The sequence below is a fragment of the Hungatella sp. L36 genome, assembly GCF_014288035.1.
Genome location: NZ_JACOPC010000005.1, coordinates 346029 through 431441, shown reverse-complemented (window position 1 = coordinate 431441; position 85413 = coordinate 346029). Strand labels below are relative to the sequence as shown.

Genomic DNA, 85413 nt, shown 5'->3' with positions numbered 1-85413 from the left:
TTGAAGAATGTTCTTTTTATACATAAGAATATTTTACAACAAAAAGTGACAAAGGAAAACCCCAAAACCCCTCATGAGTGAGGGGCAGGGGAGTTGAGAGTGCCGAAGGCACTTTGTTCTTTGCACAAATATGAAAGGAGTTTTGATATGCTGAAAGGAATTGTGAAATGGTTTGATGTACGGAAGGGATTTGGATTTATTACAGATGAGGACAACATTGATTATTTTGTCCATTATTCCGAAATCCATGGAGATGGTTTTAAACGGCTGAAGGAGGGGCAGAAAGTGAACTTTGAGCCAGGGGAGGATGACAGGAAACGAAGTGTTGCATTATCAGTGACGGTGGAGGAGCAGGAATGAATTGGCGAATCAGAATGAAAAAGCGGCATGCCTTGTTTGTTTTGGTTGCCACCTGTTCTGCTATCAGCTATCTATTTGGCTTTATAGCCCATGCGGAGACAGTCAGAGGTGAGGAGGGGAGGTTTGAGACAGGAGATACACTGGAGGTTGAGACTGGCCTCGGTGATGGATACAGCACATTGGGATTCACCTGTCTGGATACGGATTACCGGGGTGGATATCTGTTTGTGTCGGATGAGGTCATTCCCTACTCTCTGTGTGTCCGTTATGCGGCTTCCAATAACGATTATACCTACTCGGATGTCAGGACATGGCTTAACCAGCAGTTTGCTGATACCTTGTCAGTATCAGGGGACCTGCTCCCCGTAAAACTTTCAGAGACTGGGGATTCCATATCAGACCGGGTTTTCTGCCTGTCTGTTGATGAAGTAAAGAACCCTGCCTACAAAGCGATTACCAGAAAAATCTGGACACCGCAAAGAGGAATGCGCTACTACTGGACCAGGTCGCCTAGAGAGAACACGACAAACCAGGCCTATATGGTGCAATACAACGGACACATTGCTTCCAGCCGGGTATCATTAACAGAAGCCGGGGTCCGCCCGGCCTTTGTCATACAGAAGGGAGAACCAGATAATACACAGGGCAGAATCTGGTATACCGGGGATACGATGGAACGGTCAATTGCCGGGAAATCATATACCTTCCGCTGTATTGATCCAGATTACTGTGATGCCGGAAGTAACCGGAATGGAGCGCTGTTTCTCTGTGACACCATTATTGGTGGAAGCGAAAGCCTTTTTGACGGGAGGGCAAATGCCTGGGAAGCGTCTGATTTAAGGGCATGGCTAAACCAGGAATTGGAGGATAGGGAAAATCTTGCGGAAACGGTTACAACCTGCCCGTTTACCTATGCGGGAAAAAGTAATAATTACCAGATTTCAGCCCGGAGCTTTACAAAGCGCAGCCGCCCGGGAATTAAAGTCACGGACCAGATATTCTGCCTTTCATTGGAAGAAGCGCTCCGGTATCCGGATATCTTATGGAGGCTTGGTGGTGCAGAAGAGAATAATTTTATAAATGCAGGAACCTTCACGACGGGCTATTGGCTGCGTACACCTGCGGCCGGCGACGGAACGAAGGGTTATGCTGTTACCTATGACGGCCGGGTGGCACCGGAGGATGTAACCAATAAGAAAATCGGTATCCGTCCGGCGTTTGTGGTAGTTCAGGAATAAAAATTTGCACATAGGGAATTTTCTGAGAAAAAGGAGAACAAGATGAAGAAAAAGATGAAGAAGGGGCAGGCAGTTCTATCTGCATGGACCTTGATTGCAGCGATGGGGTTAACTCCAGTTCTTTCTGTATCATATCCAAACGGTATCGCTACCGTTTATGCAAAGGAGGCCGTTAACGAGGCGGTAGAAGAAGCCGGTACAGCTCCAATGGCCAGTCCGTCAGAAGCTAGGCGGGAGAAAGAAAAAGACAGCGCAGAAGGGGAAATGGCGCAAGCAGGTATCACCCAGACTGACCAGAAGGCGGACCAGGATGCAGGAACTTCAGATTTAGAGGACAAAACAGAAGCAAAAGCGGAGGAAGAGGAAAACGAGGCAGGAACGGAGGAAATCAAAACCAAGGAACCAGAGGCAGGGGCAGCAGAAGTCATTACAGATAAAGATGAGCTGATTCCGGCTACTCCTTCCAATGCTACTCCTTCCAATGCCATGTTTTACAAAGGTGCCTTGAATATTTGGGGCGGTATGGAAATGAGTGACCATTTTGATGGAGAGGGAACCGAGGAAGAACCTTACGAGATTAACTCGGATAAGGATTTAAAACTCCTGGCGTATCATGTTGCTAATGAGGAAGTGGACGGTTATGAGGGGTACTATTTTGCTTTGACACGGGACATATCCTTAAGCGATACTGCCTCCTGGCTGCCGATTGGATATTTTACAGAAGCCGGGGACAGCGAACCGAAACCATTTAAGGGGAATTTTAACGGACAGGGATACCGCGTGTATAACCTGAAAATCAGTGATACGACTCAGGATTATGCCGGGCTGTTCGGCAGTGTCCATGGAGCGGTGATTGAAAATCTGACGGTGGACGGACAGGTGAATGCTCACAGTAAGGCGGCACTTCTGGTTGGAGAGACGAACGACAGCACCATAAGTAATTGCAGCTCCAGAGGACAGGTGCGTGGCGTAGGTGTCATCGGTGGGATTGTTGGGGAAGCATATGACAGCGTGATTTTGGAGTGTACCAATACAGCTGGAGTCTTGGGGGGAACCGATGCAGACGGCGTAAATGATGCTTACGCTGGAGGAATCTGCGGCTCTGCCCAATCCTCCTTTATGAGTGACTGCACCAGTGATACCACAGATAGCTACAGCGCTCTTTACTCAGAAGGATATGTAGGCGGAATTGCAGGAAATATCTACGAAACGGAAATATATAATACATATGTGGAAGGTAAGGTTGGCAGCACGTCAGCGGATTATATCGGTGGTCTGGTGGGAAGGATGCAGAGCGGCCAGCTTAAGAATGGCCGGTTTGCAGGGACCATTGGAGCATCTACTTCATCGACATTAAAGACAGCGGGACTCTTTGTGGGATATATTGAAGGTGGGACCATTGATTTAGGAGATGACCTCGCCTATCTCTATACGGATAGTGAGGACAAGTACTCATTAAATCCCTTTGGAAATAAATTAACACCGCAAATTCGGCTGGAACATCACATCGGGGCATATTATTCCAACCAGCGGGATTTTTCCCTTTACCAGATGGGAAGTTTTATAAAGCAGACAAACCGTTATTTTTATGAGGAACTGGAAACGGGAGTTTTGGAAATTGGAAAAGAGAATATCCATCACTATGCTCCCAGTAAGACGGGAGATCCGGTCAGGGGGTATTTGATTACAATTCCGGCTGTGGACCATGGTACACTCTCTGTGCTGGAATCCCAGAATAATTTTGCAAAAGAAATCAACTGGGCAAACCCGGGAGCCGTAGCGAAGGGAGCCAAAGTCCTGGTGTATACAAGTCCTTTAAATGAAACGGAGTCAGAGCCCCCTGTATATTATGAATTGGTGCCGGATTCCCTGTCCTGGACAACCGACGATTTTGACAAAGAGGAAATCATACATACCAATGGGGCTGAAACCTCCTTTACCATGCCGGAAGGAAACATTACCCTGTCTGCTAAATACCGGGCAATGACTAATGGTGTTATCCTGGATAAGACGGAGCTGACGTTTGAGATAGAACAGATACGCAGCGGTTCCCGTTGGAATCCGCAGATAGGCTGGAAGGTTACTGATCCGCAGAAACTGACGGCTACCGTAATACCGGATACGGCGGCAAACAAGAACATCATTTGGAATGTGAAAGATACGGATGGCTCATCTACCGATGTCATCCATGTTACAGAAAATGGGGAGGTATCGGTCAACCAGTCGGCAAAGTGGATTCAGGAGCTGATACAAGCCGGTGTGGCCAATCAGGAATTATATCCGTCCAAAAAGATAACAACAGAGGGAACCAACTATGCGTCTGTTACGGTAACCACAGAAGCCGGGCAGAAGCGTTCCAGTGCATTTGTTACGGTGAATTTCAAGATTACTGACGATACGGTTGTCCCGGTATCAGATGTTAAGCTCGACCAGTCTGAACTGGCATTTGAGATTGTCAGGACATTAGAAGGGGACCGTTTGGATCCTACAGAACGTTATTCCGTCACACCTTCAAAGCGTCTTTATGAAACGATTACTCCGGAATATGCGGACAACAAAAATGTGAAATGGTCTGTAGGTGATGCGGATATGCTCCGGATTGATTCAGAGGGTATTGTGAGTGCCAAAGAGAATGCAAAGTGGATTTTAGATTTAATCAGGGCAGAAGAAGAGAGAAATAAAGAGCACCCTTACGCAAAAAAGGAAGCGTCTGGTACCCGTTCCAATTATGTGACGGTTACAACGGAAGATGGAGGAAAACAGTCGGTATGTGCAGTGAATCTTTCCTTCCGTACCGATGACCAGACCATAGCACATGTAGCATCGGTAGCCTTAGATAAAAGCGAACTTAAGTTCAGCATAGAGAAGGTGATGACCGGCAGCCGGGCCAACCCGTCTGTTTCCTATCAGGTGACGGATGCCCAGCAGCTTACTGCTTTCGTGATGCCAGAAGAGGCGGAGAATAAGGAGGTAAGCTGGAACTCGGTGAATGAAGCAGTGGTATCCGTATCAGGTAATGGTCTGGTGACAGTTTTGCCGGAGGCAGCATGGATAAAAGCCCTTGAGAAGGTCGATGCAGATAATCTTGCAAGAGACAAGTATTATGTATCCACGGCGGCGGGAACAATGGAAACCAGTATTCAGGTGCTTACCTTGGATGGGCAGAAGTCCGCAGAGTGCAAAGTCGTTGTAGCATTTAAAACAACAGATCAGACACAGCGGCCATCAAGCGGTTCATCGGGTGGAAGTTCCTCCGGTGGTGGTGGCGGTTCCAGCCGTTCTGTCATAGGAAGTGCTATGAGTCCAAACTTTGACAGTGCTGGAACCTGGATTCAGGATAGTACCGGCTGGTGGTATCAGAATAAAGATGGAAGCTATCCGGCTGCCTGCTGGCAGCTGCTTACTTATAATGGGACAAGTGAGTGGTACCATTTTGATGAGAAAGGATATATGCAGACCGGATGGTTTACAGATACAGACGGGAACCGCTATTACCTCCATGCCGTTTCAGACGGGACCAGAGGACGTATGTATACCGGCTGGAACCTGATTGACGGAGTGTGGTACTATTTTAACCCCACATCAGACGGAACCAAGGGTGCTTTATTTATGAACCGCCAGACGCCAGACGGATACCGGGTAGATGCGTCCGGGGCTTGGGTAGAGTAGTTGGTAAAATTGTATATGGAAGGAAAGGCATGGAGAGAGTATTTTCATGCCTTTTCTTTTGTAGCCATTTTATGAAGTTATTGGGCGCTGGAAGGGATGCCTTTGAGGTAATTCCTTAAAAAAAATTCAGAAGTGCCCTCGACATAGATTCCAGAGACTTTGTATGCTATGGATAGAAGGAGGTGCTTATAATGAGAAAAAGTACAGGTTGGAAGCTGGCAATCATATTCCTGGCAGTTACCCTAAACCCGATGTCGGCGTATGCAGGAACATGGAAGAATACTTCAACCGGCTGTCAATACCAGAAAGATGATGGAAATTATGCGAGGGCGGAATGGATAACAGAGAATGGAACATCGTATTATCTGAATCAGAATGGAATTATGGCTGTAAATACTACTACACCAGACGGATACCTAGTGGCAGCAGACGGCAGTTGGGTGACCGAACAGCAGTCGCTTGGCGGCTATGTCCGAACCCCGTATGATAACCGGCCTTATTATTACGATCCAGAATGGCAGGTATATATCTTTGATGAAGATACGGACTATGCGTGGGTGAATGACACACGGGTATTGGCTGCGGTCAGGGGAATTATCCCTGCATCGGAGCTGTCAGAAAAGAACCAGGTAGTTTATGAGGAGGTGTGCAGGTTTCTGACTGGTTTTGACTATGGCGCCAGTGATTATGAAAAGGCGACCAGGATTTATGATGAGATTACATTACGTGCGACCTACAACCGGGGAAAATATACACAGGCAGATGATGAGGTCTACAGCATTCTGGTGAATGGGACTGGCAAGTGTGTTGGGTTTGCCAGGGCCTATAAACTTTTGGCTAATGCAGTAGGGCTTAAGTGCGCGCTTCGGGAGGATTACGTGCACATGTGGAATGCCGTATATATAGATGGTCAGGCAAAAAGCATTGATGTATCTTCAACGAGAACGGATGCGTGTTTTTATCTGGATGTAGTGGAACTCAAATGTCCGTTCTGCGATTACAGAAATGTATTCGGATTAAGGGAGGTTTGCCACCCTTGTCCAAACTGCAAAGCGCAGTTGTATAATCCTGATATGAATTAAATAGCCTAAGTCAAACCGGCACAGCAATGTTAGTCTGTGCCGGTTTTTTGGAAATGAGGAAAAATATGATACGACACGATAGCTTTTTTAAAAGACTGAAGCGTGGTGGCTCGCTGTTTTTAGCGGTGTTACTTGCGGTTCAGTCTTTTTTTTATGTTGGATTTAGTATTATTTCAGCAGATGCATCGGAGGGAGAAAACAGAGGAAGTACGTTTGCCTATTATGGCTCCCAGAATCTTTTAAAAGAGGGAGCAAGTTTTCCTTTTTATGGAAAAAACCATAATCGGGTTGGCCTTTGGCCATATGGGATTACCAATGTAGAAGGCGGCCATTCTGCACCTGGATACTGCCTGGAACCGAATAAGTCCATGCGTTCGGGCACTCCGGGAACGATTGTAACATATGACCTTGATACGGATGGTGACAACCTGCCCCTTGGGCTGACAAGAGAGGATGCGGAAATTTTATGGTACGCCCTCTCATCATCAGGTAATTTTGAAGGAGGCATTTCGGGAAATGGGAAAATCGGCCAGGGACATTATATTTTGGGGCAGGCAGCTACCTGGGCCATTATGTCAGGAAATTGGAATGGGTTAGATGATTTCCGTAGTCAGATGGAAGTCCTAATCGAGAACCTGAAAGATCCTATGCTTGCGGTATTGACAAGAGGAGCATTGGAACAATTTTTTAAACAGGTTAATGGAGCAGTGGAGGAAGGAGCCGTTCCACCCTTTGCATCTAAATTTCAAAGCCAGGCGCCGGTACATAAAATGAAGGAAAACGGGGATGGGACCTATAGTATTACATTGGAGTTTGACGGTGATGATTGGAGGCAGTCCACGCTTGTTTATGATTTGCCAGAAGGGTGGAATGTGTCTCTGGAACATGGCAGAATCACATTTACATGTACGACAGGTAATCCCGATATTGGCCTTGTGAGGGGACATTTTCAGGATGGCTCCCTGGGGGCTCAATACTGGGTTAAGCCCAATAGCTTTAAAATCTGGTATCCGGATGGTTGGAACGAGAGCAGTGCAGTAGATGGGAAACAGGCCATGATTACAATGGCAGGGAAACAGGAATCGTGGGAGGTTTGGCTGTCTTTTGGAAAAAGTACAACACACCGAGGGGAAGGAGACTATGAAATTCCATATACCCAGTACCTTCATGAGGAGACCTTTAAGCGGGATTATGTCATTGAACTGGAAAAGCAGTGTTCCGAGACAGGGAAAACTTTGGAAAACTCCACCTTTGAAGTATTAGAAAAGTTTGAGTTTTCGCAGCTTGACGGGACAAATCTGGAAAAAGACCAGTTTATGAAAATGGTGCCCACATCAGAAGGGAAATTTGAAGATTTAACTGTGTGCGATATGGGGCTTGGTACAGATGCCAACGGACATTTTTCGCATTCGGATAAGAAGCTTTATAAATATGAGAAGACTTATTGTGGGGGACACCCAGATCCAGTCATTCATTATGTGGATGGTGACTCTGACTCGGCCGATGAAGAAAATGAACGCCGGAAGAAAAAAGCCTGGGATGCCTGGCAGGAGTGCGTGGACTGGTGTGAGGAAAATTGTGATTTCCATTCCATCGATGAGGGCGTTGCCAGAGACTTAATGGAGGAGGACCGGGATGAGGCATGGAGTACCTATATTCACCTGAAGCGTATTTACACAGTCAGGGAAACAGACGCCAGAACCGGATATATCCTTCATGACCTGCACAATGATGATGTCTCCATTGAAATTGTTGAATTTTCATCTTCTCAGTCAGAAGGAGAGGGTGCCATTACCGGCTATTACCCTGGCAATCGGGCAGTTTCGGTTCGAGAGATGGAGGATGTGCCGCAGTTGTCAAAATCGGAGAAGGTTACAGATATTGTTCAGGCGGGAATGTCAGATGAAGGGAATCAAAACAGTGATTCAGTTACCGGACAGGAAAAAATACCTGAGGATAAAGGGAATGAACAAGAGCCTGCTTTTAAGGAGCATGAGAACACAAAGAAACATGAATCGGAATCTTCCGGTGACACAGCAGAGACCGGTGAGGAAGGGGCGAAGGAGGTGGATGCCGGGTCAGAGGAAACAGCAGATACAACAGAAATAAAAGAGTCTGATGAGGCATCCCAGCCATCAATGGAAAACAGAGAGGAAACAGATGAAGAGGCCAGTCCTGAAGCTGAAACGCAGGATTCTGGAAATGAAGCTGAATCAGTGGAAGAAGAGACCATAACAGAGGACCTTCCTACCGTAGCAACCAGATCCCAGATAGGGATAGAAAAGGACGTGGCCACACCGTCAAATGCGTCCACCTATTTGGTTTCACGCCCGGCCTCTATAAAAGTTGGAACAGGCGGACACTGGGAATGGGATGGTGTCCAGGAAGACAGTGAGGTGGCACCGATTGAGCAAGGCAGCTATCCGTCCGGGTACATTGGTTACGCTTATCTGGTGAAGGATCACAGGACAGAAGGAGAGCTGCATATTAATAAGCGGGATAAAGAACTTTTTGAGCTGGAAGAGGACAGCTATGGAAAAGCCCAAGCAGATGCAACCTTAGAGGGCGCTGTATATGGACTATATGCGGCAGAGGACATCAGGCATCCAGATGGGAAAACCGGTGTTGTATTTTCTGCGGGGGAGTTGGTATCCATTGCCACAACGGATAAAAATGGTGATGCTTCATTCTTAACCATAACAGAAGTATCAGAAACCTCAAGAGAGGTACCGAATCTCTATACGGGTAATGAAGTACGGAATGGAAATGGCTGGATTGGACGTCCGCTTATTTTAGGCAGTTATTATATAGAAGAAATCTCACGCTCTGAAGGTTATGAACGTTCTGTAACCGGCAAGAACTTATCTGAGAGCAATCGAACAGGAAAGCCTATTGTCTTAACCGCGTCAGGGAGTGCCTATACAGATGGATTTACCCATAGTATTAATGAATGGTTTGAGGATTCCTATGATTTTACGGTTAAATATTATAAAACAAAGGGTTTCGATATTCTGCTTTCCGGTCTCCCGGAGCGTGTCAAGGCATATGAGGTGACAAGAAAGGAGACTGCATCACAGGAGCAGGTGATAACCGGAACAGAGCGCGTAGAGAAAAAAGATGCACAGGGAAATATCCTGTACCGGACTGCCGAGGGTGGAGAATACAAGTTAGACGAAACCGGGAATAAGATTATAAAATCAGATGATAGCGGCAATCCGGTGTTGTCTGACCGGGCGCTCACCCAAACTGTTTCGGCAGTGAACCGATTAAATGATTATATCTCATCCATTGAGCGGGAGGAACCGTCCGATTTGGATATGGAAGAATCAGAAGATATTGACGAGGATTATATTTTGTGGGAGACATCATCGGCTCTTGCTCTTTCGGGGTATAAGAGTGGGCTGTCTGATTACCCGTTTAAAAAACTCAAATTATTTGGAAAGACAAATGGGAAGATGATAGATGAGATTCTGACCTTCTGCTCCTCGGAAAGTTTTTGGGATGCATATGATGTAGATGCAGTATATGAAGAGGCGGGAACCTGGTATGCAAGAATTCGTTATGGATATAAAGCATTGGCGAACCAGCCAGCCATTTATGAAAGCGGCAGTGGTCTTTTAGTAATCCGAAAGGAATATGAGGGCGGGTTTTATTATGCAGTCTATGAAGAGGGACAGTATGATATGGATGGTTACCGCTTCACAGTAGAGAAAAAGGAACTGGACCTGGAGGCTTTGGGGCAAGACGAAATTCTGTTAAAGACGGTTTATGCACCTGTCTATGAGACCTATGCGGCTGGGGAGTTCATATTGGACAGTGAAGGACAGAAAATCCCGCAGATGGAGGCGGTTCCAATCTATACCAGCCAGGAGGTGGTTTCCTATGAGGAAATTCTGACCCCTGTAAAGACTACCGCAGTGGAGGGTCAGGTGAGCATCCATGTGGATACGGACGAGGAATTTACAGAGGGGGAAAAACATGAGAGAACTTACCGGGTAGTGACAGAACAGAAAATAACAGAATATACAGCAACCGTGAACGTCATGACGACCAAACCTGCACAGAAGAGTGGCTCTTATCTAAAGTTCCCTGTATTATTCTATCCGGGCCAGTATGAAATCTATGAAGATAACGGCACACGGAAAGAGCCGGTTATTATGCTGGAGCGGGTGATTAAGCAGGCAATCGAGGTGAAAAAGGATATTGCTCTGGACTCCTATGAGCATAATACCTATGAGATTCACCGTGACCCGTTTACCGTTCTTTTTGGAGGGTATAACGGAACACAGGAGACGAAGACGCTTCCCGGCTTTTTCTTTAAACTGTATCTGCGTTCTGATTTAGAGAAAACAGACAAGCTTATGAAAAAGGAAGATGGCAGTTATGACTATGTAACATTTTTCAAGGAAAATCCCGATGCTGCGTTTGAGCTTGCAATTGAGTGGGATTTGGAAAAGTATGATGCAGACGGGGATATGACAACCGTACATGCAAACCGGGGCGGCGGGAAGGACGACTACTGGGGACAAAGCAGGATGCTTCCTTACGGTACATATGTTTTGGTGGAGCAGCAGCCAACAGGCCTCCCACAAAAACATTATGAGATTGATGCGCCTCAGGAGGTAGAGATTCCTTTTGTTCCACAGATAGATGCCGATGGTACAGTACATGATAAAATCCCATCTAAGGAATATCTTTACGACTCTGCCATGACACCGGAGGAATTGACTGAGCGTTATCAGATTCGATTTAATGAAGAAACCCATATCATATATGCGCATAATAATGACGGCGATTTTGAAGTGTTTAAGTATGGTCTGGAGCCGGACAGCAGAAGGGATTGCCAGAATGAGACAGTAGCGAGGTATTATCATTACGGCTCTATCAGCGAGGATGCTGGAAGTGCAGACCAGGTGTATTATGAAACTTATTACGACCGGGATGGAACGATAGCGGATTATGGTGTAACAATGAATGGAGTGGTTACCATGACCGGAAAGTCTACTGCCGTGGACCGGATGTACGCGAAAGCACTTGTACCCTGGAGTGTGTTAGATCCCAGATATGGAGAAGTAATCAACGATGACGGCGATATCGGAAACCGGGAAGCTGGCCTGGAGACAGATGGAACCTTTAATTTTATTTCCTTTGCAGTCAAGGATTTTGAGAATGAGTTTTACAGCTCCAGACTCAGGATTGAGAAATTGGATTCTGAAACTGGAGAAAATATTCTGCATGAAGGAGCGCTCTTTAAGATTTATGCAGCCAAAAGGGACGTGATTGGAAATGGTGCTTCCGGTGTGACAGGAAGCGGGGATATCCTGTTTGATGAGGAGGGAACGCCTCTCTATGAGGAACGTGAACAAATTTTCATGCAGGACGACACCGGAGCGGAAGTAGGGGTTTTTAAGGCTTACACCACAATCCGGGACGGAGAAGTTGAAGGAGAGGACGGAAGCCTGCATACAGAGAAGCAGTGCGTGGGGTATCTGGAAACGTATCAGCCGTTAGGCGCCGGCGCTTATGTTCTGGTGGAGGTAGAGGCACCGGATGGATATGTGAAGTCGAAACCTATTGCATTTACGGTATACAGCGACAAGGTGGAATATTATGAAGACGGCAATCAGGAGAAAAGGACGCAGGCGGTAAAATACCAGTACATGCGTCCCATTGGCGCTGACGGGAAAACCGTTGTAGAGGATATGCACCAGATTATTGTAAAGAATGCACCTACACATATAGAAATACATAAGCTGGAAAACCGTGCGGATGCCGTCACATACCGTGTAGAGGGAGATGAAAAGCAGCTAAAAAACCGCGGGGACGTGGATTTACAGTATAAACCCAATGGGGAATTTGCCGGGTTTGGTTATGTGACAAAACGCCTTGAAAACGGTCAGGAGAAGATATATGTGGAGAATGCAACACTGACATTGTATGAGGGGCTGGAAGTAAAGCAGACTGGGGAACACGAGTATGAGAAAGTCAAGGTGAAGAGAAATCTATTTGGCTCAGTAACGGGAATCCAGGCGTATGATACCGGCGTGGATACCGATATAAGACAGACTGGGACAAACGCAGCAGGGCAGGCGGAGTGGGATATTACAGAAGAGGATAATCCACCCGTGGACATATGGTATTTTGACTTAAAATATGATCCCACAGAACTTGATGAACAGACCGGCATCCTCTATGGACTGGATGACTGGGGGAACCGTCTCTGTATGTTGGATTCAGAAACAGGTATGGCTTATGTGACAGATAAAACCGGCGCAGTGATTGTCTGGCCGCTTGATGAAAATGGGGATAAAATCATTTCCCAATCCGTAGAAGTATATACCAACGGGGAAGGAAATTCATCTATCAACATGGATTTGCAGCCAGTACCAGATGAAAACGGGCTTCCTATCTATTATAAGGATGGCGGTGTTATATGGATTGAGAATGAATGGGTGACGGACCATGGTGCCTGTGAAATTGCAAGAGTAAGGCAGGGCGCCTATATCCTGGAGGAGACAGCTGCCCCGTTGTCAGACGGTTATGTACAGTCCGCATCAGTCGGTGTGATTGTCCGTGATGTAAGCGAGAAGCAGTCCTATGTGATGGAGGATGATTACACAAAGATTGAGGTATCAAAGCTTGATATGACTTCCAGAAAAGAGATTGAGGGCGCGGTTTTAACACTCTACGAAGCATACCGCGTCTATGATGATTCCGACCGGGGGTGGCATTTGGAAATTCTCCGGGATATGGAGGACAAACCGATTGTAGCGGAACGATGGGTGTCAGAAGGAAACGTTCCACACTGGATTGACCATATCATGCCGGGAGATTATATTCTTCAGGAAACAAGAGTACCAACAAAGGCCGGCTATGTGACGGCGGAGGATGTGGAAGTCACCATATTGGAAACCGGTGAAGTACAAGGCTATGTAATGGAAGATGATCATACAGCGGTAGAGGTTTTAAAGCTGGACTCCCGGACCGGGGCTGTGATGGATAATCTTCACCGGGCCACACTGGCTTTATACGAAGCCCAGGTAGATGAGAATGGGGAAGTGCAGTATAGAGATGATGGAACCATACTCTATCATCAGGAAAAGAAGGTGTATGAATGGCAGACAGATGATGGAAGTGATGTGAGAAAAACGGCCCATCAGGTTACCATACCGGGTGGACACAGCTACACGGCCTATGATTATGAGATAGAGCAGGTTCCGGGAACAAGTCAGGCGGTTTGCTATATCACGGAGACAGGAGCCATGCGTTTTGAGTATCTTCCTGTGGGGAAATATGTGTTGGTAGAAGAGCAGGCTCCTTACGGCTATACAGTGGCAGCACCGGTTTATGTACCAGTCCTTGATGTGGGTTCTAAGGAACGGGTGCAGACCATTACCATGACAGACGAACCGATTCAGGTACTCCTGACAAAAGTGAATGTGACAGGTGGAAAAGAAATTTCCGGAGCCACAGTTGCCGTCTACCGTGCAAAGGAAGATGGTACACTTGCCAAACACCAAATGAAAGACAAAAACGGGAATCTGTTGTATGTAACCGATACGGACGGGAATCTGTTGCAGGATGAAGACGGGAACCATATTCCGGCTATGGAGTACGAAGAGGCGTATCTGGTGGAACGCTGGATTTCCGGCTCAGACGGAACATACACGAAGCGGGACCAGAAAGAAGGCAGGATACCGGAAGGTTATGAAATCGGGGATTTAAGGCTTCATGAGTTAAGTCAGCCAGCCGCAGGGAATTACTATTTTGTTGAGGAACAGTCTCCCTTTGGATATGTGAGGGCTGCAGAACTGCCGTTTGCGATTGTTGATACACTGGATATTCAAAAGATTGAACTGGTAAATGAACTGATTCTGGGCCAGGTTGAGATTATCAAGACCGATAAAAGGAATCCGGAACAAGTTTTATCAGGTGCAAGGTTCCGATTGTCCAATCTGGATACCAATGTGGCGACCATTCTGATAACGGATTCCGATGGTCGGGCAGTCAGCTCCCCGGTCCCCATTGGAGGGATAGGAACGGATGGGGCGGTAAGCCTCTATCATTTCCGGATACAGGAGGTGGAAGCGCCTGACGGTTATCTGCTTGACCCGACAGTCCACGACTTCCAGTTTAATATAAAGACAGACCAGTACCAGACGCTCACCTATCAGTATGAAGCAGCGGATAGCCCTAATAGGGTTATCATTTCTAAAAAGCAGCTTACAACAAAGGAGGAACTGCCGGGCGCCAGCTTAGAGGTCCGCAGAGTCACAGAGATGGTTGACAAGGACGGAACGGTTATACGGATTGACGGTGATGTGATTGAAAGCTGGATTTCCACGGAGGTCCCGCACGAACTGGAATGCCTGACAGAGGGAATGTATGTCCTAATCGAGACACGGGCACCGGAAGGATATATAGAAGCAGAGAAAGTGTACTTTACAATATCCGGGAACATGACAGTGGATGACATGCCTATGGTGGAGATGTTTGATGATGACACCAAGATTGAAATCAGAAAGGTGGACAGTGAAAACGGAAATCCTTTAAAGGGTGCGAAGATGCAGCTGATTTTGGAAGCGTCCGGGGAAATCATTAAGGAATGGATTACAGATGAAACCGGAGCGATTCAGTTCTTCGGTCTCCCGGCAGGCGTGTACTTAGTGAAAGAGGTAGAGGCTCCGGAAGGATACCAGATACCGGAAGGTCCCATGCGGATTACCGTGACCAAAGATTATAAGCAACAGACGTTTGTAATGGAGAACCGGATGACCGAATTGATGATTGACAAACTGGACGAGGAGACCAGGGAACCGGTAACAGGAGCAGTGCTGCAGCTTACAGATGGGGAAGGAAATCAGGTGGCGAAATGGGTTACCACTGGGGAACCGGAACTAATCCGCGGCTTAAAGGCAGGCTGGTATATACTGGAGGAAATCCAGGCGGCAGACGGCTATCTGCTTTTAAAGGAACCAGTGAGAATCGAGATTCTGGAGAAAGCAGGAATACAAACCGTTACCATTACAAACCGGAAACTTGAAGTGGAAGTGGCAAAAACAGATAAAGAGACCGGAGAAAACCTGGCGGGAGCAAGACTTCAGTTGATTCGAGATGCCGATGGCATGGTATTGAAAGAATGGGTAAGCGGGAAGATACCTGAAATTTTTAAAGGACTTTCTGTCGGAGAATATACAATCAGGGAATTGACGGCCCCAGAGGGCTATGCAGTAACAGGGCGTTTAAACTTTTGCGTGAGCGGAACCGAGGAAAAGCAGGAGATTAACCTGGTAAATGAGAAGATTGTGGTGGAACTCCAGAAGACGGACACCTTGGAAGGCAGCCCAGTGGAAGGGGCGGTTCTTCAGCTTCTAAAGGCTGCGGGGACAAACGAGGAGACTGTAATGAAAGAATGGGTGTCAGGAAAGGAGCCGCTTATTTTAACAGGAATACCGTCTGGTATCTATACAATAAGGGAAACACAGGCACCGGAAGGATGTGTCCCAATGGAGGATATGAAAATAGAGATCCTTCCTAATCAGACCATGCAGCATTTTGATATTAAAAACCAGCCAATTCAGATAGAGATAGGAAAGGTTAGCGGAGAAACAGGAAAACTGCTGGGCGGCGCTGTTCTTCAACTGGTAAGAGATTCGGACGGTACAGTAATCCGGAAATGGACATCCAGGGACGGTGAGGCTGAACACTTTAAAAACCTTGCGGGCGGTACGTATATAATACGTGAGGTGAAGGCTCCCTCCGGCTATGAGAAAATGGAGCCGCAGGAAATAGAAATAAAAGATATTGAGGCGATACAGGAATTTGTGGTCAAGAACTATAAAATCACCCATTCAGGTGGCGGCGGTGGCAGCACTCCGAATCACCCGAGACCCTCAGCGGAGTATATGGAACTGTTTAAGATTGATGGAAGAACTGGCCAGAAGCTTGCAGGGGCAAAGATTACCGTTTACAATCCAGACGGCAGTGTCTATGCGGAAGGATTTACAAATGCAGCAGGAATATTCCGGTTTAAGAAACCTTTAAAAGGAGCCTATACATTTAAAGAGACGGAGGCACCAGAGGGATACTATCTAAATGAGGTACTGCATGCGTTTGCAGTAACTGAAGATGGGACCATAGAAGGGGATACGACTATGGAAAACTACAGTAAAACAGAAATGATAATCTCTAAAGTGGATGTAACAACAGCAGAGGAACTGCCTGGCGCCGAGATCGAGGTCACAGACCAGGACGGAAACCATATCTTCTCCGGCATTAGTGATGAAAAGGGAAAAGTATATTTTCCGGTCCCGTCTCCGGGGGAATATCATTTCAGGGAACTGACAGCACCGGAAGGGTATGACAGAAACGAGACGGTCTTTTCATTCACGGTGTTTGAGGACGGCAGTATAATTGGCGACAATACCATTACCGATCAGAAACATTACGGAACAATCACGGCCAATTATGAGACAAATAGAAGGGGAGAGGGTGATTTGATGGTCGGTGAACTTAATCATGCACCAAAGACAGGAGATACCAGCTATTTTGTAGGGGTGTTCATGGCATGGCTTGCATCCGTAGTAAGCCTGTTAATTGTTTCCCTCTCAAAGTGGAGAAAAAAACAAAAGAAATCAAAAACAGGGATAAAGGCTGGCATGTTTCTATTGTTGGCAATAATGGTAGTTAGTACGCCGGTGATGGAGTCTCAGGCAGCGGAAGATGTAATTGAAAATATATATGAGGAACACCAGTATACAACGGAAAACCCCGATTCTAATGAAGCAGAAAAGCTGTTTGAAAAAGAAATTGAGAGAGACGGAAAAAAATACCGTCTCTCAGAAATCCGGACAGAAGTGCTGGAAGAACAGGGGAAAAGGAGTTCTGGAAATTCTTTTGAAATCGCAACAAGCCCGTTTATTGATGGAAAAGTGGAGGTTAGGCCGAAAGAACAGATAACCCGGAATGGAATTACTTATCATTTGGTAAAATCCCAGAAGGAAGCAGCCGTTATACGGGCTCATGAGGTACCGGTAAGTGAGGAAGTCTTATATGAAGCAGTGGAAGCCAAGGACATGATACCGTCAAAAATCAAGATGACGGTAACAGATGAGAAAACCGGGCAGATGATGGAGACTATTGCAAAAATTTCTGACCAGACATTTGGCGGGGAGCGCCTGGACGATACATTTTCCTTTTCAGCTGTGTTCCATGAATATGGGCTGGACGGCTATTGGATTGGGGACCAGGTTTTTAAACTGAGTGGGACTGAACCAGACTTCACCGGATATGAAGGGCAGCTCCTTTCTCTGATTGAGGCTGATGCTGAGCATTATACCATAGAAGCAGCAAGGTGGGATGGGGAAGCTTACACAGATGAAGCGGGTATCCTATGCCGTAGGGTTGTTATAACTGGTACCAAGAAGGTGAGTGACTGCACAGTGATATATGAGGGAAGTGCCTATTTTCCGGAGGAGGAAGGCGTACGCCTGATTTCTACCTATGATAGCGGGGAAGAAGAGGTAGAGCAATACACCATGAAAGCAACGGGGGTTTACATACCTAAAAAGAACCATGGAGCAGCGGTCGCCACTGTGATTGGTGTTACCAGTGTCGGTGCAGGTACTGCAGGATATACCTATTATCGGAAAAAGAAGCAGAATCAAAACGTATAAGCAAAGAGGGGAGGAATGGGACATATTTCTCCCCATAATAAATTTATGAAATACCCTTGTATTAAGGAATAACCGTTTTATACAATAGATCTATATTAAGGAGGAAGGAGATAGAAGAAATGAAAAAAAAACAGAAAGTAGTCCGGATACATCCGCGTAAGAAACCTAACCTTGCAATGCCCGTTTGTCCTTACTGTGGACGAGACGCTGTTATACGGCCAGCCGAGTATGTGTATGGTGATGATACGATAATTGCAGGAAGCATGCTGTATGTATGCAGCGGATATCCGGATTGCAATTCCTATGTAGGAGTTCATAGAGGAACGAAAAAGCCTATGGGCTCTTTGGCGGATAAAGAACTTCGTAATAAAAGAATCCGCGCGCATCGTGCCATGAACAGACTGATTGAAAGTGGGTGCATGTGCAAAAATGGAGTTTATGCCTGGTTATCCTGCAGCTTAAACCTGCCGCCTAAAGAGACACACATCGGATGTTTTTCAGATTATATGTGTGAGCAGACCATCATGGAGTGTGAGCGAGTATTAGAAAATTGGAAAGGAAAAAGAGCTGCATAAAAGGGGGCATAAGCACATGAGATTAGAGCCATCAGATAAACCAATGTACCACAGAATGGATCAAAGGGATAGAGCATTGATTATGATACCTGTTTTTGGAATAGCAGCCTCATTGGGGCTGTTTTTTCTTGCGGCCCGTTTTCCGGCCATCATCGGTGGACCATTCATCGGACTTGGTGTGTGTGGTATGTTTGGAAGCGCAATTCGCTATTGGAAGCTAAAGCAGTTGATTATGCCATTAAGCGGATGCTGCTTAGAAATTCAGACCAGTTGTTTTGTTGCAAGGCAACCTTGGAAGAAGGAACACTACGAGCAATGCAGAATCTATTTTAAGGAAGTTCAGGCGCTAATAAGGGAAGCCAAAGCAGGCGGTTTTTATCTACAGATTCCAGAAGGCGGTGAGAGTGAAATCCGTGGGTCTGGAGAAAACCGGCGGTGTCTTTTCTATGTCAGCCCATTTGGTTACCCGGAGGAGAAGATGCAGGCCGTGTACCAGACCATAAAAGAAAGGCTGCCTGAAACGGCAGAAATATATGAATATGAAACATGAATGGATGGGAGTTCCGGAAATGTTAATGAAAAAGCTAATCATAAATGCAGGTGTCATACTGGGCATCCTGGCAGCGGGAGTTTTTATGGAGATTCATCAGGAGGGAGAAGGTGTTTTAAAACTCACAATACTATGCGTGACCGGCCTGGGTCTTTACTTTCTATACCTTTGTCAGGTTATTTTCCAGAAGAAATATGAGACGCTGGTGGGAGAAGTGACCCTGATACAAAACTGTAAGGGCAGAAAAAGATATTGGGAAATTGAGGTGGTAGATGGGGAAGGAAAGGCAAAGCGGCTTCTGGTACCGGTTCAGAGCGGGGTGAGGAAAGGGATTGTGTACCGATTTTTCTTGAAGAATGATATTTTGCTGGGGGTGGAGGAAATGTGATGAGTTATAGAAATATATAGTAATCTGAGGGTGAAGTATGTCAAAGATAGCTGTATCCTGCTTGACTACTTCAGTAGTAATAGCAGTAAGCGTATGTAGTAAAATCATTGTATGATTTATTGTTTATATGCCAGATTTTTTTTATAAAATAATTTTAGGCTATCTCTTGACAACAAAGAAAGCAAGTGATATATTCTATGTGACGATATAAGGCATTTAGTCATAAGGAGGTGAGGAAAATTGCCGCGCTTTACAGAACAAGAAAAAGAAATCATAAACAGGAAACTTTTGATAGAGGGGGAAAAGCTGTTTGCAGCACACGGCTTGAAAAAAGTAACGGTTGATGATTTAGTAGCTGCTGTAAATATATCGAAAGGTTCATTCTACGCTTTTTATCCGAGTAAAGAACACCTATATGTAGAAATCAATTTTCGCTTACAGAAAGAGCTATTTACTAATATTGAAACAACAATTAAAGGAAGAAAGTATGAAAATCATAGGGACTTAACAAAAGATGTTATCACTTTGGGGGTAACTGGGTTGATTAATTCTCCTATTCTTTCGCAGATCGATTTGTCTTTAATGGACTATCTGCAAAGGAAACTTTCGCCAGATATATTTGACAGTCATATGCACAATGATATACATATACTGGAAATGCTTGAAGATTTAGGGGTTATTTTTACGATTCCGCATACGGTTATCATAAAATCCCTGTATTCTGTTTTATCCTGTTTGGAACAGTTCAAGGAGGATAAAGAACTGAATATGATACAAAATCTTTTAGTGAATGGCATTGTTCAACAAGTAGTAGCAGAGTAACAATTTTGTTTGGTTATTTGACAGGCAGATAGCCAAACATATTTTTTACAGTTTGTATGACTATATATTTTTATGAGTCATAAAGTCTGAGGAGGACAAAATAATGATCGATGTAAAAAAACTGTATTTTAGCTATACTGACAAACCGTTTGTCGAGAATGTAAGTTTCCATGTTGGGAAAGGAGAAATTTTTGGATTTTTGGGCCCTTCTGGTGCCGGAAAATCAACCATTCAAAAAGTTTTGACCGGACTTAATACAAAATATAAAGGCAGCGTAAAAGTTGCAGGTACAGAAATACGGGAGCGTACAAATCGGTTTTATGAAAATATCGGTGTTGATTTTGAATTTTCAACCTGTTATGAGAAATTCACTGCACGACAAAATCTCGCCTATTTTGCTTCTCTGTATGAAAAGCAGCCCCGGTCTATTGACGAACTATTGCATATGGTTGGATTGGAAAATGACGGAGATAAAAAGGTTGGCGACTTTTCCAAAGGTATGCGTTCCCGCTTGAATTTTATCAAAGCGTTGATACATGACCCAGACATATTATTCCTTGATGAACCGACAAGCGGTCTTGACCCTACGAATAATCGTTTGATGAAAGATATTATCCTTGCAGAAAAGAAACGTGGAAAAACGGTTATCATTACTACTCACAATATGTTTGACGCAACAGAGCTATGTGATCAGGTAGCCTTTATCGTTGCCGGAAAAGTAAGCGCATTGGATAGTCCCCATAATTTGATTATGTCAAGGGGGGCTGCAAAAATACAATATACCTACTATGACAAAGGTGAGAAAACGGGAGAATGTCTGCTTGATAGAACCACAGAAGATAAGTTATTGAAAAACTTAATTTCCGAAAACCGTCTGCTTTCCATTCATAGCAGTGAGCCTACATTAAATGATATTTTTGTAGATATTACAGGGAGGACACTTCAATGAGATTGGGACGTTTAATTTGTGGTGATATACATTTCCAATGGAAATATGGTTTCTATTTTATCTACTTTATTTTAACCGTTTTATATGTGTGTGGGATTGCCGCTTTGCCGGAACATTGGAAAACGGATATTGCTTCTATTATGATATACTCTGACCCGGCAGCAATGGGATTGTTTTTCATGGGAGCGATTGTTCTTTTGGAAAAAAGTCAAAAGGTATTAAATGCTATGGTGGTATCTCCTGTAAAAATATCTGAATATATACTTTCAAAAACAGTTGCGTTGATTGCTATTTCTACGGTAATTGCATTGATATTAGGGTTAGTTTCCGGCAGCAATCATTTGCTTGGTATCGCAGTTGGTACTGCTTTGACATCAGCAATCTTTACTATGCTTGGAATTATTGCAGCTACAAAGATTTCAAACTTGAACCAGTTTCTTATTGTAATTATGCCGATAGAAATTGTTTGCTTTGTTCCACCTATTGCTGGTCTGTTTGTGACTTTACCAAATGTGTTTTGCTTTTTTCCGTTCATGGCTTGTATGAACCTTATAACTGGAAAAAGTATGTTACTATCGTTCGATATGGTAATTGTAATTGCTACGCTGATTATCCTCTACATAATTGCAAGGGATACAGTTGAGCATATGTGGAAAAGTTTGGGAGGTGTAAAGCTATGAAAAGGATACTATCCAGTGCCATACAAGTATTTAAGCAAATCAAAAGCGACCCTATGATGTTTGCGGCTTGCTTCACCCCTTTTATTATGGGAGCTTTAATCAAATTTGGTATTCCATTTTTTGAAAGAATAACAAAGTTTTCTTTACAAGGATACTATCCGATTTTTGATTTATTGCTTTCTATCATGGCTCCTGTACTGCTTTGTTTTGCATTTGCCATGATTACGTTAGAGGAAATTGATGATAAAGTATCGCGGTACTTTTCAATTACCCCTCTTGGTAAGGCGGGGTATCTCTTTACAAGGTTGGTAGTACCCGCAATTATTTCAGCGGTCATTGCTTTTATCGTACTTTTGCTTTTCTCATTAGAAAAGCTACCCACTAGAATGATGATTGGTTTAGCACTTCTCGGCTCGGTACAGGCAATCATTGTTTCACTTATGATTATTACCTTGTCCGGTAATAAATTAGAGGGTATGGCTGTAACAAAACTTTCTGCACTTACACTGTTAGGCATTCCAGTTCCTTTCTTTATAGATAGTTACTACCAGTTCGCGGTTGGCTTCCTCCCATCATTTTGGGTAGCAAAAGCCGTACAGAATGAAGCAGTTCTTTATTTTCCCATAGCATTGGTAGTAGCTTTGATCTGGTACTACTTCCTTATAAAACGTCTGTTTCGGAAGCTGGCAGGATAAGGGGGCATATATGAAAAAAAATAAAATCCTGCCAAACGAAAATGTAAATACGGCAATCCGGGTTTCCACAATTACACTAATCATCAACCTGATTTTATCGCTGCTTAAATTTGTCGCCGGATATATAGGAAAGTCAAGCGCCATGCTGTCAGATGCTGTCCACTCGGCTTCTGATGTATTAAGCACAATCGTTGTGATGGTTGGAATTAAAATATCAGAAAAACGACCTGATAAAGAACATCCCTATGGGCATGAGCGTATGGAATGTGTGGCTTCTATTATTCTCGCTGCTGCATTGGCTGTAACAGGAGCCGGAATTGGATATTCAGGCATTAACAAAATCTATTCAGGGCAGTACAATACACTTTCCGTACCCGGTAGAATCGCACTCACGGCGGCAGTCTTATCCATTGTAATAAAAGAGTGGATGTACTGGTTTACAAGAGGTGCTGCAAAGCATACAAATTCTGACGCACTTATGGCTGACGCATGGCACCACCGCTCTGACGCACTCTCGTCAGTCGGTTCTTTAATTGGCATTTTAGGAGCGCGTTTGGGCTATGCCATTCTTGACCCTATTGCAAGCGTTGTGATTTGCGGTTGTATCTTAAAAGCCGCTTTGGACATTTTCAGAGAAAGCATTAACAAAATGGTGGATCATAGCTGTGACAACATTACTGAAACAAAGATTCGGGAACTTGTACTTCAACAGCAAGGGGTTGAGGGTATTGACGATTTAAAAACCCGCATGTTTGGAGCGAAAATGTATGTAGACATTGAAATATTAGCCGATGGCAGTTTAGTTCTTTATGACGCTCACAGAATTGCCGAGGGAGTCCATAAGGTGATTGAACACAACTTTCCACAATGTAAACATTGTATGGTACATGTTAAAACTAATGAACTTCTCCCTCCATTCTGCATAGGACGGGGAAGATGATTTAAGGGCACTGAAAGGAGGTGAAGTAGGTTATGGAACAATACTGGTGGATTATCATTGTTGCGGTTTTGATTGTCGTTGGCTTACTTAAAATGGTTATTATGAAAAAATACAACGATAAAAAGAATCCCAAAAAGCGTTCGCATAATGATGAAGATTAGTAAAGAGCAACTAAAAAGGAAAACAGCTATCTGTGTAGCAGCGCAAAACGGCAGTTGAAATAAAACCGCCGTTTTCCTTTTTCAAAAATTGGATTACGGAGGGTGTATTAAATTCGCCTTTTTTTAGGACACGGCGGTATCAAGGAGGTATCGCTATGTCCTTATTTTCTATAAATTATGAGAATGTAATTAAATTTCTTGTGGTGTAGTGTTTAATTTCATACCTAAGCCATTCCGGATAATCCCTCCCTATAACAGAAAGCAAACATTGACAAAGCGACACAAGTGTCGTTTGAAGGAGAAGAATCATGGGAAATAAAGGCGAAGAAACAAAAAAACTGATTAGAGAAAAAGCCTGTTCTTTATTCGCAAGAAAGGGATTTAAAAATGTTACTATGAAAGATATTTGTGTTGCAACCGGACTAAGCAGAGGAGGGTTATATCGACACTATGATAGTACACAACAAGTTTTTTCAGAAATTATAGATGATTTAATGAACATACAGGATAATGAATTTTCTGAGAAAATGAAAAATGGGTATCCGGCAGTCCAGATACTTGATGAAATTTTAGAACGATATAGAACAGAAATGTTAGATAGTACGGGCTCTCTTGGTTTGGCAATCTATGAATTTTATAGTGAAATTCAGAACGATAACAACGACAACATACTTTTGAAGCAATATGAACATTCTGTAACTGTTTGGAAAGATTTTTTATCCTACGGAATACAGCGCGGAGAATTTAAGAATGTAGAGAGTGATGAATTGGTTGATATAATTATTTTTTCATATCAAGGGGTAAGAATGCTTTCAGAGGTATTCCCTGTAGATGAAAAAGTATCAGCAAGAATTATCAACCATATCAAGCGGGTTCTGTTAGACTAACTACATTCTTACACACTTATTTCATGCAAAAGGAGAAAGCGTATATGTTTAATAAAGTAGAAACAGACTTGAATTTTATAGAACGTGAAAATAAAGTCAAAAGTTTTTGGAAAGAAAATCAAATTTTCGAGAAAAGCATTGAAGCAAGAGCACAGGGAACTCCCTATGTGTTTTATGATGGCCCGCCAACAGCCAACGGTAAACCACATATCGGCCATGTCCTTGCCAGAGTATTTAAGGATATGGTTCCCAGATACCGGGCTATGAAAGGCAACATGGTTCCCAGAAAAGCAGGGTGGGATACTCATGGTCTGCCGGTGGAATTAGAGGTTGAAAAGAATTTGGGATTAGATGGCAAAGAACAAATTGAAACCTATGGCTTGGAGCCCTTTATCGCTCATTGTAAAGAAAGTGTTTGGAAATATAAGGGTATGTGGGAAGATTTTTCTGATATAGTGGGTTTCTGGGCCGATATGGAAAATCCCTATGTAACCTATCACAATGGCTTTATTGAATCTGAATGGTGGGCATTAAAACAGATTTGGGATAAAGACCTTCTTTATAAAGGGTTTAAGATTGTTCCTTACTGCCCTCGCTGTGGTACTCCTTTATCATCCCATGAGGTAGCACAGGGATATAAAGATTTGAAGGAACGATCTGCCATTGTTCGATTTAAGGTAAAGCAGGAGAACGCTTATTTTCTGGCATGGACAACAACCCCTTGGACACTCCCTTCTAATGTTGCTCTTTGCGTTAATCCGGCAGAACGCTATGTAAAAGTTGAGTCGGGCGATGGATTTGTCTATTATATGGCTGAAGCCCTCCTTGAAAAAGTGATTGGCTCTTTAGGGGAATACAAGATATTAGAAAACTACAAAGGTTCCGATTTAAAATACAAGGAATACGAGCCTCTTTTCCCCGAGGCAAAGGATACCATAGCAAAACAACAAAAAAGAGGATTTTTTGTTACCTGCGATAACTATGTCACTTTAACCGATGGTACAGGTGTTGTGCATATCGCTCCTGCCTTTGGCGAGGACGATTCCAGAGTAGGGAAAAATTATAATCTTCCTTTTGTCCAGTTTGTAAACAGCAAAGGAGAAATGACGGAGGAAACCGCTTGGCCGGGAGTGTTCTGCAAGAACGCTGACCCTTTGGTGCTTAATGATTTAGAAAAGCAAGGACAGCTTTTCTCAGCTCCATATTTTGAACATAGTTATCCGCACTGCTGGCGTTGCGATACACCGCTTATCTATTATGCAAGAGAATCGTGGTTTATAAAAATGTCTGCGGTCAAAGAGAATTTAATCAAAAACAACAATACAATCAACTGGGTTCCGGAAAATATCGGAAAAGGCCGCTTTGGAGATTGGTTAGAAAATGTTCAGGATTGGGGAATCAGCAGAAACCGTTATTGGGGAACGCCTCTGAATATTTGGGAATGTAAATGCGGTCATCAGCAAGCAATAGGTAGTATTGATGAATTAAAAAGCCTATCTTCAAATTGTCCGGAAAATATCGAGCTTCATCGTCCTTTCTTAGATAGTGTGACAATTATTTGTCCGAAGTGTGGAAAAGAAATGTACCGTGTGCCGGAAGTAATTGATTGTTGGTTCGATTCTGGAGCTATGCCCTTTGCGCAACATCACTATCCTTTCGAGAATAAGGAACTTTTTGAAACACAGTTTCCAGCAGATTTCATTTGTGAAGGTGTAGACCAGACAAGAGGCTGGTTTTATTCACTCCTTGCTATCTCGACGTTGATCTTTAATAAAGCTCCGTTCAAGAATGTAATTGTGATTGGCCATGTACTAGACGAAAATGGACAAAAAATGAGTAAATCAAAAGGAAATTCCGTAGATCCGTTTGATGTACTAAAAATATATGGGGCGGATGCTGTCAGGTGGTATTTCTACATTAACAGTGCCCCTTGGCTTCCCAACCGTTTTCATGATAAGGCTGTTACAGAATACCAACGTAAATTTATGGGAACTTTGTGGAACACTTATGCCTTTTTTGTATTGTACGGAAATATAGATAATTTCAATCCGGCAGAATATTGCTTAGAATATGATAATCTTTCAGTGATGGACAAATGGCTTTTATCCAAACTCAATACAGTGGTAAAAGCAGTAGACACCTATCTCGAAACATATAAAGTGACAGAAGCGGCTAGAACGCTCCAAGATTTTGTTGATGATATGAGTAATTGGTATGTAAGACGAAGCAGAAATCGTTTCTGGGCTAAAGGAATGGAACAGGATAAAATAAATGCTTATATGACACTTTATAGTGCATTGATAACTATCTGTAAGGTTATTGCTCCTATGCTACCATTCATGGCCGAAGATATATACCAAAACTTAGTACGCAATGTAGATAAAACAATGCCTGAAAGCGTCCATCTCTGTGATTTTCCAAAAGCTCACAAAGAAATGATAGACAAGGCTTTGGAAAGAAAAATGGACGAAGTTTTAAAGATTGTTGTCCTTGGCCGTGCCGCAAGAAATACTGCAAATATTAAAAATCGCCAACCGATTAAGCGTATGTATATAAAGGCAGAATCCTTACCAGAGTTTTATCAAATGATAATCAGAGATGAATTAAATGTGAAAGAAATAGAATTTGTTACTGATGTGCAGGCTTTTACTTCCTACACATTTAAGCCGCAGTTAAAGACAGTCGGCCCCAAATATGGAAAACAGCTTGGTAACATCAAAACCGCCCTCTCCGAGTTAGACGGGAACCGAGCCATGAATAGACTGAATGAGCAAGGATTTCTTTCATTTGAGTTTGATGGTGCGAATGTGGAACTTACAAAAGATGATTTACTGATTGATATGACGCAGAAACAAGGATTTGTTTCTGAAATGGATAATACCGTAATTGTAGTTTTAGATACAGATTTAACCCCAGACCTCATAGAAGAAGGATTTGTCCGGGAGATTATCAGCAAAGTACAAACCATGCGGAAAGAAGCTGGCTTTGAAGTTACTGACCATATTACCGTTTACGTTCAAAATAATAAATCTATCAGCTCTGTATTAAAAGCAAATGAAACATTCATTAAAAGTGAAGTGTTAGCAGAACAAATCTGCTATGAGCAGATGGAAGGTTATCAGAAGGAATGGAATATCAACGGAGAAAAAGTAGTTTTAGGCGTTAAAAAGTATGTATAACAACAATGTGAAAAATGGAAACGAGGGATTTTACATTTTGTAATTTCTCTCTTTTCCCAGAAAATTTTTAGCTACCGATGGTAATAAAAAAACGTTGTTCGGTAGCAGAGTTTTCTTGTGCCTAACAGAAAATAAAGAGCTTAACGGCGGTTTTGAAATAACAATTTCAAACCGCCGTTTTCTTACTGAAAAATTGAGATACGGAGGGGGTATCAAATTCGCCCATTTTTAAGGACATGGCGGTATCCGGGAGGTATCGCCATGTCCATTGTTTTACACAGCACCCGTAAACTGCACCAGTTAAAAAAAAACTTTCCCCTCCTCCGAGTTATTCCGGTTATGTATATGAAATAAATCAGCACCAAAACAATAATGTCATTTCATACGTCCGTGTGGCTTCATGCCACCCGGGCGTTTTTGTGTTTTTATGGGGTTGCTTCGGGCCAACTTGGAACTGTTGAAAAACCCTACCGCGAATAACATCACCTATGATAAAATAGAAGAAAAATGTGGAGGGCAAAGCTATGATGACGCAGGCAACAGGCAAGCAAATCAAATTTCACATGGTAACAATTGAGAGCTTAGTACCAGAGAAATGTGCGCTGGCAGCTTACAGGAGTATCCATCGCTTGTTTGCTATATGATGCCAATAGTGAAAGGTTTCCAAAATCCCGCATATACTGTATCAAATCCCCTGCATGAGGTACACCATGGCGGACTGCCCTATTAACTCAGCCTCAGAGACTATTGCTGACTTTATCTACCGTAATGGAAGCCAGCAGCAATTTCCTGGTAATTCGGAAGATATTCCCTGTATGGACTTTGTAAGCACTGATTTCAGCATTATATATACCCCGCTAGATACCGTAGAACCCATATCACTAAGTAAGTTTACCTATTATAGTATCCCTGGACTGTACACACTGTTAGATAGTTCCAGCATGGACGCTTCCGGCATTTTGGCAACCCATGCATCACCTGCCCTTAGCAATCAAGGGAGAGGTGTTATAATCGGCATCATAGACACGGGAATTGACTATACCAATCCTTTATTTCGTAATCAGGATGGAACTACCAGAATCTTGAGTATTTGGGATCAGAGCCTTCCAGAAGATAAAAGCCTCCTTCCTGCCGGTGTACCCAACCGCTATAATGCCAGCGGGGCAAGCTATGGCACAGAGTACACGCAGGAGCAGATTAACGAGGCACTGGAATCTGATAATCCGTTTGCCGTGGTGCCTTCTACCGATACCAACGGACATGGAACCTTTTTGGCGGGTATCGCTGCTGGAGGAATCCTGCCTAATCAGGATTTTACAGGAGCAGCACCGGAATGTGAACTGGTAATCGTCAAATTAAAACCAGCCAAACAATATCTGCGCGATTTCTATCTTATCAGTAATGATGCGGATGCTTATCAGGAGAATGATATAATGATGGGCATTAAGTACCTGCGTGTGGAGGCATACAGCCAGAGAAAACCTCTGGTTATTTTACTGGGAATCGGCTCCAATCTGGGCAGCCATGAAGGGACGTCTCCATTGAATGTAATGATTCAAGATATCAGCCGATATTTAGGAATGGCTACGGTAATTGCTGCAGGCAATGAAACTGGCCGGGGGCATCATTACATGGGGTCTGTACCGATAGGGGAAGAGTCCGTTGAGGTGGAAATCCGAGTAGGGAATGCGGAATCCCAACGTGGATTTGTAGTAGAACTCTGGGCCGACACCGCTGATACATATTCGGTTGGATTTGTCTCACCCAGTGGTGAATCCATAGGCCGCATTCCTATCATAGGCAGAAACGAAACCTCTATCCCGTTCCTTTTGGAACCCACGGTCATTACAGTTAATTACCAGCTGATTGAGACAGGCGCAGGCAAACAGCTTGTTTTTATCCGTTTTGCAGCCCCAACTAATGGAATTTGGAGAATACGCGTGTATAATACCCAGTATCTTACAGGGCAATTTAATATGTGGCTTCCGGCCCATACCTTGATTTCTGATGAAACCGTGTTTCTGACTCCCAGCCCATACACGACCATAACCCTCCCGGGAGATTCTCCCTCTCCAATCACAGTAGGAGCCTATAATCATTTAAATAACAGCATCTACATTCATTCCGGCCGTGGATATACAATAGGCGGATTGATAAAGCCGGATTTGGCAGCTCCAGGGGTTAATGTAAGCGGGCCATCGATAGGGCAAAGGAACCAAGACTCCATTCCCATGACTACCCGAACCGGAACCTCGGTTGCTGCTGCCCATGTTGCTGGTGCAGTCGCTAATCTTTTAAGCTGGGGCATAATAGAAGGACATAACATAGCAATGAGCGAAGCCACTGTCAAAGCATTTTTAATAAGAGGAGCAAAACGGAATCCAGCACTATCATATCCCAATAGGGAATGGGGATATGGGGCTCTGAACTTATATGAAACTTTTTTACGGTTAAGAGAAATAAGATGAATTATCTAAAGCATCAGATTCTTATGCATATCACGGATACGGGGGAACTTGATGGAGGTTTTGGCTGAGGTGCTAAAAAATAGTCTTATCGGTGGTAAGGGATTAATTTTGAGGTAGCGGTGTGCCGCCACAAATACGCTTGCACCGTATCGGTCAACGCCTTTTCCCTTTATATTTCATGTAGAGGACGGTTGGCTCGATATGCTTTTTCAGAGTAGCCAATCGCTGGTCAATGGGGTTCAGCTTAACCCGTATATCCATCTGCCTCCCAATCATGGACGAAAACTTTTCATCAAGTCAGAAATGGCACGGTTCTTCTGAAAATAGTTGAACAAACCATATGCGGAGGTTAAATATTGACACATACTATATATAGTGATATCATGAAAGTAGTACTGATTTGTGTGTGTTTATAAACCACATTCAAATGTTTGTTCCGGTGGTATCTATACCGGAAGCTAATTTTTAGGTGTAAGCCTTTTATATGAACGAGCCAGGCAGAGTCTCTGTCTGTAAAGTAAGATATCAGAAATCTTTGCGAATTTCTGATGTCTTATTTTTTTGCTTCCAAAAAGGAGAGTGGGAATTTAGGAAAAGATAATTAAAAATCAAGTAAACAGAGACAAGAAGTATAAGACGCCTGATATCTGGAAAGAGAACAAATATGAGATCAGAGTATTTTATTAGGAGGATGTATGAGATACGATTACAGGAAGATTAAAACTGAGAAAGTAGAAGTCAAAGGTATTGTTTGCGAATTTTATGATATGAGAATCGACAGAGCAACAGTACCAGATGGAAAATATCTGTATGAGGTGGCGGGCGATGACGACAGCGGGGCAGAACCAGCAAGGGTAGGAAAAGGTGTTCTGGTTAATTTTTATGGTTCCCTAATATGCAACCAACCACTATTGTTGGAGGAAAAAGTAATGTGGTTAGAAACAGGAGAATTTAAATATGTTTAAAATGAAAACCGGCAGATGCACACTACTGGATAGAACTTAGCGGGGAAGATTTCTCTGCTTGTAAGTAAGACATCAGAAATTTGAAGAAGTTTTTGGTGTCTTACTTTTTGAACAAAAAGGAGTGAATGGAAAAAAGAATGAGAAAGAGCAGTCAATTATATAGGGCAGGGACTGCCTGAAATTATGCCTGTGGAGATAGCAGGTTACGTGGTCGATGAAGCAGAAAATCCATTGGCTTTAGACAATGAGGAGTTCACTCCTAAAAATATATCAATCAAAATGTGAGGAAAATTCGTCACGTAAGCCACGAAAAAAATCGTCAAAATTCGAATTGAAAATTATGGATAATGCTACTAACTCGCTAACTTTTATATTCATGCGATTGGTTTCTAATTTTGCATAAGTGCTCTTAGAAATATTAAGATTCATAAGATGCAATTTGGCAACAGTTTCATCTTGTGTTAAACCAGCTAAATGTCGCAGAAATTGAATGTTGTGGCCAATATCCATATCTGGTCTTAGTTTTTGCATATATAATCCCCCTGGTATGTCTGTAAGTTTCGTAATAACGAAATATATTCTTGATTTTATAACCATTAAGAATTATAATGTTTCGTGATAACGAATTTTATACAATGGGGTGAAAAATATTTATTTATGAAAAAGGCTGATATTGAAAGATTACTGTTTTACTACTTATGCGGAAATGAAACGGCAAAAGAAATGTCTCAAGGAAATAATATAACGTATGAGGAGTTCGATAGAATTACCTATATACTCATAGAGTTGAAATTCTATAATTTATTAATGGAATTTTGGGATGAATTTTATAATCAATTCCAAGAGGATATTGATAAGTCAGCAGAGGATTTTTCTGATAGCTTTGAACGTGAAATAAGCAGATGTGAAAAATGGCTATATCAATTTTGTAAAGAAGCACCAACACAAGAGTTACAAGGAATTTTAAAAGAAATATTTGATATATCATAATAGATATATCCAAAGATGGAGAAAGAAAGGAATTACGCCTTACTTGAAGAAGCCTCATTGATGTTTTTTGGAATTCATTTTTCTCTATGAGCTGCATAGCAACACTGATTATTTCTTCTCGGCGCTCTTCTTGTTGTTCTGGTGTAAGCATAATTCCTTTTGGCATATTATGATACCTCCTTATAACGACCATCGGTCGCTTCCTGTTTCGCATTATGGAGCGTGTATTTATTTCACGAGGATTCAGCTTACATTGCCAGCCGCCTCTATCAGCGAAACATTATTTACAAAATTTTTTCAGGGAGCGGCTCGTCGCGCTGGTATAACAGATACTTCTGTTTTCCTGCTTGGATTTGATACGATTGCTCTGCAAGCCGAAAAGACTATCCTTCTACTGACCCTGAAGTATATCTTGCTTCATTGAACTAACCGTGTGATTAACATAGACCACCAGCTATTGCGTGATACAGAGGTGGGTTACTATATTTCCACACCTAAGACTGGTATGCGAGGCAGGGAAAGGAATGGGCCCTCAACAAGTTGCATGGATTGGATCGGAATGGAAAAAAATCCGAGTATCGGCAGGGGTATACAAAATGGCTACCACTGTATGAATCGGATATTCTGATATCACACTACTGCTGTGTTAAGCAGAATGAGGAGCCGATTGCCCTGTATGAGAAGCAGACTGGACGGCATCCCATTTTAGCACTTATGGCAGAGGAATCTGCCAGGCGCAAGGAAGCATATCTTCGTACTGGCTGTAATGGCTTTGAAAGCGAAAGGCCATTTAGTAAGCCAATGGGATTTTGGAGAGCACAGGATGTGCTCCGGTATACAGTGGAAAAACAGTTAGAAATTGCAGAGCCTTATGGTGAGGTGGCCGAAGTGGGGCAAGTTCCCGGTCAGATTGGGTTCTTTCCATCATGTGGGCCGTTTAAGTGCACAGGAGAACAAAGAACCGGCTGTCTGTTCTGTCCGGTGGGCTGTCACCTGACAAGCTTTGAAAAATTCGTAAGGCTGAAAGCATATAATCCCAAGCTTTATGATTTCTGTATGGAGGAATTGGGAGAGAAAAATCTGCTTAGCTGGATAGAGAAAAACTATAGGAGAGGATATAAACAGATTGCATGATATTACACAGTAGAGAGGATATGAAGAATTGCTGCGATTTAGCAATCACATGGGATTGAATAGCTATATATAGATTTGAAATATTGACAAACACTATATATAGTGATAAAATAAACATGACATTGATTTGTGCCGCTTTTTTACTAAGCGCATTGGAATGTTTGTTCCGGGCAACCGGAAGCTAAGTTTTTCAGGCATGAGCCTAACATAAGAAAGCCAGGCAGAGAAGCAATCTCCGTTTGTAAGTAAGACATCAGAAATTTGAAGAAGTTTCTGGTGTCTTATTTTTTTGCTAAAAAAGAAAAGGAGAAAGAAAAAATGAACATGGAAACGCGTAAGACAAGTTTTGAAGAGAAGTTAAAGGAGAACTTGGGAGCGGAATATAAAGCGACATTTCCGCAGCGAATGGAAAAACAGGACGAGGAATTTCTCAGGGTTGGAGTCCAAAAATTCGGTGAATCAGCTGGAATTTGGATATACCTAAACGGCAGTGAGTTTCATTGGCTGGATAATGAGGAAGACATTCAAAGGGCGGTAACAAAAGTGATAGAAGAGTACAAAAAAAAGAGAGGATTCTTAAATGGTCCATATCTCACAGGAGATAGCTTTAGCAACGTAAAAAACAATCTTGTTTGTGCATTGGTCAATCGCGAAGACAATGAGGAAGTGCTGAAGTATATACCGCATATCAGATACTACGACATGGTGGCGTACTTCTTGATTTTTATTACGGTGGATGGAGAATCGTATGTTAGAACCGTGGTAAACGAGGATTTAGACCGGTGGGAAGTGGAGCTGCAGGACGTGCTGGAAACGGCAAAGTCAAATACAGATCTCAATCCACCGGTGATTGAAATGGTTGGAATTAAGGACTGGAAGGTGATATCAGCTCCAATAGGAAACACATTTGGTGAGATGCTCCAATCTATCAAAAGCCATCAGGAACAGAAGAACCCTATGTATGTGCTGTCAAATCAAAGTGGCCTGTATGGAGCCAGCAATATGATTGACAATCATCTGTTGGGACAGATTTCAGAGAGCTGTAATGACAGCCTCCTTATACTTCCGGTAGACATTCATGAGATTATATTAATTCCGTCCAGAAAAAATAGAACCTCTATTGCGGATTGGAAAGCTGTGATACATGCCTTAAATATTGAAAATAAAGGAGTGAAGCTTTCTGACCTTGTATATTTGTTTGACCGGGCGGATAAGAAACTGCATGTAGCAAAAAATGATGATTTTCAGGCATAAAGCCTGGACAAAAATAAAAGAAAGGAAGGAAAACAAATGAAGTTAGAAGCAAGATGGGATAACGCAGGGAGAGACCAGCTCACAATCGGCGAAATGGTTGAGATGGGAAAGGATGGCTATGAGTTTGTTATCAGCGGAGGCCATATTGTATCTGTTCTAATTAACTTATAAGGAGAGGGCGCATATGAATTTTGCAGATGATTTTTCAAAGACATTCTGTGATAAGGAAGAGTTTCTCGAATTTTTGGATGGGATTGAGTGCGGGGCAGAATGGCAGAAACATCCCACCAATACTGTACTTGTGATTGCCGGAGAGGAAGAACCAGAGATTTGCGAGAAGATAAAGGACATGGACGAGAAAGAGGAAATCATAAAAGATACAATGAAGAATTCCGGCCTGTTCTTATGCCTTGGCAGTACCTATTATCCGGTCGGACAGACCACCATGAAGTCAATCGAGAGCAGGGCCAGAATTGCAGGTTCTGCTCTATTGGATTTGCCGAAGGGGAAATTAGCCCGGGTATTAAATGACTGTCTGAATGTGACAAAGGGAAATGCGCTTGTGAGAATTCATGAAGGAAAGGTGCGCGCGGTACATGGCGGAGACCCAAGTGACTATTCCGTCCTGCCAATGCCGGAATTATTTGAAGTAGCATCTATCTATGTTGCAGAAAACTATGACAAGGCTACCTTTTCAAACGGCCTGTTCAGTCATTCTCTGGCAATGGCGTCCTGGGAATTGGAAGAAAAAGGACTCTTGGATACATACCGGGAACTGCTGCTCCAGTATGGCTTACAGGCAGATAACGTATTATCAGCTTTGATTCGTGTCCAGACATCCGATGTTGGCGTAAGTGGTGCGAATATCTATTATTCTCTTCTGCTGGGAGCAGAGAAGAAGCCGTTGATTTTAGGAAAACCATTGAAATTGGAGCATACGAATAATGCATCCATAGAAGATTTCTCTCAGAATATGGGACAGATATTTGCCAGATATCAGGAGGCCATTGGTGATTTGTCGAAGCTGTTTCATGTATATGCCAGCTATCCGGCTAACGTTATGGCTAGTGTTATGATTAAGGCTGGTATCAGTAAGGCGCTGACAGCCCAGACGGTAGAACAGTTTAAGGCCGGACATGGACCGGGAATCTGTAATGGCTATGATATTTATTGTGGAATCTGTGAGGCGATTTTTCTGGCACAGAGCAATGGAATGGGTGCAAAGGCATTAACCGATTTGGAAGAGATGGTTTCACGGTGCTTGACCTATCGTTTCCATGAATATGATATCCCAGGAACGATTCTGTACTGATGAAAGAAATAAGGCAGGGCAGGGAACCCTACTGTTCTGTCAGAAAGGAGACAATATGCTGAACCTGAATTATGAACCAGATGTGCTGGTGGAGGATATAACAACCCTATCCCATGACGAATGGAAATTATACAGAACACTGGGGATTGGGGGGAGTGATGCGGCGGCCGTGTGCGGCATCTCGCCATGGAAAACAGCCAGGGATTTATATGAAGAGAAGGTACATAAAAAAATCAAAGAACAGAATGATGATGGCTGGGTAGCAAAGGAAATCGGAAAGCGTCTGGAGGAATTGGTGGTTCAGATTTTTATGAAACGCACAGATACCAGACCGTATGCTGTGCGTAAAATGTTCCGGCATCCGCTGTATCCGTTTATGATATCTGATTTTGATTTTTTCGTTAAGCTTGATGAAAAGATCTATTTGTTGGAGTGCAAAACCTCGTTCAGTTACCACCACATGAATGGCTGGGAAGGTGGAAATATTCCACCGCACTATGTTCTCCAGGGGATTCATTATATGAGTGTGGCTAACGTAGATGGCATAATTTTTCTCTGCCTTCATGGTAACCATGAGGGTTCTCTTATCATACGGCGCCTGGAGCGTGATTTGGCACAGGAAGAAGAACTGATTCGGCAGGAATCGTATTTCTGGAATCAGTGTGTAGCTTTAAGAAAACCACCTAAGTATACGGAGAAGGCTGACTTAATGCTTAAAAGCATTCAGGGACGCTATGGTGTGCAGGAGAATAAACAAATTGTACTTCCACCATCATATGCGGCAAACATGACGTCCTATCTGAAACTGAAAAAACGGAAGTCAGAATTGAAGCGTCAAATGGATCAGATAGATGAACAGATGAAACTTGCCTATGCGCCAATAAAGGAAGCCATGGAGGGAGCTGAGGAAGCGGTACTGGAAACTGGAAATATCAGATATTTGGCCGGCTATAACAGGAAAGTTACAACTTCCATTAATAAAGACAGCCTGGAGGTGCTGCAGCTTATGCATCCGGATATTTACAGAGAGTATGCGCAGACAAATACCTCACAGTCTTTTTATATTAAAGAGGATAAGGCAAGTTAGGGGAGGAAAACGAAAATGGACGAAGAAATGAGACAGCCAGAAGAAATGGTATCTGTGATAGATGGAAAGAAGGTACAGGAAATCTTGGTTGGCCGATATCTCAATGTTGTTATTGTGGACCATACGGATTTTATGAAGCTTATGTTGAAGGAAGATTACAGAATCAGGCATAATTTTATGATGTTGATTGGGCAGTGGTTTATATGTTTATCCTCCAGTAGTGAGTGGGATGAACGAAATGAGGGCAGTGTGAAATTGTCCTGTAAACTGAAACCAGAGCTTTCAAAGACCAATTTATGGCCTTGGGTCACGTATGGGGATTCTGCACCCAATGAAGTTTCGGTCAGCGGCCACCAGACGGAATCAGTTGAACGGCTGTTTGCAGCATATTTATCTAAAACAGAATGGGAAATTTGCAATCCATTTCGCCAGTTCCTGGTTGCTATGCAAAAGGAGGACCGTACACTTCAGCAGATATTGACTCGGTTCGCAGTGGAATGGTGTGACTGGGTGGTAAAAGAGGAAAAAGAAATACAGGGAGAATCTTACCGTATTGCCAGTCTGATTGCATCAGTACCCTCTGTCTTACTATAAAATAGGAGGAATTTTGACTGATAATGAGAGACATTTTCTGGAATTAAAGCTTAGAGTTTGGTTAAGAAAGCTGAAACGGGAAAAAGCCGGTTTTGCCGGCCATAGAACTCCGAATGACTGGTCCTGTGAGCTAACAGATACTGCGAAAAAATACTTATGTGATGTGGTATATTCCGGTCAGGGCGGTTATGTGCTTGCGAGTGAAGAATCTCGCTTATTTACTGAGTTGCAGCAGGCTGTGACTCAGGCAAAGGTAAAGGAAAAACTCCATCAGGCATTGTTTGTGGATATGGATTTTGAGATGGTACGAGATCTGGCATATGGACTAAGAGGCCAGGTGGAGACAATTATGGTGGAATACAAATCACACGTTAAGAAAGGGAATGAACATGGAACAAAAGATTTTAACACTACAGGAAAAAATGGTAAAGATCCGCTCGGAGATACCTGCATTGGTAAAACGCGCATACAGTGAGGACGTGAATTATGATTTTATAAAGATTGATGATATTTTCCGCTATCTGACCCCGGCAATGAACCGATGGAATGTGAACTTTGAAATTGTTTCGGAATGTGCTTCAAAGAGAAACGAGAATGGGGACTCTGTCTATGTTGAATTCTTAGCATATTGTCAAATGTGGCTGTATGAGGCAGATTTAGAACTAAAGTGGATTAATGCAGAGAAGCCAGAAGACGAGGTAACCGTTACAATCCACGCCATCGGTACCCATGAAATGCCGGAGAAAGCAAAAGGCAGTGCGCTCACATATGCCATGAAATACTACCTAATGGATAAATACTGCATCGACCAGGGCGGTGTAGACCCGGATATGCGGGATTTTCCACCGGATACATATGATGGGAGCATACCGGAATATGATGGCTTGTCCTCTGATGCATATGATTTCTCAGATCGGGATTCAGAAGGGATAGCAGGAGATGCCTCTGGAATAACCGATATGGAACTGGACGCTGAAATGGAAGGCGGACAGGAAGTACCGGATGAATTACCGGAGGAAGAACCGATGGAGGAAGCTGAGGAGAGCGAAGTTGATGCATCTGAAGAACGTTCCATGATGAATGATTCAGAGATGAACCCAGAATCAGGGCATGAGGAAACGGATGCGGAAGAAACAGCAAAACAACAAGATGGGGGTATGGAATCAGATGCAAAAAAGACCAGAAGGAAGTCTGCAAAAGATAAACAGAAGGCAGATAAGGGAGACACGAACCGTCCGGTTCTGAGCCGCCATATCATGCCGGAGAATGGGACGATGGTGAATCTGCCAAACGAAGTAAGCCCACAGCCGGCTGTAAATATGACAATTGAGGAAGCTGGCAATATTGTTTGCACATTTGGTATCTATAACAATAAATGTCTGAGTGAGCTGCTCAATCAGGGAGAAGAAGGGGTGAAGGCGTTGGAGTGGATAGCCTATAATTACCGCGGCAGAAATGAAACAATCCGACAAGGCGCCAGATTGCTTTTGAGCACGCTGTAGGCCGCATGGTGAAAGCAGCGGGAAAGAATACTTAAAAGATGTTTAACATATCAGATGTAGCAAATTTGTTGGGAATTAAGAGGCTGACGGAAGGAAATTCCTTTAATGTCGTATGTCCGTTCTGTGGCGATACCAGAGGAAAAATGAATTTCCGTATTGTAAAAGACGGTGAGCTGGCAAATACCTATCACTGCTTTAAATGCGGCGCTCATGGAAATATGCTGACACTCTATGCAGACCTGATGGGAATTTGTGGTGTGGATCGGTATAAAATTGCCTATCGTGAAATTAAGACAGCGCTGCATGAGGGCGCTGGCTGCAGAAACAGCTATGACAGCAGCTTCACAGGAACGATGACACAGATAGAGGAGGAAGAAACAGCAAGTCTTGAGAAAAGAAGTCAGATTTATCAGAGACTCATAGAGATGCTGTCCCTGTCGGAAACTCACCGGAGAAAACTGATGGACCGGGGGCTAACAAGCAACCAGATTGAGGCATTCCATTTTCGCAGTACTCCAGTTCATGGGACTGAGGGGCTCGCAAGGAGGCTGATAAAAGAAGGATATTCTCTTGCGGGCATACCGGGATTTTACATGAATCAAAACCAAAACTGGGATATTGCGTTATATCGGAATAACCAGGGAATCCTATGCCCGGCTTACAGTGTATCCGGAAAGATTGAAGGTTTTCAGATACGGTTGGATGCTCCCCATGATGATAAAAAGTATTTGTGGTTAAGCAGTACCAATAAAAAACGTGGTGCTGGCAGTAAGAGTCCGGTCAGTTTTATTGGAAATCCATTTGACAAGACGGTACGGGTAACGGAAGGAATATTAAAACCGATTGTCGCTCATGCTTTATCCGGATACAGCTTTTTGGGGACACCGGGAGTAAACCAGTATAAGAGCCTTGAGAAGGCATTGGCAGTCCTAAAGGAGAACGGTCTTGAGATGGTCATGGAATACTTTGACATGGACAAATTCATGGATATCGGCTGCTATGGTGATTATAAGTCCTCTACCTGTGGTAAATGTCAGAACAAGGAGCGTTACTATGGAAGGAAGATTTGTGAAGAGAAACGGAAAAAGCGGGACCAGATTCGTGCGGGGTGCTGCAGGCTCTATGAGAGCTGTGACCGGCTAAAATTAAAATGCATCCGCAAGACCTGGGACCAGAGAGAAGATGGGATTTGGGCTGGAAATGATAAGGGAATTGATGATTACTGGTGGTCTGGCCTGAAGAAAAAAGAGGAGCAGATTGGATATGATGGGATGGACAGAACAATTCATCATCGAAGCAATTTGCCGTCATACGGAACAAGAGTTGCGTAGTGATGAGACAAAAACAGAGAGAATGAAGCTTAGTGCCTGTAGCGCCTTAGAAAGTATCAGAAGACGTGTCAATGGATACGGAGCAGAGTGTTTTGCATTTGTCCTGTTGGTTGGGATTATGTTAAAGAAAAGTCAGATGATACTGAATGCAGATACAAAGGGGGAGCTGGAAGCGATTTTAGAGCCTTCCGTACCCCGGTGGAATTACGGAGGATTTCTAACAGGTCCCTATCATGTACCGGAAGAAGAAGCAATCTTTTGGTCGAAAGCTTCATTGGAGGCCCCGTTGAATGATGAAGGAGCAAGACGGTACCGGGATGTGGCTGCAGTAGCCTTTCCAGAGGAGATGGCTGAAATCTGGGGAACAGATGATACAGGAGAAGGCGGCATTGCCGTATAAAAAGGCAGGGAGAGAAAACATCTTTCCGTGTCTATTTTTGCGCATGAAGCTAAGATGGAGCAATCCAAAAGTGGGTTTGTATAAAAACGAAGGAGGATAACAAATGAACAGATGTATATTTGTGGGAAGATTGACAAGGGATCCGGAGGTGAGTTTTTCAGAGAAAGCCCAGATGTCGATTGCCAGATTTACTGTGGCGGTGGACCGGATACCAAAGAGAGAAGGAGAACCAGAAGCAGACTTTTTTAACTGTGTGGCATTCGATAGGAAAGCAGAGTTTGTGGAACAGTATTGGTACAGTGGTATGCGTGTGGTGGTAAGCGGAAGAATGCAGAATGATAACTACACAAATAAAAAGGGAGAAAAGGTATATGGCGTTTCTTTGAAAGCGGACGATGTTGAGTTCGCTGATGGAAAGAGAGAGGCAGATAATGGGCAGGCGCAGAGCACGGCTCCGTCCAGAGCAGCAAATCCTGCAAATGCATTAGCGGCACAGATGTCCAAAGAAGCTCCGGTGACGAGAAATGCAACACAGGCACCCAGAGCAGCCACTGCGGCATCCAGAGCAGCAGCGCCAGCTACGAATCAGGGCGCCGCAAAACCGGCTGCCAGCAGAAATACACCACAGCGTCAGGCACCTAGCCGAAGCGCGGTAGGAAGAAGCGCATCCCAGCGAGGGGCTGCGAGGGCAGCTGCCGGCGATGACTTTATGAATGTAGCGAGTGGAATGGAAGAAGGTCTTCCGTTTAATTGATTTAACAGTATGAATACAGACGGCTAGGATGTGATGGCGCATTCTAGCCGCCTGCTTTTGGAGGATAAACGAAGATGAATGAAAAGAAAGTACAGAAATTCATCATGGTATTTTTAATGTGCACAGCGGGGGCCGTGATGTTACAGCTGGCAGCTCCCATGATTTTGGGACTTATTGTGAATGCGGTATCGATTGGGATTCCATTTGCAGTGTATTACTTGCTTATCAGAAAAAAATGGAGAATCAGGATAATTAAATCATCGGAGGAAAAAGAGCAGTCTGGCAGTGGAAGTGGAGCGGCCGAGGAAGGTCTGGATGATGGAAATAATGGTCAGGACGAAAGGGACAACCCGGTATATGAATGGTATACACGGTGCGGAAGGGAACGAATCAAAGCGATATCTACCAATATATTTGCACATGGAAAAAATGAATTTTGGATTCGTACCGATGGTGTCTGTAATATCCGCACCCCAAAGGGTTACAGACGGGCTGGCAATCTTCCTGGATATCCGGGCGCGCAAGCCAATACCATTACCGAATATTTAAAGCAGGACGGATTTTATGCAGTCAATGATGGGAGATACATTTATGTTTCAAGGTAAGCGGGAGGAAGAGAACCGATGGTATGTAAATTTAAGAGCCGACTGTATATAAACCCGGGGAATGGTTATACCGTGGCTGAATACAGCAGTATGGAGCTGGATTGTATTCCAAGTGAAGCAGTCATATCCAATTATGGAACAGAGGTGACGTTCACTGCATTTGGAAAAGAACTTCCTTGTATGGATAATGTAGAGATTGAGATGGAGGGAGACTGGAAAAGGTCCGAGAAATATGGCCTTCAGTTCGGTGTTGACTGGTCGAGGGTTCTCCTTCCCAAAAGCCGGGAGGGAATCATCGGTTATCTGTCCTCCGAATTGATTACGGGAATCGGCCCGGTTATGGCAAGAGAGATTGTCAACCGGTTCGGAACCGATACCTTCACTGTTATGGAGAATCATCCTAATGAACTCCTTGCTATTAAGGGAATTACTGAACAGAAGCTGGAATTTATTATTGAATCCTATCAGAAGAGTGCGGAATTAAGGGAATTAATGGCGTATCTTGCACCTTACCACGTCACACCCAAAAAGGCCGAAAAAATCAAACAGCATTTTGGTCTGGAAGCAGTGACACTGTTGAAGGAAAACCCATACCGTCTTTGTGAAATCAAAGGGTTTGGTTTTATTACCGTTGATCCCATTGCCAGAGCCAGTAAAGACCTCGCTCCGGATGAGCCTGAAAGGATTAAAGCGGCTATTCAATATGTTTTGAGAAAGGGCGCTGAAGAAGGAAATCTGTATTTAGACAGTACCATCATTGTCGATATGGCATATAAGGTGCTCAATGCAGGCTTTCCAACTGATACAGTCAGGCGCGGACAGATTAAGCTGGCAGGAAATGAGCTGGTAATGAAGGATAAGCTTCTGGAGGCAGATGGAACGGCTATTTATTTAAAGGCATACCGGGAGGCGGAGAAAGAGGCAGCGTATCATCTTGTCAGGCTGCTCCGTTCACCGGGGAACACGTATAATATTGAGCGGGAATTAGAGGCTGTTTTAGCAAAAAGTAAAATGACGCTTGCACAAAAACAGGAGGAGGCAGTCCGAATGGTATTTCGGTCCCAGGTATCCATCATCACTGGCGGCCCTGGAAAAGGAAAGACTACCATCCTCAAAATTATTCTTCAGATATTTGAACGTCTGGAAAAAAATAAGTCTGTACTACTTTGTGCACCCACAGGCAGAGCCAGGAAAAGACTTTCAGAGAGCACTGGGTATCCGGCTTTTACAATCCACAAAGCATTATATGTAACGGATGATGAGATGGACAATATGGAACCCGAAATCCTCGAAGAGGATTTAATTATTGCGGATGAATTTACCATGTCCGACATGAAGCTTGCCAGTATGCTGTTTTCAAGAATCAAGACAGAAGCCAGACTTATATTGGTAGGTGATGCGGATCAGCTTCCATCGGTGGGACCGGGAGATGTATTTAGGGAATTAATTGTCTCCGATGTGATTCCAGTTACGGTTCTGGACGAGTTTTTCCGGCAGGCGAAGGGGTCAAATATCATATGGAATGCGGATTTGATGAACAGAAATCAAAAGAATCTTCTTTATGGAGATGATTTTACCTTTACCTATGTGGAAGACGCATATGACGCCGCAGAAAAAATTTCAGAAATATATCAGGAGGAATTGGAAAGAAGCGGCGGTGATTTGGATATGGTTCAGGTATTATCACCTCTGCGCACAAAAACGGAGGCAGGGGTAACTGCTTTAAATAACCGGCTGCAGGGAATTGCCAATCCGTTTGCTGTTGATAAAGCGGAGTGGCAAACCAAGTACGGTTTGTTCCGTGTTGGTGATCGGGTTATGCAGACGCATAATACAGAAGAGATTGCTAATGGAGATATTGGAAGGGTTGTCCAGATTGGAAAATCAAAAGCTGGGGAAATGGAAATGACCGTGGATTTTGGAGATGTCATTAAAACATATCAGGAAGATGAGTTATCAATCCTTGAGTTAGCATATGCAACAAGTATACATAAATCACAAGGAGCCGAATTTCCAATTGTGATAATCCCGGTACTTACCTGCTTTTGGCCGATGCTAAAGCGAAATATTTATTATACAGGAGTCACGCGGGCAGAATTTCGGGTTCATCTTGTTGGATCAAAGAAAGCTCTCTATATGGCAATTTCCAACAGTGATATCGGCAAGAGAAATACCCTGTTGGCAGTAAGGTTGCGTGCAGAGGCACAGAGACAGGGGCTGATTCCCGGACAAGAAGCTGCATAAGAAGGAGGAAATCAAAAGATGATGAAGATTTTTGAAAACTGGACATTTACCAGAATTTTGCCGGAACCATTTGCGGGCGTGGCTGCAAACCGCGGGAAAAAAGACACAACGGAGGCATCCTGTCTTTCCGTCCATAACCATATGTCAAGAATGAAGCGTGCAACCCTGCACGCTTCCACTTTAAAAGCACTGCTGGCCGTATCTGCAATTATAAGAGGAGACCAGGAAGGCGCATTTGGTGTACAGACAGTGTCGGGAACGGTTAAATGGTATTGTATGGAGTACGCAAAGCCTGTGGCTGCCGGTTCTGAAATAAGAATCGGTGTGTATCATCCACAGGATGGTAAATGGAAAGGGATTGTAAAGAACGGAACAACACTGGCGGCATATCCGCAGATTGGTGAGCGGGGGGCAAGCGGCAGGGAAATTATCATGATGTTCATTTTTGCAAGCTTAGCAGAAGGTTCTCTTCATGACGATGAATTTTCCAAAGCCTTCTTGCTGTTAAACGATGAGATAAAAGATGGATATCCGGATGCGGATAAGGCAACGGACCTGGCTTTTCTATGCTGTGACAATCTGTACCGAAGAATTGTCAATAGTGCGTCTCTCGGTGAGTCTGGTATTTTGTTTGACGGGGATAGTATTGCGTCTGGAAATGTACCGTTAATTCTTACCAGTCAACTGGCCGATGGAGATTATAACCCGACCGAGACGATATATGGAAAATTTCAGGTTCTGGAATGTAAGGACTGTGAAAGAACAATAGCAGAATTAAAAGAGCAGTATGACCGCAAATTTGAGCTTACCGATGAGGAAAAAAATCTGGTTCCTAAGCTGCCGGAAAAATACAATGTATCAGCAGAAGCACAGGAGATTATGGACGCGGTTATCAACAGCCCCATGCGGGTTTTCCTTAGTGTAGGGGAAGCTGGCACAGGTAAAACAACAAACGCAAAAATTATAGCACAGTTGTTGGGATTGCCGTACTATGCTTTTACATGCAGCGAGGGAACAGATGAAGTGGATCTGGTATCTTCCATGGTTCCCAATACAGGTGAACGGCCGGGAAAGATTCAGATTCCCATGCCAACGTATCAGGATCTAATCATGGACCCGGCTTCCGCTCTGGCGCAGATATGCGGATTGTACGACAACGAAATCAGTGAAGAAGAGGCGTTTAGAAAAATCCTGACCATGTTTTATCAAAATGGATTTGAAAATGGGAAGGATGATAAGAAATTTGTCATGGTAGAGTCCCCTATTGTGACTGGGTGCAGAAGACCATCACTGGTGGAAATACAGGAGCCTTCTGTTATTACCAAACCAGGTACTCTGGTTAAGTTAAATGGACTGCTGGATGAAGGTGCGGCAATCACACTGACCAGTGGAGAAGTGGTGAAACGGCATCCCGACACAGTAATCCTCATTACAACCAATATGGGATATAAAGGGTGCCGGGGATTTAATGAATCCGTTTTGTCCAGAATGCGTATGGTTCATTACTTAGAGCCGCTCAATGCGGAGGCAATGGTAGCCCGGGTCAAGAAGAAAGTGAAATTTGACGATGAGACTTTCTTAAAGAAAATGGCGGATATTGTTTGTGAAGTACAAAAACACTGCAATACAGAAATGATTACGGGCGGAGTATGCGGATACCGGGAATATGAGGACTGGGTGTGGGCTTACCTTATACAGAAGGATATATTGAAAGCAGCAAAATGCACGCTCGTTGCGAAAGCAGCGCCGGAACCAGAGGAAAGGGAGGAAATTTATAAAAAACTGGTGATACCCGCGTTCACAGAGGCGCATGCGGCATAAAAAAATGAGGAGGAACCAATGAATAAAAAAGTGCAGCAAAAACATAATCAAATAAAAAATAGAATGGGAAGGCTGACGGATAAAGATTTTTTTCTGTCTCAATCCTATCATGGCACCATGTTAAAATCTGTCAGATTGTTGGGACAGAAGAATGATATTACCCTGTTCATGGATTATGAAGAGTCCGATGACGCCAGGATTGCGTTTACAAATGGACGGCTCCTCTACTTAAATACGGCGAATCCAATCACAAATCTGATGACGAGCCGGGTGTCTAAAATAAAGAGCCATGAGGGGTTTATAGCCCATGAATGCGGCCATCTTAGATGTTCGGATTTCAAACGGCGGGGCCGGTATGTAAGCGGATTCTCCAGATGGCGTGTGTATCCAAAGCCTCCACAGGTGCAGCTGGTATACGAAAGAAAAGCCTGGGAGGAGATGAAAGGATACTTAAATGCCCATAACGTGGTGGCAGCCTCGGTGATACAGAAAACCGCTTCTTATATAAATAACGTACTGGAAGATGTGTATATTGAAAGCTTTATGTGCCAGAAGTATCCGGGCAGTATTCAAAATGGAATTCAACGTAATGCCGCGCTTATCATTCATCATATTCCAACGCAGGAAGCGCGTAAGGCAGAAAAGAGCGATGGACTGACTATTATGCTGGATATGATTTTCCGCTATGCCAGAGCCGGAAGGACAGAGGCAGAAAAAGAATATGATAAACAGTATTGTTCCCGCTTAAATTCCTGCCGTAAAATCATTGATGAGGCAGTGGTAAGCGCTGACCCGGATATTCGCTTTTATGCTACGAACCGCCTGATGCTAAAGTTGTGGAAATACATCAGACAGGCCATTAAAACAGCGGCAAAGAGCCTGAAAAATGAAATAAACCGGCTTTCGGAGGAAGAACTGAGTAAGAAAATTCAGGAGTATTTAAATCGGAAAATGTTATGGGTGGCACTTTCAGAGACCATCGGTGCTTCGGAAGAACAGAATGAAGTGGAAGAGGAAATTGAAGGCTGGGACGGGGAGCTGGAAGGGGAACCGGAATCTCAAAATCAGAACGGTAAGAACGAAGAATTAGAAAATGCACTTGAGAAAATGCGAGATGGGCAGAGGCAGGAAGGAGGAGAAGAGGAAACAGAGGAAGGATCGGAGATCGATGAGACATTATCTAATCTTTTGCAGAAAATAGCAGAGGAGAAGTTTCTGCTGGATGAGGAATCGGATTTAAAAAGGAATCTGGAGGAGGAGGCAGCAGATTTTAAATTGGACGGTATCCACAAAGATTCAGTGATTGAAATGCACCGGATGACAACAGTTCCCCAGGGATTGGAAAAAGAATATAAAATGATTGCTCCAGAAATAAACCGAATCACAAAACGGCTGGAAGCATCGCTTGAAGATGTGCTGGAGCGGCTGGAGGGAGGTACGCAATCAGGTCTTTACATGGGGAAACGTTTAAGCCGTGGAAATCTGTACCGGCTAGATGATAAGATTTTTGAAAAAACAATAAAACCGGAAGATGGATTTTCAATCGCATTTGCGGTTCTGCTTGACCTTTCAGGTTCTATGTCATCCGGTGGCAGGATTGAGTCTGCACAAAAAGCGGGTCTTGTCATGTATACGTTTTGCCGGAATCTGGGAATACCGGTTATGCTGTATGGCCATACAACCCATGATACGGGATATACGGAAGTGGTAGACATTTACTCTTTTGCAGATTTTGATTCTGTAGACAATCAGGATTATTTAAGAATCATGAGTGTTAGTACCTATGATTGTAATAGAGATGGAGTAGCACTTAGATTTGTAGGACAAAAACTTACTAAATTTCTGATTATCTTTTCATAAGTTGGTAAATGCCGATATATCCCGTATTTTAGGGCTTTATCGGTATTTTCTTTTTGGAAGATACCTTGCATAAGCTGGCATTTACCAGCATGAAAATGCAACCAAAAGTAGTAAATGAGTAGTAAATATAAGCTCCGATATTAACAAGCCAGTCTTTCCAGTTCCGCTTTTGCAGATTGAAATGTACCGTGTGCGTAATAGCCAAGTGTCATGGTTATGTTAGCGTGTCCCATGAGATATTGCAGGGTGTTTGGGTTCATTCCTCTATTTGCCATATTCGTACAATAAGTATGCCTGAATGAATGTGGTGTGATGTTCGGTAACTTATCCGTGTGATACTTGTTATATTTCTTAATCAATCCTCGCACCATACCCTCATAGTTTCCTGCAACTTTAGGCAAGCCCTCACGGTTTAAGAATAGGAAATTGCTGTAACCACCTACAATCAGCGGTTGTGCCTTTCCTCTGTTCTTTAGTATTCTTTGGATTGCTTGATAAGCCCGTTCTGTCAATGGAAGTTCCCGTTTTCCGTTTTTGGTCTTTGGTGTTTCAATATAGTAGCCCATTTCGCTATCTTTCAATAACTGGTGGTCTATATTGAGTATTCTGTTCTGCATATCAATATGCGTCGTCAGTCCGCAAAATTCAGAAATACGAAGTCCCGTTTCCAACAGAAGCACAACCTCATCATAATACTTACTATAAATCTTGTCCTTTTCCATAAAGGCAAGCAGGCGTTCTTCCTGCTCTGGTGTAAGGATAACTTTCTGCTCTGTATCATCTTCCAGAACATCACTTAGCTTAAATTCAAATGGGTTCTTTCTGATACAGTCGTCTTGTATCGCCATGTAAAATGAAGCTTTCAAGGAACGCTTATAGTTATCAATCGTTTTATAGGCATATCCTTTTTCGCTCATTCTGATAGCCCATTCTTTAGCGTCCGACTGCTTAACAGTATCAATCGCCCTCATACCCAATGGGTCATTTTTCAGAGCATTCATAAGATACTGTCGTCCCTTTTCAGTAGCCCTTTTGATGTTCTTTCTTTGGCTGTTTTTCTTGTCGTAGAGCTGGCAGACTGTCATTTTACCGCCGACTGTGTCGATACCGTCGTTAAGGTCTTTTTTTATCTGTGCTTCTTTTTCCCTCAATGAAATATCATCACGCTTTCCAGCAGGTGTCTTGTCTGTCGGTACAAGTTTCCAAGAATAGATAAATTGTGGCTTTCCGTATATATCGGAATATTTATAAACGTATCTTCCGTCTTTTCGCTGGCTCTCTCCATTACGCAAATTGCGATTTTTACTGTCTTTTCGTTTCGCATTAGACATAGTGTAAAGCTCCTTTCCGTCATGGAATGAGCCGTGATACGCTATACTTTATTATACCATATCTACGGTTCAATGACATTAGATTTCGTCCAATGTATCTATGATTTTTTCAAATTGTTTTCGCTTAATCTGAATACGATTACCGTTCACGATAACCCAGCCAGCGTCAATATTTTCTTCGGCTAATTTACGCAATTTCTTTTCGCCAATGCGGAAGTATTTGGACGCTTCCTCAATCGTCAGCGTATATTTTTCCCAGATAGGCACATCAGTATTGTTCATAATCTATGCACCCCCTTTACTGTGTGTCATTTTTTACAAGCAGGCAGACGGCTTTGGAAAGCTCCGTTAGTATCTCAACTATTCCCATTCTTGTGGGCAGAACCGCACCATGCGGACGTATCATTATTCTGTGAGGATAGGTCGTGGCAAAACGACTTTTCCAACAGTCGCTCTCGGATCACTGCGTGGGTCGCTCGCTTTCTTTTGAAAAGGTCGTGGCGTACAGTCCCCGTGGCTCGCTATCTCACAAACGTATCTGTCTGCTTTATTCAGTTGTCAAAGAGCTGTGGCGAAAGCGTGTTGCTTTCATGTAAAAGCAGGTGCAGAGCAGGAAAGAGGGGATTGAACAAATCATGCTCTGCGATTACTGCTTGTTATTCTTCGGTTTCTAAAGGAATATCAAAGTCCAAAATCATTTTGATAAGTGCTTCTCTGATACGTCCTTTTAATTCCATGTCTACGACTATGCAGACATTACCATATCTGTCGTAGAACGGACGCAAACAACATTTTGATATGTACGGGTCATACAATGCTAGTATCTTTTCAATCGCATTTACGTTGCCGTCCACAGCCGACGAGATAAGGTAAAATGACGGGCGTGTGTTATTCATCATTCATGTTCTCCTTTAATTTTTTCTTGATTTCTTCAAGTGAGTTCTTCCTACTTCGGAACGACGTTGAACGGTTAATCTTTAATCTGTCGCCGATTTCTGTATCGCTCATGCCTAAGAAGAAATACATCAACAAGATTTCTCTGTCTTTTTCAGACAGATACTTAATCGCTTCTGCTAAATCATCATCAAGGACACGAACCTCAATACCACATACATCAAAGGCGGTATAATCGCTTTCGTATTCGTCCCAGACTGCCAGCTTTTCCACGACGATTTCTGGAAGTTCACAATAGGAAATTTCCTTATTTCTTCGTCGCTTTAATTCTTTGCGATAATTACGGACAATGCCTTTCACTACACGTTTGAGCTTGCAGTCAAATTGGCATTGTATTGTCTTTTGGAAGTCCGACGGTTTCATATCATCACACCCCCTTTCCGTTATGACGTGAAAAGTGTTTATCCCTCTTTCCGCACCATATCTGTACAGCAAGGTGTGATTTGTTGCATGATTTTGAAAAAAAATGAAAAAATTTTTTCGGGTACAAAAAAAGCCCGCACAAAACATATAGTCTGTACGAGCTATTAAAGCTGTGAGATATTCAGTTGTTAATAAAATGCTGTTAGGTAGTGTATGACCGTATAAGATTATGCTTAAAACTTTCCATGACACAAGCCCCCTTACAGCACTTGATTTCTATTAAACTTTTGTCTTTTTTGTAATCTTGTAAATATATTCTTCTGGAGTAGGGCGTTTATTTCCAAAATACTTTCTGAAATTCTCCTGCACTTCTGGGTCGGTGCTGTTCATAGCTTCATCAATCGTCGCTTCAATATCAGCTCGAACATCAGCTAATGACACACCGCCAGCTTTTGCACCAGCTTTCAATGCTTTTTTAATATCTCGTTTTTTAAGTCCTATCATAGTATTACCTCGTCACAATTTACTGAATGTTTTAGAAATGTTTTTCAAAATGCTTATATAGAATAATCCCTAAAAATGTTTGCAGTAGGAATAAACCAAATATAATGCCTATAATCCATGCTTCAATATGAAGTAACGCAAGTACAAAAGCAACAAACAAGTACACGAAAGTCATTAACTGATATACTAAAGAACCAGCTTTCATTCTTAAAAATATTTTTCTTTCATCAACATTATTGATGTGATTTTCTCTATTTATATTTTGTAATTTTTCTTTATTTTTTGGCATTTCATAATAACAAATTTTCAATAATTGAACACCAGAAGCAAAAGCTAAACCGAACCCCATTGCGTAAAAAAGTGTAGCGTAATAATCAGTATCAATAACGAAATATCCAAAACATATAAAGATTATACCTATAATAATCTCAATGATAAATGATAATTTTTTCTTCATTGTTAATTCCACCTTTCAAAAGACTACATTTTCTGTATTAAAAAAATCGTTTTATGGTTGTTCAAATTATCCTGAATGTAAGTTTACTTTAGCTGAACATTTTAGAAAGAAAAAACTAACCAAAACGAATGTAAAAGAATTACTGGAGGGAAAAGAAACCCTGGTAAAAGGAATCAAAAACAAAGAGAAAAAGCCCTACAATGCCGTTGTAAAAATTGGGGAAAAGGGATATATTGATTTTATATCTTTCTCAAAATAAACATAAAAGCCCTTTAAAGAGGGCTTTTATATATTAATCACAAATCACTTATCACAAATCACTTATCACAAATCACAAGTGATTTGTGATTGTTGATGATAAAATAAGAATAAGAAGAAATAGAAAGAAGTGAGTGATTGTGGGAAATTTAGGCGCACAAAAAGAAAAACGAAATGATACACCAATCAGTGCAAAAAAAGATATAATGGGAGATAAGACGGTTCGTGTTCGTGCTGACTTGCACCATATCATAAAAATCGAAACAGCAAAGAATGGCGGAAACGTAAAAGAAGTTATGGAAATAAGACTTAGAAGCAAACTTAAGAGTGTGTTGATATTGCAGTATCTTAAAATTTTGTGTATAATAGGAATTGAAGTTAAATTAGATGCTAAAAATTTGTAATTAAGAAGGAGGGATTCGTCATGTTGGTATTCCAAATGCGTAATGTAGATAAAACATCTACTGTTTTGAAACAGACTAAAAACAGTGATTACGCAGATAAATAAATACGTTAGATTAATTCCTACCAGTGACTAATCTTATGACTTTTTAAACAGATAACTAAAATTACAAACAAATCGTTTAACTTCTGTATTTATTTACAGATGTAATCACTTCAGGAGTGATTACATGAACAAAAATATAAAATATTCTCAAAACTTTTTAACGAGTGAAAAAGTACTCAACCAAATAATAAAACAATTGAATTTAAAAGAAACCGATACCGTTTACGAAATTGGAACAGGTAAAGGGCATTTAACGACGAAACTGGCTAAAATAAGTAAACAGGTAACGTCTATTGAATTAGACAGTCATCTATTCAACTTATCGTCAGAAAAATTAAAACTGAACAATCGTGTCACTTTAATTCACCAAGATATTCTACAGTTTCAATTCCCTAACAAACAGAGGTATAAAATTGTTGGGAGTATTCCTTACCATTTAAGCACACAAATTATTAAAAAAGTGGTTTTTGAAAGCCATGCGTCTGACATCTATCTGATTGTTGAAGAAGGATTCTACAAGCGTACCTTGGATATTCACCGAACACTAGGGTTGCTCTTGCACACTCAAGTCTCGATTCAGCAATTGCTTAAGCTGCCAGCGGAATGCTTTCATCCTAAACCAAAAGTAAACAGTGTCTTAATAAAACTTACCCGCCATACCACAGATGTTCCAGATAAATATTGGAAGCTATATACGTACTTTGTTTCAAAATGGGTCAATCGAGAATATCGTCAACTGTTTACTAAAAATCAGTTTCATCAAGCAATGAAACACGCCAAAGTAAACAATTTAAGTACCGTTACTTATGAGCAAGTATTGTCTATTTTTAATAGTTATCTATTATTTAACGGGAGGAAATAATTCTATGAGTCGCTTTTTTAAATTTGGAAAGTTACACGTTACTAAAGGGAATGGAGATAAATTATTAGATATACTACTGACAGCTTCCAAGAAGCTAAAGAGGTCCCTAGCGCCTACGGGGAATTTGTATCGATAAGGGGTACAAATTCCCACTAAGCGCTCGGGACCCCTTGTAGGAAAATGTCCTAAGTGTGGCAACAATATTGTATTAAAAAAATCGTTTTATGGTTGTTCAAATTATCCTGAATGTAAGTTTACTTTAGCTGAACATTTTAGAAAGAAAAAACTAACCAAAACGAATGTAAAAGAATTACTGGAGGGAAAAGAAACCCTGGTAAAAGGAATCAAAAACAAAGAGAAAAAGCCCTACAATGCCGTTGTAAAAATTGGGGAAAAGGGATATATTGATTTTATCTCTTTTTCAAAATAAACATAAAAGCCCTTTAAAGAGGGCTTTTATATATTAATCACAAATCACTTATCACAAATCACAAGTGATTAATCACAAATCACTTGTGATTTGTGATTCTTAATGATACAATATTACTATACAAAAAAAGAATGGGGCGTAGTTATGGAGAAGGAAAAACTAAAAATACTTGAAGAATTAAGACGTATTTTTATCTAAATAACGAGCTGTTATAACCCATGTAATTTGTCCGATAGCAATAACTCCTGCTATCGAAAAAAACACAACTTTACTCATATATCCCATAAAGACAAGAGCAAATAATACAAGAACCAATAATGTAAGTGTTACTTTATAAGCATTCGCAAGAGAAGCATTAGTAATTGCGATATTTCTTTCATCATTTTCTAATATTTGCATTTCTTTTGTTGGCTTACTGAATATATCACAACCCATAAAAATCAATATTATTCCAATAAGCGTTGTACCATAGACAACCAAATCTGGACGAGGTACGGGCAATAGTTGGTGTACGCCTAAACCATAAGTTAGTAAACCACCTAAAAAGATTATTACACCGATAAATAATTCAACTTTTTGTATCTTATGTTTCATTTGCTTTCCTCCTCATAAATAAATATTTCTTCAATACTCATTTGAAAGTACCTTGCAATTTTAAAAGCTAAGATAATAGAGGGATTGTAGCGTCCATTTTCTAAAGAGCCTATTGTTTGACGAGATACTTCAAGAGCAGTCGCTAAATCTTCTTGTTTAATACCTCTTTGTTTTCGTAATTCTTCTAAACGATTTTTCACAACATACCCCTTTCTTGAACAAATGGAAAGTTTGCTTTCCTTTTCTAATCTTATGATACTCCTGCAAGTAAAGAATGTCAAGCAAACTTTCCATATTTTATTATCCTACAATCTTCCAGTTGCTATCCTTATGTAGCACAAGTTCATACTGCGATATTTGTGTAGCCTTTGTCTGATTATCAAGGAATTTCACAGCAACTTTGACTTTCACATTGTCCCCGTCCTTTGTAAAGATAGGGTTTACCAGTTCAGCATAAATGTAGTCCCTGCCGATAGGCTCAAGCACATTTCCCGATACATAGTAGGCAAGCTCTTTTTCTGTGGCTGTCGGGTACAGCTTAAAGAATGTTTCAAGAAATGCAGTAGCGTCATTGACGGTATCAGCGTCTACACTTGCATTTGCTTCTGGTGTCTTAGGCTCATAATCTGATTTCTCGATTGCTGGTGCAAGGGTAGGGTTCTGAACGATTACCATATCCCCGTCAGCGTCTACATGGACTTTTACGGTATAGGTTGCTTTCACATTGCTTGTCTGTTCTCCCTCTTTTATCTGCTGATCCACTTCGTAGGTAGCAGAAAAAGTGTCCGTTCCCGACTGTTCAATACTCCATACAATCACATCTGTAACTGTGGAGCTGGTCGGTATATCGGTTCTAATGGTATCCACATTCAAGTCCTGCAATTCCTTTGTCAGATAACCGCTGATTGCCTGCGTCCTTGCTTCAATCGCTTCTTTGCTGTTACTCCATGTGTAGTAGGGCTTTGCAAAGTTCTTCACAAAATTTTCTATCCCGTTGGTGTCCTGCAAGCGAAGCTCTATGATTTCTTTTTCATGGGTCGTGTGCTGGTCGATAGCCGTAAAATTCTTATACGCCCCAAAGCTCACGCTTGCGATAAGCACCACCCACAATGCAATCACGGATTTTTTATGTGTGCCTACCTTGAAAGTACGCACCTTTTTTTCTTTGGGTTCTTTGATAGTTTCTGTCTGTTTCTTATTCTTTCTAAACATGATGAAATCCTCACTTTCTATTGTTTTACTCGTCCTGCACCGATTAAGTGCTGTTGCCAGTAACTACTACTTAGGTCTGCATATCCTATCGGGTCGCCTGCGTGGTACATCTGTGTCGGCGAAACAAGAATACCGACGTGTGTTACATAACTTCCAGCGTTATAGGTAGAATGGAAAAATACCAAGTCCCCAGCCTTTGCCTGCGAAAGTGGAAGATGTTGGGTTGCGTCATACTGTGCTTGTGCGGTTCTCGGTAAGGAGATACCAGCTTTTCCATAGCACCATTGCGTCAGTCCCGAACAGTCAAAAGAAGTGTTGGGATTGCTACCGCCATACACATATTTCCAGCCTTGATATTTTAACGCTTCATTCATGACCTTTTGTGCCAGCTCTCCCGATACCTGCGGAACAGTTAAATACTGATTGACTAATTCGACGTAAAATTGATTGCCATACTGATACCGCCAACCCCCGTTCTTCGCAACGGCTATCGGGTTGGTGTAGGTTACTTTCTTTCCACCCGATTTCTCACGGGCGAAGCTCTCTGCAAGGTTAAAGGTGTGTTTCTTTCCTTTTCCTGCCACATATCCCACATAACCACCGCCATAGTTATAGGACTGTATCGCTACATTCAAATCGTCGATACCTTGATTTTTACAGGAAGAAAGCAGGGACGCAAAATACTTACACCCCTGCTTGATTGAGCTTTCCGTATCTAAAGAGTTGGGCGGTAAACCAAGACTTTCTGAACTCTGCATAACATCTTCTGCCGTACCGCCACTTTCTACTTGAATGATAGCCAGTAGCACGTTGACATACTCGGAGATACCGTTTTCTCTGGCGTATTTTTCCACCATAGGCTGATGTTTCAAGACTTCTGCGGATAAATTCATACCCGTAATGCCAGAAGAAAAGTTGCTGTTCTCGTCGTCGCTGTCCGCACTAATGAGGACACCAAAGAAAAGGACTATGGAAAAGAGGATAGGAAACAGACTGCCAATAAGAGCGATATGTTTCAGTTTCATTTTTTCTTCTGTCCTTTCTTCGTTACAAGGTTACGGTTCTTTTCGGTATGTTCCGTTGTACGCTTTGATTGTTCAAAGGTCTGTTTCTTTGTAGTACGCTCTGCTTTGTAATTCTGGCGTGTTTCCTGCGATACTACTTTTTCTACATTCTGCCTATGTACTGGCTGTGCAGGCTGGGTCGCTTTCTTATCAGAAGCACCAGAAGATAACGGACGCTCTTTCACAACATTTGTCTTGACTGGTTCACTTGCTTTTGAAGTGGTCGCTGTGGCAGGACGTTTCACTTCCTGCATTTTTTCCGCACTCGGCTTTGGAATGGTTGAAGCTGTGGCTGGTCGCTCATGGGGACGGGTAGCTCCCGTTGTCGCTGATCCGTCCGTCTTTCTTTGTCTTGCTTCTTGTGCCTTTTGAAGCTCCATACGTTTGTCAGCGATATTCTGTCTATGCTGTTCCTGCTTTTCCAAGCGTCCCGTCTGTCTGGACTGCTGTTCCTGCACCATGCCACGCTTGAAGTCTGATACGCTGGACTTTGCCTTTTCCTTTGCGGAATACACCGCATAAGCGGTCTGTGTCGGCATATCCTTGATATTCTCTTTGACAGCGTTAGCCTTGTCTTTCACTTTATTTTTCGTATCTAAGACAGCACCCACCTTTGAGCCTGCACGCTGTCCCATGCTGGAAGTGGTATTGCCCCGATTTTCTTTAGAAGCCGTATTTTTTCTTTCGGCTCTCTTGCCAGCAACGGCACTTCCAGCTACCGCACCAGCCACACCACCCGAAATACCGCCAGCACTTACCGCCCTTGCAATACGGTGTTCCATACGCCTAGCCCTATGTCGCATAAACAGATACGGTCTGCGGAAAATTCTTCGTCCCATGTTTTGACTGTCGCCAGCATTAAGTGAGAACATACTCATTAAGTCGCCCAGTTTCATATAGATACCAGCAAAACACACTATCTGCAAGAACGCCACCATAAAGAACGGGTAGTCTGTGGAGATGTTATAAAACATACTGGAAATGCTGAACGCCACCGTTACAATGAGCGTTATTCCTGCCCGTGTCATTATGGTATTAAATACCCTCACGATTGCCTGCTTTGCCATGCTTTCATAGCTCGGTATCATGGAAAGTAGAAAGCTGATAGGTAAAAACATTGCAAAGATAATAAAGAGTATCTGGCTGAACAACATCATACCCGTAAGCAAGAATACAAATATCGTGATACCTAAGTTAAAGAATAGCAGGAAGAACACCATACCTAAACGGTTTACGACCTGCGGTATCGTCAGATTGTTGTTGTCATTGTCCTCGATTTCTGTTTTCACGACTTCCTCTCTGGTCTTGCCGTCCTCGTCCTCTGGACTTACTGATACCAGAGCTTCTACACGGTCTGTCCCGATTTCCTCTGCGTTGCTGTTACCAAATTGAAGCAAGAGCCACGGCTGTTCCACTTGAATGGAAAACAAGCTGTCCCGTATCAAGTCCACGCTGTCCTTGCCCTCGCTGTCAGAGTTAGGGAGCATGATTTTTGTTCCCAAGTCCAAAGAAGCGGTACTGATGTCTGATGAAAATTCATTTATCTTCTTGATGTAATCGGGAGCGTAGGCAATAAAGGAAGCGGACAACACGAACACCACCACAAAGTTAATAACAGCGTGAAGTGCCTTGCTGGTTTCGCGTTTGATAAGTCCCGTATAGGCAACATAAAGTCCCACTATTAAGATAATGAGAAGCAGGAAACCGACATAGAAGCCCGTAGAAGAAAAGCCGTTCTCGGTAACGCCTGCAAGGGTCTGTATGCTTTGTCCGATACTGTCTGCCATATCGTTAATAAAATCAAGTTTGTATGCTTCCTGCACCACATAGCCCGTAGCATTGCTTAAATAAAGGCTTATCGTCCAGACAAAATTGGTAATGCAGTAAAGTCCGTACTGCACCGATTTTCCGATACCGTCCAGCCAGTTCCATGGCAACCACGACCAGCTATTATCCACATAAAAATCAAGCTGGTAATTCGACAGCGGATATTTTGAGTAAAGATTTTCTGCGTTTATGGTATCGTCCACAAGCCCCGTCGCATGAGCCACCGTCCCCAGAAGTGAGAGCAGGATAAGGGAGAGTGCCACGACAAACAGAGCCATTTTGAGAAAGTGAAGTATCTTCCTTTTTGTGAACGCACCTTTTATCCTTTCTTTCATCACTCCACCTCATTTCTCTGTACGGGCGGTCTGGTATCAAAGGCGTGTAGCAGTTCTTCAAAGACTGGGTGTATCTGCACCACACCGACACGCCCGTATAAGTCCTGCAATAAGCATTGTCCGTTCTCCAAATCACGCAAGCGTTTCTGGTTGTTCTCGTCGTCCTTGTCGATACCGAAAAATTCTAAGGTCTGCTTTATCTCGTTGATGTCAGTAGAACGAAAGGCAAACTTCAAGCCGATATTGTTTTTCAGACTTTCCTTTGACACGTCGCCAGAAGATTGTGTAACAAAATAGACGCCTGCCTGCATAGCTCGTCCAGCACGCACCAGCTTATTTGATAAAGTTTCGCCTTGTGCCACATTTAAGAACGCCCACGCTTCGTCAAGGTCTACAATCTTAAAAATGCTTCTGTCTGAATGGATAAAATCAAGGGCAAAGGTACTAATCACAATCAGCATAGACACCGACAATAATTCAATGGTCGTGTATTCCTCAAATGTTGTATCCTTATCTGGTAATACTAAGTCCGCTACTTGAATGATATTGAGTTGGTTATCCAGACTGATTGCATTTTCCACCGTACCGTCTGAAAACAGCAGGTGTGCAAAGTCGTAGTCCGTGAAGCTGTCGATATGTTCTGCGATATTTCTTGATATGGGTGTATCTTCACGGCGTAGCTCGTCTATCACATGGAGCAAGCCCCGACTGTCGCTCTGGGTAACGGAGCGTACCGCCTTACGAAGTACAGGGAATTTTTCGCCGTCCCTAGAGGAAATACCCGTAAGGAATGTTAAGATGTCGATTGCCAGACTTTCAGCGTCTTTTACATTCTTCATAATCACGAACGGGTCAAGAAGTCCTGCATTGTCCTTGTCGCTGGTAAGGTTTACGATATTGATTTCATGGGCGATTTCTGGGAGCGTTTCTTTCCAGTTGCCCCTCTCAGCTTTGGGGTCTAAAATGACTGCTTGACCGCCAAACAGCACCGCATAATATACCAGAAGATTGTTGCAGAATGACTTTCCACCGCCAAGCGAACCGACAAAAGCAGAAGCAAGAGCGTTTGTTACTGTACCTTTTACACCCTGCGAAGCTAACGACGGTTGCAGGTACACATTTCTTCCCGTATCAACGGAATAGCCCATATAGATACCCGTAGTTTCCCCTAACTGCTGGGTCGCACCAAAACCAAGACCTGCCAAGAAATCTGATTTTACATACTGCACGTAGTCATTGATATATCGCTTGCTGGCAGGAAGAAATTCAGAATGAAGCCCCAGCATATCCCCAGCAGGACGCACCAGCTTTACATTGAGGTCGTCGTAAAAATCTTTGACTTCATCACAACGGCGTTTTAATTCGTCCAAATCATCAGCCGATACACGCACTACATAAGAGAGCTTATACATACTTTCTTTTGTCTGGTCTAAGTCCGTTTCCAGCTCATCCACGCTGTCTAATGCGTCCACCACATTTGAGCTTGTTTCACTTCCTGCTTGATAAGCGTGATTGTCAAGGTCTTTCAATTCCTTTTTCTTGTTGCGGACGGTTGTTAATGCTTTACGGTTCTCCACGATTTCTACATTCATAGAAGTATCAACGGGGAATGTGAATTGCTGTTGCTGGAAATAGAAGATTTCAGACGACGGAAAATCAAGCTCGCCAACAATCGCATTGACGGTAAAGTAGGACACATAGCTTTCCCTGTCCTCATGTTCCAATCGCAAATACCGCTGGCTTTCCTCAATCACACACCTTGTCGGACGGATAAGGTCGTAGTATTTTATCAGCGTTTCTTTCTGTAATTTCTTCTTTGGTAGCTGGTACTCATAATCTTCATAGGCGATACCGTCCCTGCCGTAAAGATGTTCCATGAGATACCCAAAATCATGGATTTCCAAGCGACGCACCTTAAAGCGACGGGAGATTTTATTTTCCAGCAACTTTTCCATTTTCATATAACGGTTGATTTCATCATTCGGCATGGAAACAAAGTCATTCATCAGCGTGTGGTTCACTTCATGGAGAAATTCCTTGAATGTCAGCCACGCCGATTTTTTGATGTTCTTCAGATTGAGCTGTTCTTCCGTAACCATGAGCTTAAAGCCAAGAAAAAAGCGGTAGTCCACTTGATTGTCCCCAATCATTGATACTAACGCTTCGGTCTGTTCGTCTATCTTCTGGCAGGCAACTTCCTTTAATTTCCCCGTAACCAGCTTCTTTGACTGCTCCTGCATACTTCGTATTGAGCTTTCCGTTGCAATCTGCAACGCATGAATTTTTCCCTCACGGGACTGTGCGATAAGCTGTCGGAAACTGTCATGCACGATAAATTTCTGCTCTGCGGATAGGAAAGAATAGTTGTATGGTATCAGCTCATAATAAGCAAACACCTCATTGTCCTTATTCCAGACAAGGTTATTGTCAATATATTTTATCGGGAACATAGTTCACACTCCTTACTGCCGTGATTGTTTCATTGAGTATCTGCTTATGCAGTTTTACGGCTTTTCCTGCATAAGTGATTTTCGGTCGCAGGGCATAGGTTATCTGTGATTTCAAAAAGCTGTACGGCTTCTTTCCGTCAAAGGTTTTCTGCGACATAAACCATGTGAGAGCAACGGGAATACCAAAGTATTTGAGAAATGCTCCCTCAATCATGGAAAGTGGGGGAATATCCCCAAACAGAATAATGAGAAATTCCGTAATCACAAACCATGTAATCTGTGTAAAGGTAACGGGAAAGGGTAAGTTAAAGTCATTGATTGCATACAAGACTTTTTCCACGTTCCAGATACCCGTATAAGATTTAATCTTTTTCAAGTTCTTTCAGCTCCTTTCGTAAGTTTCTAAATAGAAAAGGACAGCCATTTTCAGACTGTCCCTTAAAGAGAAATACGCTGTCAGTAACAACAATGCTTGTCGCTGATCTTCCAGCGTTAATATGGTATCTCGCACATACCTCGGCTTGTTTCAATAAAGCAACCGCCCATATCCAAATCTCGCCCGTAGGCTTCATAGTCAATGTAATTCTGTAAGCTGGGTGGAATGTCCCCAAGTGCCTGCAATTCGTCTATGTAGTAATAGGCAACGTCTGTCATAGTTTCACAGTCGGGATAATAATAAATATCGTCCTTGTGTTCCACGACTTCTTCCAGCGTCCCGTAGTGGCTGATAAATTCGTCCAGACACTCTACAATATAGTCGGGAAGTTCCTCTATCATTTCATACATCTCATTGAGTTCTTCAATGGAAACATACTCGCCAATCGCAATGGGGAAGTTGTCGGTATCATGGATAGCGTATTCCTCATACTGTTCATTCAAGCCGATTTTTTCTTTCACATCTTCCTCGTCAATGGGGAACGTGAACCAAGCACCGACTAAATAGCCCTCATTGTATTTGCCAAGATTAGCAATGTAAACCGCCATATCATCAATCATAAGCACCACCTCATTTCCTACTCTGGCAGTTCAAAGATACCGTGTTCTGTTACTAAAAATTTCCCGTGTTCCTGCAAGTGAGAAGCGTAGGCTTCAAAGTCAAAGTAATATTCTTGACAGTCCTCGGATAAATGCTTAAATGTCGGGTCGTTCATCAGCTTTTGCCTTGCAACATCTATCATGCTTTTGCAGTCGGGATAAACCGTAATCACGTTCCTGCAAATATAAAGTGCTTCTAAATTTTCATACACGGTAAGAAGTGATACATATTCTTCCTGCATATCGCTTGAAAGCTGGCGGTACATAAAATCTAATTCGTTGAGCTGGTACACGCTTGTATGTTCGTGGACTTCATCAGCAAAGGGCAGTACCTTTTCGATAATGCGGTAATCCCCACTTTCTGCACCGACACCTAACTTTTCTTCAAACTCTGCAACATCTATCGGCAGGTCAAACCAGTATGATGTTGTTTCTTCGCCAGTTGTTCCTTTCGTTTCCACCAGCACCCTTGTTTCCTGCATTGTTCCTCACGTCCTTTCTGTTGTTTCATCACATCTTGTAAGGTCTGGTACGACATACCAAACACATATTTAGAAAAATCTTCTAACTGTCTTTCTTCATAATCGGCAGGGTTCAGTCGTTTCATTTCCTGCCACACCTTACGCTTGTAAGAGGGCAGGTCGGAAATATAATCACAGCCGACTTTCGTCTGCATATCCTTAAAAATATCGCTCATTTCATCACTCCAATCTAAAATTTAGGTAAGAAAAAAGCAGTCAATCCTAAGACTAACTGCTTTGTGTGTATGGATATGAAATTGTCAAACTGGGATTTATCAATATAAACTACCATGGAAAAATATAATAAAATACCAAAGTACTTAATACAATTCCGACAATATACATTTTTCTATAGTTTACTTTTTTGAAAAATATTATGGTAAACACAACAGCTCCTATAATATCCATTAACAACTGAAATAGGAATGTTTGATGTTCCAAAAAATAAATAAAAACTGCTATTGTTTCAGCAAATAATGCTCCTACTGGTAAAGAATATAATACTGAACTAAAAATATGTTCCCTATTCCAATAGTACAGAATAAATGCTGCTATTGCACAAGCGATTGACCAAACAGTAAACAATATGAATAGCCCAAAGCGGAATCCGCCGGAAAACATAGGTATAAACATTCCTAATATTGCTTGTAAAGCATAAAAACTTAATGTCATTCCAAACATATACAAGAACGAACTAATTCCTGCACAAATATTTGAGGTGCTTAACATAACGATGATAGTATTGGTAATAATCCAAAAACCAAACAATGTTTGAGGTGATGAAAAACTCCATAGTGTATCTGCGGGAAAATAATCTAACAGTCTACATATACACCCTACTAATATACCAATTACAAATATCGCTGTATAAGACTTATATGTATTTCTTAGTTTTATATTTGACACAATAGTTTTCCTCCTAAGTTCAAATTCATATTTGTCGTTTTCTTCATATCCATATTATATCACTCACATATTAGCACTACAATAAAATTTTATGCACCGATAATCTTGTTGAACAGCTCTAACAGTACATCTTTCACACCGCCGGCATTGAATACCAAGCCGACAGCAATCAAGGCAACTACCAAGAAGCCAATGAGCTTTGAAAACTCACGCTTGAACCCTAAGTAGATACCGATAACCACAATCGCCATAAGCACTAAGCTCTGTGCGTTTGATAAAAACCATTGATATAAATTTTGTCCGAAATTCATTTAATTGTCCTCGCTTTCTTTTAATTGTTCCATTTCATAGTCAGCTTCTTTGCCGACATTCAAAATACACATCAAGACTACGCCGATACCCATTCCCATAGATACCAGCAGGAAGTCTTTTAATAATACCCACATTTTTTATCACTCCTAACTTTCTACTAAATCTTTTGCAGGGGTCGTCTGCTGTTTGATTATCATTTCATGCTTTTCTGTGAGCTTTGCCTGCTGTTCGATTGTTTCCATGTAGTCTGTACCGTTTCCCTTATCAATCTTTTTCAGCATTTTTAAGGTCGGTGCTACCTGCCGTTGTACCCACCGCAATGTGCGGTCTAAGGTGTAAGGCTCTGGTTTTGTCGTCAGCTTCAAGCTCTGTCTGTTATCGCCGATAAACCAAGCCCAGCGGTCATTGAGCTTCCAGTCATTTTTTCGCTTGTCGGGTTCTTCATCAACAAACCGCACATACTGATTGATGATAGAAAAAGCGGTCTGTTCTGCGTCATAATAGGTCAGTAAATCTCGTACCGCATAATAGGCTCGTTCATTGCGAAGCCGTATTTCAAAACGGTTGATAATGTCGGCTTCTTCCAGAGGTGTCCCTAACTTGACGTACTGCTCATAGTCCTTTTCATAGATACAGAAATACACATCTGATTTCAGCGACCCAAGATAAAGGGTACGCCCCATATATTCTCTGTCGTCCTCTCTGTGCTTGATAAGCTCGCCCGACTGGTAAAACTTATAGCTTCTGGACTTTCCGATATATTCCCGTTTCCTGCATTTTTCCGCAAGCTCTGGAATATCCAAAATGCCCGTATGGTCGTTGATAGCAAGGTCGATACGCTTCATCACGCCACCGTCTATAAGTGCGTCCATAAGAAAGTCATACCAGCTTCTTTGCTGTGCCAGCAGGTAACTTTCAAACTGCCTGCAACCACGCCCCTTTAACTCTAAAAGGACACCTTTTTCTTCGTCAGCCGACGTATAGATAAAGATGTCCCCTAAAGAGTAATGCTCCGTATAACTGTAACGCCCGTAATTTTCATGGAGCATATAGTTGATATTCAGTTTTAATATATCTTTGATGATGTGCTGTATATCCAGCGTGGGAAAACGAATTTTCACATAATCAAACAGCATGGTAAGCGGTGCTTCTGGATTGAACTTTGCCAGTTCTTTATGCAGAGTATTCAGAAGTTCCTTTGACGGCTTCATTTTTCCGCTTTCTATCTTGTTGAGATATTCTCTTGTGATACCAGACGCCACCGCCAGCCTGCCTTGTGAGATACCGTAAGCAATCCGTTTTTCCCGTAATTCTTTTATCCATTGTTCTTCATTCAGAACCATACCCCCAATCTGTCAAGTGTGAAGTTTTTTAAGGCGACTTCACAGCCGATTTTTGCTAGGAAACCATGCGATAAGCCTTATGTTTCCTGTGTTTTTCGTCTATTGTCTATTTGCAAACGTACCCCTCTGTTAGATACCGAGGGGTTTTACCTGCTGGCGTGGCTTACGCCACACCAGCAACGGCTAGTCCGTGCCGTCGCCTTTCGCTTCGCACGTCGCCGTCCCGTCCTGCCTTGCTTGTGCAAGAGAACCGATAGTCTGTAAAAAATCATGTCCTTTCGGGACTAAAGGCGTGTAAAATTCACTGATGACGCTTGTTCCCACATCACAATAGCCACGCCCCTTGATACGTTTCTGGAAAAACTGTTTCTTCACATCAGAACCGAACAGCATACCGTAACCTAATTCGCTGATACGCCCAAGTCCTACACGGAAATTGAAGTTATCTCTGATACCGTCCGAGAAATACTTTGCGTCTGGACGCTGGCAGGCAACGATAAGGAAATAACCTGCTTGTCGTCCTAACATAACGATTTTCTTTAACTGGCTAAGTAAGCTCACACTTTCTTTCGTCCCCAGCATTTCAAAAAATGCTACATATTCATCAAAGATAAGAAAGCAGGGTGGCAGTCCCAGATAGGCATAGTTTTCGCCCGTCTTATAGTTCGGGTGTCGCTTCATTTCCTCACTTCGCTGTACCATGCCCTCATAAAAGGCATTGACGCAATCAATCATTTCTTCTTTGGTGTGATACACATTTTCCATAACTGTCCCTAAGTCTGCAAGGTCAGCGTTCTTCGGGTCTAAGATATAAAGGACAGCGTTTGTATGCAGTAAGGCTTCAATGAGTGTCAGCAGAAAATATGTTTTACCGCCACCAGTCCCACCAGCAATCAGAGCGTGAGGGAGTGCGTCATATTCCCAGACAAGATTTTTCATCAATCTAAGACAACCGTTTTCTGCCCGTACTTCATCAATGGTAATGCGGTTCGCTATCATATCATAAAGCAGGGTATATTCGATATAGCCGTCATGCAGGGTCTTGTCGGTCAGCTCACAATACAAGCCACTTTCCAACTTATCCTCCAACCGTAAAAGCTGGTCTTGATATTTTCCCAGCGTAATTTCACAGCGGATATGAAGAAGTCCTTTTTCCATTTGATAATAAATCTTTGGAAACCAGACGATTTTTTCCCTTGATCTGCTTTGCAGGTCAGTAAAAAAACCGCTGTCTTGCACGGTATCGGCTTCATACCACTTATTTTCCAGTATCATTCTTGCCAGCTTTTGACGGTGCAGGAGCTTCTTGAAACTGTCGTAACAGAAGCGGTAATACAGAAAAGCGACCAATGTACAAACACCAGTCGCTATCAGTATGGTTATGAAGTTGTAAGGGGAGAGCGTCAAGCCGTTCTCTAACAAGCTGAAATGTTTCCAATCGGTACGCATGAGCTGTTTGCTATTCAGTAGCAGGAGAACTGCCACGAACACAAACAGAAGCGTCTCTATGGAAAAATGATAAACAAGGTGCTTGTCGCTGGCTCTGATACGGTGTCCTTTGTTCCAAATCATACGCATAAATCAATCACTCCTTTCTGGGTATGAAAAAAGCAGTCAATCCTAAGACTAACTGCTTTGTGTATATGGATATGAAGTTGTCAAACTGTAATTTTGTTATTTCATTTTTTCTTGACACTCGCTACATTCTTTATCGTGAATAGAAATAATGCCACCGCATTTAGGACAAGTATATTTTATTTTCTGCTGTTCCATGAAATGTTCCAAACCATGTCCTTGAACAAAACGGCTATTTTCTATAAGACTTGCTTGATACCGTTTATTATAGCTTTTTTCAAGATTTTTAATCAACTTACATGGATATTCAGCACATTCAAAACAATAGGATAACGATTTTCCTTTGATGCAATCCTTTATTTTGCATTTACGACAATGTTCTGGTTTCCCTTTATCACTATTCAAGCACCCAGAACAAGGTTTTTTATTGTAACAGTGCTTATAACAAACCTTACAATTCATTCCGCACGGGGCAAACATGCTTATATCAATTTTTTCTTTTGACATTTTCATAGTTGTTTACTCCTTTCAACAATTTATATTTGTCCGTTTCTTCATATCCATATTATAACAGTTCCATATATTCGCTACAATGAAAATCTATTCAGCAAGCCTATTTTTTCGGCTGTCCCTGCGGTGTAGAGTTCTGTGGATTACCTGCGTTCTGGTTGCCTTTATTCTTCAACACAATATCCTCTGCCTTTACATACCAGTCCACATCTGCACCCGTATAGGTTTTTCTTGATACCGTATCGGCTACGGGATTGACAAGCTCCACAACTGCATTGTAAGGAAATTCCCTTAACGGTACTTCTGGCGGTACAGACACGGGGATAATTCCACCATGCAGACTGCACTTCAAATCATAGATACGCTTTTTAAGCTGGGTACTCGGTGTCCCGTCCTCATTCTGTAAGAACACATCACGCACCGCTGTAAACTTTAATTCTCCAAATGTTTTCTCTTTGTCAATAACAAACCCGTTTGATAATCTCATAAATTCTTCACTCCTTTACTTTTCTTCAACTGCTACAATATCATCAGCAACTAATACATAATCGGTATGTCCCATATCCCCGATTGCGTAACCTCTGCCGTATAACTTCGGATTGACAAGTTTTACTTTCTGCTCATACTTGAACTTCTTTTCGCCAGCCTGCACGGGAATTTCTACCACAACATTTTCGCCTTTCTGTACGTCGGAATAAAGGTTATAGCTTCGTCTGGCTAAGACCCTGCGATTATTTTTATCTCTTTCAAAGACTGGCTCGCTTTCGCCTGCAAATTCAAGAGTTCCAAAAGACTGTGCCATATCTGGCACGACATATTTCATTTCCATATTGTTTTACCTCGTTTCTTTCTATTTTTGATAAATTGATTGTGATTTCTTATTCTGGCGGTTCGGGAAGTACCAGCAATCCCCCAGATAGTAAAGGGTAAAATCAATGCTTCGCACCCTTGACTATCTGTGTTCTTGCAGGTTGTTAGCAGACAAGCCAGAATAAGCGGAAGTCTACCGTTTGACAGCTTCGGCGGAGAGCGTGATTTTTCTTTCATCATACCGTTACCGCCTTATGATTTCTTCATTTTACGGCGTTTGTAAAGATATGTTCCAGCCAGTCCACCAGCAGACGCAAGCAACATCACGATAAAAGCCATTACATTTGTACTGTCGCCCGTTTTGGGACTGTCGCTAGGTCTGTTAGGCTTTTCCGGTGTCGGTGGTGTTTCGGGTTTCTCTGGTTCTTCTGGCTTTTCCTTAAAAGTAATCGTCTGTCCCTTATCCTCAATATCCTTATGCTCGGTAACTTTCTTCGGCTCGTCTGGATTGCTTAAATCGTATAATTCCTCAAAAGTTACAAGCTGTTTGCCGTCAAGAGAAGTAGCGTCAAAGGTAAAGGCAACTTCCACTTTCATAGTTTCGCTGTCAGCAGTAAACGTATAATCACTTTCCACACGCTTTCCATTGATAAGAAGCTCTGCATTTTCTTCTTTCAACATCTGCCAGCCCACAAGTTTGTACTGTGTACCGACTTCTAAGCCCTCTAAGGTTACGGTATCAATGATTGTAACGTCTTTTCCTGCTTCAAGTTCTTTGTTGTCGTCCTTATCGGTAGCAGTTGTATGAATTTTGATGATACGCTCTGTGATAAGTACCGTCTGCCCGTCGTCCTCAATGTCTTTGTGTTCCGCAACTTTTACGGGTTCGTCTGGATTGCTGAAATCATACAATTCTTCAAAGGTAACAAGATTTTTGCCACCTAAAGCAGACGCATTGAATGTATAGGAAATTTCCACTTTCATTTCTTCATCATCAGCGACAAAGGTATAATCGTTTTCCACACGTTTCCCGTCAATGATAAGCTCGGCATTTTCTTCTTTTAACATCTGCCAGCCTTTGAGCTGATATTTTGTGCCTTTTGTAAGTCCGTCTAATTTGATGGTATCAACAATCGTAACCTCTTTTCCTGCAAGGATTGTCTTTTCGCCGTCCTTGCTGGTTGCTGTGGTATGGATAGAGATTTCTTTCTCGTATTCATCAGTCAGCGTTCCTAAATCAATCACAAGGTTATTTCTTGATACCACGATTTCAAAAGGTGGGATAAGTTGAAAGCCTTTGTTACTATCGCAACGCATTTCTTCAATGATGTAGGTGTCATAAGGTAATGCACCCTTGCTGTCGTCTGGTTCAGAAGTTCCAAACCACACACCGTCCTCGCTGGTCTTTCCTGCGTTTGTATTGTGCTTATGAGAAGCCCATTCAGCAGATGTGGAGAATTGCCCGTTATCATCAGTTACCACTACATGATTTTCACCCGTCGTCTTGCTTGTGATCCTAAAGGGAACATTAGCAAGACGCTTGTGTGTACCTGCACCGATTTTTACACCCTCAATATCTCCACGCTTAATCTGATTATAGATAGAATGAGCTTCGTCGGTTAAGTCCACGATTTTTCCATGTTCTGTGATTGCAAAATCAATCGGTTTTGCACCGTCAGTTAAGTAACCGTCGGGAGCTTCACTTTCAACGATACGGAATTTTCCATAAGGTAAGAGGTCAGCAGAAGTAGAAGCGACGCCCTCAATATCTGTACGAATTGTCTTTACTACTTCATTTTTCTTGTATAGCTTGCCCTCAACCAATACAGAATTATCATTTAAGGAAATGATGTCAAAAGCAGTATCTTTCAAGGTAGCACTTCCTTGTGGTTTGGTATCGCCCGTTTCTAAATCTCGTTTCTGAATTTTAACACCGCCACGGATAACCTTGTCTGATACGGAAAACTGATTACTCCCAGATAATACGGCAAGGTCGCCGTCCTCGGTAATCTGTGTAAGGTATAAGCCTTTTATCTGTTCGGACTTATCGCCAGCCTGCATATATGCACCGTCTAACAAGTAACCGCTTGGAGCTTTTGTTTCCTCAACAGTTAGTGTTCCAAGTGGAAGAACTGCTTTACCGTTCTGCATATAGAAGTTATCGCCAGACACCTTGTATGCGTCCCCTAATTTTGTGATGTAATGAGTTGTCCCGTTGCTGTCTGTTTCAGCGATTGTCTTTGTAACCCATGTACGAGTAGCTTTAGCAGAGAGATTGTCTTTGTTATAGAAGCCAGCATAATACTTCCATGTAAATTCCGCACCTGCTAAAGAAGCGTTCCCTTGCGGATTGTCTTTCTGTGTTTCCATATCAATCTTGAAAAGCTCAATCAAAGTGTCCGTTACTTTTGGCGTATCTGATACTTTCAAAATTGCTGTCTTTCCAACTTCAACCTTTAAGGAATATACAGTTTTATCCACTTTATATCCTGCTGGTGCGGATAATTCCTTGATATAGACTGTGCCAGCCTTTACCTCTACAACATCTGTATTTCCGTTTTCATCAGTCGTAAGGGTGGCAAGCTGTTTCGTGCAGTCCTTATCAGAAAAGACACCATAGGTCGCACCAGCGACAGAGTAATTCCCGTTACTGTCTGTAATGCTGGTATTACTGGAAGTCTTTTGCAGTTTCGCATTTCCGACATTCAGCTTCGCCCAGAATTGTCCCAATTCCTGCCCCTCGCCAGAGTAGATATAACCGCCACATTCATAGCGTCCTTTATTCTCTTTGACAAAGGCTCTTGCACCAGAGAAAACTTCGTCCTGCGTAGCCTTTGGAATTTCATCATAAGAAGCTCGCACGTTATCACATTGCCAGCCAAGATGTACGCTCAATCTCTGCCAAACTACACATTGTTCCAACAGATAGACTTGTTTATAGTTCAATTCCTTGTGAGCTTCGCCATACTGTTTGACATACTCTAAGGATAACGCCACATCTGAAATCTGGTCGGCACTCATGCGTGAGCTTGCGTCAGCTCTGGTCTTGTAGCCATTCTTAAAATCTGTATTGATGTCGATACAATAGGCAGTTTCGCCCTCGACTTTCATATAGCCCTCATTGAATGTCGAACCGATAGAACCGTCATTCATTACTTTTTCAATGATACCGACACGCTCTGCACTTTCCGTCCAGTATTGCTTACTTTCTGCATGGACGGGTGTAGTCGGTAAAGCAGTAACGACAGTCGCAAGAGCTAAGAAGCCCGTACACAATCGTTTCCATGTCTTTTTCATAAATCTAATGCTCCTTTCATTTTGAGTAATAAAATAGCCGTCCAATAAGAACGGCTGGAAATAGAAAAGGAACGTCATTTTAGGCGTTCCATAGTCTATAAAATATTCAATTTTTTTCTTGTTTCAATACTGATGTGCTGTACCATATCTTTGCATATCTAGGAAAACTGGCGTATCAAGGCTCATTCGTTGGTAGTAAATAAGTAGTAAATTGATGAGTTTGTTTCCTTGAAAATGCTGATAGATACTGTATTTTAGCGGATAATCAGATTTTTATTGTGTTTTTATACGCAAAAACTGCTAAACCGGCCAGAGGATATAAAAATATTATTAATGATTTCCGATGGACAGCCTTATGCCCAAGGATATAAAGGCGAAATTGCAAAAGCAGATTTGCAAGAAGCCAAATATAGCCTGGAAAAAAGAGGAGTTAAGTTGTTTTCCGCAGCAATCGGTGATGACCGTAAGATGATTGAGGAAATATACAAAGATGGATTTCTGAATATTGCAGATTTCAATACAATGCCAGTCAAACTGGCAGGTCTCATCGCCCGGTTCATCAGATAGAGGAGGAGACATATGGCAGAAAGGGAAGAACGGGACTGGTCTAACGTAGTATCCGGTCAGATTGCAGTGTATAAAACAGATAAGGCATTGTTAGAGCTCATGGATAATTTAAAACCAGCGTCATATTTATTTCCGGCTCATATCCATGCGTCCGGAGACGTGTCAGAAGTTGGGGAAAGGTCCTTAATCCGTCTTAATATGCTGGATTACAGCAAAGGAACAGGGGATAATACAGTGAGTGTCTATGCCAATATCAGCCCAGAAGAAGCTAAATACATATACTCGGCGCTCTTTAATCATCTGTGGGAATTTGATTATCCCCAGGAAAAGATTTTTGGTAATCCAGATAAGGAGGGTTACAGTATTGTCACAAAACTTAATATTGTCCGGTATGATACTGATTCCCAGGGGAATAAACGTAATTACCCATGGTTTGTAGAAATACAAAACGGACGCGGCATTGCAATGAAAAATTCCAATGGTGGCCGGTATTGTAAAAGGAACAGTTATATCTGTGACAAGAAAGCCAGTCTGTACATCAATGATAAAGACCTGTTTATCCTATTTTGCAAGACAGACGCTTATATACGCGCATTTGAGATGGAGTATGCATTTCGGGAAAACAGGATCGGAAACTTTACCAGCTTGTATGGTCTTTTAAAGAATGAGATACAGGGAGCAGCCGACAGACTGCTCACTTGTATCCATAGGGAAGATGAGGAACCTATGAAAAAGGCAGGATGATTTAGTTCTAAAGACCCAGGCTAAAGACCCTGTAAAAGTTGTTTGCTTGAATAAGAAGGGCAGATGTGATATATTAGATTTGTAAAAGCATAAATTGTCTGGAACAGAAAGGAGGGCTTCTATGTGCCAGATCTCAATCCGCATACCGGATGCAGTTATGTATGATACACATATGAGTGAGGAGGAGGCCGCTGCATTTGCCAGATGTATGGTAGCAGTAGGATATTATACGCAGAATAATGTGTCCATAGGATACTGTGCCCAGATAGCCGGTATGACAGAAGAAGAATTTATTAAATATCTGGGAAAGCGGAAGGTCAGTATTTTCCAGTTTGACAATAAAGCAGAGTTTTTGGAGGAACTGGAGAATGCGTAGAGTGATTGTAAATTCCACCCCCATCATTGTACTTTGTAATATTGGATTATTGGATATACTGAAGGCGCTCTATGCAGAGATTTGTATCCCGGAGGCTGTGTACCGTGAGGTGACAGAGAAAGACGATTCGGCATGTCAGGTATTAAAGACTGCATTGAATTGGATACATGTGGAAAAAATCGCAAACCAGTCAGATAAAAAGATGTATAAGGCGAAGCTTCACGATGGAGAAGTGGAAGTCATGATTCTGGCCCAGGAGGGGACAGCGGACGATTTAGTCGTGATAGATGACAATGCTGCTAAAAAAACAGCAAAATATCTCGGTCTAAAAGTTACCGGAACAATCGGAGTCCTTTTGAAAGCCAAGAGAGAGGGGATTATCCCGGAGATTGCTTCCGTTCTCGAAAAAATGAAAAAGAACGGATTTTATATCAGCGAAAGCCTGGAACAGCTGGTACTGGAACAGGCAGGAGAACGACACAATATATAGTGCAATGAAGTTGACAAAAACTATATATGGTGGTAAAATGAGTGGGAAAGCTGATTTATGTAATCCAAAGATTACAAATGTTTTTTGTTCCGGTGTTTAACTGGAAGCATGATTTTTGAAGTAACAGAATAAGAGCAGCTATTGTGCTGCGGGAATGAAGAGACATCAAAAGGAATTGTTTTGGTGTCTCTTTTTTTGTGTGCGCCCGGCGGCGCACGTTTCTAACCGGTGCAAGTCCGGAATCCGCCCGGTGGTGGGAAGGATATAGCCGAAGGCAAGGGTGTCCATCGTGAGGTGGAATCTGAAGGAAGCTGGATATGGGGAACATACTAACCCATGGGCAAATCTCTGGTCTGACGAACAGAAATCACATCAGGCTATACATGAGGGTAAGACTGCACAACAAGTCAAAGCCCAATAACTACACGGAATCATGTATGGTAAATGTGGCAGATAGATGGAGAGAAAGAAACGTGTGGTACCCGGGGAGGTCTGTGCGGAATGTCCTGAAAGGGATAACCACTATCGTGAGATAGTGCTGAACGTACAGAAGTCAGCCGAGGTCGTAGTAGTCGAGAGATGAAGGACCGAATCAACAGGAGTCTTTAGTACAACCGGGAAAGGAGGAAAGAACATTGGGTACAGAAAACAAAGATAGCTGCTCACAAAGAGACAGCGCGGAACGTGAAGGGTATGTGAGAGCGCACCGTTCTTTCCGCCGGATATGGAAGGAAAGAGACAGTGCACAGCTGGAACTCTTAGAGAAGATACTGAATAAGGACAACTTAAACAGAGCTTTTAAGAGAGTAAAGGCGAATAAGGGAGCGCCGGGAATCGACGGAATGACCGTAGAGGAAACAGGTGACTACCTGAGGGAAAATCAAAAGGAACTGATAGAGAGAATCAAAAGGGGAAAATACACCCCCGACCCAGTAAGACGAGTAGAGATTCCCAAGCCAGAGGGAGGAGTGCGAAAGTTGGGCATTCCAACCGTGAAAGACCGTATCTTCCAGCAAGCCATAGGACAGCAGTTAATGCCAGTCTATGAGGCGCTGTTCTCGGAGAACAGCTATGGGTATCGGCCGGGAAGAAGCGCCAGGGACGCCATTTTAAAGGTAAAAGAGTATGCAGAACAGGGATACACCCATGCCGTTGCATTGGACCTGTCGAAATACTTTGATACTCTGAACCAAGAAATGCTATTAAATATCCTGCGCAGAGATGTAAAGGATGAAAGGGTTATCCAATGGATAAAGAGATACCTAAAGAGTGGTGTCATGGAAAACGGTGTAGTCATGGAGACAGAGGAAGGATCGCCGCAAGGAGGAAATCTATCCCCGCTGCTGGCAAATGTCTATCTGAACGAGTTCGACCAGGAGTACGAGAAACGAGGAGTGGCTTTTGTACGTTACGCAGATGATATAGTATTGTTAGCTAAAAGTGAGAGAGCCGCAAAGAGACTTCTGGAAACAAGCACGAAATATCTGGAAGGGACGCTGAAATTGCAGGTGAACCAGAAGAAAAGCCGTGTAGTAAGTGTATTTGCAATCCGAAATTTTAAGTTCCCTGGCTTCACATTGGGAAAGAACGGAAAGGGCATTTATGTCCGGGTTCATGGGAAGTCATGGAAGAAAATGAAGTCAAAACTGAAAGACCTTAGTTCTCGAAGGTCTGTTCAGAGCATACGCCCATCGTTAGAAAAGATAAAGGTGTATATGCGGGGCTGGCTGAATTATTATGGAGTAGCAGATATGAAGAACCGAATAGAGGGACTGAACCAATGGCTATATCACAGAATCCGAATGTGTATATGGAAACAATGGAAGAAACCGAAAACGAAGGTGAAGAACCTGCTGAAAATGGGAGTGCCGAAAGAATTGGCATGGAAGGCAGGGAACAGCCGAAGAGGCTATTGGTTTACCACACAAACGGTAGCGGTAAATATGGCAATGACAAAAGAAAGACTGATAAACAGTGGCTATTATGATTTAGCCACAGCCTATCAGTCCGTGCACGTCAACTGTTGAAACCGCCGTGTACCGAACGGTATGCACGGTGGTGTGAGAGGACGGGAGTTAATCACTCCCTCCTACTCGATTTGCAGAAAGGAGGAAGAAGCCAGAAGGCGGAAAGGAGGGAGCGGATGAGAGATTCTTACAATCCGGAGGGATATCATTGCCTTATCATTGCAATCTTAATGGGAGTCAATGCAAGGGAGGCCCGGTTTCTGTATGAACATGGCCTGAATAATCCGATTTCCCAAAAAATCTTAAAAAAGAAGCATCCCAAAATTGTGCGGGTGTCAACAAGAAAGGAGAGAAAAGAAGTTATACAGCAACTGAGAAGCGAGGGTTACAGTATAGAGGCTATCGCAGATATTTTAAACTGTGACCATTCCACTGTGAAACGAAATTCTAAATTGAAAAGGAGATTCACATCATGATGACATTAGAAAAATTTGCCGAAGCTGTCAGCTCTGAAGTAGCCAAAAGATTAGGGGCCGGTTTCCATGTGCATGTTCTGAAACCGGTTATCAACAATGGCATAGTCCAGACACAGTTGTGCATTGAAAAAGAGGGGCAGCAGTTTCGCCCCTCTATTCACTTGAAAGATTTTTTTGAGTGTTACAAAAAAGGAACAGGGCTTCAAGCGATTATTGATGAGATTCTGGAATGCTATGCATCGGCGCCAGATATACCGGCTGGTATGCAGGAGATTGTAAATGATATGAGTTTTGAGAAAATCAAAGACAAAATCATGTGTAAACTGGTAAATACCCACGACAACGCTTCTATGCTGGAGAACATCCCAAACATACCATATCTGGATTTATCCATTATATTTTTATTATTATGTGAAGAAACAGAAGAAATAGCAGCAACCTTAATGATAACAAATAAGCATTTGAACTATTGGTCTGTGGACAAAGAGGAATTGTATCAGAGAGCATTGGTCAATATGGTAAATAAGTATCCACCAGTGCTTATGAAAATAACGGACATGATGTATGTGTTAACAAACCGGATTCACTTTTGTGGTGCCGAAGTCTTACTCTATCCCGGGCTCATGAGATACTGTGAATTACATGTGGGAAAGGATTTCTTAATCATTCCTTATAGTGTAGATGAAGTGATTCTGTTTCCGACCCTGGGTGTCGAGGATGCTGTAGTTTCTCAGGAACTGGCGGATTTGATACAGTCCATTAATGCAGAGGAAGTTCCGGCAGATGAACGGTTATCCAATCATGCATATAGATATTGTTCCGCTGAGGATAAGGTTATATGCATTTAAGGTGACTTTCATTAGGATAGGAGAGGTTTATGCATATTCATAAATTTGCAGATATCGCCTCGTTTGCAGAGATTGGGGTTGGAGGGAATCTTCCGGCAACAGAAGAGTACCGGGAATTCATCAAAAAGCTCCACCCTACACAGTTCCTGACAGGACGGCTGACAGCTCCGTTATACGAAGTAGAGTATTCCTATGTAACTGTGCGGGGAAATTACCGAAAGGCTTATAAATATATCCTGCTGCGTTTGGAGCATGATGATCTGGACCTGGAGATTGAAATGATATTCTCAGACTGGGTAGAGGAATTAAACCGTAAATGTCCATACCGGCGTATTTTAAATGCACAAATTCTTAAAATAAAGCCCATAGCGTATGCAACAATCCCATTTGAAATCTAAAAAGGTCCCATTCCCTCATTTCCCGGAGAAAACTCCTGGTTGCCGTTAAAGGCCAGGTTATTGCGGACCGAGGCCTTGAAAGAAGAGCGGTTAGCGGCGTAAAAAGACACACCGGAAAGAATGGCTTTTCCGTCAATAGCAGAATAATTGCGAAGGACGGGAGAGAATGGAACAATACAGACTTTTTGATGATTTTTCAGATAAGGTAAAACGGGCAATCCAGTTGTTTCAGATGTTTGAAGATGCTGCGGTCCGGTATCATAAGGATGGTTATTACCTTGCCTTCAGCGGCGGAAAAGACAGTGTTGTGCTTTATGTGCTTGCAAAGATGGCTCATGTGAAGTTTCAGGCACATTATCATTTGACAACAGTAGATCCTCCGGAGCTGGTGTGGTTTATACGGGAGGCATTTCCAGATGTCAAGGTTGAGTATCCGGAGCTGACCATGTGGGATTTGATTGTCAAGAAGCAGATGCCGCCGCTGCGTACAGCACGCTACTGTTGTGAAGTGCTGAAAGAAGGAGGGGGCGAGGGAGCCTTTACGGTGACCGGAGTCCGCTGGGAAGAAAGCAGGAAAAGAGCCAACCGGGATTTCTTAGAGATTCATAAGAAGAAAGGGGCTATTTATCTAAATTGTGATAACGAGGAAGATCGTAGAAAATTAGAAATATGCAGCTTGAAGGGAAAAAGAATATTAAATCCCATCATCGACTGGACAGAGGAGGACATCTGGTACTTTATCCGTAAGTATCAGGTGCCTTATTGCTGTCTGTATGACCAAGGCTTTTGTAGGATTGGGTGCATCGGTTGCCCTCTGGCAAGCATAAGAAGCCGGGAACGGGAATTTGAGCGATATCCCAAGTACCGCGATGCTTACATACGAGCTTTTGACCGTATGGTAAAGGCGCGTACCGCCAGTGGTAAATCTAAGGGAAACTGGAAGGATGGTGAGAGTGTGTTCCGCTGGTGGATGTATGGAAATGAAAAAACAGATAAACAGGTTGCAGGTCAGATGGAGCTAAAGGATTTTATCGACATGGCGGCTTAGTCACTTCACTGGGTTCGTAAAAGGCATCAATGAGTGGAGTAAAACGTATTGCACGTAAGCACCCAATACGGCCGTAATGTACGTATAACGAAAGAAGGAGGACCAAATGAAAAAACAATCGTGTAGGAACTGCCACAATATTGATCTGAATAAAAAAGAGGAAACAGAAGGAAGGCTGAGTGGACGCTACCGTTATGGCTGCACCGTACAAAGAAGTGGGTTTATATGCGGCTTTATTATCAGCGATGAGAAACTGGAAGCATTGGTATGCCCAAACTGGAAAGGAGGGAAGATGGAGGAGGCAGACTATAAAAGGTTGGCGGACGAATTTGGGAAAAGGCTTCAAATTCTGTATGACCGGTGGAATATGTGGAAAATAAGGGGATGCCCGGAGGCGGATGTGCCTGACGGAGAATATTTAAATCGACTTCGCAGTGGAATAGAAGCAATGATGAGGCAGATTGAGAATACCTTCGTTGAGGCAGATTACCCAGAATGTTATTATGCTCCGCTTCCTCCGGTTATGGATGTGGATTACATGGCGAATTGCCAGCAAATTAAAGAAACCGCAATTCGTGCGCTTGAAGAATACCGAAATAATAAGGATTATTTATGGTTAGCAGACCATATCCAACATTTGGATAATGAGGACAAAGAAAACAGTGAGGCTTACCGTCTCTTGTGTCATGTACAAAGTTTGGAAGAAGCGATTTGCGAAGATGCCTACTTGCAGATGAAGAGAGTGAGCTTCCAGGAAAGCCTGTATGATGACATGGCTAACTGTAAAAGGCGTATTTTGAAAAGAAAGTGCCGGCCATCAAATAGGAAATCGAAAAAAAATAGCCCGCAGATTGTTGGTCAGTTAAGAATCGGTGATTTGAAGGCTTCATAAGGAGGAAAAGAATGGACCATCTTATGTTAGTAAAAAATCTGTTCAATGATATGTTTGTGTTTCTTAATGGTACTCAACCGCTGCCTTTAGAATCGCTGGATGATGTCTACCAGGGGGAACCACTATTTCTGGCGCTGATTGGAGGTTTGGACCAGGCACTTTTGGTTGATTATAATAGCGCAATGCAGGAAAGCTATGGATTCTATAAGAAGTATTGCGGCAGAGAACTTACTGAAGAGGAATGGGAACAAGTGGTAGAAGAAATCCAGATGTTCATTGATAAATGGAACAATAGCTGGTGTAAGGGAATGATTTTGGCGTTATTGGCGTTGATGGAACAGGAAGAGGACGAGCGGAAAGGAGAAGGAAAGATGGAGCAGGCAGAAAGTTCCGGAGATGAAGAGTTGGATAGCATGGATAATGCTGCATAAAGTCAGTATAGCCGGGGAATGGTGAATTCTCCGGCTGAATTTAAAGGAGTATGACAATGATAGAAAAATTATATAAAAAGGTTAAGAATATTCAAGATTTTAACGAGACAGCCAGTAAGTTGCGTCAAATGGGACTAAAGGATGAGCTTAAAAATCTTGCCGGGAAATATAAGGTTCCTGAAGTGGACTTGAAAGAGTTCCTCTCTGGAAAGCGGTATTTCCTGATAGACGGAGGAGAGACGCAGAAAGATTATATGTCAGCCCGGAGTAAGCTGTTGGATGAAATGTTTAATCTGAATGATCCTCAATTTACGGATGTTATCGGCAACTATCTCATAAGGTGCTGTGATAAAAGCGATTTTGCTGACCTGGTGCTCCAGAAACACAAGACACTGCAGCGGTGTGTTGAGTCAATCATGAGTCGGGCGTATGAAATGGTAAGCGATGAGGTGAAAAAAAGTGGCCGATATGCAAACATGGCTGTTTTGGAAGACAAAGTTTTTGAATGGGTACGGGATTATTATTTAACGGATGACCGCGAAAAGGAGGCCGAGAGAAGAACGGAAGCAGAAGAGGCTTTCCACAAACGATTGTCGGCGCAGATGAATACTCCGAAGGGAAACAAAAACAAAACCGCTAAGAAACGCAACGCTTCCAAGAAAAATAAAGCAGGTGGAGCAAACAGCAATGCATCTGAGAAGGAAGGAAAACATTCTTCAGCCAAGACGGAGGCGGCTGACCAGAATAAAGACCAGATTGAGGGCCAGGTTTCTCTGTTTGAGAACGGCCTGGCTGAATAAGGAGGAAATGACCATGTTGATTGCATTTAAGGGCTTTGATAAGGATTTAACTTGTACAAACCACGGTAATACATACCAATATCGATTAGGCGTGTGGAATGAGGAGGATAAAGCAAATTGCGGAATAAATGGAATGCATTGTGCTGAAAACCCATTGGACTGCTTATCCTACTATCCGGACTGGGACAGGGCAGTGTATTACATGGTTGTCGCTGATGGTGATATTGACGAGGATGCATATGACAGCAAAATTAGCTGCACCCGGTTGAGGCTTATAAAGAAACTGGACAAAGGAGAATTTGTGGCTCATAGCTTAAAATATCTTTTTGATCATCCATTTAGAAAAAATAATCACCTTGTGTGTCTGAATCAAGGCGTGGCAAAAAACGGTATTGTGATTGTCAGAGGAGAGAATCCTGTTGCCAAAGGCGCAATAGGAGATGTTCTGGGATTTGCAAAGGAAGTGAGAAGCCAGTCCGAGATTACAGAGATAGGAATACATGCTGTGGATGGAAAAGAGATTCTTCCAGATACTTGGTATAGCATCAATGGAAAAATAAGAAAGGCAGGATAAGAGTCATGAAGAAAATAAGACTGAAAAAGCTGGGACATCTGTATGCAACAGATGAAATGCTTTGTATGGCAGAACAGGATATACCGGAGAATAAAAAGATTGGGTGGCAAAGAGTTGAGCCTGTCTTCCAGCGAGAGGTATATCTGCAGAGTAAAATTTGTGACGGTATTTTGATGGTTGCTATCTATTTGGCGAGGGATTTACGGCTGGGAAGTAAAAAACCATTATATGAAATTTTCATTGATAAGAGTAAAAGAGAGTATCTCACTTGGGATACAGTAAAGGGAAAGTGGCGGACCGCGTGTGTGGAGGCTCTTGAATTTCCGCATTATTACAGTTATTCATGTGCCTACATAACACCAGAAGAAGACATTAGATTGGCTGAATATCTGGGAGTTACCCAGAAAGGTATGAAAGGTATCTACCAGTACCAGCAGTCCATCCTGGAGGAGCGTCTGGAGAATAGATATAAAAAAGAGACATCTCTATGGGAGGCGGCGATGAAGTTGGTCCCCGATGTTCCAAAAGATTGGCTTCGCTGGGTAAACAGACATGGATTGAATGAGAATTTTATATTTTATGACTATTCAAAAAATGTGAAAGAGGGGTTTTGTACCTGGTGCGAGAAAATAGTACCAGTGAAGAAAGCCAGACATAATACATATGGTACCTGTATATGCTGCGGGCATCGTATCCAGTATAAAGCTAAGGGAAAAGCAGGGAGGCTTTGTACAAAAGAAGAACAGGTTTATTTACCGCAAAAGTACGGTGATGGTCTTATAATCCGGCAGTTTACAGCACAACGATTTTATCAGAAAGGGGAGTATAAAACACCAAAAATAATGTGTAATGAAACCGGAAGAGTTATTTATGATAAGAATCTAACAGACACACAGTATTACTATGGCAGGTATAAACAAAGAGGATACCGCTGGATTAAAGGCTATCCCAGTTACTCGTTTTTTTATGGATACAACGATTATAAACTAAACCATGCTGGTGCTGTGTATAAACGTACAGTACCAGCACTGTCCCGCCATATATTAAACAGGACAGGTCTGCCGCAGTTGATATCTACCGGATACAAAATAAGTCCGAATGATTATCTTAGCGGCCTGGCTGAGGCCCCGTATCTGGAACGCTTTATCAAGGCAGGACTAAAACACCTTACGCTGGATGCACTCAAGGGTCGGATTGAGGTGTCAGAATCCCATAGTTTGGCAAAGTCGCTAGGAATAGACGGAAACCGTTTGGGACGGTTGCGGAATAATGATGGGGGCGAATTGTTTCTTATATGGATGCGGTATGAAAAGAAAAAACGCAAAAATATCGTGGATTCAGTAATTTGCTATTTTGAAGAACAGGATATCCGACCGGAGAATATAAAATTCATCCAGGATAGAATGAGTGAATTAAGAATATGCAATTATCTGAAACGTCAGTATGCATTAACTAACCGACCTCCCCTGGAACTTCTATCTACCTGGCAGGATTATCTCAATATGTCAAAACGGCTGAAACGTGATATCACATTGGAAATATTCTATAAGCCCAAAAATCTGGTTGAAAGTCATGATGAAGTTCTCCAGTTGTGTGAAGATAAAAACATAACGCTTCAGGCAGTTGATATCGCAAAAGTATATCCGGACGTGGATGCAATCTGCGAGTCCATCAAAGAAAAGTATGAGTATAGAGATCAGAAGTATGTTCTTCTTATTCCAAATCGGATTGAGGATATTATACAGGAGGGCAGGGCACTCAGGCATTGTATACGATTCAGCGATGACTATTATGAACGGATACAGAGAAGGGAAAGCTATATTGCATTTTTGAGAAAAGCAGATCAGCCAGAGAAGGCATTCTATACATTGGAGTTTGAACCGGACGGGACTGTCCGTCAAAAGCGTACAAGCGGTGACCGACAAAATGTAGATTTTAATCAGGCTGTCAGCTTTATAAAAAAATGGCAGAAGGCAATCCAGCCACGATTAACAGAGGAGGATTACCGGCTGGCCAAAGTAAGCGCAAGTCTCCGTGTAGAAGAATTTAAAGAACTGCGGAAGAAAAATGCGAAAGTATGGCATGGTCATCTTGCGGGCATGCCTTTAGCTGATGTTCTGGAAGCTGATTTGATGGAAGTTTCTTTGTGTATGGAGGATGCAGGGGTAACGGAAGCAGACGGTCAGAATGGCGAACTTGTGGCCGCATAAAATCAAGGAGGGATACGACAAATGAAACAGAAGCTTTACTATATTAAGAATGAAACAGCGGAAAAAGCGATTTATAAGAATTTTGAGAATCAGAGGTTTTCAGTGATAGAAAAAGACAGCGAACCTCCAATGGTACTATCGTTTTTCGATGATAAAAATGTGACTGATGAATATGAGTATGTTTATATTCCACGCGAGATGTCTAAAAAAGAGGTTGAAGGTCGTTTTGAAGTGGAGAAGCAATGCCCTATGTGTGGAACCGTTACAAGTATTTATCTTACAGATGAGGACATGGATAAATACAGCTGGTACAGCAACTCGCGTTTTAATCGTAGGGGAAGCGGCCTGCCGGCTCCGCATATCCAAAACTTATTTCCGGACCGAACAGAAGAAGAACGGGAATTAATGATGTCAGGGTACTGCTATTGGTGCCAGGAATTGATTTTTGGAGAGGATGAGTTTCTTCTAATGACAGAAGCAGAATTTTCGATGGAGCCAGACCACCTCATTGCATATAACCGTGCAGACCATGATGGATATCAGTGGTGGAATAAGTGGTTTCCACAAAAGGGTACGGATGGAAACCAGTACATGGTGCAGGAAATGAATAAATTCTCTGCGTATATTTTGGAGGAACAGCTTGGCAAGGGCATTTCCGACATTCCGAAACTTGGAGCGTATTATGGAGCAGAGCCATCTGAAGACAAGGAATATCACTTGTACTGCGAGGGAACATATTGTAATTTTCATGTGAAGCTTATAAATAGGAAGAGAAGCTACAATGTGTACATATATGTTTACGAAACAGAAGAGTAAATAAAAAATAGGCAGGAAGCCGCCGGGACATATGATATCTGGCGGCTTCCGTACCATTTCTTATAAGAAGAGGATATGGGATGAGAGACTATATTAACAGAAATATCAGGATAGATGGAAGATTGATTCCCTATCCGGTGTATACATCTTGGGAATATTTTGAGTTGCATGATGGGATTGAAGATGTGGAAGATTTTGTAGATTCAAATCCTGCGATAGAAGAATTAGTGACTCAGATTTTAGCGTTAAAACAGAGTTGTTTTCTTTTGCGTCATACAACACATAGCTGCCAAAGCTTAAGCGACAGTTTGTTTTCCCTAAAACTTAAACTTATTAAAGAGCTCAAAGAGAAATATAATTATAATTTTGATGATGTATGGATGGAAAATCTCATAGGCAGGATTTGATACCATAATGACATTGTTCCGTAGTTATTATACAAATATGAAAAAAGATAGTTGCCCATAGTGGCATGAAATGGAGGCTTATATGAAATATGAAGAATTTATTGCGGCGCTTTGCCAGAAAATACGCGAAGTAACAAAAGGATGGAATGGAACGAGTATAGAATTTAGGACAACACCACAGAACAATGGGAGAACCTTGGATTTACTGGTGGTGAGCAAGCAAGGAAAAAAAATGAATGGAACTTACGAATTGAGTTTCCATACACAGGAATTATATGAAGCACTTGCATTTGACAAAATGGATTTGAAACATATTTTGAGAATAGTGGAAAGTAAACTGAGACAGGCTGGGGAAGTTGGAAAAATCAGCCCGCTGGAAGTCGCTGATGATTATGAGCAGATACGAAGTCACCTGATTATTCGACCGATTAATTATGTAAAACATATGGAAAAGTTAAAAGACGGTATGTACGATTTAATTGGTGACATTGCTTTGACTGTCTATATTCATATTGGCTTTGTTAATGGAGCCTATGTAAGCAGTGCTGTGAGTTCCGAGTACCTGGAGATATGGAATAAAGGAAAAGAAGAGGTAATAAAAGAAGCATTTACGAATACATATAATTTATTTCCGCCAATTATGTTGACAGGTCTTGAGGCATATTCTGTTATGGATACCGATATATTTCAAAAGGATGCTGGATATGATATGGTTGGGGTTACAAATGAAGTCATATTCA

82 protein-coding genes and 1 pseudogene (1 of these 83 cut by a window edge) are annotated in these 85413 nt (G+C 42.4%); 56 read left to right on the top strand and 27 right to left on the bottom strand.

The window, feature by feature from the left end; all coding sequences use genetic code 11:
• Positions 1 to 147: 147 nt before the first annotated feature.
• From H8S80_RS15580 to H8S80_RS15500, 18 genes are all read left to right on the top strand, one after another.
• The gene (locus tag H8S80_RS15580; RefSeq protein WP_002591407.1) at positions 148 to 360 is read left to right on the top strand and encodes a cold-shock protein; all 213 of its coding nucleotides are present in this window, start codon (positions 148 to 150) and stop codon (positions 358 to 360) included.
• A complete protein-coding gene (locus tag H8S80_RS15575) occupies positions 357 to 1598 on the top strand; it encodes a DUF6273 domain-containing protein (protein ID WP_117565641.1) in 1242 nt (413 codons plus the stop codon). The genes H8S80_RS15580 and H8S80_RS15575 overlap by 4 nt, the downstream gene beginning before the upstream one ends.
• Before the next feature lie 42 nt (positions 1599 to 1640).
• Complete coding sequence (locus tag H8S80_RS15570) at positions 1641 to 5267, top strand: Ig-like domain-containing protein (protein ID WP_117632898.1); 3627 nt, start codon at positions 1641 to 1643, stop codon at positions 5265 to 5267.
• Between the two features lie 191 nt (positions 5268 to 5458).
• Complete coding sequence (locus H8S80_RS15565; RefSeq protein ID WP_002591410.1) at positions 5459 to 6349, top strand: transglutaminase domain-containing protein; 891 nt, start codon at positions 5459 to 5461, stop codon at positions 6347 to 6349.
• Between the two features lie 65 nt (positions 6350 to 6414).
• Positions 6415 to 18024: a SpaA isopeptide-forming pilin-related protein gene (locus H8S80_RS15560; RefSeq protein WP_187049059.1), complete on the top strand. Its 11610-nt coding sequence runs from the start codon at positions 6415 to 6417 to the stop codon at positions 18022 to 18024.
• Between the two features lie 119 nt (positions 18025 to 18143).
• Positions 18144 to 18599, top strand: coding sequence for a zinc-finger-containing protein (locus H8S80_RS15555; RefSeq protein WP_181988016.1), 456 nt, complete (start codon positions 18144 to 18146; stop codon positions 18597 to 18599).
• Positions 18600 to 18615: 16 nt separating this feature from the next.
• A complete protein-coding gene (locus tag H8S80_RS15550) occupies positions 18616 to 19149 on the top strand; it encodes a hypothetical protein (protein WP_117565649.1) in 534 nt (177 codons plus the stop codon).
• A gap of 19 nt (positions 19150 to 19168) precedes the next feature.
• Positions 19169 to 19537 carry a hypothetical protein gene (locus H8S80_RS15545; RefSeq protein ID WP_117565962.1) on the top strand — a complete coding sequence of 123 codons (369 nt, stop codon included), beginning with the start codon at positions 19169 to 19171 and terminating at the stop codon, positions 19535 to 19537.
• A gap of 240 nt (positions 19538 to 19777) precedes the next feature.
• Positions 19778 to 20359: a TetR/AcrR family transcriptional regulator gene (locus H8S80_RS15540; RefSeq protein WP_006775582.1), complete on the top strand. Its 582-nt coding sequence runs from the start codon at positions 19778 to 19780 to the stop codon at positions 20357 to 20359.
• A gap of 103 nt (positions 20360 to 20462) precedes the next feature.
• On the top strand, positions 20463 to 21308 hold the full coding sequence (locus H8S80_RS15535; RefSeq protein ID WP_002591416.1) for an ABC transporter ATP-binding protein: 846 nt from the start codon (positions 20463 to 20465) through the stop codon (positions 21306 to 21308).
• Complete coding sequence (locus H8S80_RS15530) at positions 21305 to 21988, top strand: fluoroquinolone export ABC transporter permease subunit (RefSeq protein ID WP_006775583.1); 684 nt, start codon at positions 21305 to 21307, stop codon at positions 21986 to 21988. Before H8S80_RS15535 ends, H8S80_RS15530 begins: the two co-directional genes overlap by 4 nt.
• Positions 21985 to 22683 (top strand): Rv2686c family ABC transporter permease subunit, encoded by a 699-nt coding sequence (locus H8S80_RS15525; RefSeq protein WP_006775584.1) that lies wholly within the window; start codon positions 21985 to 21987, stop codon positions 22681 to 22683. Before H8S80_RS15530 ends, H8S80_RS15525 begins: the two co-directional genes overlap by 4 nt.
• 10 nt (positions 22684 to 22693) lie before the next feature.
• Positions 22694 to 23623: a cation diffusion facilitator family transporter gene (locus H8S80_RS15520; RefSeq protein WP_006775585.1), complete on the top strand. Its 930-nt coding sequence runs from the start codon at positions 22694 to 22696 to the stop codon at positions 23621 to 23623.
• A 32-nt stretch (positions 23624 to 23655) separates the two neighbouring features.
• Positions 23656 to 23784, top strand: coding sequence for a hypothetical protein (locus tag H8S80_RS34640; RefSeq protein WP_006775586.1), 129 nt, complete (start codon positions 23656 to 23658; stop codon positions 23782 to 23784).
• A gap of 308 nt (positions 23785 to 24092) precedes the next feature.
• A complete protein-coding gene (locus H8S80_RS15515) occupies positions 24093 to 24671 on the top strand; it encodes a TetR/AcrR family transcriptional regulator (protein ID WP_006775587.1) in 579 nt (192 codons plus the stop codon).
• Between the two features lie 44 nt (positions 24672 to 24715).
• On the top strand, positions 24716 to 27850 hold the full coding sequence (ileS, locus tag H8S80_RS15510; RefSeq protein WP_039892493.1) for an isoleucine--tRNA ligase: 3135 nt from the start codon (positions 24716 to 24718) through the stop codon (positions 27848 to 27850).
• Positions 27851 to 28560: 710 nt separating this feature from the next.
• A complete protein-coding gene (locus H8S80_RS15505) occupies positions 28561 to 30318 on the top strand; it encodes a S8 family peptidase (protein WP_039892495.1) in 1758 nt (585 codons plus the stop codon).
• Between the two features lie 695 nt (positions 30319 to 31013).
• The gene (locus H8S80_RS15500; RefSeq protein ID WP_117565654.1) at positions 31014 to 31283 is read left to right on the top strand and encodes an LPD28 domain-containing protein; all 270 of its coding nucleotides are present in this window, start codon (positions 31014 to 31016) and stop codon (positions 31281 to 31283) included.
• Positions 31284 to 31553: 270 nt separating this feature from the next.
• Here H8S80_RS15500 and H8S80_RS15495 read toward each other — a convergent pair whose 3' ends face one another.
• Positions 31554 to 31814: a helix-turn-helix domain-containing protein gene (locus H8S80_RS15495; RefSeq protein WP_039894257.1), complete on the bottom strand. Its 261-nt coding sequence runs from the start codon at positions 31812 to 31814 to the stop codon at positions 31554 to 31556.
• Positions 31815 to 31940: 126 nt separating this feature from the next.
• On the opposite strand from H8S80_RS15495, the gene H8S80_RS15490 reads away from it, so the two are divergent.
• The 16 genes from H8S80_RS15490 (at position 31941) to H8S80_RS15420 (ending at position 48171) form a co-directional block, all read left to right on the top strand.
• The gene (locus tag H8S80_RS15490; RefSeq protein WP_155560784.1) at positions 31941 to 32273 is read left to right on the top strand and encodes a hypothetical protein; all 333 of its coding nucleotides are present in this window, start codon (positions 31941 to 31943) and stop codon (positions 32271 to 32273) included.
• 840 nt (positions 32274 to 33113) lie between these two features.
• Positions 33114 to 33407: a hypothetical protein gene (locus H8S80_RS34290; protein WP_242664002.1), complete on the top strand. Its 294-nt coding sequence runs from the start codon at positions 33114 to 33116 to the stop codon at positions 33405 to 33407.
• 318 nt (positions 33408 to 33725) lie between these two features.
• Entirely contained in the window at positions 33726 to 34661 is a 936-nt protein-coding gene (locus tag H8S80_RS15480; protein WP_050797846.1) for a DUF5688 family protein, read from the top strand.
• A gap of 36 nt (positions 34662 to 34697) precedes the next feature.
• The gene (locus H8S80_RS34635; RefSeq protein ID WP_002591431.1) at positions 34698 to 34832 is read left to right on the top strand and encodes a hypothetical protein; all 135 of its coding nucleotides are present in this window, start codon (positions 34698 to 34700) and stop codon (positions 34830 to 34832) included.
• A gap of 13 nt (positions 34833 to 34845) precedes the next feature.
• Entirely contained in the window at positions 34846 to 35973 is a 1128-nt protein-coding gene (locus tag H8S80_RS15475) for a hypothetical protein (RefSeq protein ID WP_006775852.1), read from the top strand.
• A gap of 55 nt (positions 35974 to 36028) precedes the next feature.
• Positions 36029 to 37060, top strand: coding sequence for a YqaJ viral recombinase family nuclease (locus H8S80_RS15470; protein ID WP_039892736.1), 1032 nt, complete (start codon positions 36029 to 36031; stop codon positions 37058 to 37060).
• Positions 37061 to 37075: 15 nt separating this feature from the next.
• On the top strand, positions 37076 to 37654 hold the full coding sequence (locus H8S80_RS15465; RefSeq protein ID WP_002591434.1) for a hypothetical protein: 579 nt from the start codon (positions 37076 to 37078) through the stop codon (positions 37652 to 37654).
• Between the two features lie 13 nt (positions 37655 to 37667).
• Entirely contained in the window at positions 37668 to 38129 is a 462-nt protein-coding gene (locus tag H8S80_RS15460) for a hypothetical protein (protein WP_006775850.1), read from the top strand.
• Complete coding sequence (locus H8S80_RS15455) at positions 38107 to 39156, top strand: ERF family protein (protein ID WP_006775849.1); 1050 nt, start codon at positions 38107 to 38109, stop codon at positions 39154 to 39156. Before H8S80_RS15460 ends, H8S80_RS15455 begins: the two co-directional genes overlap by 23 nt.
• A gap of 38 nt (positions 39157 to 39194) precedes the next feature.
• The gene (locus H8S80_RS15450; RefSeq protein WP_006775848.1) at positions 39195 to 40487 is read left to right on the top strand and encodes a DNA primase; all 1293 of its coding nucleotides are present in this window, start codon (positions 39195 to 39197) and stop codon (positions 40485 to 40487) included.
• Complete coding sequence (locus H8S80_RS15445) at positions 40420 to 40887, top strand: hypothetical protein (RefSeq protein ID WP_227898893.1); 468 nt, start codon at positions 40420 to 40422, stop codon at positions 40885 to 40887. Before H8S80_RS15450 ends, H8S80_RS15445 begins: the two co-directional genes overlap by 68 nt.
• 103 nt (positions 40888 to 40990) lie before the next feature.
• Complete coding sequence (locus H8S80_RS15440) at positions 40991 to 41641, top strand: single-stranded DNA-binding protein (protein ID WP_006775846.1); 651 nt, start codon at positions 40991 to 40993, stop codon at positions 41639 to 41641.
• Positions 41642 to 41715: 74 nt separating this feature from the next.
• Complete coding sequence (locus tag H8S80_RS15435; protein WP_006775845.1) at positions 41716 to 42246, top strand: hypothetical protein; 531 nt, start codon at positions 41716 to 41718, stop codon at positions 42244 to 42246.
• 18 nt (positions 42247 to 42264) lie between these two features.
• Positions 42265 to 44490 carry an SF1B family DNA helicase RecD2 gene (gene recD2 / locus H8S80_RS15430; protein ID WP_117632900.1) on the top strand — a complete coding sequence of 742 codons (2226 nt, stop codon included), beginning with the start codon at positions 42265 to 42267 and terminating at the stop codon, positions 44488 to 44490.
• Positions 44491 to 44508: 18 nt separating this feature from the next.
• Positions 44509 to 46311, top strand: a complete 1803-nt coding sequence (locus tag H8S80_RS15425) for a P-loop NTPase family protein (protein ID WP_006775501.1) — start codon at positions 44509 to 44511, stop codon at positions 46309 to 46311.
• 18 nt (positions 46312 to 46329) lie between these two features.
• Entirely contained in the window at positions 46330 to 48171 is a 1842-nt protein-coding gene (locus H8S80_RS15420; protein WP_243272821.1) for a vWA domain-containing protein, read from the top strand.
• Positions 48172 to 48311: 140 nt separating this feature from the next.
• On the opposite strand, the gene H8S80_RS15415 is transcribed toward H8S80_RS15420, so the two are convergent.
• The 6 genes from H8S80_RS15415 to H8S80_RS15390 all read right to left on the bottom strand — a co-directional run bounded on the left by H8S80_RS15415 (position 48312) and on the right by H8S80_RS15390 (position 51780).
• Positions 48312 to 49502, bottom strand: a complete 1191-nt coding sequence (locus H8S80_RS15415) for a site-specific integrase (protein ID WP_187049058.1) — start codon at positions 49500 to 49502, stop codon at positions 48312 to 48314.
• A 78-nt stretch (positions 49503 to 49580) separates the two neighbouring features.
• A complete protein-coding gene (locus H8S80_RS15410; protein WP_004613735.1) occupies positions 49581 to 49784 on the bottom strand; it encodes an excisionase in 204 nt (67 codons plus the stop codon).
• Positions 49785 to 50158: 374 nt separating this feature from the next.
• Positions 50159 to 50398, bottom strand: a complete 240-nt coding sequence (locus H8S80_RS15405) for a helix-turn-helix domain-containing protein (protein ID WP_187049060.1) — start codon at positions 50396 to 50398, stop codon at positions 50159 to 50161.
• Positions 50391 to 50819: an RNA polymerase sigma factor gene (locus tag H8S80_RS15400; RefSeq protein ID WP_008787630.1), complete on the bottom strand. Its 429-nt coding sequence runs from the start codon at positions 50817 to 50819 to the stop codon at positions 50391 to 50393. Before H8S80_RS15400 ends, H8S80_RS15405 begins: the two co-directional genes overlap by 8 nt.
• A 279-nt stretch (positions 50820 to 51098) precedes the next feature.
• Positions 51099 to 51323, bottom strand: coding sequence for a hypothetical protein (locus tag H8S80_RS15395; protein ID WP_008787629.1), 225 nt, complete (start codon positions 51321 to 51323; stop codon positions 51099 to 51101).
• Between the two features lie 31 nt (positions 51324 to 51354).
• On the bottom strand, positions 51355 to 51780 hold the full coding sequence (locus tag H8S80_RS15390; protein WP_008787628.1) for a hypothetical protein: 426 nt from the start codon (positions 51778 to 51780) through the stop codon (positions 51355 to 51357).
• On the opposite strand from H8S80_RS15390, the gene H8S80_RS15385 reads away from it, so the two are divergent.
• The 5 genes and pseudogenes from H8S80_RS15385 (at position 51755) to H8S80_RS15365 (ending at position 53838) form a co-directional block, all read left to right on the top strand.
• Complete coding sequence (locus tag H8S80_RS15385) at positions 51755 to 52039, top strand: topoisomerase C-terminal repeat-containing protein (RefSeq protein ID WP_008787627.1); 285 nt, start codon at positions 51755 to 51757, stop codon at positions 52037 to 52039. The two genes, H8S80_RS15390 and H8S80_RS15385, sit on opposite strands and share 26 nt — an antisense overlap.
• A gap of 205 nt (positions 52040 to 52244) precedes the next feature.
• Positions 52245 to 52414, top strand: a pseudogene (locus H8S80_RS15380) (MLS leader peptide).
• 48 nt (positions 52415 to 52462) lie between these two features.
• Positions 52463 to 52546 (top strand): 23S rRNA methyltransferase attenuation leader peptide, encoded by an 84-nt coding sequence (locus tag H8S80_RS15375; protein WP_001814874.1) that lies wholly within the window; start codon positions 52463 to 52465, stop codon positions 52544 to 52546.
• A 124-nt stretch (positions 52547 to 52670) separates the two neighbouring features.
• Positions 52671 to 53408, top strand: a complete 738-nt coding sequence (gene erm(B), locus H8S80_RS15370; RefSeq protein WP_048791320.1) for a 23S rRNA (adenine(2058)-N(6))-methyltransferase Erm(B) — start codon at positions 52671 to 52673, stop codon at positions 53406 to 53408.
• 145 nt (positions 53409 to 53553) lie between these two features.
• Complete coding sequence (locus H8S80_RS15365; RefSeq protein ID WP_002326770.1) at positions 53554 to 53838, top strand: topoisomerase C-terminal repeat-containing protein; 285 nt, start codon at positions 53554 to 53556, stop codon at positions 53836 to 53838.
• Positions 53839 to 54015: 177 nt separating this feature from the next.
• Here the strand turns inward: H8S80_RS15365 and H8S80_RS15360 are convergent, their stop codons facing one another.
• The 20 genes from H8S80_RS15360 to H8S80_RS15265 all read right to left on the bottom strand — a co-directional run bounded on the left by H8S80_RS15360 (position 54016) and on the right by H8S80_RS15265 (position 71629).
• Positions 54016 to 54432: a hypothetical protein gene (locus tag H8S80_RS15360; RefSeq protein ID WP_008787625.1), complete on the bottom strand. Its 417-nt coding sequence runs from the start codon at positions 54430 to 54432 to the stop codon at positions 54016 to 54018.
• Positions 54429 to 54632: a helix-turn-helix transcriptional regulator gene (locus tag H8S80_RS15355; protein WP_008787624.1), complete on the bottom strand. Its 204-nt coding sequence runs from the start codon at positions 54630 to 54632 to the stop codon at positions 54429 to 54431. The genes H8S80_RS15360 and H8S80_RS15355 overlap by 4 nt, the downstream gene beginning before the upstream one ends.
• Positions 54633 to 54732: 100 nt before the next feature.
• Positions 54733 to 55644, bottom strand: a complete 912-nt coding sequence (locus H8S80_RS15350) for a conjugal transfer protein (protein ID WP_008787623.1) — start codon at positions 55642 to 55644, stop codon at positions 54733 to 54735.
• Positions 55645 to 55661: 17 nt separating this feature from the next.
• Complete coding sequence (locus H8S80_RS15345) at positions 55662 to 56669, bottom strand: bifunctional lytic transglycosylase/C40 family peptidase (RefSeq protein WP_008787622.1); 1008 nt, start codon at positions 56667 to 56669, stop codon at positions 55662 to 55664.
• The gene (locus H8S80_RS15340) at positions 56666 to 58870 is read right to left on the bottom strand and encodes a CD3337/EF1877 family mobilome membrane protein (RefSeq protein ID WP_008787621.1); all 2205 of its coding nucleotides are present in this window, start codon (positions 58868 to 58870) and stop codon (positions 56666 to 56668) included. Before H8S80_RS15340 ends, H8S80_RS15345 begins: the two co-directional genes overlap by 4 nt.
• Positions 58870 to 61320, bottom strand: a complete 2451-nt coding sequence (gene tcpF / locus H8S80_RS15335; protein ID WP_008787620.1) for a conjugal transfer ATPase TcpF — start codon at positions 61318 to 61320, stop codon at positions 58870 to 58872. The genes H8S80_RS15340 and tcpF overlap by 1 nt, the downstream gene beginning before the upstream one ends.
• Positions 61298 to 61696, bottom strand: coding sequence for a conjugal transfer protein (locus tag H8S80_RS15330; RefSeq protein ID WP_009243016.1), 399 nt, complete (start codon positions 61694 to 61696; stop codon positions 61298 to 61300). The genes tcpF and H8S80_RS15330 overlap by 23 nt, the downstream gene beginning before the upstream one ends.
• Positions 61697 to 61812: 116 nt before the next feature.
• Entirely contained in the window at positions 61813 to 62316 is a 504-nt protein-coding gene (locus H8S80_RS15325) for an antirestriction protein ArdA (RefSeq protein WP_002323345.1), read from the bottom strand.
• A 17-nt stretch (positions 62317 to 62333) separates the two neighbouring features.
• Positions 62334 to 62837, bottom strand: coding sequence for an antirestriction protein ArdA (locus H8S80_RS15320; RefSeq protein WP_008787619.1), 504 nt, complete (start codon positions 62835 to 62837; stop codon positions 62334 to 62336).
• Entirely contained in the window at positions 62756 to 63052 is a 297-nt protein-coding gene (locus tag H8S80_RS15315; protein WP_008787618.1) for a hypothetical protein, read from the bottom strand. Before H8S80_RS15315 ends, H8S80_RS15320 begins: the two co-directional genes overlap by 82 nt.
• Before the next feature lie 109 nt (positions 63053 to 63161).
• The gene (locus H8S80_RS34285; protein WP_008787617.1) at positions 63162 to 63782 is read right to left on the bottom strand and encodes a hypothetical protein; all 621 of its coding nucleotides are present in this window, start codon (positions 63780 to 63782) and stop codon (positions 63162 to 63164) included.
• Positions 63783 to 63871: 89 nt separating this feature from the next.
• Positions 63872 to 64093: a hypothetical protein gene (locus H8S80_RS15305; RefSeq protein WP_002323342.1), complete on the bottom strand. Its 222-nt coding sequence runs from the start codon at positions 64091 to 64093 to the stop codon at positions 63872 to 63874.
• Complete coding sequence (locus H8S80_RS15300; RefSeq protein WP_017143882.1) at positions 64094 to 64228, bottom strand: DUF3789 domain-containing protein; 135 nt, start codon at positions 64226 to 64228, stop codon at positions 64094 to 64096. It lies immediately after the preceding gene.
• Positions 64229 to 64240: 12 nt separating this feature from the next.
• Complete coding sequence (gene mobT, locus H8S80_RS15295; protein WP_008787615.1) at positions 64241 to 65437, bottom strand: MobT family relaxase; 1197 nt, start codon at positions 65435 to 65437, stop codon at positions 64241 to 64243.
• 183 nt (positions 65438 to 65620) lie between these two features.
• On the bottom strand, positions 65621 to 67015 hold the full coding sequence (locus tag H8S80_RS15290; protein WP_187049057.1) for an FtsK/SpoIIIE domain-containing protein: 1395 nt from the start codon (positions 67013 to 67015) through the stop codon (positions 65621 to 65623).
• A gap of 96 nt (positions 67016 to 67111) precedes the next feature.
• Positions 67112 to 67525, bottom strand: coding sequence for a DUF3795 domain-containing protein (locus tag H8S80_RS15285; protein ID WP_021738773.1), 414 nt, complete (start codon positions 67523 to 67525; stop codon positions 67112 to 67114).
• Positions 67526 to 67625: 100 nt separating this feature from the next.
• Positions 67626 to 68009 (bottom strand): YdcP family protein, encoded by a 384-nt coding sequence (locus tag H8S80_RS15280; RefSeq protein ID WP_054344588.1) that lies wholly within the window; start codon positions 68007 to 68009, stop codon positions 67626 to 67628.
• A gap of 15 nt (positions 68010 to 68024) precedes the next feature.
• The gene (locus H8S80_RS15275; RefSeq protein WP_005339720.1) at positions 68025 to 68351 is read right to left on the bottom strand and encodes a YdcP family protein; all 327 of its coding nucleotides are present in this window, start codon (positions 68349 to 68351) and stop codon (positions 68025 to 68027) included.
• The gene (locus H8S80_RS15270) at positions 68342 to 68572 is read right to left on the bottom strand and encodes a hypothetical protein (RefSeq protein ID WP_233439004.1); all 231 of its coding nucleotides are present in this window, start codon (positions 68570 to 68572) and stop codon (positions 68342 to 68344) included. Before H8S80_RS15270 ends, H8S80_RS15275 begins: the two co-directional genes overlap by 10 nt.
• A gap of 12 nt (positions 68573 to 68584) precedes the next feature.
• Positions 68585 to 71629 carry an SrtB-anchored collagen-binding adhesin gene (locus tag H8S80_RS15265; protein WP_187049056.1) on the bottom strand — a complete coding sequence of 1015 codons (3045 nt, stop codon included), beginning with the start codon at positions 71627 to 71629 and terminating at the stop codon, positions 68585 to 68587.
• 333 nt (positions 71630 to 71962) lie between these two features.
• On the opposite strand from H8S80_RS15265, the gene H8S80_RS15260 reads away from it, so the two are divergent.
• From H8S80_RS15260 to H8S80_RS15180, 17 genes are all read left to right on the top strand, one after another.
• A complete protein-coding gene (locus H8S80_RS15260) occupies positions 71963 to 72196 on the top strand; it encodes a hypothetical protein (protein ID WP_243272820.1) in 234 nt (77 codons plus the stop codon).
• 12 nt (positions 72197 to 72208) lie between these two features.
• The gene (locus H8S80_RS15255) at positions 72209 to 72940 is read left to right on the top strand and encodes a hypothetical protein (RefSeq protein ID WP_006775503.1); all 732 of its coding nucleotides are present in this window, start codon (positions 72209 to 72211) and stop codon (positions 72938 to 72940) included.
• 121 nt (positions 72941 to 73061) lie between these two features.
• Positions 73062 to 73316 (top strand): UPF0175 family protein, encoded by a 255-nt coding sequence (locus tag H8S80_RS15250; RefSeq protein WP_002602380.1) that lies wholly within the window; start codon positions 73062 to 73064, stop codon positions 73314 to 73316.
• On the top strand, positions 73309 to 73806 hold the full coding sequence (locus H8S80_RS15245) for a PIN domain-containing protein (RefSeq protein ID WP_006775504.1): 498 nt from the start codon (positions 73309 to 73311) through the stop codon (positions 73804 to 73806). The genes H8S80_RS15250 and H8S80_RS15245 overlap by 8 nt, the downstream gene beginning before the upstream one ends.
• 635 nt (positions 73807 to 74441) lie before the next feature.
• The gene (gene ltrA, locus H8S80_RS15240; protein WP_181988017.1) at positions 74442 to 75833 is read left to right on the top strand and encodes a group II intron reverse transcriptase/maturase; all 1392 of its coding nucleotides are present in this window, start codon (positions 74442 to 74444) and stop codon (positions 75831 to 75833) included.
• Positions 75834 to 75949: 116 nt separating this feature from the next.
• Positions 75950 to 76249 (top strand): helix-turn-helix domain-containing protein, encoded by a 300-nt coding sequence (locus H8S80_RS15235; RefSeq protein ID WP_039892437.1) that lies wholly within the window; start codon positions 75950 to 75952, stop codon positions 76247 to 76249.
• Positions 76246 to 77097, top strand: coding sequence for a DUF5688 family protein (locus H8S80_RS15230; protein WP_006775510.1), 852 nt, complete (start codon positions 76246 to 76248; stop codon positions 77095 to 77097). Before H8S80_RS15235 ends, H8S80_RS15230 begins: the two co-directional genes overlap by 4 nt.
• 29 nt (positions 77098 to 77126) lie before the next feature.
• On the top strand, positions 77127 to 77495 hold the full coding sequence (locus H8S80_RS15225; RefSeq protein WP_006775511.1) for a hypothetical protein: 369 nt from the start codon (positions 77127 to 77129) through the stop codon (positions 77493 to 77495).
• A 166-nt stretch (positions 77496 to 77661) separates the two neighbouring features.
• Positions 77662 to 78543, top strand: coding sequence for a phosphoadenosine phosphosulfate reductase family protein (locus tag H8S80_RS15220; protein WP_006775512.1), 882 nt, complete (start codon positions 77662 to 77664; stop codon positions 78541 to 78543).
• 106 nt (positions 78544 to 78649) lie between these two features.
• Entirely contained in the window at positions 78650 to 79435 is a 786-nt protein-coding gene (locus H8S80_RS15215; RefSeq protein ID WP_006775513.1) for a hypothetical protein, read from the top strand.
• A gap of 11 nt (positions 79436 to 79446) precedes the next feature.
• Positions 79447 to 79866 carry a hypothetical protein gene (locus H8S80_RS15210; RefSeq protein WP_006775514.1) on the top strand — a complete coding sequence of 140 codons (420 nt, stop codon included), beginning with the start codon at positions 79447 to 79449 and terminating at the stop codon, positions 79864 to 79866.
• Positions 79867 to 79922: 56 nt separating this feature from the next.
• Positions 79923 to 80666, top strand: a complete 744-nt coding sequence (locus tag H8S80_RS15205; protein WP_117632901.1) for a Cas9 inhibitor AcrIIA9 family protein — start codon at positions 79923 to 79925, stop codon at positions 80664 to 80666.
• A 13-nt stretch (positions 80667 to 80679) separates the two neighbouring features.
• Positions 80680 to 81240 (top strand): DUF7666 domain-containing protein, encoded by a 561-nt coding sequence (locus H8S80_RS15200; RefSeq protein WP_039892441.1) that lies wholly within the window; start codon positions 80680 to 80682, stop codon positions 81238 to 81240.
• A 5-nt stretch (positions 81241 to 81245) separates the two neighbouring features.
• The gene (locus tag H8S80_RS15195; protein WP_117632902.1) at positions 81246 to 83450 is read left to right on the top strand and encodes a PcfJ domain-containing protein; all 2205 of its coding nucleotides are present in this window, start codon (positions 81246 to 81248) and stop codon (positions 83448 to 83450) included.
• A gap of 21 nt (positions 83451 to 83471) precedes the next feature.
• Positions 83472 to 84266 carry a hypothetical protein gene (locus H8S80_RS15190; RefSeq protein WP_006775578.1) on the top strand — a complete coding sequence of 265 codons (795 nt, stop codon included), beginning with the start codon at positions 83472 to 83474 and terminating at the stop codon, positions 84264 to 84266.
• An 80-nt stretch (positions 84267 to 84346) separates the two neighbouring features.
• The gene (locus H8S80_RS15185) at positions 84347 to 84673 is read left to right on the top strand and encodes a hypothetical protein (RefSeq protein ID WP_006775577.1); all 327 of its coding nucleotides are present in this window, start codon (positions 84347 to 84349) and stop codon (positions 84671 to 84673) included.
• An 82-nt stretch (positions 84674 to 84755) separates the two neighbouring features.
• Positions 84756 to 85413, top strand: the 5' portion of a protein-coding gene (locus tag H8S80_RS15180; RefSeq protein ID WP_117632903.1) for a DUF5688 family protein. 260 nt of this gene lie beyond the right edge of the window; the window shows 658 of its 918 coding nt (coding positions 1-658); the start codon lies at positions 84756 to 84758; its stop codon lies off the right edge, out of view.

Coding starts and splice junctions, on each gene's coding strand:
- H8S80_RS15580 (WP_002591407.1), top strand. CDS start 148: ATGCTGAAAGGAATTGTGAAATGGTTTGATGTACGGAAGGGATTTGGA.
- H8S80_RS15575 (WP_117565641.1), top strand. CDS start 357: ATGAATTGGCGAATCAGAATGAAAAAGCGGCATGCCTTGTTTGTTTTG.
- H8S80_RS15570 (WP_117632898.1), top strand. CDS start 1,641: ATGAAGAAAAAGATGAAGAAGGGGCAGGCAGTTCTATCTGCATGGACC.
- H8S80_RS15565 (WP_002591410.1), top strand. CDS start 5,459: ATGAGAAAAAGTACAGGTTGGAAGCTGGCAATCATATTCCTGGCAGTT.
- H8S80_RS15560 (WP_187049059.1), top strand. CDS start 6,415: ATGATACGACACGATAGCTTTTTTAAAAGACTGAAGCGTGGTGGCTCG.
- H8S80_RS15555 (WP_181988016.1), top strand. CDS start 18,144: ATGAAAAAAAAACAGAAAGTAGTCCGGATACATCCGCGTAAGAAACCT.
- H8S80_RS15550 (WP_117565649.1), top strand. CDS start 18,616: ATGAGATTAGAGCCATCAGATAAACCAATGTACCACAGAATGGATCAA.
- H8S80_RS15545 (WP_117565962.1), top strand. CDS start 19,169: ATGTTAATGAAAAAGCTAATCATAAATGCAGGTGTCATACTGGGCATC.
- H8S80_RS15535 (WP_002591416.1), top strand. CDS start 20,463: ATGATCGATGTAAAAAAACTGTATTTTAGCTATACTGACAAACCGTTT.
- H8S80_RS15530 (WP_006775583.1), top strand. CDS start 21,305: ATGAGATTGGGACGTTTAATTTGTGGTGATATACATTTCCAATGGAAA.
- H8S80_RS15525 (WP_006775584.1), top strand. CDS start 21,985: ATGAAAAGGATACTATCCAGTGCCATACAAGTATTTAAGCAAATCAAA.
- H8S80_RS15520 (WP_006775585.1), top strand. CDS start 22,694: ATGAAAAAAAATAAAATCCTGCCAAACGAAAATGTAAATACGGCAATC.
- H8S80_RS34640 (WP_006775586.1), top strand. CDS start 23,656: ATGGAACAATACTGGTGGATTATCATTGTTGCGGTTTTGATTGTCGTT.
- H8S80_RS15515 (WP_006775587.1), top strand. CDS start 24,093: ATGGGAAATAAAGGCGAAGAAACAAAAAAACTGATTAGAGAAAAAGCC.
- ileS (WP_039892493.1), top strand. CDS start 24,716: ATGTTTAATAAAGTAGAAACAGACTTGAATTTTATAGAACGTGAAAAT.
- H8S80_RS15505 (WP_039892495.1), top strand. CDS start 28,561: ATGGCGGACTGCCCTATTAACTCAGCCTCAGAGACTATTGCTGACTTT.
- H8S80_RS15500 (WP_117565654.1), top strand. CDS start 31,014: ATGAGATACGATTACAGGAAGATTAAAACTGAGAAAGTAGAAGTCAAA.
- H8S80_RS15495 (WP_039894257.1), bottom strand. CDS start 31,814: ATGCAAAAACTAAGACCAGATATGGATATTGGCCACAACATTCAATTT.
- H8S80_RS15490 (WP_155560784.1), top strand. CDS start 31,941: ATGAAAAAGGCTGATATTGAAAGATTACTGTTTTACTACTTATGCGGA.
- H8S80_RS15480 (WP_050797846.1), top strand. CDS start 33,726: ATGAACATGGAAACGCGTAAGACAAGTTTTGAAGAGAAGTTAAAGGAG.
- H8S80_RS34635 (WP_002591431.1), top strand. CDS start 34,698: ATGAAGTTAGAAGCAAGATGGGATAACGCAGGGAGAGACCAGCTCACA.
- H8S80_RS15475 (WP_006775852.1), top strand. CDS start 34,846: ATGAATTTTGCAGATGATTTTTCAAAGACATTCTGTGATAAGGAAGAG.
- H8S80_RS15470 (WP_039892736.1), top strand. CDS start 36,029: ATGCTGAACCTGAATTATGAACCAGATGTGCTGGTGGAGGATATAACA.
- H8S80_RS15465 (WP_002591434.1), top strand. CDS start 37,076: ATGGACGAAGAAATGAGACAGCCAGAAGAAATGGTATCTGTGATAGAT.
- H8S80_RS15450 (WP_006775848.1), top strand. CDS start 39,195: ATGTTTAACATATCAGATGTAGCAAATTTGTTGGGAATTAAGAGGCTG.
- H8S80_RS15445 (WP_227898893.1), top strand. CDS start 40,420: ATGATGGGATGGACAGAACAATTCATCATCGAAGCAATTTGCCGTCAT.
- H8S80_RS15440 (WP_006775846.1), top strand. CDS start 40,991: ATGAACAGATGTATATTTGTGGGAAGATTGACAAGGGATCCGGAGGTG.
- H8S80_RS15435 (WP_006775845.1), top strand. CDS start 41,716: ATGAATGAAAAGAAAGTACAGAAATTCATCATGGTATTTTTAATGTGC.
- recD2 (WP_117632900.1), top strand. CDS start 42,265: ATGGTATGTAAATTTAAGAGCCGACTGTATATAAACCCGGGGAATGGT.
- H8S80_RS15425 (WP_006775501.1), top strand. CDS start 44,509: ATGATGAAGATTTTTGAAAACTGGACATTTACCAGAATTTTGCCGGAA.
- H8S80_RS15420 (WP_243272821.1), top strand. CDS start 46,330: ATGAATAAAAAAGTGCAGCAAAAACATAATCAAATAAAAAATAGAATG.
- H8S80_RS15415 (WP_187049058.1), bottom strand. CDS start 49,502: ATGTCTAATGCGAAACGAAAAGACAGTAAAAATCGCAATTTGCGTAAT.
- H8S80_RS15410 (WP_004613735.1), bottom strand. CDS start 49,784: ATGAACAATACTGATGTGCCTATCTGGGAAAAATATACGCTGACGATT.
- H8S80_RS15405 (WP_187049060.1), bottom strand. CDS start 50,398: ATGAATAACACACGCCCGTCATTTTACCTTATCTCGTCGGCTGTGGAC.
- H8S80_RS15400 (WP_008787630.1), bottom strand. CDS start 50,819: ATGAAACCGTCGGACTTCCAAAAGACAATACAATGCCAATTTGACTGC.
- H8S80_RS15395 (WP_008787629.1), bottom strand. CDS start 51,323: ATGATAGGACTTAAAAAACGAGATATTAAAAAAGCATTGAAAGCTGGT.
- H8S80_RS15385 (WP_008787627.1), top strand. CDS start 51,755: ATGATAAATGATAATTTTTTCTTCATTGTTAATTCCACCTTTCAAAAG.
- H8S80_RS15390 (WP_008787628.1), bottom strand. CDS start 51,780: ATGAAGAAAAAATTATCATTTATCATTGAGATTATTATAGGTATAATC.
- H8S80_RS15375 (WP_001814874.1), top strand. CDS start 52,463: ATGTTGGTATTCCAAATGCGTAATGTAGATAAAACATCTACTGTTTTG.
- H8S80_RS15360 (WP_008787625.1), bottom strand. CDS start 54,432: ATGAAACATAAGATACAAAAAGTTGAATTATTTATCGGTGTAATAATC.
- H8S80_RS15350 (WP_008787623.1), bottom strand. CDS start 55,644: ATGTTTAGAAAGAATAAGAAACAGACAGAAACTATCAAAGAACCCAAA.
- H8S80_RS15345 (WP_008787622.1), bottom strand. CDS start 56,669: ATGAAACTGAAACATATCGCTCTTATTGGCAGTCTGTTTCCTATCCTC.
- H8S80_RS15340 (WP_008787621.1), bottom strand. CDS start 58,870: ATGAAAGAAAGGATAAAAGGTGCGTTCACAAAAAGGAAGATACTTCAC.
- tcpF (WP_008787620.1), bottom strand. CDS start 61,320: ATGTTCCCGATAAAATATATTGACAATAACCTTGTCTGGAATAAGGAC.
- H8S80_RS15325 (WP_002323345.1), bottom strand. CDS start 62,316: ATGATTGATGATATGGCGGTTTACATTGCTAATCTTGGCAAATACAAT.
- H8S80_RS15320 (WP_008787619.1), bottom strand. CDS start 62,837: ATGCAGGAAACAAGGGTGCTGGTGGAAACGAAAGGAACAACTGGCGAA.
- H8S80_RS15315 (WP_008787618.1), bottom strand. CDS start 63,052: ATGAGCGATATTTTTAAGGATATGCAGACGAAAGTCGGCTGTGATTAT.
- H8S80_RS15305 (WP_002323342.1), bottom strand. CDS start 64,093: ATGAATTTCGGACAAAATTTATATCAATGGTTTTTATCAAACGCACAG.
- H8S80_RS15300 (WP_017143882.1), bottom strand. CDS start 64,228: ATGTGGGTATTATTAAAAGACTTCCTGCTGGTATCTATGGGAATGGGT.
- mobT (WP_008787615.1), bottom strand. CDS start 65,437: ATGGTTCTGAATGAAGAACAATGGATAAAAGAATTACGGGAAAAACGG.
- H8S80_RS15290 (WP_187049057.1), bottom strand. CDS start 67,015: ATGCGTATGATTTGGAACAAAGGACACCGTATCAGAGCCAGCGACAAG.
- H8S80_RS15285 (WP_021738773.1), bottom strand. CDS start 67,525: ATGAAAATGTCAAAAGAAAAAATTGATATAAGCATGTTTGCCCCGTGC.
- H8S80_RS15280 (WP_054344588.1), bottom strand. CDS start 68,009: ATGAGATTATCAAACGGGTTTGTTATTGACAAAGAGAAAACATTTGGA.
- H8S80_RS15275 (WP_005339720.1), bottom strand. CDS start 68,351: ATGGAAATGAAATATGTCGTGCCAGATATGGCACAGTCTTTTGGAACT.
- H8S80_RS15270 (WP_233439004.1), bottom strand. CDS start 68,572: ATGATGAAAGAAAAATCACGCTCTCCGCCGAAGCTGTCAAACGGTAGA.
- H8S80_RS15265 (WP_187049056.1), bottom strand. CDS start 71,629: ATGAAAAAGACATGGAAACGATTGTGTACGGGCTTCTTAGCTCTTGCG.
- H8S80_RS15260 (WP_243272820.1), top strand. CDS start 71,963: ATGATTTCCGATGGACAGCCTTATGCCCAAGGATATAAAGGCGAAATT.
- H8S80_RS15255 (WP_006775503.1), top strand. CDS start 72,209: ATGGCAGAAAGGGAAGAACGGGACTGGTCTAACGTAGTATCCGGTCAG.
- H8S80_RS15250 (WP_002602380.1), top strand. CDS start 73,062: ATGTGCCAGATCTCAATCCGCATACCGGATGCAGTTATGTATGATACA.
- H8S80_RS15245 (WP_006775504.1), top strand. CDS start 73,309: ATGCGTAGAGTGATTGTAAATTCCACCCCCATCATTGTACTTTGTAAT.
- H8S80_RS15235 (WP_039892437.1), top strand. CDS start 75,950: ATGAGAGATTCTTACAATCCGGAGGGATATCATTGCCTTATCATTGCA.
- H8S80_RS15230 (WP_006775510.1), top strand. CDS start 76,246: ATGATGACATTAGAAAAATTTGCCGAAGCTGTCAGCTCTGAAGTAGCC.
- H8S80_RS15225 (WP_006775511.1), top strand. CDS start 77,127: ATGCATATTCATAAATTTGCAGATATCGCCTCGTTTGCAGAGATTGGG.
- H8S80_RS15220 (WP_006775512.1), top strand. CDS start 77,662: ATGGAACAATACAGACTTTTTGATGATTTTTCAGATAAGGTAAAACGG.
- H8S80_RS15215 (WP_006775513.1), top strand. CDS start 78,650: ATGAAAAAACAATCGTGTAGGAACTGCCACAATATTGATCTGAATAAA.
- H8S80_RS15210 (WP_006775514.1), top strand. CDS start 79,447: ATGGACCATCTTATGTTAGTAAAAAATCTGTTCAATGATATGTTTGTG.
- H8S80_RS15205 (WP_117632901.1), top strand. CDS start 79,923: ATGATAGAAAAATTATATAAAAAGGTTAAGAATATTCAAGATTTTAAC.
- H8S80_RS15200 (WP_039892441.1), top strand. CDS start 80,680: ATGTTGATTGCATTTAAGGGCTTTGATAAGGATTTAACTTGTACAAAC.
- H8S80_RS15195 (WP_117632902.1), top strand. CDS start 81,246: ATGAAGAAAATAAGACTGAAAAAGCTGGGACATCTGTATGCAACAGAT.
- H8S80_RS15190 (WP_006775578.1), top strand. CDS start 83,472: ATGAAACAGAAGCTTTACTATATTAAGAATGAAACAGCGGAAAAAGCG.
- H8S80_RS15185 (WP_006775577.1), top strand. CDS start 84,347: ATGAGAGACTATATTAACAGAAATATCAGGATAGATGGAAGATTGATT.